Source organism: Marinobacter sp. NP-4(2019) (assembly GCF_003994855.1).
In the GTDB taxonomy this organism is placed as follows: domain Bacteria; phylum Pseudomonadota; class Gammaproteobacteria; order Pseudomonadales; family Oleiphilaceae; genus Marinobacter.
This window is the reverse complement of the sequence record NZ_CP034142.1, coordinates 57,672-173,014: the sequence shown is the minus strand read 5'-3', so window position 1 is coordinate 173,014 and position 115,343 is coordinate 57,672. Positions and strand designations below refer to the sequence as shown.

General features: G+C 57.7%; 101 protein-coding genes and 1 tRNA gene (2 of these 102 cut by a window edge). 43 read left to right on the top strand and 59 right to left on the bottom strand.

The window, feature by feature from the left end; all coding sequences use genetic code 11:
- The 7 genes from nuoG to EHN06_RS00700 form a co-directional block, all read right to left on the bottom strand.
- Nucleotides 1-2,283, bottom strand: the 5' portion of a protein-coding gene (gene nuoG, locus EHN06_RS00730; RefSeq protein WP_127329259.1) for an NADH-quinone oxidoreductase subunit NuoG. Its footprint begins 480 nt before the window's first position; the window shows 2,283 of its 2,763 coding nt (coding positions 1-2,283); its start codon is at nucleotides 2,281-2,283; its stop codon lies off the left edge, out of view.
- 38 nt (nucleotides 2,284-2,321) lie between these two features.
- Complete coding sequence (gene nuoF, locus EHN06_RS00725; RefSeq protein ID WP_127329257.1) at nucleotides 2,322-3,692, bottom strand: NADH-quinone oxidoreductase subunit NuoF; 1,371 nt, start codon at nucleotides 3,690-3,692, stop codon at nucleotides 2,322-2,324.
- Nucleotides 3,689-4,207, bottom strand: coding sequence for an NADH-quinone oxidoreductase subunit NuoE (nuoE, locus tag EHN06_RS00720; protein ID WP_127329255.1), 519 nt, complete (start codon nucleotides 4,205-4,207; stop codon nucleotides 3,689-3,691). Before nuoE ends, nuoF begins: the two co-directional genes overlap by 4 nt.
- Nucleotides 4,207-5,991 (bottom strand): NADH-quinone oxidoreductase subunit C/D, encoded by a 1,785-nt coding sequence (nuoC, locus tag EHN06_RS00715; protein ID WP_416332532.1) that lies wholly within the window; start codon nucleotides 5,989-5,991, stop codon nucleotides 4,207-4,209. Before nuoC ends, nuoE begins: the two co-directional genes overlap by 1 nt.
- Nucleotides 5,992-6,016: 25 nt before the next feature.
- Nucleotides 6,017-6,694: a NuoB/complex I 20 kDa subunit family protein gene (locus EHN06_RS00710; protein ID WP_127329251.1), complete on the bottom strand. Its 678-nt coding sequence runs from the start codon at nucleotides 6,692-6,694 to the stop codon at nucleotides 6,017-6,019.
- 75 nt (nucleotides 6,695-6,769) lie between these two features.
- The gene (gene ndhC / locus EHN06_RS00705) at nucleotides 6,770-7,177 is read right to left on the bottom strand and encodes an NADH-quinone oxidoreductase subunit A (RefSeq protein WP_127329249.1); all 408 of its coding nucleotides are present in this window, start codon (nucleotides 7,175-7,177) and stop codon (nucleotides 6,770-6,772) included.
- A gap of 231 nt (nucleotides 7,178-7,408) precedes the next feature.
- Nucleotides 7,409-7,482, bottom strand: a tRNA-Gly gene (locus EHN06_RS00700).
- Between the two features lie 127 nt (nucleotides 7,483-7,609).
- Here EHN06_RS00700 and EHN06_RS00695 point away from each other — a divergent pair.
- The 3 genes from EHN06_RS00695 to EHN06_RS00685 all read left to right on the top strand — a co-directional run bounded on the left by EHN06_RS00695 (nucleotide 7,610) and on the right by EHN06_RS00685 (nucleotide 10,508).
- Nucleotides 7,610-9,343, top strand: coding sequence for a potassium/proton antiporter (locus tag EHN06_RS00695; RefSeq protein WP_127329247.1), 1,734 nt, complete (start codon nucleotides 7,610-7,612; stop codon nucleotides 9,341-9,343).
- Nucleotides 9,344-9,454: 111 nt separating this feature from the next.
- Nucleotides 9,455-10,006 (top strand): L,D-transpeptidase family protein, encoded by a 552-nt coding sequence (locus EHN06_RS00690; protein WP_228257372.1) that lies wholly within the window; start codon nucleotides 9,455-9,457, stop codon nucleotides 10,004-10,006.
- Nucleotides 10,007-10,229: 223 nt separating this feature from the next.
- Nucleotides 10,230-10,508, top strand: a complete 279-nt coding sequence (locus EHN06_RS00685) for an Lpp/OprI family alanine-zipper lipoprotein (RefSeq protein ID WP_127329243.1) — start codon at nucleotides 10,230-10,232, stop codon at nucleotides 10,506-10,508.
- Nucleotides 10,509-10,567: 59 nt separating this feature from the next.
- Here EHN06_RS00685 and EHN06_RS00680 read toward each other — a convergent pair whose 3' ends face one another.
- The 7 genes from EHN06_RS00680 to EHN06_RS00645 form a co-directional block, all read right to left on the bottom strand.
- Complete coding sequence (locus tag EHN06_RS00680; protein WP_127329241.1) at nucleotides 10,568-11,368, bottom strand: slipin family protein; 801 nt, start codon at nucleotides 11,366-11,368, stop codon at nucleotides 10,568-10,570.
- An 18-nt stretch (nucleotides 11,369-11,386) separates the two neighbouring features.
- Nucleotides 11,387-12,847, bottom strand: a complete 1,461-nt coding sequence (locus EHN06_RS00675) for an NfeD family protein (RefSeq protein WP_127329239.1) — start codon at nucleotides 12,845-12,847, stop codon at nucleotides 11,387-11,389.
- 160 nt (nucleotides 12,848-13,007) lie between these two features.
- Complete coding sequence (locus EHN06_RS00665; protein ID WP_228257371.1) at nucleotides 13,008-14,063, bottom strand: L,D-transpeptidase family protein; 1,056 nt, start codon at nucleotides 14,061-14,063, stop codon at nucleotides 13,008-13,010.
- 38 nt (nucleotides 14,064-14,101) lie between these two features.
- The gene (locus tag EHN06_RS00660; RefSeq protein ID WP_127329237.1) at nucleotides 14,102-14,671 is read right to left on the bottom strand and encodes a TMEM165/GDT1 family protein; all 570 of its coding nucleotides are present in this window, start codon (nucleotides 14,669-14,671) and stop codon (nucleotides 14,102-14,104) included.
- A gap of 239 nt (nucleotides 14,672-14,910) precedes the next feature.
- Nucleotides 14,911-16,302 carry a DHA2 family efflux MFS transporter permease subunit gene (locus EHN06_RS00655; RefSeq protein ID WP_127334294.1) on the bottom strand — a complete coding sequence of 464 codons (1,392 nt, stop codon included), beginning with the start codon at nucleotides 16,300-16,302 and terminating at the stop codon, nucleotides 14,911-14,913.
- 32 nt (nucleotides 16,303-16,334) lie between these two features.
- Nucleotides 16,335-16,760: a transcriptional regulator SlyA gene (slyA, locus tag EHN06_RS00650; protein ID WP_127329235.1), complete on the bottom strand. Its 426-nt coding sequence runs from the start codon at nucleotides 16,758-16,760 to the stop codon at nucleotides 16,335-16,337.
- A gap of 152 nt (nucleotides 16,761-16,912) precedes the next feature.
- Nucleotides 16,913-18,202: an MFS transporter gene (locus tag EHN06_RS00645; protein WP_127329233.1), complete on the bottom strand. Its 1,290-nt coding sequence runs from the start codon at nucleotides 18,200-18,202 to the stop codon at nucleotides 16,913-16,915.
- A 283-nt stretch (nucleotides 18,203-18,485) separates the two neighbouring features.
- On the opposite strand from EHN06_RS00645, the gene EHN06_RS00640 reads away from it, so the two are divergent.
- From EHN06_RS00640 to EHN06_RS00625, 4 genes are all read left to right on the top strand, one after another.
- Nucleotides 18,486-19,391, top strand: coding sequence for a helix-turn-helix transcriptional regulator (locus tag EHN06_RS00640; protein ID WP_127329231.1), 906 nt, complete (start codon nucleotides 18,486-18,488; stop codon nucleotides 19,389-19,391).
- Between the two features lie 9 nt (nucleotides 19,392-19,400).
- On the top strand, nucleotides 19,401-21,176 hold the full coding sequence (locus EHN06_RS00635) for an ExeM/NucH family extracellular endonuclease (RefSeq protein WP_228257370.1): 1,776 nt from the start codon (nucleotides 19,401-19,403) through the stop codon (nucleotides 21,174-21,176).
- Between the two features lie 109 nt (nucleotides 21,177-21,285).
- Nucleotides 21,286-22,173, top strand: coding sequence for an alpha/beta fold hydrolase (locus EHN06_RS00630; RefSeq protein WP_127329229.1), 888 nt, complete (start codon nucleotides 21,286-21,288; stop codon nucleotides 22,171-22,173).
- Nucleotides 22,174-22,301: 128 nt separating this feature from the next.
- Nucleotides 22,302-23,369 carry an AraC family transcriptional regulator gene (locus EHN06_RS00625; RefSeq protein ID WP_127329228.1) on the top strand — a complete coding sequence of 356 codons (1,068 nt, stop codon included), beginning with the start codon at nucleotides 22,302-22,304 and terminating at the stop codon, nucleotides 23,367-23,369.
- Between the two features lie 17 nt (nucleotides 23,370-23,386).
- On the opposite strand, the gene queE is transcribed toward EHN06_RS00625, so the two are convergent.
- Nucleotides 23,387-24,043 (bottom strand): 7-carboxy-7-deazaguanine synthase, encoded by a 657-nt coding sequence (queE, locus tag EHN06_RS00620; protein ID WP_127329226.1) that lies wholly within the window; start codon nucleotides 24,041-24,043, stop codon nucleotides 23,387-23,389.
- The gene (gene queC / locus EHN06_RS00615; protein WP_127329224.1) at nucleotides 24,043-24,708 is read right to left on the bottom strand and encodes a 7-cyano-7-deazaguanine synthase QueC; all 666 of its coding nucleotides are present in this window, start codon (nucleotides 24,706-24,708) and stop codon (nucleotides 24,043-24,045) included. The genes queE and queC overlap by 1 nt, the downstream gene beginning before the upstream one ends.
- 158 nt (nucleotides 24,709-24,866) lie before the next feature.
- Here queC and EHN06_RS00610 point away from each other — a divergent pair, with 158 nt between their 5' ends.
- A complete protein-coding gene (locus EHN06_RS00610) occupies nucleotides 24,867-25,418 on the top strand; it encodes a hypothetical protein (RefSeq protein ID WP_127334292.1) in 552 nt (183 codons plus the stop codon).
- 762 nt (nucleotides 25,419-26,180) lie between these two features.
- Nucleotides 26,181-26,453 (top strand): hypothetical protein, encoded by a 273-nt coding sequence (locus EHN06_RS00600; RefSeq protein ID WP_127329220.1) that lies wholly within the window; start codon nucleotides 26,181-26,183, stop codon nucleotides 26,451-26,453.
- A gap of 25 nt (nucleotides 26,454-26,478) precedes the next feature.
- Here the strand turns inward: EHN06_RS00600 and EHN06_RS00595 are convergent, their stop codons facing one another.
- Genes EHN06_RS00595 through EHN06_RS00585 form a run of 3 tightly spaced genes read right to left on the bottom strand, consistent with a single transcriptional unit; the run spans nucleotide 26,479 to nucleotide 31,018 of the window.
- On the bottom strand, nucleotides 26,479-26,892 hold the full coding sequence (locus EHN06_RS00595) for a response regulator (protein ID WP_127329218.1): 414 nt from the start codon (nucleotides 26,890-26,892) through the stop codon (nucleotides 26,479-26,481).
- A gap of 31 nt (nucleotides 26,893-26,923) precedes the next feature.
- A complete protein-coding gene (locus EHN06_RS00590) occupies nucleotides 26,924-27,469 on the bottom strand; it encodes a hypothetical protein (RefSeq protein WP_127329216.1) in 546 nt (181 codons plus the stop codon).
- Between the two features lie 39 nt (nucleotides 27,470-27,508).
- Nucleotides 27,509-31,018, bottom strand: coding sequence for a response regulator (locus EHN06_RS00585; protein WP_416332531.1), 3,510 nt, complete (start codon nucleotides 31,016-31,018; stop codon nucleotides 27,509-27,511).
- Between the two features lie 134 nt (nucleotides 31,019-31,152).
- Here EHN06_RS00585 and EHN06_RS00580 point away from each other — a divergent pair, with 134 nt between their 5' ends.
- The gene (locus tag EHN06_RS00580) at nucleotides 31,153-32,154 is read left to right on the top strand and encodes a hypothetical protein (protein WP_127329212.1); all 1,002 of its coding nucleotides are present in this window, start codon (nucleotides 31,153-31,155) and stop codon (nucleotides 32,152-32,154) included.
- On the opposite strand, the gene EHN06_RS00575 is transcribed toward EHN06_RS00580, so the two are convergent.
- A complete protein-coding gene (locus EHN06_RS00575) occupies nucleotides 32,148-32,402 on the bottom strand; it encodes a hypothetical protein (RefSeq protein ID WP_127329210.1) in 255 nt (84 codons plus the stop codon). The two genes, EHN06_RS00580 and EHN06_RS00575, sit on opposite strands and share 7 nt — an antisense overlap.
- A gap of 203 nt (nucleotides 32,403-32,605) precedes the next feature.
- Here EHN06_RS00575 and EHN06_RS00570 point away from each other — a divergent pair, with 203 nt between their 5' ends.
- Nucleotides 32,606-32,950, top strand: coding sequence for a hypothetical protein (locus tag EHN06_RS00570; protein WP_012138211.1), 345 nt, complete (start codon nucleotides 32,606-32,608; stop codon nucleotides 32,948-32,950).
- Between the two features lie 6 nt (nucleotides 32,951-32,956).
- Here the strand turns inward: EHN06_RS00570 and EHN06_RS00565 are convergent, their stop codons facing one another.
- Nucleotides 32,957-34,243: a serine hydrolase domain-containing protein gene (locus EHN06_RS00565; RefSeq protein WP_127334291.1), complete on the bottom strand. Its 1,287-nt coding sequence runs from the start codon at nucleotides 34,241-34,243 to the stop codon at nucleotides 32,957-32,959.
- A gap of 107 nt (nucleotides 34,244-34,350) precedes the next feature.
- Nucleotides 34,351-35,535, bottom strand: a complete 1,185-nt coding sequence (locus EHN06_RS00560; protein ID WP_127329208.1) for a sensor domain-containing diguanylate cyclase — start codon at nucleotides 35,533-35,535, stop codon at nucleotides 34,351-34,353.
- A gap of 231 nt (nucleotides 35,536-35,766) precedes the next feature.
- On the opposite strand from EHN06_RS00560, the gene ybaK reads away from it, so the two are divergent.
- On the top strand, nucleotides 35,767-36,234 hold the full coding sequence (gene ybaK, locus EHN06_RS00555; RefSeq protein ID WP_127329206.1) for a Cys-tRNA(Pro) deacylase: 468 nt from the start codon (nucleotides 35,767-35,769) through the stop codon (nucleotides 36,232-36,234).
- 67 nt (nucleotides 36,235-36,301) lie between these two features.
- On the opposite strand, the gene EHN06_RS00550 is transcribed toward ybaK, so the two are convergent.
- From EHN06_RS00550 to EHN06_RS00515, 8 genes are all read right to left on the bottom strand, one after another.
- Complete coding sequence (locus tag EHN06_RS00550; RefSeq protein ID WP_127329204.1) at nucleotides 36,302-38,545, bottom strand: NADP-dependent isocitrate dehydrogenase; 2,244 nt, start codon at nucleotides 38,543-38,545, stop codon at nucleotides 36,302-36,304.
- A 369-nt stretch (nucleotides 38,546-38,914) separates the two neighbouring features.
- Entirely contained in the window at nucleotides 38,915-40,906 is a 1,992-nt protein-coding gene (locus tag EHN06_RS00545; protein WP_127329202.1) for an acetoacetate--CoA ligase, read from the bottom strand.
- Between the two features lie 16 nt (nucleotides 40,907-40,922).
- Entirely contained in the window at nucleotides 40,923-41,702 is a 780-nt protein-coding gene (locus EHN06_RS00540; protein ID WP_127329200.1) for a 3-hydroxybutyrate dehydrogenase, read from the bottom strand.
- Nucleotides 41,703-41,714: 12 nt separating this feature from the next.
- Complete coding sequence (locus EHN06_RS00535) at nucleotides 41,715-43,079, bottom strand: TRAP transporter large permease (protein ID WP_127329198.1); 1,365 nt, start codon at nucleotides 43,077-43,079, stop codon at nucleotides 41,715-41,717.
- The gene (locus EHN06_RS00530) at nucleotides 43,079-43,717 is read right to left on the bottom strand and encodes a TRAP transporter small permease subunit (RefSeq protein ID WP_127329196.1); all 639 of its coding nucleotides are present in this window, start codon (nucleotides 43,715-43,717) and stop codon (nucleotides 43,079-43,081) included. Before EHN06_RS00530 ends, EHN06_RS00535 begins: the two co-directional genes overlap by 1 nt.
- A 119-nt stretch (nucleotides 43,718-43,836) precedes the next feature.
- Nucleotides 43,837-44,889, bottom strand: coding sequence for a TRAP transporter substrate-binding protein (locus EHN06_RS00525; protein ID WP_127329194.1), 1,053 nt, complete (start codon nucleotides 44,887-44,889; stop codon nucleotides 43,837-43,839).
- Nucleotides 44,890-45,216: 327 nt separating this feature from the next.
- Nucleotides 45,217-46,629: a sigma-54 interaction domain-containing protein gene (locus EHN06_RS00520; protein WP_127334290.1), complete on the bottom strand. Its 1,413-nt coding sequence runs from the start codon at nucleotides 46,627-46,629 to the stop codon at nucleotides 45,217-45,219.
- Between the two features lie 55 nt (nucleotides 46,630-46,684).
- Nucleotides 46,685-48,796 (bottom strand): 3-hydroxybutyrate oligomer hydrolase family protein, encoded by a 2,112-nt coding sequence (locus EHN06_RS00515; protein WP_127329192.1) that lies wholly within the window; start codon nucleotides 48,794-48,796, stop codon nucleotides 46,685-46,687.
- 374 nt (nucleotides 48,797-49,170) lie between these two features.
- Here EHN06_RS00515 and EHN06_RS00510 point away from each other — a divergent pair, with 374 nt between their 5' ends.
- The gene (locus EHN06_RS00510) at nucleotides 49,171-50,076 is read left to right on the top strand and encodes an alpha/beta hydrolase (protein ID WP_228257369.1); all 906 of its coding nucleotides are present in this window, start codon (nucleotides 49,171-49,173) and stop codon (nucleotides 50,074-50,076) included.
- On the opposite strand, the gene EHN06_RS00505 is transcribed toward EHN06_RS00510, so the two are convergent.
- On the bottom strand, nucleotides 50,073-50,435 hold the full coding sequence (locus tag EHN06_RS00505; protein ID WP_127329190.1) for a DUF6164 family protein: 363 nt from the start codon (nucleotides 50,433-50,435) through the stop codon (nucleotides 50,073-50,075). The two genes, EHN06_RS00510 and EHN06_RS00505, sit on opposite strands and share 4 nt — an antisense overlap.
- Nucleotides 50,436-50,518: 83 nt before the next feature.
- On the opposite strand from EHN06_RS00505, the gene EHN06_RS00500 reads away from it, so the two are divergent.
- From EHN06_RS00500 to EHN06_RS00485, 4 genes are read left to right on the top strand one after another with little or no spacing between them, the layout of a single operon-like run.
- Nucleotides 50,519-51,922: a DUF2868 domain-containing protein gene (locus tag EHN06_RS00500; protein WP_127329188.1), complete on the top strand. Its 1,404-nt coding sequence runs from the start codon at nucleotides 50,519-50,521 to the stop codon at nucleotides 51,920-51,922.
- Nucleotides 51,923-51,924: 2 nt separating this feature from the next.
- Nucleotides 51,925-53,355: a GTPase/DUF3482 domain-containing protein gene (locus EHN06_RS00495; RefSeq protein WP_127329186.1), complete on the top strand. Its 1,431-nt coding sequence runs from the start codon at nucleotides 51,925-51,927 to the stop codon at nucleotides 53,353-53,355.
- A 50-nt stretch (nucleotides 53,356-53,405) separates the two neighbouring features.
- Nucleotides 53,406-53,801: an ectoine synthase gene (locus EHN06_RS00490; protein ID WP_127329184.1), complete on the top strand. Its 396-nt coding sequence runs from the start codon at nucleotides 53,406-53,408 to the stop codon at nucleotides 53,799-53,801.
- Between the two features lie 11 nt (nucleotides 53,802-53,812).
- Nucleotides 53,813-55,015 carry a CynX/NimT family MFS transporter gene (locus tag EHN06_RS00485; protein WP_127329182.1) on the top strand — a complete coding sequence of 401 codons (1,203 nt, stop codon included), beginning with the start codon at nucleotides 53,813-53,815 and terminating at the stop codon, nucleotides 55,013-55,015.
- Nucleotides 55,016-55,154: 139 nt separating this feature from the next.
- Here the strand turns inward: EHN06_RS00485 and EHN06_RS00480 are convergent, their stop codons facing one another.
- Together EHN06_RS00480 and EHN06_RS00475 are read right to left on the bottom strand one after the other, a co-directional pair.
- The gene (locus EHN06_RS00480; RefSeq protein ID WP_127329180.1) at nucleotides 55,155-56,330 is read right to left on the bottom strand and encodes a type III PLP-dependent enzyme; all 1,176 of its coding nucleotides are present in this window, start codon (nucleotides 56,328-56,330) and stop codon (nucleotides 55,155-55,157) included.
- Nucleotides 56,331-56,489: 159 nt separating this feature from the next.
- The gene (locus EHN06_RS00475; protein ID WP_127329178.1) at nucleotides 56,490-57,308 is read right to left on the bottom strand and encodes an ATP-grasp domain-containing protein; all 819 of its coding nucleotides are present in this window, start codon (nucleotides 57,306-57,308) and stop codon (nucleotides 56,490-56,492) included.
- Between the two features lie 137 nt (nucleotides 57,309-57,445).
- On the opposite strand from EHN06_RS00475, the gene EHN06_RS00470 reads away from it, so the two are divergent.
- Nucleotides 57,446-58,297, top strand: coding sequence for a translation initiation factor eIF-2B (locus EHN06_RS00470; protein ID WP_127329176.1), 852 nt, complete (start codon nucleotides 57,446-57,448; stop codon nucleotides 58,295-58,297).
- Here the strand turns inward: EHN06_RS00470 and hrpB are convergent.
- The 7 genes from hrpB to EHN06_RS00435 form a co-directional block, all read right to left on the bottom strand.
- Entirely contained in the window at nucleotides 58,251-60,728 is a 2,478-nt protein-coding gene (gene hrpB, locus EHN06_RS00465; RefSeq protein WP_127329174.1) for an ATP-dependent helicase HrpB, read from the bottom strand. The two genes, EHN06_RS00470 and hrpB, sit on opposite strands and share 47 nt — an antisense overlap.
- A gap of 458 nt (nucleotides 60,729-61,186) precedes the next feature.
- A complete protein-coding gene (locus EHN06_RS00460) occupies nucleotides 61,187-62,380 on the bottom strand; it encodes a YbfB/YjiJ family MFS transporter (protein WP_127329172.1) in 1,194 nt (397 codons plus the stop codon).
- A 73-nt stretch (nucleotides 62,381-62,453) separates the two neighbouring features.
- Nucleotides 62,454-63,116 carry an SCO family protein gene (locus tag EHN06_RS00455; protein WP_127329170.1) on the bottom strand — a complete coding sequence of 221 codons (663 nt, stop codon included), beginning with the start codon at nucleotides 63,114-63,116 and terminating at the stop codon, nucleotides 62,454-62,456.
- Between the two features lie 21 nt (nucleotides 63,117-63,137).
- Nucleotides 63,138-64,067 (bottom strand): heme o synthase, encoded by a 930-nt coding sequence (gene cyoE / locus EHN06_RS00450; protein ID WP_127329168.1) that lies wholly within the window; start codon nucleotides 64,065-64,067, stop codon nucleotides 63,138-63,140.
- Nucleotides 64,064-65,119 carry a COX15/CtaA family protein gene (locus EHN06_RS00445; RefSeq protein WP_127334288.1) on the bottom strand — a complete coding sequence of 352 codons (1,056 nt, stop codon included), beginning with the start codon at nucleotides 65,117-65,119 and terminating at the stop codon, nucleotides 64,064-64,066. Before EHN06_RS00445 ends, cyoE begins: the two co-directional genes overlap by 4 nt.
- Before the next feature lie 81 nt (nucleotides 65,120-65,200).
- Nucleotides 65,201-65,848, bottom strand: a complete 648-nt coding sequence (locus tag EHN06_RS00440; RefSeq protein WP_228257368.1) for a hypothetical protein — start codon at nucleotides 65,846-65,848, stop codon at nucleotides 65,201-65,203.
- Nucleotides 65,829-66,569, bottom strand: a complete 741-nt coding sequence (locus EHN06_RS00435) for an SURF1 family protein (protein ID WP_127329166.1) — start codon at nucleotides 66,567-66,569, stop codon at nucleotides 65,829-65,831. Before EHN06_RS00435 ends, EHN06_RS00440 begins: the two co-directional genes overlap by 20 nt.
- A 50-nt stretch (nucleotides 66,570-66,619) precedes the next feature.
- On the opposite strand from EHN06_RS00435, the gene EHN06_RS00430 reads away from it, so the two are divergent.
- The gene (locus EHN06_RS00430; protein ID WP_127329164.1) at nucleotides 66,620-66,823 is read left to right on the top strand and encodes a twin transmembrane helix small protein; all 204 of its coding nucleotides are present in this window, start codon (nucleotides 66,620-66,622) and stop codon (nucleotides 66,821-66,823) included.
- 7 nt (nucleotides 66,824-66,830) lie between these two features.
- Here EHN06_RS00430 and EHN06_RS00425 read toward each other — a convergent pair whose 3' ends face one another.
- From EHN06_RS00425 to coxB, 3 genes are all read right to left on the bottom strand, one after another.
- The gene (locus tag EHN06_RS00425; RefSeq protein ID WP_127329162.1) at nucleotides 66,831-67,718 is read right to left on the bottom strand and encodes a cytochrome c oxidase subunit 3; all 888 of its coding nucleotides are present in this window, start codon (nucleotides 67,716-67,718) and stop codon (nucleotides 66,831-66,833) included.
- Between the two features lie 71 nt (nucleotides 67,719-67,789).
- A complete protein-coding gene (gene ctaD / locus EHN06_RS00420; protein ID WP_127329160.1) occupies nucleotides 67,790-69,376 on the bottom strand; it encodes a cytochrome c oxidase subunit I in 1,587 nt (528 codons plus the stop codon).
- Between the two features lie 53 nt (nucleotides 69,377-69,429).
- Nucleotides 69,430-70,554, bottom strand: a complete 1,125-nt coding sequence (gene coxB / locus EHN06_RS00415; RefSeq protein ID WP_127329158.1) for a cytochrome c oxidase subunit II — start codon at nucleotides 70,552-70,554, stop codon at nucleotides 69,430-69,432.
- 260 nt (nucleotides 70,555-70,814) lie between these two features.
- On the opposite strand from coxB, the gene EHN06_RS00410 reads away from it, so the two are divergent.
- From EHN06_RS00410 to EHN06_RS00400, 3 genes are all read left to right on the top strand, one after another.
- The gene (locus EHN06_RS00410; protein WP_127334286.1) at nucleotides 70,815-72,086 is read left to right on the top strand and encodes an MATE family efflux transporter; all 1,272 of its coding nucleotides are present in this window, start codon (nucleotides 70,815-70,817) and stop codon (nucleotides 72,084-72,086) included.
- Between the two features lie 195 nt (nucleotides 72,087-72,281).
- Nucleotides 72,282-72,929 (top strand): hypothetical protein, encoded by a 648-nt coding sequence (locus tag EHN06_RS00405; protein ID WP_127329156.1) that lies wholly within the window; start codon nucleotides 72,282-72,284, stop codon nucleotides 72,927-72,929.
- Nucleotides 72,930-72,991: 62 nt separating this feature from the next.
- Nucleotides 72,992-73,378 (top strand): DoxX family protein, encoded by a 387-nt coding sequence (locus EHN06_RS00400; protein ID WP_127329154.1) that lies wholly within the window; start codon nucleotides 72,992-72,994, stop codon nucleotides 73,376-73,378.
- Here EHN06_RS00400 and EHN06_RS00395 read toward each other — a convergent pair.
- The gene (locus EHN06_RS00395) at nucleotides 73,323-75,143 is read right to left on the bottom strand and encodes a diguanylate cyclase (protein ID WP_228257367.1); all 1,821 of its coding nucleotides are present in this window, start codon (nucleotides 75,141-75,143) and stop codon (nucleotides 73,323-73,325) included. The genes EHN06_RS00400 and EHN06_RS00395 overlap by 56 nt on opposite strands.
- A 158-nt stretch (nucleotides 75,144-75,301) precedes the next feature.
- Between EHN06_RS00395 and EHN06_RS00390 the strand changes: the two genes are divergently transcribed.
- Nucleotides 75,302-75,532, top strand: coding sequence for a DUF1653 domain-containing protein (locus tag EHN06_RS00390; RefSeq protein WP_127329152.1), 231 nt, complete (start codon nucleotides 75,302-75,304; stop codon nucleotides 75,530-75,532).
- Between the two features lie 114 nt (nucleotides 75,533-75,646).
- Nucleotides 75,647-76,969, top strand: a complete 1,323-nt coding sequence (locus EHN06_RS00385; protein WP_127329150.1) for a Na+/H+ antiporter family protein — start codon at nucleotides 75,647-75,649, stop codon at nucleotides 76,967-76,969.
- 346 nt (nucleotides 76,970-77,315) lie between these two features.
- Here the strand turns inward: EHN06_RS00385 and EHN06_RS00380 are convergent, their stop codons facing one another.
- Together EHN06_RS00380 and prlC are read right to left on the bottom strand one after the other, a co-directional pair.
- A complete protein-coding gene (locus tag EHN06_RS00380; protein ID WP_127329148.1) occupies nucleotides 77,316-77,567 on the bottom strand; it encodes a YheV family putative zinc ribbon protein in 252 nt (83 codons plus the stop codon).
- A gap of 30 nt (nucleotides 77,568-77,597) precedes the next feature.
- A complete protein-coding gene (gene prlC, locus EHN06_RS00375) occupies nucleotides 77,598-79,643 on the bottom strand; it encodes an oligopeptidase A (protein WP_127329146.1) in 2,046 nt (681 codons plus the stop codon).
- Nucleotides 79,644-79,940: 297 nt separating this feature from the next.
- Between prlC and EHN06_RS00370 the strand changes: the two genes are divergently transcribed.
- Genes EHN06_RS00370 through EHN06_RS00355 form a run of 4 tightly spaced genes read left to right on the top strand, consistent with a single transcriptional unit; the run spans nucleotide 79,941 to nucleotide 84,970 of the window.
- On the top strand, nucleotides 79,941-81,080 hold the full coding sequence (locus EHN06_RS00370; RefSeq protein ID WP_053113465.1) for a tyrosine-type recombinase/integrase: 1,140 nt from the start codon (nucleotides 79,941-79,943) through the stop codon (nucleotides 81,078-81,080).
- Entirely contained in the window at nucleotides 81,077-82,723 is a 1,647-nt protein-coding gene (locus EHN06_RS00365; protein WP_053113464.1) for a hypothetical protein, read from the top strand. Before EHN06_RS00370 ends, EHN06_RS00365 begins: the two co-directional genes overlap by 4 nt.
- Nucleotides 82,720-84,576: a tyrosine-type recombinase/integrase gene (locus EHN06_RS00360; RefSeq protein ID WP_053113463.1), complete on the top strand. Its 1,857-nt coding sequence runs from the start codon at nucleotides 82,720-82,722 to the stop codon at nucleotides 84,574-84,576. Before EHN06_RS00365 ends, EHN06_RS00360 begins: the two co-directional genes overlap by 4 nt.
- Nucleotides 84,560-84,970: a DUF6262 family protein gene (locus EHN06_RS00355; protein ID WP_053113462.1), complete on the top strand. Its 411-nt coding sequence runs from the start codon at nucleotides 84,560-84,562 to the stop codon at nucleotides 84,968-84,970. Before EHN06_RS00360 ends, EHN06_RS00355 begins: the two co-directional genes overlap by 17 nt.
- 408 nt (nucleotides 84,971-85,378) lie before the next feature.
- Here EHN06_RS00355 and EHN06_RS00350 read toward each other — a convergent pair whose 3' ends face one another.
- From EHN06_RS00350 to EHN06_RS00335, 4 genes are all read right to left on the bottom strand, one after another.
- Nucleotides 85,379-86,155: a LuxR C-terminal-related transcriptional regulator gene (locus tag EHN06_RS00350; RefSeq protein WP_091643521.1), complete on the bottom strand. Its 777-nt coding sequence runs from the start codon at nucleotides 86,153-86,155 to the stop codon at nucleotides 85,379-85,381.
- Nucleotides 86,156-86,406: 251 nt separating this feature from the next.
- Nucleotides 86,407-87,921 (bottom strand): aldehyde dehydrogenase family protein, encoded by a 1,515-nt coding sequence (locus EHN06_RS00345; protein WP_091643524.1) that lies wholly within the window; start codon nucleotides 87,919-87,921, stop codon nucleotides 86,407-86,409.
- Nucleotides 87,922-87,935: 14 nt separating this feature from the next.
- Entirely contained in the window at nucleotides 87,936-90,047 is a 2,112-nt protein-coding gene (locus EHN06_RS00340) for a PQQ-dependent dehydrogenase, methanol/ethanol family (protein WP_091643527.1), read from the bottom strand.
- Nucleotides 90,048-90,086: 39 nt separating this feature from the next.
- Nucleotides 90,087-91,010, bottom strand: coding sequence for a transporter (locus EHN06_RS00335; RefSeq protein WP_069183784.1), 924 nt, complete (start codon nucleotides 91,008-91,010; stop codon nucleotides 90,087-90,089).
- Between the two features lie 209 nt (nucleotides 91,011-91,219).
- Here EHN06_RS00335 and EHN06_RS00330 point away from each other — a divergent pair, with 209 nt between their 5' ends.
- Entirely contained in the window at nucleotides 91,220-93,103 is a 1,884-nt protein-coding gene (locus EHN06_RS00330; RefSeq protein WP_091643530.1) for a sigma-54-dependent Fis family transcriptional regulator, read from the top strand.
- Nucleotides 93,104-94,173: 1,070 nt separating this feature from the next.
- Here the strand turns inward: EHN06_RS00330 and EHN06_RS00325 are convergent.
- Entirely contained in the window at nucleotides 94,174-94,497 is a 324-nt protein-coding gene (locus EHN06_RS00325; protein WP_053113446.1) for a HipA N-terminal domain-containing protein, read from the bottom strand.
- Between the two features lie 316 nt (nucleotides 94,498-94,813).
- Here EHN06_RS00325 and EHN06_RS00320 point away from each other — a divergent pair.
- The 8 genes from EHN06_RS00320 to EHN06_RS00285 all read left to right on the top strand — a co-directional run bounded on the left by EHN06_RS00320 (nucleotide 94,814) and on the right by EHN06_RS00285 (nucleotide 101,942).
- Nucleotides 94,814-96,021, top strand: a protein-coding gene (locus EHN06_RS00320; RefSeq protein ID WP_127329144.1) for an IS3-like element ISMaq2 family transposase whose coding sequence is annotated in 2 segments (ribosomal slippage) — nucleotides 94,814-95,141 and nucleotides 95,141-96,021 — 1,209 coding nt in all. Because the reading frame shifts where the segments join, the coding sequence is not laid out codon by codon here.
- A 613-nt stretch (nucleotides 96,022-96,634) separates the two neighbouring features.
- Nucleotides 96,635-96,892 (top strand): hypothetical protein, encoded by a 258-nt coding sequence (locus tag EHN06_RS00315; protein ID WP_075267627.1) that lies wholly within the window; start codon nucleotides 96,635-96,637, stop codon nucleotides 96,890-96,892.
- A 117-nt stretch (nucleotides 96,893-97,009) separates the two neighbouring features.
- The gene (locus tag EHN06_RS00310) at nucleotides 97,010-98,035 is read left to right on the top strand and encodes an ATP-binding protein (RefSeq protein WP_053113444.1); all 1,026 of its coding nucleotides are present in this window, start codon (nucleotides 97,010-97,012) and stop codon (nucleotides 98,033-98,035) included.
- A gap of 164 nt (nucleotides 98,036-98,199) precedes the next feature.
- Nucleotides 98,200-99,225, top strand: a complete 1,026-nt coding sequence (locus EHN06_RS00305; protein ID WP_053113443.1) for a hypothetical protein — start codon at nucleotides 98,200-98,202, stop codon at nucleotides 99,223-99,225.
- A gap of 12 nt (nucleotides 99,226-99,237) precedes the next feature.
- Nucleotides 99,238-99,825 carry a hypothetical protein gene (locus EHN06_RS00300; protein ID WP_053113442.1) on the top strand — a complete coding sequence of 196 codons (588 nt, stop codon included), beginning with the start codon at nucleotides 99,238-99,240 and terminating at the stop codon, nucleotides 99,823-99,825.
- A gap of 313 nt (nucleotides 99,826-100,138) precedes the next feature.
- On the top strand, nucleotides 100,139-100,453 hold the full coding sequence (locus tag EHN06_RS00295) for an antitoxin Xre/MbcA/ParS toxin-binding domain-containing protein (protein ID WP_053113441.1): 315 nt from the start codon (nucleotides 100,139-100,141) through the stop codon (nucleotides 100,451-100,453).
- Nucleotides 100,454-100,760: 307 nt separating this feature from the next.
- Nucleotides 100,761-101,300 (top strand): gamma carbonic anhydrase family protein, encoded by a 540-nt coding sequence (locus EHN06_RS00290; protein ID WP_127329142.1) that lies wholly within the window; start codon nucleotides 100,761-100,763, stop codon nucleotides 101,298-101,300.
- A gap of 186 nt (nucleotides 101,301-101,486) precedes the next feature.
- On the top strand, nucleotides 101,487-101,942 hold the full coding sequence (locus EHN06_RS00285; protein WP_127329140.1) for an Hsp20/alpha crystallin family protein: 456 nt from the start codon (nucleotides 101,487-101,489) through the stop codon (nucleotides 101,940-101,942).
- Between the two features lie 25 nt (nucleotides 101,943-101,967).
- Here the strand turns inward: EHN06_RS00285 and EHN06_RS00280 are convergent, their stop codons facing one another.
- The 8 genes from EHN06_RS00280 to EHN06_RS00245 all read right to left on the bottom strand — a co-directional run bounded on the left by EHN06_RS00280 (nucleotide 101,968) and on the right by EHN06_RS00245 (nucleotide 108,814).
- Nucleotides 101,968-102,285 carry a PA4642 family protein gene (locus EHN06_RS00280; RefSeq protein WP_127329138.1) on the bottom strand — a complete coding sequence of 106 codons (318 nt, stop codon included), beginning with the start codon at nucleotides 102,283-102,285 and terminating at the stop codon, nucleotides 101,968-101,970.
- 120 nt (nucleotides 102,286-102,405) lie between these two features.
- Nucleotides 102,406-103,239 carry a flagellar motor protein MotB gene (locus EHN06_RS00275; RefSeq protein WP_127329136.1) on the bottom strand — a complete coding sequence of 278 codons (834 nt, stop codon included), beginning with the start codon at nucleotides 103,237-103,239 and terminating at the stop codon, nucleotides 102,406-102,408.
- A gap of 4 nt (nucleotides 103,240-103,243) precedes the next feature.
- Nucleotides 103,244-104,017 carry a MotA/TolQ/ExbB proton channel family protein gene (locus tag EHN06_RS00270; protein ID WP_127334284.1) on the bottom strand — a complete coding sequence of 258 codons (774 nt, stop codon included), beginning with the start codon at nucleotides 104,015-104,017 and terminating at the stop codon, nucleotides 103,244-103,246.
- A 55-nt stretch (nucleotides 104,018-104,072) separates the two neighbouring features.
- Nucleotides 104,073-104,900 carry a shikimate dehydrogenase gene (aroE, locus tag EHN06_RS00265; protein ID WP_127329134.1) on the bottom strand — a complete coding sequence of 276 codons (828 nt, stop codon included), beginning with the start codon at nucleotides 104,898-104,900 and terminating at the stop codon, nucleotides 104,073-104,075.
- Entirely contained in the window at nucleotides 104,890-105,819 is a 930-nt protein-coding gene (gene hemF / locus EHN06_RS00260) for an oxygen-dependent coproporphyrinogen oxidase (protein ID WP_127329132.1), read from the bottom strand. The genes aroE and hemF overlap by 11 nt, the downstream gene beginning before the upstream one ends.
- A 28-nt stretch (nucleotides 105,820-105,847) precedes the next feature.
- Complete coding sequence (locus tag EHN06_RS00255; protein ID WP_127329130.1) at nucleotides 105,848-106,423, bottom strand: L-threonylcarbamoyladenylate synthase; 576 nt, start codon at nucleotides 106,421-106,423, stop codon at nucleotides 105,848-105,850.
- Nucleotides 106,424-106,465: 42 nt separating this feature from the next.
- A complete protein-coding gene (dprA, locus tag EHN06_RS00250; protein ID WP_206075700.1) occupies nucleotides 106,466-107,638 on the bottom strand; it encodes a DNA-processing protein DprA in 1,173 nt (390 codons plus the stop codon).
- Nucleotides 107,639-107,797: 159 nt separating this feature from the next.
- Nucleotides 107,798-108,814, bottom strand: coding sequence for a LysM peptidoglycan-binding domain-containing protein (locus tag EHN06_RS00245; RefSeq protein ID WP_127329128.1), 1,017 nt, complete (start codon nucleotides 108,812-108,814; stop codon nucleotides 107,798-107,800).
- A gap of 351 nt (nucleotides 108,815-109,165) precedes the next feature.
- On the opposite strand from EHN06_RS00245, the gene def reads away from it, so the two are divergent.
- The 6 genes from def to glyS form a co-directional block, all read left to right on the top strand.
- Nucleotides 109,166-109,669 carry a peptide deformylase gene (gene def, locus EHN06_RS00240; RefSeq protein ID WP_127329126.1) on the top strand — a complete coding sequence of 168 codons (504 nt, stop codon included), beginning with the start codon at nucleotides 109,166-109,168 and terminating at the stop codon, nucleotides 109,667-109,669.
- Nucleotides 109,670-109,778: 109 nt separating this feature from the next.
- Nucleotides 109,779-110,714: a methionyl-tRNA formyltransferase gene (gene fmt, locus EHN06_RS00235; RefSeq protein ID WP_127329124.1), complete on the top strand. Its 936-nt coding sequence runs from the start codon at nucleotides 109,779-109,781 to the stop codon at nucleotides 110,712-110,714.
- Nucleotides 110,715-112,016 (top strand): 16S rRNA (cytosine(967)-C(5))-methyltransferase RsmB, encoded by a 1,302-nt coding sequence (gene rsmB, locus EHN06_RS00230; protein ID WP_127329122.1) that lies wholly within the window; start codon nucleotides 110,715-110,717, stop codon nucleotides 112,014-112,016.
- Nucleotides 112,013-113,416 carry a Trk system potassium transporter TrkA gene (trkA, locus tag EHN06_RS00225; RefSeq protein WP_127329120.1) on the top strand — a complete coding sequence of 468 codons (1,404 nt, stop codon included), beginning with the start codon at nucleotides 112,013-112,015 and terminating at the stop codon, nucleotides 113,414-113,416. The genes rsmB and trkA overlap by 4 nt, the downstream gene beginning before the upstream one ends.
- Before the next feature lie 135 nt (nucleotides 113,417-113,551).
- On the top strand, nucleotides 113,552-114,574 hold the full coding sequence (glyQ, locus tag EHN06_RS00220; protein WP_127329118.1) for a glycine--tRNA ligase subunit alpha: 1,023 nt from the start codon (nucleotides 113,552-113,554) through the stop codon (nucleotides 114,572-114,574).
- 2 nt (nucleotides 114,575-114,576) lie between these two features.
- Nucleotides 114,577-115,343: the 5' portion of a glycine--tRNA ligase subunit beta gene (gene glyS / locus EHN06_RS00215; RefSeq protein WP_127329116.1), read on the top strand. Its footprint extends 1,315 nt past the window's final position; the window shows 767 of its 2,082 coding nt (coding positions 1-767); the start codon lies at nucleotides 114,577-114,579; the stop codon falls past the right edge of the window.

Genomic DNA, 115,343 nt, shown 5'->3' with positions numbered 1-115,343 from the left:
CGGCGCCCAGGCAAAGGGCACCTGCTGGTGGGGATACCGGAACCCGCTGTACCCTTCCATGGAAAAGGCGAGTGCGGTATCCGGATCCTGGGGCACCCGGGGCTCACTGACGCTCTGGTTTGCCCGCATGGACGTCCGGCCACTGTATCGGTGGGGCTCCCGGGCCAGCCGCAAACCCTCGATCCGGAAGCCGGCACCGGGGGCGGCAGCGGTAATCATCGCCAGATCCGGACAGGCCTGGCTGCAGGCTGCTGTCACCTGGTCCAGGGTGATGTCCCCCGGAGTATCACCGTGCAATTTGGCCGAAAGCCCGTGCAGCCAGCGCCAGCTCTCGTGGATTCGGGTTTCCGGACGGAAATAACTCGGCTCGTATACCTGGAAGAAGCGCTGAGCCCGTCCTTCCAGGCTCACGAGGGTGCCATCACCTTCGGCAAAACTCGCCGCCGGCAGCGAAAAGCTTGCCCGGTTCAGCGTCCGGGTACGCTGATGGTCCAGCACCACCAGCGTCTGGGCGTTGGCCAGGGCAGCGTCAACCCGGGTTTCGGGCAGGCGCTGATAAAGGTCATTCTCAAGGATAACCGCCGCATCGGCGCTTCCGCCTGCCAGCTGATCAAGTGCCCACTCCAGAGGCTGACCACCCAGCAGGGACAGGCCGGTGCTGTTCACTTCCCGACGGACGAATAACAGCCCGCCCCGGCGGGCCCGCCGGGCGAGCGCGCGGGCAATGTTGCCGGCAGCCCGAATGATGGCCGGAGAATCCAGGGCACCGCCGCTGACCACCAGCGGCCGTTCCGCAGCCAGCAGCGCGCCGGCGATCTCAGAGACACGGGATTTCAGCACCTCGTCCAGATCAGGCACATCAGGGGCTGCCGGATCAATGGCGTGGGCCACCGCAAATCCGAGCCGTGCAATATCGGCGGGCGCAAGTGCCACTCGATTACAGGCAAGGGAATCCAGTTCAGTCTCGGCCGGGTAGGCAATGAACAGCGGCTGGCGATGGTCCTGAGCCAGGGTTTTCATGGCTTCGGCGTTCCAGTGTGGGATGCCCAATTTTGCCGCGTACTCATCCGGTGGGGCCTTGATCGCCTGGCGGATAGCAAGACCGAGGCGCGCCGCGCTCTCCATGGGATCTTCCCCGAGCAGGAGCACGGCATCATGCCCTTCAACCTCCCGCAACGTCGGCGCCGGCAGCCCGCAGCTGCGGCCCAGTTTATCCATCAGGCCGAGACATACCTGCTCGTTCGCATTAATGCCTGTGGAAAAGTTGGCCTCGCCCACCAGCTCCCGCAGCTGGTGATTGCTTTCCAGGCTGGCACGGGGCGAGCCAATGCCGATAACCCGACCAGCGTGGCGCAGGGCCTCCGTGATCCGGGCCAGGGCCGTATCCACTTCCAGCGCCTCCGGCTCCTGATCCCGCTCCCGGGCTGGCCGGAACTCCGGCACTCTGGGCCGGTCCTGCCGGTTCACATAGCCGTAGCCGAAGCGGCCCAGGTCACACAGGAAAAACCCGTTCACCTCACCGTGGTAGCGGTTTTCAATTCGCCGGATATCACCATAACGTTCGCCCGGGCTGATGTTGCACCCCACCGCGCACTGGTGGCAGATACCCGGCGCGAACTGCAGGTCCCACTTGCGGGTGTAATGGTCGGAATGGCTCTGGTCGGTGAATACACCGGTGGGACAGACTTCGGTCAGGTTGCCGGCAAAGCGGCTTTCCAGGGTACCTTCCTGGTGACGTCCAAAGTAGATATTGTCCTTGGCTCCAAACGCGCCCAGGTCGGTGCCGCCGGCGTAGTCGTTGTAAAAGCGCACACATCGGTAACAGGTGATACACCGGTTCATCTCGTGGGCAATGAAGGGGCCCAGATACTGGTTGCGACGGGTGCGTTTGCGGAACCGGTATCGACGGCGATCGTGGCCGGTCATCACGGTCATGTCCTGCAGGTGGCAGTGGCCGCCTTCCTCGCAGACCGGGCAGTCGTGGGGGTGGTTGATCATCAGCCACTCCACCACGCTGGCGCGGAAGGCCCGGGCTTCCTCATCCTCAATATCAATGCGGGTGCCGTCCGCGGCCGGGGTCATACAGGACATCACCAGCATGCCCTTGTCGTCCTCGCGGTCCTTGTACTGGCGCACGGCGCACTGGCGGCAGGCGCCTACACTGCCCATGGCCGGGTGCCAGCAAAAATAGGGAATATCCAGGCCCAGGGACAGGCAGGCCTGAAGCAGGTTGTCTGCCCCGTTAACCTCGTAGCTCTGGCCGTCCACGTGGATGGTTGCCATGGCTCCGGTTTACTCCCTGTTGCCCATCAACGATCGGTTCATAGTTCCCCCACTGGTATTGGATCCACATGGGCCTTGCCTTTCGGGTCGTGAACACCCTGCTCGAATTCGTGCCGGAAATGCTGGAGGGCGGTCTGCAGGGGCATGGCCGCACCCGGGGCGTGAGCACAAAAGGTCAGCCCCGGGCCACAGTCCGCCGCCAGCTTGTCCAGCAGTTCCACATCGCCGACCTCGCCTTCGCCCCGCTCCAGAGCCAGCAACAGCTTCACCGCCCAGGGCAGGCCCTCGCGGCAGGGTGTGCACCAGCCACAGGATTCCCGGGCAAAAAACTCTTCCAGATTGCGCATCAGCGCGACCATGCTCTGATCTTCGGTCACCACAGTGATCAGACCGGTGCCGAGGCGGCTGCCTTGCCTGCCCACGGCGTCGAAATCCAGGGGCAGGTCCAGGTGCTCCGGCAGCAGAAAACCTGTGCTGGCACCGCCTGGCAGCCAGGCCTTGAGCTTCCGGTTGTCCCGCAGCCCCCCAGCACGATCCAGGATTTCCCGGCCGGTGGTGCCGATGGGCAACTCCCAGAGGCCGGGCCGATTCACCAGTCCCGAGGCGCCGTACAGTTTGGTGCCACCATCCTCGGTGCGATCCCCTGACAGTTCCTGGTACCAGTCGGCACCCCGCAACATGACCGCAGGCACGTTGCAGAGGGTTTCCACATTGTTTACCACCGTCGGCTTACCCCAGGCTCCGGACTGCCCGGGAAACGGAGGCTTGGCCCTGGGGTTGGCCCGATAACCCTCCAGGGAATTGAGCAGAGCGGTTTCCTCGCCACAGATGTAACGCCCGGCCCCGGTGTGCAGGGCAATGTCAAAATCAAAGCCGCTGCCGGCGATGTCCGAGCCGAGCCAACCGGCCGCACGGGCCTCACTCAGGGCCGCTGTCAGTACCCGGGCGGATTCCACATACTCTCCGCGCAGGAAGATGTAGCCGTAACAGGCGTTGTTGGCGAAGGCCGCCAGAATCATGCCCTCGATCAGCAGATGTGGCTGCTGTTCCATTAGCAGGCGATCCTTGAAGGTGCCCGGCTCCATCTCATCGGCATTGCAGACGATATACCCCCGGGGCATGTCGTCGCCCTGCAGGGTAAGGCTCCATTTCAGGCCGGCGGAAAAACCGGCGCCACCACGGCCCCGGACATTGGCCTCTTTTATGGTGGCAATGACTGCCTGGGGATCCCCGGCACCCAGTACCTGCCGAACAGCCTCGTAGCCTTGCTTCGATTCATAGTCTTTCCGGTCCACCACCTGGCCGTCGTCCCGAAGCCGCCAGGTCAGCGGATGGGTGTCCGGTGTCCGTTCCGAGGCAGACTGGAGCAGACGGCTGCGATAGACAGGAGACTGGCGCTGGCTGTTCATGGGTAACGCTCCAGGACATCGGCCAGATCGTCGGCACCGACCGGACCGTAGACCTCGTCATCAATCATCATGGCCGGGGCACCGTCACAGGCCCCCAGGCAACACACCGGGAGCAGAGTGAACCGGTTGTCGGCGGTGGTTTCACCCAATTCGATGCCGAGCCTGCCGCTCAGGTTCTGCCGGAGCTGGTCAGACCCGGTCAGGAAACAGGAACTGCTGTCGCACACCAGGATCACATGGCGCCCCACCGGCTGCCGGAAAATCAGGCTGTAAAAGGTGGCCACGCCCTCAACACTGGCCGGTCCCACACCCAACACCCGGGCGATGGCCGGAATCGCGTCATCCGGCACCCAGCCATGGCGACGCTGGACGATCTTCAGAGCCTCAATACAGGCCGCCTGGGGCTGCTCGTAGTGGCTGGCCTCCACGCGAATGGCCGCCTCGTCCTCCGGATGCAGCCGGAAGCCGTCGGTGGCGAGGGTCTGCTGGTTTGAAGGCGGTGTCTGTTCCATCATCAACGGTCCACGTCGGCCATTACAAAATCAATACTGCCCAGATGGGCGATCAGGTCCGGCACAAAGCCACCGCGCATCACACTGGGAATCTGCTGAAGGTGCGGGAAACTGGGCGTTCGTATCCGGGTCCGGTAACTGATGGTGTCGCCATCACTGGTCAGGTAGTAACTGTTGATGCCCTTGGTGGCCTCCACCATCTGCATCGATTCCTGGGGTTTGAGCACTGGCCCCCAGGACACCTGCAGAAAGTGGGTGATCAGGGTTTCAATATGTTCCAGCATGCGCTCCCGGGGCGGTGGCGTGGTCAGGGGGTGGTCCGCCTTGAAGTCGCCCGACGGCATGTGGTCCACGCATTGCTGGATAATCCGCAAGCTCTGGCGCATTTCTTCAATGCGCACCTGCCCCCGGTCAAAGACGTCGCCCCGGTGCCCCAACGGCACCTCGAATTCGAAGTTGTCGTAGCCGGAATAGGGGCGCTGTTTGCGCAGATCGAAGTTGCATCCCGTGGCCCGAAGGTTCGGGCCGGTGACCCCCCACGCCAACGCCTCGGACGTGTCAAAAGCAGCTATGTTCCGCGTCCTTTCCCGGACCAGAGCGTTCTCCATCATGGCCCGCTCGTACTCCCGCAGGCGGGCTGGCATCCAGTCCAGGAACTCCTGGACCAGCTGTTCCCAGCCCTGGGGCAAATCCTGCATCACCCCTCCGATGCGATACCAGGCCGGGTGCATGCGAAAACCGGTGATGCCCTCTATCACCTTGTAGCCCCGCTGGCGGTCACTGAAAGTGAAGAACACCGGGGTCATGGCCCCCAGATCCTGCAGGTAAGTTCCGAGGAACAGCAGATGGCTGGTGATTCGGAACATCTCTGCCATCATCACCCGGATCGTCTTTACCCGGTCCGGCACGGCAATACCCGCCAGCTTCTCCACCGCCAGCACATAGGGCAGGTTGTTCATCACCCCGCCGGTGTAGTCGATACGGTCGGTGTAAGGAATGAAGCTATGCCAGGACTGGCGCTCGGCCATTTTCTCCGCGCCGCGGTGGTGATAGCCGATGTCCGGCACGCAGTCGACGATTTCCTCGCCGTCCAGCTGCAGCACAATGCGAAAGGCACCGTGGGCGGATGGGTGGTTGGGCCCAAGGTTCAGGAACATGAACTCGGCTCCGTCCCGCTCCCGCGCCATGCCCCAGGCCTCGGGCACGAACTGGAGTGCTTCCTGCTCAGTCTGCTGGCCTTCCACCGTCAATGTGTAGGGATCAAACTCCGTGGCCCGGGCGGGGTAATCCTTTCGCAGCGGGTGCCCGGTCCAGGTCGGCGGCATCAGGATTCGCTCAAGGTGCGGATGGCCGGCAAAGTTGATACCGAACATATCCCACACCTCCCGCTCGTACCAGTTGGCGGACGGAAACACCCCAGTGGCGGTGGGCAGGCTCAGGTCGTCCTCGTTCAGGGCCACCTTGAGCATGATGTCGCGGTTCCGGGCTATCGACATCAACTGATAGAATACCGTGAAATCCGAATCCGGCAGGCCCTCGCGGTGGCCGCGCAGCCGCTCGTCAGTCGCCGACAGGTCGTAAAGCAGATCGAAGGGCGCATCCAGGCTCTTCAGATAGCCCAGTATATCGGTCAGTGCCGCCCGCAAAACCCAGAGCACAGGCATGCCGGTGCGGGTCTGCTGGCAGTGCCGCACACCCGTGCCAAAGTCCCGCTTCAGGACTTCGACTATCCCACCGTCGGCATTATCGGCGCTATTGCTCATGCTCGTGGTTTGACTCCTGATCATCAGTTGTAAACGACGGCAAGCGGCTTTATAGCTTGTCGGGGCTCCTCAATTCCGTAGCCTGGATACGCTGGTCCCGCCACTTCTCCCGCTGCGAAGGCATCTCGGCCCGGTATACACCCTGGTCACCTACCACCCAGGAAAGTGGCCGCCGTTCTTCCTGGATGGAGTCCTGCAGCAGCTGGAGACCCTGCAGAAACGCCTCCGGGCGGGGCGGGCACCCGGGCACGTAGACATCCACCGGCAGGAATTTATCCACCCCCTGAACCACCGAGTAGATGTCATACATACCGCCGGAGTTGGCACAGGAGCCCATGGAAATCACCCATTTAGGCTCCAGCATCTGCTCGTAAAGCTGCTGGATAACCGGGGCCATCTTGATGAAGCAGGTGCCGGCAATCACCATGAAGTCTGCCTGCCTGGGCGACGCCCGGATCACCTCCGAGCCGAACCGGGCAATATCGTGGGGCGAAGTAAACGCGGTGGTCATCTCCACGTAGCAACAGGACAGCCCGAAGTTGTAGGGCCATAAAGAGTTTTTCCGGCCCCAGTTCACCGCAGAGTTGAGCACCTCACTGAGCTTACCGGTAAACACATTGCGCTCGAGCTGCTGTTTCACTGGATCCTCGGTTTTTTCCCGACGATCAACCGGGTAACGGGCGTCGCCTCCCGTCGGATTCTCAGCCCGGGTCAGGGTATAAGTCATGGATTCCTCCATCGATGTTCACACCGTCATTACGACCTGGCACCCAAAAGGTCAGGAGCGTCAGCGGGTACGTGGCTAATCGCCGATTTTGTCTGCCGGCCCGACTTGCGGGGCCCAGTCCAGGGCGCCGGTGCGACTGTCATAGACGAGACCGGCCAGCAAGATAAAGATGAACACGGCAGCACCCCAGAACCCGGTCCATCCGACTTCACGGATGACAAGCGCCCAGGCAAACAGGAATACCGCCTCGATGTCGAAGATCACAAACAGCATGGCAACCAGATAGAACTTGACGGAAAAACGCTGGCGCGCGCTACCGGCACCGACAATACCGGACTCAAACGGAATGGATTTGCTAATGCCGCGACTGCGCCCGCCGAGAATACTCGACGCACCTACCATGAAGGCGCAAAGACCGGCCACCGCAACGATGAAAAGCCCCGTGGCCCAGTATTCGGCAATGCCATTCACCACGTTCTCCATCAAGTGCTTCCCTCTCAACTGCCAAACAGCGGCTGCTTTTCCAACACCTCTCATGAAATCTAGCAACAGCCTCCGTATTGCACAAACACAGCCGGGTGCCCGACCGGCACAAAAACGGGTTGTTACAAAACGGCCGACGACGACTTACAATAAAGCCAGAAGCCTATAATTATTTGTTTTTAATAAGGAAATAGAATATTAATTAAAGGATAAGGGAGCGAAGGCATGGAATGGAGCGGGTGAAGGGAATCGAACCCTCGTATGCAGCTTGGGAAGCTGCCGTTCTACCATTGAACTACACCCGCACAATGCGTTGCTCTCCGGCAATATAAGCGGACATGCCATCGCTCGGCAAGTGCCGGCAACGGTAATTTCCCGTCGCCGCCCACGGGGCGGGCCTGCTATGCTCTCACTCTGACGAACGGAGATTTGATGGACCCCACGTTTACCCTGATTGGCGCCCTGATGCTGGTGATCAGCATCGTACTGAGCCCGCTTTCAAGCCGGGTCGGTATGCCTGTACTGCTGATTTTCCTGATTGTCGGGATGATGATGGGGGAGGATGGGCCTGGCGGTATCAACTTCGACAATTTCGAGCTCGCCTTCGTGATAGCCAACCTGGCACTCGGGGTCATCCTGCTGGATGGCGGTATGCGCACCCGCGCGGACACCTTCAGGGTAGGCCTGCGGCCGGCGCTGATGCTTGCCACCGTCGGGGTGTCCCTGACTGCCAGCGGAGCGGGACTGGTAGCCTGGTGGGTTTTTGATCTGCATTGGTTAACCGCCCTGCTGATTGGCGCCATCATTTCTTCAACCGATGCGGCCGCCGTATTTTCGCTGCTCCAGGGCCGGGGGCTGCACCTTAATGAACGGGTCAGCGCCACCCTGGAAATCGAGTCCGGCAGTAACGACCCGATGGCGATTTTCCTCACCCTGATGCTGGTCACCATGATTGCCAATCAGGGCCAGGACAGCGCCTGGACCGGACTGGTCATGCTAATCAAGCAATTCGGCATCGGTGCCGTCGCCGGGCTGCTTGGTGGCCATGTGGTAGTGCAAATGGCCAATCGCATCCGTCTGACCCCGTCCCTGTATCCACTACTGGTGGCAGCGGCGGGGATCGTCGTGTTTTCCGGCACCAACGCCATGGGTGGTAGCGGTTTTCTCGCCATCTACCTGACCGGCGTGGTGATCGGCAACCGGCCAGTGCGAATGATGCCGATGATACTCCAGGTCCACGACGGCCTGGCCTGGCTGTCACAAATCAGCCTGTTCCTGATTCTCGGCCTGCTGGTGACGCCGTCCGACCTCTGGCAGCTCGCAGGGGCAGGGTTAATCCTGGCACTGGCACTCATACTTCTGATCCGTCCACTCACGGTGCTGGTTACCCTCTGGCCTTTCGGCTTCAACCGACGGGAACTGGGTTTTATCAGTTGGGTCGGCCTACGGGGCGCCGTTCCAATCGTGCTGGCGCTGTTTCCGGTCATTGCGGGCCTCCCCGATGCACAGCTGATCTTCCACGCGGCCTTTTTCATCGTTCTCGTGTCACTGGTCGTGCAGGGCACCACCATGGCGCCACTGGCTCGCAAACTGGGGCTGGAAGTTCCCGCCGGAGAAGAGCCCTACCGCCGCCTGCCTCTGGACGTACCCGCCACCGGCGATCATGAACTCATGCTGTTTCCGTTACGTGGAGACAGCTGGAAAACACCGCGCCCCCTGGGCCAGCTTCGTCTGCCATCCAACACGGCCATTGCCGGCGTGTTTCGCAAACGTGTGTGTTACCAGCCCAGCCCGGAAATGGAGGTTTTCAGCGGCGATGTCATCGCCATGTTTGCGACGCCATCGGACCTATCCGAGCTCGGCAAGGCCCTCAGCGGCCGCCAGGCCCCCAAACACCTGGCCGAACGTGCATTCTTTGGTGACTTTGTCCTCAATGGCGACGCGTTGTTAGGGGACGTGGAGCAGGTGTACGGTATTGAGTTTGACGAGCTACCGCCCGAACTGTCACTGGCCGAGTGCTTTGCCCGGCGCACCAAGGGGCACCCGGTTGTCGGTGACAAAGTGATACTCGGCCCGGTCACCCTGGTTGCCCGTGCAACCGAAGCCGACCGTGTCACCAAGGTTGGCCTGAAGATGGACAGCTCTGAAAACCGTCGACTCGGTTAAGAGATAACCAAAAAAGTTAACAAAACCCATTAACATTCTTCCGGTCGGCTATGCTATAAACTGTGCCAAACCAATATTAATCATTAGTAACGTATGCCCATGACTGTCCGGATGTTCCTTTTTTTGTTCATGTTTGCCGCCAGCCTTCTGACACCGTTTTCCGGTGCGTTGGCGACCGAAATGCTCGCCCGTGCGGAAACACGAATGCCCGAAGACAAGCCATCACTGGACCATCCCCTGAGCATCAATAAAGTGCTGGTGCGCAAAAGTGAACGCCGGTTGTACCTGATGGATGATCAGGAGGTCGTCCGCAGCTACCGGATCTCACTGGGAGATAATCCGGAGGGCCACAAACTCTACGAGGGGGACAAGCGCACTCCTGAAGGGCACTATCAGCTGGATTGGCGCAATGCCGACAGTGACTTCTACAAATCGATTCATATCTCCTACCCTAATGAGCGGGATCAGGAACTGGCGGAAGCCTGGGGACTGGATCCAGGCGGCAGCATCATGATCCACGGTCTGCCAAACGATGCCGGCGATATGGCGTTTGCCTATACCGGCCTGGACTGGACCAACGGCTGCATTGCCGTCACCAACGAGGAAATGGATGAGATCTGGAGCCTCGTATCCGATGGCACCCCGATCAGTATACTTCCATGACACACCCGGAACGCCCGTAAAGAGAGCTTTCAGCTTTCCTTTTTATTAAGTTGTTGTCATAAGGGCAGAACTTTTACGTATCCTTAGTTAACATTTTCCCGCAGAGTGTTTTACACTGTTTAACGACTCCGGTAGTCAAAGCCTATCGGGCCTGGTTTGACAGGACGTCATCTGACTGGCTTCTGGATCACAGGAAATAAAACGACCAATAAGGGGAAAAGATATGCGTAAACTGACAATCGCAGGGTTTGCACTGGCCACCGCACTGACAGCAGGTTGTGCCTCTAACCAGGCAGCCATCGACGAAGCAAATGCAAACGCAAGCTCCGCCGAACAGACTGCTGAAAATGCTCTGAACACCGCCAACAGCGCTTCCAGCGCTGCACGTTCTGCCCAGCAGACTGCAGACGAAGCACTGGCCGCTGCACAAGCTGCACAGCGTGCTGCTGACGAAGCAAACGAGCGTGCCAAGCGTATGCTCGAGCGTGCCAGCCAGAAGTAAGGCTGATACGACATGAAAAAGGCCGGAATATTCCGGCCTTTTTCATGTCTGTGACCCGGTCATGATTCCCCGGGATCCGAATCCTTCGGCTTGTTAAGCCCCGGCTTCTGTTTATCCATAAACGCTTTCATCATGTCCATGGGCAGCGGGAATACAATGGTCGATGCGTTGCCGGTACTCATGTCCGCCAGCGTCTGCAGATAACGAAGCTGCATGGCACCAGGGTCGGCGGACATTACTTCGGCCGCTTCCACCAGTTTCTTCGAGGCCTGCAATTCACCCTCGGCATGGATCACCTTGGCCCGCCGTTCACGCTCTGCTTCCGCCTGTCGCGCGATAGCACGGATCATCGACTCATTCAGGTCCACATGCTTGATTTCCACATTCGCGACCTTGATACCCCATTCCTCGGTCTGGGTATCGATGATCTCCTGGATATCATTGTTGAGTTTGTCACGTTCCGACAGCATCTCGTCCAGATCGTGCTTGCCCAACACCGAACGCAGGGTTGTCTGAGCCAACTGACTGGTCGCCGCCGCGTAATCCTCCACCCGGATAATCGAACGTTCGGGATCCACCACCCGGAAGTACAATACGGCGTTTACCCGCACGGTAACGTTGTCCTTGGAAATAACGTCCTGACTCGGCACATCCAGGGTGATAACTCGCAGATCCACCCTGACGATCTGTTGGATACCGGGAATAACAATAATCAGGCCCGGGCCTTTCACGCCCTGAAACCGGCCCAGGAAGAACACCACGCCACGCTCGTACTCAGGCAGGATCTTGATGGCTGATGCAAGGATCAGAAGCAGCACCACCGTGGGTGCCAGATAGGGAATCAGATCTCCGAATATCATACCGCCTCCTTCGTTTATTTATTTCTTCGTCGTGTCTCCCGGCTCCACAACCACCGTCAGCCCTTCTATTGCCGTGACATTCAGCTGATCACCGGCCTTGACCGGCGAACTGCTGGTGGCGTTCCAGCGCTCACTGCTCATGCGTACGTGCCCCTGGTAGTGGCCTTCCCTGGGCTCGAAGTCCTCCAGAGCCAGGGCATGTTCATGGGAAATCTGTTCCGGACCACTGACGGGATGCCGCTTTCGCAGCCCGATTAAGCGCATCGCGGTCCACAGGATAAAGCCACCGGCGACGGCTGCGGTTCCCCCTACCATCGGCAGGGAGATATCCCGATGACTGCCATCCATGAGAATCACCGAGCCAATGACAAAGGCAATGATCCCCCCAATCCCCAATATGCCGAAACTGGGCATGAACGCCTCACCAACAATGAAGGCCAGGCCCAGCATGATCAACGCCAGACCAGCATAGTTCACCGACAGCACCTGGAAGGCAAACAGTGCCAGGATCAGACAAATCGCACCGATGACACCAGGGAAGATGGCACCTGGATTGGAGAGTTCGAAAATGATGCCGTAGAACCCGATGATCATCAGGAAATAGGCCACGTTGGGATTGGTGAGGACTGACAGCAAACGGGTACGCCAGTCCGGTGCCGAGTGCACCAGCTCGAGGTTTGCAGTCGCCAGGGTAAGCTCTCCGCCGGCCATCCTTACCGTGCGACCGTCTATCTGTCGCAGCAAATCGGGCAGGCTACTGGCGACCACGTCCACCACGTTCCTTTCCAGAGCTTCGGTAGCCCCCAGATTGACCGCTTCACGTACGGCCTCCTCCGCCCAGTCGGCATTGCGACCGTGGCGTTCCGCCAGGCCGCGGATATAACTGACAGCGTCTTCCAGCACTTTACGTTCCATGGCCGTCCCGCCACGGCGTTTGTCGTCACTTTCGCTGGCCTCTTTTTCAGCGCTGTCATCCTTTTTGGTGTCCTTGCCGTCCTCGGACTTCTCGTCAGGCTCTTCGGCCGGTGGATCCTCCATCCCCGGAACCCCTCCCATCTGGACGGGGGTTGCGGAACCCAGGTTGGTGGCCGGCGCCATGGCGGCAATGTGACTACCATAAAGGATGTAGGTGCCAGCACTGGCCGCGCGGGCCCCCGCAGGCGAGACATAGGTGGCCACCGGCACGGACGAGCCGAGAATTTCCTTGATGATTCCACGCATGGATTCCATCAACCCACCGGGGGTGTCCATACGGATAATGACGAGGCCGGCGCCTTCGGATTCCGCACGCTGTATGCCACGTACCACGTAGTCCATGGTTGCCGGGCTAATGGCGCCCTCGACGGTCAATACCAATGCGGTACCGGAGGCTTTTTCCTGCGCATACACGGAATAGGCCAGGGATCCCAGTGCCAGCATACTTCCCAGCAGAAATACGAACAGGGACCAGGTGAATCCCCTGGAGGACAGTGATCTCATGGGACGGCTCGTCGTCATTACTCCTCCCCGGATCAACGCAATGGGTCAGAACATTCGGGCCAGCAGCAATACCGGCCTCTTCACTTTCTCACTAATCTCAATATGAATATAGCCCGGATACAAAGTTGTGACTCGGGTTGGCAACTTTTGTTTCATCAGCTCAGAACCAGAGCCGTGGCGCTGTTTCCCTGTCGTCGACATTCGCCGGTTTTTCCATGTTGCTGTCGTCCGATGCCAGTTGGCGGCCCGGGATCTGTTCCCCCACCATGGTGGGAATGCCATCCGCCTGATCGACAGCAAGCTCTATGGCACGACGCTGGATTTCAACCCCGGGTCTGCGCTGGAGGAAGTCGTCCAGCGCTTCCGTGACCTCCTGCCATAACCACTCCCGGTCCTGGTCTCCGTATTCCTCATGGGGACGATGAACTTCCAGCCAGACTTCGCCACCAGACAGTCCAATCTTCACAGGTTGCTTGATCACCCGTACCGGCGTGCCTTTGCTGACCTGATAGACAAAGCGTGAAATGTCCTCGTTGTACATGCGGAAACAACCGTGACTGACCTGCATACCAACCCCGAACTGCTTGTTGGTACCGTGGATCAGGTAGCCCTCTTCACTCAGCATCAGGGCATGACTACCAAGCGGATTGTCAGGGCCAGCGGGGATCATTCTTGGCAGGTAGTCACCAGAGGCTGCGTATTCGGCCCGAATACTGGCCGGTGGGTACCAGGCCGGAGATTCCAGAGGCATGGTGACTTCCGCATCGGTCAGCGGTGACGGGTTGTCATCCGTGCCCACCCCGACGGGGTAAACCTGGACCCCCTTGTCGGTGAAGTAGTACAGGCGATACTCCGCCAGGTTGATAACAATGCCCTTGCGCTCAACATCGGGCAGAACATACTGACGGGGCAGGGTGATGCGGGTGCCATCGCCCGGCAACCATGGGTCAACACCGGGATTGGCTTTCACCAGTTCCAGATAGCCCAGGCTCAGGTCATTACCGATCGCTGCGAAGGTGTCCTCATACTTCGTCGTAAACACGGACAACGATCCGGCAAGATCCCCATCAACGGCGAACGTCGGCACCCGCGGTTGGCGATCCGGTGTTTCAGAGGAATCAATAACCCGGGTCTTGTCCTGTTCTGCTCCATAGGCACCACTCCAGGACAGAACAAGGCCGACGGCCATCAACGCCAGAACTCGTTTACACGACATAGCTTATTTTCCACACTACAAAAAAACCTTGAGCGCGCTCAGGCCGTAGCCAGTGCCGCCCAGACCGTTGCAATCGCCAGGACAATGAAAAGCACGCTGGCGCCAATCCGGGCCGTTGCCAACGGCAACCGGTCCATTAACCACTTCCCCGCCATAATAACTGGAATGTTGGCCAACAGCATCCCGACGGTTGTACCGATAATAACCCAAACGGTCTCTGTAAATCGCGCCGCCAGCACCACGGTTGCCACTTGGGTTTTGTCGCCGATCTCGGCGATAAAGAACATCACGGTGGTTGCCATGAACGCCCCCATGCCGAGGAACTTCGAATCGTCGCTGTCATCCTTGTCCGGGATCAGCAACCACAGGGCAATGGCAACGAAGCTCACCGCCAGGATCCATGGCAGCCAGGCGTCTGGTATCCATTTGGCAACCCAGGCCCCCAGCATAGCTGAAAGCGCATGGTTCAGTACCGTGGCGACAAAAATACCAAGAATGATGGGCAAACGCCGTGCGTAGCGGGCCACCAGGAACAGAGACAGCAGTTGGGTTTTATCACCAATTTCGGCAATGGCAACAGCGAGGGTCGAAGATAGGAAAGCGTCCATGAAATGTCCCGGGGCGGAATTTCAGACATGAGACAGCCACCTTCCGCCCTTTGGAGGTGTCTGCCTCAGGTCTTGCCAATCTCGCCACCATCTAACTAAGGGACAGGGCGGGACACGATAGCCATGGGGATTGGGCCCCAAGTATGTTGACTACCATCCGGCCTGCTGTGCTGACTGAGGGCCGGAGGCTACTCCCCTGAAGGAAGCTGCATACTACCCGATGCCAAATTCGAGTTCAATTACGCCCGCATTCGCCAAACCGGTATGGCGGCCACCGCAACGAAGATCGCCACCAGCCACCAGGCCGTATGGAAGGCGTCAATGGTAGGGATACCTCCGGCGTGATCCCCGAATTCAATCGTAAGGGCAACGATATTGACGCCATAGGCACCCCCAAGCTGCCGCGTAAAATTGATCGTGCTGGAGCCCGCCCCCAGCTCATGGGGCTCAAGCGGATTCAAGGCACCGGTCGACAACGCGGGCAACATAAACCCAAGGCCAACCCGCCCCAGGATGGTCCACAACGCCAGCCAGCCAAACGCCAGCTCCAGATCGGACAGCGCAAACAACGCCGCGGATGCGGCAAACAGCGCGATACCGAAAACCACCAGGGCGCGGGCACTGTGCTTGTCCGCCAGTCTTCCTGCCAGTGGAAACGTCATGCCCAGGGCAATCCCCGCAGGCAACATCAACAGACCCGCCTCCGTTGCAGAAAAGTTCAGGGCGGTTTGTACAAACAGGGGCACCAGATACGTGGAACCAAATAACGCCAGCCCGAGCGCAAGCGCGCCAAGATTGGCATACAGAAAGACCGGTTGACGCAACAGGCGGATATTCAGCAATGGGTGCCTGGTCCTGCGTTCACGCCACACGAAAAGTAACAGGGTGGTCACCACCACCAGGCCTTCCAGTATCAGCCAGTGGCGGTTGCCGGACATATTCTGCAGCCGGTTCAGCGCATCCAGGGACACCGCAATGGTCGTGCCCAGCAGTACCAGCCCGGGCAAGTCAAAACGATAGGGCGCCGGCCGCGACACCGGCAGCGGCAGGAAACGCCAGGCCATGAACACACCCAGCAACGTGACCGGCGCAGGTGCAAACATCACATAGCGCCAATCCAGTTGGTCCACCAGAAACCCGCCCAGCACCGGCCCCAGCGCAGGCGCCAGGATGACGCCCATGCCGTAGATTCCCATCGCCTGGCCACGACGCTCCTGGGGGAAAATCCGGAATACCAGGTACATGCCCATGGGTTGCATCAGTCCGGCCATGGCACCCTGGCCGATACGGGCGGCGATCAGTTGTTCCGGTGATGAAGCAAACCCGCCTGCCAGAGAAATCAGGCTGAACAGCGCCATGGCTGTCGCCAGGGTCTTGCGGAGACCAAAATGATCAAGCAGCCAGCTGGAGGTCAGCATGGTGGTGGTCATGGCTGCGATGAAGCCGGTCGCCAACCAGTGGACCTGGCCCTGGCGAATACCGAATTCCAGCATAATGTCGTGCAGCGCAACGTTGACCACGGTGGCACTCAGTACCGTGGCCATGGTACCAAGCATCACCGTGAACACGGCCAGCCAGCGCCAGCGCTCACCATACCGGGCCTTCAGCCCCTCGACCGTATTATTACTCAGAGCCCGTGCTCCCCAGACAGAATCGGTGTGTTTTATTTCTGCTTTTCGGCGTTTTCCATGATCTTGTGGAAGACTTTGATCGCGCACTCGATTTCCTTGTCAGAAATCCCTTCCAGCATTTCCTCCCGCAACTTGGCGGCCCGCTCGGTCAGGTCCTCCATAAAGGCACGACCATTATCCGTCAGGTGCAGGCGGCGGGCACGACGATCATTGGGACAGGGGCGGCGCTCAATGAGGCCCTGCTGCTCCAGGCTGTCCAGCAGGCGAACCAGGGTCGGGTTTTCAATCGCCATCAGGCTGGCCAGTTCACGCTGGGTCAGGCCTTCGCCGCCTTCCCTGAGATAGACCATGGTGGTCCAGCGTGCCTGAGTCACACCCAGATCTTTCAGGCGCTCATCCAGCAGTTTGCGCCAGCGACGGGTGACCCGTGCAACGGCAAAAGGAAACTGATCTCTCATGGTCGGGGACTCCGGTTAGGGGCTTAATAATCATGGAATGCTAACAATAGTAAGCTAACCATTGAAATGAAAACAGATGTGAATACCGAAACAACATTGGGGAAAACCGAAAGGCGGGCTGAAAAAGCCCGCCTGGACAGACCCTTGCAAGCTCAGCCTGTCTGGCGGAGCTGCTCTTCTTCCTGCATTTCCACCACTTCCGGGGATTCGTGGAAGTCCTCGTTGCGGGGATCCATTTCCGTCAGGACCACCGAGGTTTCCGGCATTGCCGGTACGAAATGCTCCTGCTCTTCTACTGGCACATCCTCGGTGTGAGTGATCCGGTAACTGGTCATCACCGCCAGCAATACCAGGAAACCGGCGTTTCCGAGGAACAGCCCTCTCGGCCCCAGAACACTGACCAGTTCCGCCATGACGATCGGGCCGATGACGCTGCCAATGCCATAACTGAGCAACAGGGTGGCACTGGCGGCCACAATACGATGGCTGTCCATCCGGTCATTGGTGATGGCAACCGCAATCGGATAAACCATGGCCGACAACCCGGTAAACAACCCGACCAACAACGTCAGCAGCCACAGCGTGTCCGCCCCCAGTACAGCGACCAGGCCCGCTGACGTGGCGGCAGTCAGCGCCACCCAGCACATCACACGCCGCCGGTCAAAGCGATCACACACACGACCAAGAGGCCACGCCAGCAGCATCGCCGCAATAATCGCGCTGGCCATGAAGGTGGACGTGCGGGCGAGATCCAGTCCCACCAGAGTCGCGTAAACCGGACCCAGGGCATAGAACGAACCGATCAACACGCCGCAGATCAGGGCGCCGGCAACACCACTGAAGGATTCCCGTGCGAGCTTGAAAAACGACATACGTTCGGCCTGCTCAATCACCGGCGCTTCCATTTTCGTCAGGGACAGGGGAACCAATGCCAGTACAAGCAACATCGCCGCCAGAGAGAACGGCATGAAATTCGCCGGATCACCGACATTTACCACCAACTGACCACCGGCGGCAGACAGATAGAAAACAAACTGGTAAACCGCAAACAGCGCACCGCGGTTGGTGTTGGTGGCACGACTACTGAACCAGCTCTCGATCACCACCAGCACGCCCGCCATGCTGAACCCCGACAATACCCGCAGGAAAGCCCAGAAAACCATGGAAATGGCCATGGGGTACATCAGTGATGCCACGGCAGCCACGGCTGCGAATACTGCAAACGCCCGGATATGGCCGACACGGGCGATGACCTTCTGGACATAGAGGGTGCCCAGAACAAAGCCAATGGAATAGCACACCAGAACCCAGCCAATCACGTCCGGCGATACTGACTCAATGCTCAGCCGGATGCCCAGCAACGTCATCAAAAACGCATTACCGCTGACCAACAGGATAATACTGAGTATCAACGCTGAGAGGGAGGTGACCATGCGGGTCATCAGGCAAGCTCCAGAGGTTGCTGGCTTCGGGTCAGGGGATGTGACAAAACATAGCAGCATGGGCCGTTTTTTGCCGGTGAGAATTAGACCAGCCAGCACTCCCTGTGACTACTAAGCACTTCCCGCAACCGTTCCACTGCGTGGCATTACAGCCAGCCATATCCTCCGAGCATGCAGCATGGCTGTCTTTGACATTGTTTTACATTAAGGTGACGTAACAGAACTGACCGCACGGAGCGGGTAACATTATCCGAGCTATTCACTAGACCCGTGAGCGCCTGTTATGAAAAAAACGGACTGGCCCATCCGGTGGGATCTGCTGCTTCGCTACCGCCTGATTGAGATAATTGCCCTGTGGGAAGGACGGCTGACAACCAACCATATCTGTCACAGCTTCGGCATCGGTCGGCAGCAGGCCTCCAAGGATATCAACACCTATCTGCGGGAGCTGGCTCCCGATAATCTGGTTTACGACCGCCACCTGAAAGGCTATGTACCGGCTGAAGACTTCAGCCCGGTCGTCACTCGCGGCCACGCCAATGAGTATCTGGACCTGCTGGCCCGACAGGAACACCTGAGCGATACCTTCGAAACACTGAACATTAATCTTCCGGACAGTACCGTCGTGCAGGGCCCCCACCGGGTGGTTCAACCGGGTGTCATGCGCGCCGTGGTCACCGCGACCCGGCACGGACGCCAACTGAAAACCGGCTATGCCTCACTGGCGCAGCCAGGCATCAGTCAGCGCACCCTGGAACCTCACACCCTGGTCTGCGTTGGCCACAACTGGCACCTGCGTGCCTGGTGCGAAACCACCGGGGAGTTCAGCGATTTTGCCCTGAGCCGGTTCCGCGGCGAGCCGGAAGCGGTTCGTCTGCGGTCTCGTCGCACGGTCCATCACGATGACGAATGGAATCGCCAACTGACGCTGGTACTGACACCAGACAGCCGCCTTAGCAAGGAACGCCAGGACATCATTGCCACCGACTACGGCATGGCCAACCACCGCCTGGAACTGACCACCCGTGCGGCACTCGCTCCCTATGTCCTGTCGCGACTGGGGGTTGCGATGGATACGCCACACCCGGACCCACTGGTTCAGCAACTGGAGCTGGCCAACCCGGAAGACGTGGGCCGCGGCACCCTTCACCAGCAAAAAACCGTGAAAGCGGTGGCGGGGCTTTGCTAGAATCGGCCGGTGAAATCACATGCCACCGATTACCTGACCACACTACTTACTTTACTGATGCTCTGGCTCCCGGCCGGAGCAATCGCTGACACCTGTGGCTCACCCGCAACGGCCATTTCGCAAGTTCAGGGCTCCCAGGCCCGATCCCCACTGGTCGGCCAACAGGTGACCGTTGAGGGCGTCGTTACCCTGGATTCCCGCCACCGGGGTGGATTTCGCGGTTTTTATCTGCAACAGGCCGACGGCGAAACGGATGGCGACCCGACCACCTCAGAGGGCCTGTTCGTCTATACCAACCGAAAAACCGGGCGGGTCGGCCACCGGGTGCGGGTACGGGGCAGGATCAAGGAATTCCACGGCTTGACGGAGCTGACCGATATTCGGTTGCTGAAAGATTGTGGTAAAGCCACGCTGCCGGCACCCGCCTCCGTTCGTCTGCCCTGGCCCGGCGCCCGTGCCCCGGAACACCTGGAAAACATGCGCGTGGCCGTCGCTGCCCCTCTCACTGTCATCGATAATTACAACCTCGCCCGCTATGGCGAACTGACCCTGGCCAACGCCCCCCAAAGCATACCGACCAACATCATGCCCCCCGGTTCCGAAGCCGTCCAACTGCAGGAACGTCAGCAATTACACCGGCTGTTACTGGACGACAATCACGGCGTCCGTTACCCCGAGCCACCCCCGTGGCCAACCCCCGCGCTGGCGGCAAACAACACCGTTCGCGCCGGCGATACGGTCAGTGCTCTGGACGGCGTGCTCGATTACCGTTTTGGCGCCTGGCGCCTCCAACCGATAAGCCGGCCCCACTTCCACACGGATAACCACCGACCGGCCGCCCCTGAACGGGCAACGGGGGCAAACCTCAGAGTGGTGACCCTGAACCTGGAGAACTACTTCAACGGCGATGGACAGGGTGGTGGATTCCCCACGCCACGAGGGGCCAAAACACCCGAACAGTTCGAGCAGCAGAACCGTCGTCTGGCGGCAACCCTGACTGCCCCCGATCCGGATATTGTCGCTGTCGCGGAACTGGAAAACGACGGGCACGATAAAGACAGCGCCATGGCGGCGCTGGCGCGGGCACTCGGGCCCGACTGGCGTCCGGTGGTTTCCGGCGATTCCTCCGGCAACGACGTCATTCAGACCGGCTTATTCTACCGTGCGGACCGGGTAGAACCCTTGGGTCAGGCCCACAGGCTGAATGCCGGCCCTTACCGCAACCTCGGGCGGCGCCCGCTGGCGCAGGCCTTTCGGCCACGGGGGCTGGCGGCCAGTGTGCGGATTATTGTCCCTCACCTGAAATCCAAGGCCTGTCGCGGTGCCAACGGCGCCGAACGTGACCAGGGCGATGGCCAGGGTTGCTACAATCAGCGCCGGACCAACGCGGCCCGGGCGCTGGTGCAATGGGCGGACAGCTTGCCCGACATGCCAGGCCTGGCTGGCACACTCATCACCGGCGACCTGAACAGTTATGCACGGGAAGAGCCATTGACGGTCTTTCGTAACGCCGGCTACGACAGCATGGTGCACCGGTTCCACCCTTGCGGTAGCACCTCCACCGGCTGTCCGCACGCGACCTATCGCTACAAAGGCCGCCATGGCAGCCTGGACTACGCGCTGGCCTCGGAAACCCTGGCAGCAAGAGTCATCGGTGCCTGGAGCTGGCCCGTCAATGCCGGAGAACCAGGGGCCCTGGGGTATCAGGGTTCCGTACAGGTCCCCGAAGCCTTTCCCTGGCGGTCCTCCGACCACAACCCGGTAATAACCGATCTCGCTCTCTGAACCCCCGTTCCGCAATTGCTCGGCTGCCGGCAGAAGCTGGCGGCAAGGCCAACGTCCATCCATGCCATAACGGTACACTGGCTCTATCCCATGGCATCGGAATACAACAATGAAAGTACCTACCCCGAATCTCTGGCCCCTCGCCCGCACCGGTCAACGCTGGATGCTCCAGGCGAAACGCAAGGAAGTCATGATCGATGGGCACCGTATGATCTACCTGGAGCGCGGCACACCGGCGCCCGACAAACCCACGGTGCTGCTGATCCACGGTTTCGCGGCGATGAAAGAGAACTGGGCATTCTGGCTGCAGAAACTGCCCCGGGACTGGCACATTCTGGCACCCGACCTCCCGGGACTGGGCGAGAGTGACTACCGATCCGATGCCAGTTACCGCTACGAAGCCCAGGCATTGAGGCTGAGGGACTGGCTGGCCGACTTCCCCTTGGACAATATACACATCGCTGGCAGCTCAATGGGCGGTGCCATCGCCGCCATTCTTGCTCACCGCATGGAACCCGCACCCCGCTCCGTGACACTGCTCAACAGCGCCGGTATACCGGAACACGCCGATGTGGATATCGATGCGCCGTTCGAATCCGACCGTGACGACATCCTGATCCCCAGAGACTGGTCTGGCGTCTATCGTATGTTCAACAGCGTCGGCAACGGCAAGCCCACGGCCATGGGCATCGCAATGACCGGCCTGCTAGGCCCGGACCTGCTGCAACGCAGTGACGCGCTACGGCATATATTTGACGACATGCTGGCCGATGCACTGGCACCGGCCCGCTACCTGGGTAAAGACACACCACCACTGCAGGTGCAATGGGGCGACCGCGACGTGATTACCCCCACCTGTTGCGTTGACTGGTTCCGCACCGTCACGCCGGAAGCCGATATCCACGTGTTCCGGGGCGTCGGGCACCTCCCCATGCTGGAAAACCCCGGGCACTCGGCAGCCACCCTGGCCGATTTCGTTTGCCGTCACCAACGCTGATTGGCCTGTATGGCCTCTTGACCCGTCACTGAAGTCATGGGGCTGAGCCAGGGTAACGGTCATAATCGTGGCTAAATGTCGTTCCCTTACCCTTACATAACAAAAACAGCATAAAACGAGGAAAAACCATGCGCGCCTCAGTATCGACTGTTCAGGATCTGGGCATGCCGGCCATATACCTGCACTTGCTGGCAGAGCTCCTCAACTCCATAGGTGTTGATGAACGGGCCCTTCTTTTGCGAGTCGGTCTCGACCCGGCCCGCCTGAAATCCATGGAACTGCGAGTCAGTCAGGCCCAGGCCAGCGAGTTTGTTACCCGGGCCATTATTGAAAGCGGTGAGCCCGGACTGGGCATCATGCTCGCCCGGGAGCTGAAACTGCCTTTGCACGGTGCTCTCGGGACTGCGGTGATGAGCAGTCGTTCGCTGAACGAAGCGCTGGAACTGATGACCCGTTATCTCACCCTGCGAGCACCCCATCTGGAGGTGTCCCGCCGCGAGGAAGGTGGCAACGTACTGTTCAATGTCTCCTGTGGTGTCGACCTCGGGCCGCTATACGGATTCATTATGGACGCCATGCTGTTCGGCTGCGTCTCCATGGGCATCCAACTGACCGGTTCCCCGGTACCCGGCGCCGCCATTCTCCGCCGTGGGCCGGAACCGACCTATTTCCAACGCTTCCGCCAGCACATCCCGGTTCCGGTACGGTACGAAGCCCGCGAGGACGCCCTTCTCATCCCACGGACTCACCTGAGCCTGCCAGTGCGTTTCAGTGACGCCCAGCTCTCCGCCTCTTCCCGCGCCAAATGTGAGGAAGCGCTGAAGCAGCTGACCGAAGATGCCGGTTTTGCCTGCCGGGTACGGCGTGTGATCGAAACCAGCCACCCGTTCCCGCCCAAGCTGGCCAGGGTAGCGGCCACCCTGTTCGTCTCCGAACGCACATTGAAACGACGACTGCAGGAAGAGAACGCCAGTTTCCAGAACCTGGTGGATCATGTTCGCCTGGAACGCGCGGGGGAGCTGCTGAAGAACACCGGCATGAACCTGAGCCAGATTGCAGATGTACTGGGTTATGTCGACGCCGCCAACTTCACCCGTGCCTTCAAGCGCTGGACCGGCACCAGCCCAAGTCACTATCGCAGCCAGGCTCTGCAGCCGGTCAAGCCCCGGACTCCGTCCATGAGAGCAACGGCGTAAATCAGGAACGGTCGGCGTCAGTCGATGCCGACAATCTTGTGCATCTGCAATGTCAGCCGCCACTGGGGATGGGCCAGGCAATACTCGGTTGCCTTGCGGGTGTTGCTTTGCTTTAACGGGTCTACCCCGGTTTCTGGGGCCGATGGGGAGGCCATGGGCGACAGGAAATAATGCCGTGCCTGAATGTGCAGAAACCGTTCGGGCAGGGCCTTGGGCTGGGGGTAGACCAGTTTCAGTTCATCACACCGGTCAATAACCACCGGCGCATCGGCTTTCGGGCTGACACACAACCAGTCAATTCCCTCAGGCGCCGGCAGTGTGCCGTTGGTTTCCACGCCGATTTCAAGGCCCTGAGCATGAAAGGCCGTTATCAGATCGGTATCCAGCTGTAGCAAAGGCTCGCCCCCGGTACACACCACATAGGGCCGTCCGGGTGCATCCGGCCAGAGGCTGCGAATATGGCGAGCTAACGCCTCGGCGGTGTCAAACTTTCCGCCGTTCTGGCCATCGGTCCCGACGAAATCCGTGTCGCAGAAATCACAAACAGATCCGGAGCGATCCTTTTCCCGGCCAGTCCACAGGTTGCACTTGCTGAATCGACAAAAAACCGCGGCCCGTCCGGCCTGGGCACCTTCCCCCTGCAAGGTATAAAACGCTTCCTTGACCCTGTACATCAGGCTTCATCCTCATATGGCAGCGGATCCACCAGGCCGTGGGCGGCAAAGGCTTCACGACGTTCCACACAGGAACCACAACGACCGCAAGCCTTGTCCCGACCGTTGTAGCAGGTCCAGGTCTGGCCATAGTCCAGGTTCAGCTTCAGTCCTTCCGCCAGAATCTCTGATTTGTCCATGGCCATGAACGGCGCTTCAATGGCGACCGGCTCGTAGTTCGCCACCCGACATACCGCATCCATCTTTTCCACGAATTCCGGGCGACAATCGGGGTAGATGGCGTGATCTCCGCCATGGGCCCCATACCAGACTGCACCGGCCCCGGCAGTAACCGCATAACCGGTGGCCAGCGACAGCAGGATCATGTTGCGATTGGGCACCACCGTCGCCTTCATGGACTCTTCTTCGTAGTGACCTTCCGGAACCTCAACATCGGCAGTCAGCGCCGACCCGGCCATGACCTCTCCTAGGGCACGAATGTCGATCACCTTATGGGGGATACCCGCGTCATCACAGACCTTACGCGCACACTCCAGCTCACGGACATGGCGCTGGCCATAATCGAAGGACAGGGCATGAACCTGGTAACCACGGGCACGGGCAAGGTGCAACAAGGTGAACGAGTCCATGCCTCCGGAATAGATCACAACAACAGTTTCAGACATCAGCGTTTCCCGGTCATACTCCCGACAACCGCTTGGTTGTCATCGGGGTTTTACATTCGATGAGCATATTGTAACAGTGGAATGACACGATGGGTTCGCGTCTGAACAAAGGGGCGGGTAAACTCAAATCAAAGCACATCAATAAAAAATCAGAGAAAATGAACTCCGAGACTAGGCCAGCATTTATCGATTTCGAGGCATCCAGCCTCGACCTTATTGCCAGTTACCCGATTGAAGTGGGTATCTGCCTGCCCGATGGGCAACTGCACAGCTGGCTGATTCGTCCCCATGTACTGTGGCAGGATTGGTCAGACAGTGCCGAGCAGATACACGGCATTGGCAGAGAAACCCTGCAGACCGAGGGCAGGCCGGTCACGGAAGTGGCAAACAGTCTCAACGAGCTGCTTCCCGATCAGGTCTTCTGTGATGCCTGGACGTTTGACAGCTTCTGGCTGCATCGCCTGTTCCGGGTCGCCGGCGTCCAGCCGTCCTTTCAGCTGGAGTCCATATCCATGTTACTGAACCCGGCCCAGGTCAGGCACTGGTCCACGGTCCGCCAGGAAGTCATCAACCAGTTGGGCCTGCCGGTTCACCGGGCCGCTAATGACGCATTGATCCTGCACCGGACCTGGGAGCATATCAGTCTGAATGCCGGCGAACTGCAATTACTTCCAGACCATCACGCAGGGTATTCAGGGTCCAGTACGTAACCAGGGCCATCAGGCCCGCCCCTATCACGGTAAACGTGAGGTTATCCCCCACCACCTGTCCTTCCGCAAAGGCCATATACACAACAAGTGCGGCAACAAGGAACATTTCCACGAGTACGTGTGAACGGAATTTTTCTCTGGCAGATCCTGATTCGTCAGGCATTTTCTTAGGTTTCAACCTCTGAATATCTGTTGAAATGAATGATTGGTTAGCAAGCACATTATCGACAAAACAGAGGGATAATTCTGTACGAACTAGCGGCTACGGATTAACCACTATCCAAAAAAAACGCAGCCCTGAGGGCTGCGTCGAAAGGAGAGATCCAAATGGTGTTCCACCACAATAAGATGGACAACACCAAGGACTGCACAACGTAAAACACGTGACGGGCGGAATTATGGTTCGTTTTCACAAAACCGTCTGTAGGGGTTTGCCGAAGCGCTTTGCCTCTTGCAAACCCGCCGGCAGGCTATACACTGATCAATGTACCGAAACCGTTAATACCCGGTTGATGAGTGCCCAGAGCACCGCCGGAAAAGAGCGAGAAACCATGCGACACATCATCCGACATTTCATTGCTTACACGGGCACGTGCTGCCATGCCGGCCAGTGTGTACTCGCTATGGTGAAAGACAGCTAAAGGCTTTCGGTCAGTCCCGGGAGCCATTCGAGCGACCGGGCCAATCTCTCCGCCAGACCCCGGTTGCGCCAAGGCACCGGGGTTTTTGTTTTTGCAGCCGCAAAACGACAAGGAGAACATCATGAGAAGACATCCGACAACACGTGCAGCAAACCAGCCAGCCGGCACCCGCCAGGGCGCGATCAAGCGTCCTGACAAGCTGCCGCTGCTGGATGCCATCTGCAAGAAACTGAATCAACGCGTCAATCTGGATGACGAACAGCGGGTGCTTGGACTTTACGAACGAGGCTGGATCTTCAATGGCGTCCTGGGCAACCTGGACGGCGCGGAAGCCCGATACGTGAGGGCACTGGCAACCCGCTACAACTCCTGGATTGCCCGTCAGGTGGCATGATCCACCGAATCAGGGTCCGGGCCGCTCAATGTTTTCGGCCCAGGCCCTGAATCACTGCCAGGTCACCACTGTGAACCATGGCGTAATTGTTCACCACGTCATGTATCTTTTCCTGGGAGTAGGGCTTTACCACATACCCGTTGGCCCCGGCACTGATGGCCCCCTGAATGCTGTCAATGGAGTCATCGGCGGTCACCAACACAACATGCTGGCTATCCTTCAGGCCCTTGAACTCCTTCATCAAATCGTGGCCGTTGCCATCCGGCAATCCCAGATCCAACAGAACGATCTGGAACTCAGCGGCATCGAAAGCCGCCCGCGCACTCGCCACATCCCATGCGGATTCAACCGCAGTGGCACCGGCATTGAACAGCATCTGCACCAACCGCTCCCGCATCACGGGCTCGTCTTCAACCACCAATACTCTGAGCTTATTCATCGCTATTCTCCTTGGACTCCCGGGGAGCGACTCATGGCGTGTCACTGCCAGAACGACGCGGAATCGCCAGTGGTTCATGACCGGTGGACCGGTCGGCCGCACCATGAAGGCCACCCGCGCGGCCCGTCTCAGTATCGCCGGACTCCTGCCGGGTCAGGATGTTGCTGATACTGACAGCCGTGGTATAGAGGGAAATCGCGATGATCAGCAGGACCGGCTGCACGAACGCGACAAACTCCGGCACCTCACTGTCACCGACGATGCTCAGCATCAGGATTATGGCAGGGCCGAGCACCACAAACAGGGTCAACGCTATAAAAAACACGATGCGCTCCTTGAAGCGCCCGAGATCCCGGTTACTGACCAGGCCCAGAACAAACTTCCCGATCGCCAATCCCGCCAGAATCGCAGCCGCAATGCTCAGGTCCGGACGCATAAGGATATCGGCCAGGTTACCGTCCCACAGTCGCTGCATGGTGATGACGAGGAACGGAAACAGGACAAACAGGATATCCGCGTAAGTACCGTACATCATGCTCAGGGAGTGTTGCTCACTTCGTTGCTGACTGTCACTCATGGTCCGGTTTCCGTTGTTGTGAATCTTGCCCGATCGTTATCATGTTCGCACTTTCCGGTCCGCCAGGGCACGCTCAATCATCTCATCAAGCCGTGCCAGTTCGCTGCGAATACCATTCCAGTCCGGCTCCCCACTGCTCAGGCAGTCCTCAAGAACCCCCGCCTGGATCGTCATCATCGGATAACCCATTGCCCCCGCCGTACCCTTTATCTGGTGGGCTTCCACCTTCAAGGTTACCATGTCCCTCCTGGTCAGGGCTGTGGCCATACGCTGCTGACGTTCCTGCAGCCCGCACAGGAACTGTACAACCAAGTCGTGGATCTCACCATCCTCGCCGGTTTCGGAAAAACTTTCACCACCTTCTCCACGGCTACCCAGGGTTCGCTCCAGTAACGCCAACAAATGGTCCTTGTCGATGGGTTTGTTCAGGGCCCCATCACAGCCAGCGTTTTGCAGCGCTTCTATTTCCTGCTGGTCACCGGCGGTAAACGCAATAATGGGTCGCCGAAATCCGGTTTTCCGTAACATGCGGGTGGCTTCCACCCCATCCAGACCCGGCATGTGACGATCCATCAGCACCAGCCGGACGGATTCCGACAGGGCCACGCGCACCGCCTCGTCACCACAGGTAACGGTAATGACCTCCAGGCCCAGACGGCGCAACATGCGCTCGACCAGCCGGCGGTTATCATCACTGTCCTCCGCCACCAGCACCTTCCCCCGATATTGGTCCGACTGCCCTTTCAGGTAACGTGCCAACACCTCATAGAACCGCTGCTTATCAATCGGCTTGGCGAGATGTTCGTTGCAACCGGCGGCCAGGTAGTCGGCGATATCCTCCGCCATGACATTCGCCGTCAGCGCAACAACCGGGGTGTTGATCCCGGCCTCCCGCAGGGCTGCCGTCGCATCACGGCCATTCATCACGGGCATCTGGATGTCCATGAGGATCACATCGAAAGGTTCCCGGCTTGCCATTTCCAACGCTTCCGCGCCGTTGCTGACATGCACGATGTCGGCCCCGGTGCGGCTAACCAGCAGGGATACCAGTCGGCGATTGACGTCGTTGTCTTCCACACACAGGATGCGACCAGCCAATCGTGGCGCCTCAACCCTCGCCAGACTGCGACGCCGTTCGCCGAGTTCCGAAGCGGCGCGCAGGAAGTGGGTATCATCCAGCGCCCCGGTGGCAATAGAGACCTCGAACTGACTCCCCTCGCCGTAGGTGCTGCTGACGGTAATATCGCCCCCGAGCATCTCTGCCAACCGGCGTGAGATGCTCAACCCCAACCCGGTGCCACCATACTGTCGTGCAATGGCGGCACTGCCCTGGGCAAAGGGGTCAAACAGGCGCTCCAGTTGCTCGGGCTTCATCCCAATGCCCGAGTCCACTACCCGGGCAACCAACTGCTCACGTTGTTGATCACAACGCACTATCAGGGAAATAGAGCCATTTTCCGTGAATTTCAGGGCATTTCCACACAGATTTATAATAATCTGACGAAACCGCGTGGGATCGGTACGAATGGTTTCCGGTAATGGAAACTCACAGGTAATCTGGAATTCCAGCCCTTTCTCCCGGGCCCTGGGCGCGAAAAAGGCACGAATTTCTTCTAATAGCTCGGGCAGATTGACAGAAGCGATCTCCACATCCAGCTTGTTGGCGTCGATCTTCGAGTGATCAAGGATGTCGTTCACCAGATCCAACAGGTGGCGACCGCTGCGTACCACGGTTTCGGCACTGCTACGCCTTTCCTGCTCGGACAGATCCGTGTCCAGCAGGGTTTCGCCATATCCGATGATCGCCGCCAACGGTGTGCGGATCTCGTGGCTCATATTGGCAAGGAACTGACTCTTGGCCTCCGCAGAATTACGGGCCAGCTCCTTTTCCAGCCGTTCCTGCTCCCGCTCCCGCTCAATACGCTGGCGTTGATGACGCTCGGTGGCGTCGATACAGGTACCTTCCAGGTGAGCCGGTCGTCCATCGGCATCGTACACCGTGTGCAGGGAGATCGTGGCCCAGCGCTCGCTGCCGGAATGGGTGTAATAACGGGCCTCGATGCCCTTCACCATGCCCCGGGCTTCCAGTTGCTCAACCACGCGCCTGCGGGTCCGGGCGTCCGCAAAGCAGGCCTCCAATACGTCCGGATTATCGTCGAGCAGCTCCCGGCTGCTGCTGTACCCCATCAGTGTTGCCATCGCCGGATTCGCTGTAATGAACCGCCTGTCCAGCGACATCTGGAATACGCCTTCTATCGCGTTATCAAACAGCGATTGGTACCGGCTCAGGTTCGCCAGCGCACGCTCATTCCAGCCCAGCGCCTCACCCTGAACCTGCTTGATACGATCCGCCAGCGCAAATGAGAACAGGATGATCTGGGCCATCAGACCAATCTGGGGGGAGTATGAAGTAAACATATTCACCGGCAGGTGCCCCATTACCATCAGGGCGTAGATTCCGATACCCAACAGCGCCGCAGTCCAGGCGAAAAAGTAGGAACGGGCCGCCGGGTTGTAGTAACGCCAGGACAGGTAGCTGACCAGAATCATCAGGATACTGAGTATGAAGGACCCAAGAACGATCCACTCCATGGCAACGTGATAGGGCAGGAACAGCGACAGGACAAATGTGACAACGACCGAGTACAGGCACAGCCGTATCACCTGATCCAGATCCTTTGAACGCTCCCTGGTTTCCAGCAACGACCGCGCCATCAACAGGCTCCAGAACCAGATCATCAGGATCAGATAAGGCAGGTACGCCTTGTTCAGGAGCGCCGGTCGCTCGTTAAACAGCTGAGTGCCATGGACCTGCTCAGTGGCGATGAAGACCATGGCCGATACCAGATAGAGAACGTAATAGATGTTGCTACGCTCCCGCACTGACACCGCAACGAACAGGTTGTAGGCCAGGATGGCGAGGATACTGCCAAGCAGGATACCTCGCACCACCTCGTCCACCGACACTTTCTCGATGTAGCTGTCGGGGCGCCAAAGCGAAATGGGGAGGCGAAACGTATTGGTATTGGTGATTCGCAGGTAGATCCGGGTAGCACTGCCAGGTTCAAGCGACAGCCTGAACGTCGGGTTGGGAACCGCCAGATCGCGGGAGGACCAGTCCCCCTCGTAGCCGGCACGACGTTGCTCGACCACGTCGCCGTCCCGCACTACATAAAGCACCACCTCATCCACCAGGGGTAATGCCAGTTCCAGTATCCAGTCCGAAAGGGCAGCACCGGCCCCCACACGCAGGTCAAACCTGACCCAGTAAGCGGATTCGGTGTAGCCAAAGTTCAGCACGCCACCTTCGTGGCGGGTAAAAGGATGGGCGGCTTCATCAATGACATCGTTGATGCCGAGGGAGTGGTCCGGATCCTCCAGAAACCAGACACAATTACCCAGGTCCCGAACACTGCTGGTGCCACCGGTGAGCACAATGTCACCATTCTGGCACGGTTCACTGGCGGTAGCGAAAGAAGAAAAACACAGTATCAACAGGATAGGGATCACTGTGATCAAACGACGGATCAGACGTTGCCGTTGCTGCAAAATGTGATCTCCGCGAGGGTAGACACCTGATTTATGGTTTATTGTCAGCAGTCGGACCGGAGCCGGGCATTCCCGCTCCGCAGACCGTCACTTTAGCGCTTAATCACCTTCTTCGCACCCTGGGGCCGAAAGAAATGAGACACTCCTGCTTTTTCGCAGTGACTGCCACGATCACCCTGGGCTTGTCGGGGTGCGGTCCTGACAGCTCCGGCGACGATGGCTACCTCAATCCGGCGACGGACGTGGACCTGCCCCTGACGACTTTCCGGCTCCAGGATACCGAGGGACTGGCACCGGTCCTGCAATACACTATATTCAGGGATTTCTATCGTGGCATCCAGCCCGCCACTGACGGTGAAGATGCCGGCATTGCGCAAGCGCTGCGTGAGCATTTGAATCCCTTCCTTGGCGCCACGCCCGGCGAAGATGGCACCGACTATACCAGCGTGCGGAATCCCCTTGACCTGATCAACGAGGTGATTCGCTCCGGGATCGTCGACAATTTCAATGAGGGCCGTCAGCTCATGCGGGACAGTGTCAACAAGGATGAGGCCGCAAGCTACAACACGCCGGCCAATGATGCACTGATCCGCTTTACCGAAAGTGACAGTGACAGCGATGTGCCCGCTGCGGATCGCACCTGGATATACCCCATGCTGGACTGGACCAACACCCCCAACCTCGGCAAGATTTTCCGGGCAACACAGTATGTTGCCAGACAACCCGCCGAAGGTGAGGAAAACCCGGCAGAGCTGGCCAGCGCGTCCTGGAGCGGTCGCTACGACGCGAGCTCCTTCGGCACCAGCGGATTCAATCAGCCGGAATTTGCCGCCGCAAGCCTGGCCGGCCGTACCCGGGGGAATGTGGAGTTACTGCAGGAATTCATTGGCACCCAACGGGATACGCTGACACTGACCCAGGCCCGCGGCATCGTCATTCGAGGCGAGGAGCCCGACTGCATCAGGGTGGTATTGAACTATTACGATCAGCGGGTTCAGGTATTCACATCAAAGGACGAGCCGCCAACATTGGAGGACAACGGAGAGCGCACGGCCAACCCGGATCATTGTGGCAACCAGCAAAACGGCGAGGAAGCCGAAAGCTATCACAGCATCGCTATCGCGCACCGTCAGTAACCGTTACCGTCCCTCAGCCCCCAGCTCTTCAGGAAGCCTTTTTTTCGGTCCAGCATCCGTTCATAGGTGGAAATCATGATCGCCGCATGGGGTGCCCTGACAAGACGCAGCGTTTCGATACGATGTTCAAGGCGCTTCACCTCGGAACTGACCTGCTCCCGCACATGGGTCCGCACACTATCATGGTGGTCCAGCTTGACCACGCGCTTGTCATCTTCCCCTGGCGGGGAGTGAGGATTGTTGTCCATCACACATCTCTTCCATTGAGTGGTGGTTTTCCGTAACGCACATTGGAATTTTGCACAACTGTCAGACAGAACTCAATAACAATGAATTTAGTTTCACATCTCCTTTAGGACAGGTAATGACCTTCCTGCGCAACGGGCAGGCATTGACCTGCTATAGTTTCGGGGAACCATGCAGAAACTCACCAATCGAATGGGCGCCATCCATGAGTCAGACTTCCGTTGCCGACACCCTGAGGGAATACCTCTCGTTACTTGAGCTTCTGGACGACGCGTACTGGGAAGCCAGTAACATCCAGCACAAGGACATGCTGTATGACATCATCAGCATATTCAGTCAGGAAGTGGCGGAGATCAATAAACTCAGTGTCATGGATCACCATTACCCGTACGAAGTCATCACCGAAGGCATCCGTCGGGTAGTGCCCAAGCTCGAAAGGCTGGATGAGTATCGGGAAGATGTGATCCAGCGAACCCAGACACTGACCGACTTCCGCGACATCCTGTCGTCAGTGCTGGGGATACTGGAAGAACAGTTACGTACGCTCTGAACTGCCTCAAGCTGCGACCAGTGGCCGCTGATCTTCGGGAATCAGCGGGAAACGGTCACACACGGTATAGACAAATTTCACCAGCGCAGGCAGGTGATGGCCGACAATGGGAATGCCGGTGTTCAGCAGGCTCACGGAAATATCCCGGCCAGCATCGGCCCAGCATAGTTTGTTGATCAGCCCAATGTGGCCAAACGCGTAGCGGCTTTGCTGCCCCCACAACCCGACCGGGTTACCGCCCAACATCATACCGGCACTGAACCGCATCGGGATCATCATGGTGCGATCAATCTGAAGGGAGCCGAACTGCTGAATGGAACGGCGAATGGTCATCTCGCTGCATATACGTTTACCGTTCCAGACTCCCCCGTTCAACATCATCTGGAAGAAACGGCCCATCTCCTCGGCGGTGCCACAGAGATTCCCCGCTGGAATCACCGCCTCCTGGAAACGGGGATCATTGACAGCTTGCTCGATGGTATGAATGTCGCCGCCCAGAGCCCTGCTCACAATCCAGGACACCGGGAATCTCGGCGTTGGGCCGGTGGCGTAGTTGGTGGCCAGGTCATTGACGTTGTCCGCTGAAATTCCGTAGGTGAACCAGCGCATGCCCATCGGCTGGCGCAGGTGGCGGTCCAGGAAATTCTCAATAGTGTCACCAGTGACCTTTTCCAGCACGCGCTGCAATACAAACCCGCCGGTAATGGCATGATAGGCCACTTTGGAACCATCGACCTCCACCGGCTTGGCATCGCACAAAATCCTCCAGATTTCGTCTCGGTCCCACAGTGCATCGATCGGTGTTTCCCTGGGGATGGCGGGTATCCCGCCGCGATGGGAGAGGATCTGGTGCACGGTGATGGTTCGCTTACCATTGGCGGCAAACTCGGGACAGTAATAGGACACTGGATCCATCAGGTTCACCAATCCCTGCTCCGAAAGCATATGCATTAACAGCGCGGTCACCGCTTTCGAGGCCGAGAAATAGCAGATGGGCGTATCCGTGGTCATCGGTACCTGAACGGCGTTGGCCGGTTCATGGGGACCGTTACCGGAGGCATGCCCGATCGCGCGGTGCAATATCTGTTCACCACGGTGGCGCACCGATAACTGGAGACCAGGGTGAACACCGGTACGGTACAGTCGTTCTGCGCTCGCCCAGATATCTTCCACCAGCTGAGGGTCCACGCCGACAGCGTCCGGATTTTCTCCGTTTGAGTCCCTGTAGGTAATGGCGGAAAGATCCTTGGGTACCTGGCAGGTATGCAGTGCACGACGGGCAATTCGATTCATCATAAGCCTTGGGTTCAGGTTGTTTAATTTTATGATCAACGCTGACCCCAGCCGGAACATTGGCCGGAGGGCCGGTGGCAGCAATGTCACTCTTTCCACCGCAACAGTCAGGAATTATGGGCCTCGGCAGGTGCAGACGCCACAACCACACAATTACGACCGGACTGCTTGGCCCGATACATCGCCTTGTCGGCAGCCGCGCATAACGACTCCGGAGTCCTGCCATGTTGTGGGAATACCGAGATACCAATACTGATGGTCAACGGAACAGATTCACCGGTATCCAATGGTATCGGAGTTTCGTAGACCCTTTGGCGCAAACGCTCCGCGGCCTCATAGGCCTCTTCAACCCCCATTTCCGGCAACAGGATCACGAATTCCTCACCGCCAAACCGCCCGACGGAATCCACGGTGCGGATACCCTCAAGCAGAAGATGGCTGACATTTCTCAATACCGCATCACCGGCCGCATGACCGAAACTGTCGTTGATGTCCTTGAAATGGTCGAAATCAATCCATAGCAACGCCAGATCCCGATTATAGCGCGTGGCACGGGCAACCTCCTCTTCCAGCAAGTGCGTCATTTCGCGACGGTTATTCAGACCGGTCAAGGGATCGCGGATTGCCAGTTCAGACAGCTCTTCTTCAAGTGCCTTGCGATCGGAAATGTCGAGTATAATGCCTTCAAGCACCAACTCTCCGTCATCATCGACCCCCCGGCCACGCTCCCAGACCCAGAGGGTCTGGCCGTCCTTGCGCCGCAATGCATACTCGATGGAGAAAGGCTCGTCTTTCGCCACCGCGGTTTCCACTTCACGACTCACTACATCGTTGGATTCAGCGTCAATCAGGCTGGCGTAACTGGTAACCCGGTTGTTCACCAATTCATCCGGGGCATACCCGGTCAGGTCCTGACAGCCCTCGGAGACAAAGAGCATGGTCCAGTGTTCGTCAAACCGACAGCGATAGGCCATACCCGGCAGGTTACCCATCAACACTGCCATCTGCCTTTCCCGCTGACGCAACGCCTCGCGCTGATCCTGTTGAAGTTTGATTAAGCTGCAGTCTCTCCGGAATTGTGTCAGCAACACGGCAAACAACACCGCTCCCGTTACCAGCACAAACAATAACCCCTTCCAGGTCTGAACACGGCTTAGCATCCGGGTGTCTGAAAACCAGGCCTCAGCAACGGCGTCCGAAAAAGTAATCCAGAGCCACCCCGCACACAGGTACACCAACACAATGCAGACTGTTCGCTGCAACGGCCTGTACCGGTTCTTCTGGTCCCTCATGGGCAGCTATCCTGATAATTGATGGCCGGCGGGCACATCCTTTAACCCGCCGGGAAGCGTGATACCCATTGAAAATAGTCATTCTCGGCCAGTTAGTCGAGCACCGGTTACAAGTGCTGAGAAAACACTCGGTTGCATACGGGGTCAGGGACTCTGGTCTTCCCGACCACGGTCATGGGAAGATTTGCAGAGTTTCACCCGTTCACCGAATAGTGGAGCCCGACCCGAGCCATGACGCCAGGCATCAACGCAGCAAAAAAAGCAAAAATCAGTCACCGGATTCACCAATACGAGCATGATTCCGCAGCCGAATCGTTCGGTACTGAAGCGGCAGAGAAAATAGGCGCAGACCCTTCAAGAGTCTTCAAAACCCTCGTGGTTGCGATCGATGGCAAAGACCTGGCGGTTGGCGTCGTTCCTGTCGACTCCATGCTGAGCATGAAGCTGGTTGCCAAAGCCGCTGGCGGCAAGAAAGCCGTGATGGCGGACAAACAGGACGTTCAGCGCAGCACCGGTTACGTCCTTGGCGGCGTCAGTCCACTGGGCCAGAAAAAACGGCTCAGAACCTTTATTGATGACTCTGCCCGGAGTTTCGACACCATCTTCGTCAGCGCCGGTCGCCGTGGTCTGGAAATCGAACTGTCACCCGAAGACCTGGCCAAACTCACCGCAGCACGGTTCGCACCCTTGCAGGCCTAGCGTGAAAGCCGGGCACAAAAAAACCGGGCAGCCTCGCAGCTGCCCGGTTTCGCTTCCAGCCTTGCCGTTACTTCACAGAATCGCGGGCTTCCGCCAGAATCCTGTTCAGGGTTTCGCTCGGCTGCATCACCGCACAGACTTTATCCGCCGGCGGGTGGTAGTAACCACCGATATCCGCAGGATGACCCTGGATCACACTCATTTCTTCCAGGATCTTGTCCTTGTTCTCTTCCAGCTGTTTGGACAGTTTGCTGAAGAACTCCTTCAGCTCCTTGTCACTGTCCTGCTTCGACAGCTCTTCCGCCCAGTATCGAGCCAGGTGGAAGTGGGAACCACGGTTGTCCAGCTCGCCGGTCACGCGGGACGGAGACTGGTTGTTCTCCAGCAGGCGCTCGGTGGCCTTGTCCAGAGTCTGCCCCAGCAGGCGCGCACGCTCGTTGCCATGCTTTTCACCCAGTTCGTCCAGGGAAACCGCGATCGCCAGGAATTCACCCAGTGAATCCCAGCGCAGGTGGTTTTCCTCCAGCAGCTGCTGCACGTGCTTCGGTGCGGAACCGCCAGCACCGGTCTCGTACAGGCCACCGCCGTTCAGCAGCGGGACAATGGACAGCATCTTGGCGCTGGTGCCCAGCTCCAGGATCGGGAACAGGTCGGTGAGGTAATCACGCAGCACGTTACCGGTGACGGAAATGGTATCCAGACCGCGAATCAGGCGTTCCATGGTCCAGCGAATGGCGCGAACCGGAGACATGATACGGATATCCAGACCCTCGGTGTCGTGGTCTTTCAGGTACGCCTGGACCTTCTTGATCAACTGGGCATCATGGGCACGCTCGTCGTCCAGCCAGAACACCGCCGGCATGCCGGTAGCACGGGCACGGTTAACGGCCAGCTTGACCCAGTCACGGATCGGCAGATCCTTGGTCTGGCAGGCACGCCAGATATCACCTTTCTCGACCTTGTGTTCGGTCAGCACGGTGCCATCTTCGGCAACCACGCGTACCACACCGTCATCCTTCATTTCGAAGGTCTTGTCGTGGGAGCCGTATTCTTCCGCCTTTTGAGCCATCAGACCGACGTTCGGCACGGTGCCCATGGTGGTTGGATCGAACGCACCGTGGGTCTTACAGAAGTTGATCACTTCCTGATAGATGGTGGCGTAGGTGGACTCGGGCATCACCGCCTTGGTGTCCTTGAGCTTGCCGTCACGGGCCCACATCTTGCCGGAGTTACGGATCATCGCCGGCATGGAGGCGTCAACAATGACGTCGCTCGGCACGTGCAGGTTGGTAATACCTTTCACCGAGTCGACCATGGCGATTTCCGGGCGATGCTCGTAGCATGCGTGCAGGTCTTCCTGAATCTGTTCCTGCTTGGATTCCGGCAGTTGCTTGATCTTCTCAATGACGGAAGACAGGCCGTTGTTCGGGTTAACGCCGATTTCGTCAAAAAGGTCGCCGTACTTGTCGAACAGTTCCTTGTAGAAAACCTTCACCGCGTGACCAAAGACGATCGGGTGGGAGATTTTCATCATGGTGGCTTTCACGTGCAGGGAGAACATGACGCCGGTCTTTTCGCAGTCTGCAATGGCATCCTCGAAGAACTTGATCAGCGCTTTCTTGCTCATGAACATGCCATCGAGCACTTCGCCTTCCTGCAGCGGCAGGTCAGCCTTCAGTACGGTCTGTTCGCCCTTGCTGTTCTCGAACACGATGCGGGCATTGGTGGCCTTGTCCAGAGTCACGGACTGTTCGCTGGAGTAGAAATCACCGCCGCGCATGTGGGCTACGTGGGTGCGGGAAGCCGGGCTCCACTCACCCATGGAATGGGGGTGTTTACGGGCAAACGCCTTGACTGCGGTCGGCGCACGGCGGTCGGAGTTACCTTCCCGCAGCACCGGGTTAACGGCACTGCCGAGTACCTTGGCGTAGCGGGCCTGAGCTTCTTTCTCTTCCTCGGTCTCAGGGTGTTCCTTGTACTCGGGAACCTTGTAACCCTGCTCGTTCAGTTCCTTGATGGCTGCGCGCAACTGTGGGATGGAGGCAGAAATGTTGGGCAGCTTGATGATGTTGGCGTCCGGATCTTTGGTGTACTCACCCAGCTCCGCCAGGGCATCGGGAACCCGCTGATCTTCTTCCAGGTAATCCGGAAACCCTGCCAGAATACGCGCCGCCAGGGAGATGTCGCTGGTTTCGAATTCGATGCCGGCCGGCTTGGCATAGGTTTCAAGGATGGGTAGAAGTGAGCGTGTGGCGAGGGCTGGTGCCTCGTCGGTCAGGGTGTAGACAATCTTGGCTTTCGATGTTGTCATTTTCGTCCTCAGGCTAGAGTGTGAGTTCAGGACGGTCATGGCGGGGTCAGGTGTCTTGTGAACGCCCAACCTGAGCAATGACTGATACGGGAACTTTTGATAGGGCTACTAAGATACCATTTTTTCGTGGATTTTGGGTACGATCTTAGTATAACAACGGACTAAAAATGCGCTAAAACCTGTTACAGGGTGATGAAAAGGCAGGATTTTACGAAACTTTCGGACATTGGGTTTGGGATTTGGGGGCTCGGAGGATGGCCGGGGGAGTCTCCCAAAAACGGAAAGCGTGGCTTCCCTGACTGTTTCTGGGAGACTCCCCCGGCCATCCTCCTTGATATGCCTCGGGCAATTCTGTCCCTGAACCTACGGTTACCCCTTCGGCAGCAAATTCGCCTCTGCCAAACATTCGCGGATCTGATCCAGCGCCTCCGGGTTGGCCAACGCATCGCGGTTGTCGCTGCGGGCGGAGCCGTTGATCAGCCTCGCGACGGCCAGTTCCACTTTCTTGCCGCTGCGAGTGTAGGGGATATCCGGCACGGTGATCACGTGCTTGGGCACGTGTCTCGGGCTGGCGCCTTCGCGAATGCGGGTTTTCAGGCGCTTGACCAGGTCTTCTCCGAGTTGTTGTCCGTCAGCCGATACCACCAGCAGCACCACTTCCACATCGCCGTCGATCTGGCGACCGATGACCAGGCTGTCCTTCACTGCCGCTTCGGTTTCCACCTGACGGTAGATTTCCGCGGTGCCGATTCTTACGCCGCCCGGGTTCAGGGTGGCGTCGGAGCGGCCGTAGATGATGGCGCCGCCATGCTCAGTAAATTCGATGAAGTCACCGTGGGCCCAGACGCCCGGGAAGGTGTTGAAGTAGGCATCGCGGTATCGCTCGCCCTCCGGGTCTTGCCAGAAACATACGGGCATGGAGGGCAGCGGCTGGCGGCAGACCAGTTCGCCGCGGCCTTCGCTGACCGGTTTGCCGTCGTCGCCGTAGGCCACGGCGTCAACACCGAGGAAGCGGCACTGAATTTCGCCACGGCGCACCGGCAGCAGCGGAGTGGAACCAACGAAACAGCCGCAGATGTCGGTGCCGCCGGCGATGGAACCCAGCAGTACGCCGGGGGCGCCGTCGCTGTAGACCCAGTCGTAGTCTTCCGGTAACAGCGGCGAGCCGGTGGAGAACAGTACCCGCAGGGCGCTTAGATCGAGGGTTTGGGCAGGCCTGAGTTCAGCCTTGCGGCAGCCGGCCAGGAAGCGGGCGCTGGTGCCGAAATGGGTGACTTTTTCGTTGGCCACGGTGTCCCACAGGAAGTTCAGATCCGGGTAGCCGGGAGAGCCATCCACAGTGATCACTGCCGCGCCGGTCAACAGGGCGGAGGCCTGCCAGTTCCACATCATCCAACCGCAGGTGGTGAAGTAGAGGAAACGGTCTTGCGGACCGACATCGCCGTGGAGCATCAGTTCCTTGGCGTGGTTGACCAGCAGGCCCGCGGCGCCATGGACGATGCACTTGGGTTTGCCGGTGGTCCCGGAGGAATACAGGATGTAGACCGGGTGATCCGGTGGCAGCGGCGTGAAGGAAGGCGCCTTGCCGACACCGAAGGTGAGCGCGTCTTCCCAGGTGGTGACGCGCTCACCGTCGATGGGGGCCTGATCCGGCAGCTGCTGAACGCTGACCACGCACTTCAATGTTGGCAGGCCGGCAATCAGTTCGGCGAAATCCTGCTGACGGGCAAACACCTTGCCGCCGTAGCCGTAACCGTTCACCACAATCAGCGCGGAGGGTTCGATCTGGCCGAAGCGGTCGAGGATCGCGCCGACGCCGAAATCGGGCGACGCGGAACTCCAGATGGCCCCCAGGCTGGTGGCCGCCAGCATGCCGACCAGGGCTTCGTAGCCGTTGGTGACCACGCCGGCCACGCGATCGCCCTGCTGAATGCCCCGATCCCGCAGGAAGGCCTCGAGGGCGCCGGTGTCTGCCTTCAGTTCGGCGTAGCTGCGGCGCAGCACCGGTCGGGTCTCACAATAGGTAACAACCGCTTCGCTATCGGCCTGGTCGCCGTCGGCCAGGCGCAGCAGGTTGGCGGCGAAGTTCACTTTCATGCCGGGGAACCACTCGGCCCCCGGCATGGTGCGGCTGCCCAGCACCTGTTCCGCCGGCCTGTCGCTGATCAGGCCACAATAGTCCCAGACTTTCGCCCAGAAGGTGTCCAGCTCGTCGATAGACCACCGATGCAGAGCGTGGTAATCGGCGAAAGGCCCGAAGCCCTGCTCTTCCAGCCACGTCTTGAAGCGGGCCATCTGGCAGTTGGTCAGGGTGTCTTCCGAGGGAGACCAGACTACCGGTGATTGTTCTGTGTTGCTCATCCGTCTCTCCTGTTGATTACTGCATGTGCCAGCCGTGGCTGACCACAATGGATTGACCGGTCAGCGCTGCGGACGGGAAGGCAGCCAGGTGAACGGCCAGTTCGGATACGTCCTCGAGGGTCGTGAACTGCCCGTCCACGGTATTTTTCAGCATCACCTTGCTGATCACCTCTTCCTCGGATATACCCAGTTCCTTTGCCTGTTCCGGGATCTGTTTGTCCACCAGAGGTGTCCGGACAAAGCCCGGGCAGATGATGTTACTGCGCACGCCGTGCTCGGCACCTTCCTTGGCAACCGCACGGCACAGGCCGAGCATACCGTGTTTGGCGGCCACATAGGGTGCTTTCAGGGGGGACGCCTCCAGTGAATGCACCGACCCCATATACAGCATGGTCCCCCCGCCGGAGGCATACATGTGTTGCAGGGCGGCACGGGTGACCAGGAACGCACCGTCCAGGTGGACACTCATGACCTTGCTCCAGTTCGCGAAAGCCAGCTTGTGCACCGGGTCGATATGCTGGACACCGGCGTTGGCCAGGGCAATGTCCAGACCACCCCATTGCTCGACAATGGCGGCTACACCATCATCAACCGCCTGTTCATTGGTGACGTCCATCGCCAGGGCCATCGCGGTACCGCCGCTGGCCTCTATCGCCTGTACGGTGTCGCGGGCGCTCTCCAGGGTCAGGTCGGCAACCGCGACCTTTGCACCCTCACGCCCATAGTGTTCGGCAATCGCCCGACCGATGCCGCGGCCAGCACCAGTAACCAGCGCAATCCGGTTTTCCAGACGCATGATATTTTCTCCTTAATTGTAAGCCACGCTCGGCAACCAGGTCGCAATTTCGGGCACCACGAAGACAATCGCCAGTCCGACCAGTTGAATGATGATGAAGGGTATAACCCCCTTGTAGATGTCTATCACCTTGATTTCCGGCGGCGCGACACCTTTGATATAAAACAGGGCGAAGCCTACCGGTGGCGTCAGGAACGACGTCTGCAGGCACATGGCAAAGAGGATGGTGAACCACACCAGATCAAAACCCAGCGTTTGGACCACCGGCGCCACCAGCGGCAGGATGATAAGGGTAATCTCAACCCAGTCCAGGAAGAAACCGAGCAGGAAAACCCCGAACAGGATAGTCAGTACCACGCCGTAGGGGCCGAAGGGCAGGCCCAGCAGCGCGTCTTCGATTACCTGGTCGCCGCCCAGGCCCCGCAGTACCACAGAGAATGCTGTCGCACCCAGGAAAATCGCAAAGATGAAGGCAGAAGTACGAGTGGTCTGTTGCAACGATGAGTTGAGCACCTTCAGGTTCAGGCGTCTTGCCATCAGGGCCAGTAACAGAGCGCCCAGGGCACCAACGCCGGAAGCCTCCGTGGGCGTGGCTATACCGGCAAAGATGGAACCAAGCACACCCAGAATCAACGCAGCCGTGGGCACCACTGCCTTGGCCACTTCCCAGACAATACCCCAGGATACCTTCAGAGTACCTTCAGGCACCGGCGCAATGTGGGGCTGCAACAGGGGACGGATAATGGCATAGGCCACGTACATGGCGCCCAGCATTAAACCGGGGAAGAAGGCGCCCATAAACAGATCGCCCACCGATGCCTCTGGTACCGCCAGCCGGTCTGCCATCAGCACCAGCATAATGGATGGGGGAATCAGGATCCCCAGGGTGCCGGTGGCACAGGCAGTGCCCACGGCAAACCCCTTGTCGTACTTGTTTTCCATCATCACGGGCAATGACAGCATACCCAGAAGTACCACGGACGCACCGATAATGCCGGTGGTGGCTGCCAGCAGCACACCGATAACGATCACTGTGACCGCATAGCCACCGCGAACCGCGCCAAAGAGCTTTACCATGGCGTTCATCAGTCGCTCGGCGACACCGGACTGGTCAAGCATGATGCCCATGAAGATAAACATGGGCAGAGCCACCAGGGTCTCGCTGTTTACAACTTTCCATATCCGCTCAGGCACCAGCCCCATGGAGGAGGGATAATCGAACCATAAATTGGCACCAAAATTTTCAACGGCCACCACACCGACAACCGTCCAGATGACCGCAGTGCCACCCAACACCCAGGCCACCGGAAAACCGGTCATCAACAATGCCCCAAACGTCAGGAACATGCCGATTACAAATAGGGTTTCAAGCTCCATCAGGACGCATCCTCTTTCTTGTTATTTCCGGACTCGATCCGGATTGGCTTTGGAAAGCCGAAAAGCAGGGCAGTGACTTTCAGCAGGCGGGATAGGGCAGCCAGAATCAGCAGGACAAAAGACAATGCCAGAATGCTCTTGAGAATCCAGCGGTGTGGAAGCCCGGCGGGTGCCTGGCTGGTCTCGCCCTGTTGCCAGGAACTGAAGGCGTAGGGAACCATTTCGTATACTGCCAGCCCGAGAAACGGTAACAACAGGAATACCAGACCGAACAGTTCAATCCAGGCCTGACCTCCGAGGGACAGGCGTTCATGGAGTACATCCACCCTCACATGATCATCCGTCACCAGCGTGTAGCCCAGCCCCAGTAACCAGCCTGCACCGGCCAGGTGCCACTGGACCTCTTCCAGCGTCACCGAACCAAGGCCAAAGGCATAGCGGCCCACCACGGCATAGATGATCACGCCGGTGACCACAACCCAGAGCCAGGAGGCACTCTTGCCTATTGCAGAAATCACAGCGTCCAAAACCTGGCTGAGCCAAGTTGTCGGAAACTCCGTGTGATGATGAATAAATTGACCGGCGTCCGACACCGATGGCCGCACATCGGGCGGTGAGTCTTTATCAGACACTGCCATACAACAGTTCCTCGTTCAGAAAGCCTGCCTTGAAACAAGGATGGCCCCGCAGGGCCATCCAGACTTGGTCAGAGACCACCGGAATTCTCCTTCCGGTGTCCCAGGGTCAGCCCCGAACCTTACAGGTCCGCCGGGACATAGGCGCGCGTATCCCAGACTTTGTAGGTTTCCATGAACTCACTCTGGCTTTCATAGACGCGCTTGAAATCGGCATCCTTGGAGGCTTCCTCTTCCAGCACTTCCTCGGTGACCGCTTTCAGCTCTTCCAGAACCTCGCGGGGGATCTGGTCAGCCTGGACCCCCTTCTCCTGGAAGCCCGCCAGAACCTTACCGTTCTTGTATTCACCCTCAGCCAAGCCACGGGTGGTTGCCGCGGTGCACGAGGCTTCTACCAGGGCTTTCTGCGCCTTGGTAGCCTTGTTCCACTCATCCTTGTTGATCAGCATGTACTGGGCGGTAAACTGCTGGTGCCAGCCCGGGAACAGGTTGTATTTGACCACTTGGTCAAAACCAAGGATCTGATCGATGGCGGGCATGGAGAATTCGGTGGCATCGATGGTGCCTTTTTCCAGGGCCTGGTATAGCTCACCACCCGGCATCATGGTGACGGAGGCACCCAGCTTCTCCAGTACCTTGCCACCCAGACCAGCAAAGCGGATCTTCATCCCCTTGTAGTCATCCAGGGATTCAATCTTGTTCGAGTACCAGCCGGCAGTCTCAGGTCCGATAATGCCGCACAACTGGGCATGAACCTTGAAGCCCTTGTTGTCGTAGACTTCCTGCAGCATTTCGTGGCCACCACCGTAGTAGTACCAGCCAATATAGGCCCAGGGCTTCATGCCAAAAGGCACAGCCGCAAACAGGGGAATGGCAGGTACCTTGCCCTGGTCGTAGCCGATCCAGGTATAGCCGGCGGATACCTTACCGTCGGAAACAGACTGAAGAATATCGAAAGGGGGCACCAGCTTGCCCGGCTCGTATACACGGACCTGAATACTGCCATCAGAAGCAGTGGTCAGGTTGTCGGCGACCCAGGCTGCGGGAGAACCGAGGCCTGGCAGATTGGTGGCGAAGGCAACAGGCATTTTCCAGCGAAGGTCGTCCGCGAACGCCGACCCTGTGGACAGGGCGATCGCACCGGTAATCCCGGCGAGAGCCTTGAAGAGTTTCATTGGCAAGTCTCCTAGCATTGTTGTTTTATCCGGCCGCCGGTTCTTGACTGACGGTCCTAGTCTGAGTGTAGTCAGACATCGCAGAAAACGAGACAGACAATACAAATTATGGGTCCAACGTTGAGCGCCAGTCTTGTTTTCCGCGTTGTTCTGACGTCCTGCGTCAGGGATTTAGCATGTGCCGTGCCAGACCAGTAAAAATCATTAAAATCATAAATATAGAAGATTTATTACAAAGGAAGGGAATGCCGAATCGTCCGGCAATCAGGACACATTAATACCTATGTCGTAAGCAGTTGTCCTGATCTTCGAACAACTGTCCTGAAATCAGGACATTCGGGCAAGCTTTTCGTACAGAACGGAACGGGAGATGCCCAGAAGCTTGGCAGCCCGGGTCCGGTTGCCCCGGCAGGCCACCAGCGCCGACTCAATCGCTTGAGCTTCGGCCTCCGCCATCACCTGGGCCAGCGGTCTGACCGGTCGGGGAGACAGGGATGACTGTGGACGTGACCCGTTACGGGGAAGCACCTTGAAGATGGCATCGGCATCCAGGAGTCCGTTGTCTTCACCCATGGTGAGCGCACGCTCCAGCACGTTTCTCAATTCACGAATATTGCCCGGCCAGTCGTAACCTCCCAGTGCCGAAACCGCGGCATCGGTAATCTCACCGCGTATTTCCAGGCCATCACAGATATCTTCGAGCAAGGCTTCGCACAGTACACCCAGGTCCGCCAGCCGCTCCCTCAGAGGCGGAATCGGAATTTCCAGAACATTGAGCCGATAATACAGGTCGGAGCGGAAGCTGCCTTCCGCCATCATGGTTTCCAGGTTGCGACTGGTGGCCGCGATGACACGGACATCCACTGACACCACCTTGTTGGAACCCAGGGGTTCGATCTCGCCTTCCTGGAGGGCCCGCAACAGCTTGGCCTGCAATGGCAGTGGCATATCGCCCACTTCATCCAGGAACAGGGTACCGCCGTTGGCGAGCTGGAACTTGCCATCACGGGTACGGCGGTCGGCGCCGGTGTAGGCGCCGGGGGCCACACCAAAGAACTCCGCTTCCAGCAGGTTGTCTGGAATGGCCGCCACGTTGACCCCCACAAAGGGCTTATCCGCGCGCCCGGAGACCGTATGAATAGCCTGCGCCAGCACCTCCTTGCCGGTTCCCGTCTCGCCCAACAGCAACACCGGCATGTCGCGACCGGCGGCCAGCCGGGCACGGCGTTTGACCTCCAGGGACGCCGGGCTGGCACCAACGAAGTCGCCAAGACTGTAGCGGGTGCCCCGGGTCTTTTTTGCCAACGCCTTGCGAGCGGCAGCCAGGTCCTGGTGCAAACGCCGGAACTTGCTGACCAGAGGGGTCAGCGGCTGCAGGTCGTCATAGAGGACAAAGGCCACCGCGCCAACAATCTCACCGTCTTCATCAAAAAACGGCAGGCGGCTGACCACAAACTGCTGGTTCTGGTGCTCCATGATGTCCAGCAACAGTGGTTTGCCGGTTTCCACCACTTCCGGCATACGGGTGTGCGGGATCACGTCCCGCACGAACCGGCCAATCACCGACGATGGGGACTTGAATCCCAGCAAATCGGAATAACTGGCGTTAATCCAGGTAATCCGGTTGTCACGCCCCACCGCGATTGCCCCCGCGCTGGCCTCCTCGAACATCGGGATAAGGGCTTCGATGAGTTCTCGAGTCAGGCCATTCTTTTTATTGTGGGCAAATAGCTGTGTCATGTACCGGTTACCGCCAGAGAGATTGTCTTGCATGGTACAAAACCTGGGCGGCCCGTCAATCAGGGATATTCAGCTGGTTATCAGCAAACACGATCAAATCACTCTCCGGTGGCTGATCCTGGATATCCGGCACGTTGGCTTCCGATAACGCCGTGGCTATATCACCCCGCGGCACCGTTCGCACAACCTGGCTCGGGGGCAGAGGACGGCCGTGGGTCAGGTGCTCATAGACCAGATCCAGCGCCTGGAAGTAGTAATGGTGCAAGGGGACATAACGCTCCGCCACGCCCGGAAAACCATTCAGCACATCCAGATGATGGGCGTTGAGAATTTCGTAATAACGCAGCCCGGAACCATTCCCCTCAACCATCCGGTTCAGGGCCAGGTAGGGCCGGGAGGTGTGGTTGATTGGCAGGATCGCGTCGGCACGACCGGTGACGAAGACGGCCGGTTTGCCCTGCAGGTCGCCACTGGCACGAATGGCTTCAATACCCTGATCGATGGCGGCAGCGAGAGCCGCGGCGTCGTTTGCCAGGGGATTACCCGTTGCGACATCGACACCCTCCGCAAGGCTGCGCAAACACAACAGCGCGTCCAGGCCATAGTCCTGCTGACCGGTACTGACCGAGGCACTCATGGCCAGATGGGTGGGCTGACCCAGGGCATTGTCATTCACCACATTCACTCCGGCACTCGGCGGAATGCCGTTGCTGGCCGAGAACAGGGCGGCTTCCTGGGCCGGCGCCAACGGAACCACCGCACCGGCCCCGTCCGTCGCCGCCAGACTCAAACCGCAAACCCGATCCTCGACACCGGCCAGGCCATAGGCATTGGCGTAGGTCATCGAGATACCCTGTGCCACCGAAAGGCCGAAATGCACCGGCGCCAGCAGGTTCTGCTCGGGCTGGATGCCAAAGTCTTCGTTCAGGATCCGCAGGGCATCGGTGGCACGTTCATCGGTGGTAACACCGGACACCAGCCCCTTGCTGGCCAGCGAATCGCAGATGTTTCCGCCAATGGCCGGCGGGTTAAACACCGAGTTAAACGGTGCCACATCGCGGATGGCCGGTGCCTGGTTGGCACAGCCCTGATACACCGCCAACGCCGTGGTGTAATCCAGCAGGCTACGGCTGTGTCCGGAGATGACCGGGCCATCCCCCTGACGGATGGTGAACGAAGTATTCACCCGCGGGTTGACGTTGGGTTCGGAAACCGCAACACCGTCGATCAGCCCCTGGTCGTCCTGCTCAGCCGCCCGCACCGACGCACCACCGCCATTGGACACGCTTGAGGCAATCACCAGGGTGTTTCTGGGCTTGATGGTGATCAATCGCTCACCATTACCGAGTTCACGACCGAACGTCTCATTCAGCACATAGAAGCCAAACTCGATCGACTGCAGCACATGAGTTCCCCAGTCGGCTTCCGGGTTCACTCCGGAGTGGGCATGCTTATAGGCAAACCGGTCCGGCCACTGGCTGTTAAAGTCCGCCCGCGCGGCATCATCCAGACCGGCCCGGAACAGCACCGGCTCGTCGTCAGCGGTGGTAAGGGTACCGTCGACTCTCTGGGTGCTGTTGGTCACCAGGTTGTGGGCTCCGGTTCCGGTGCCCTTGTCGGTATAGACCACGGCACAGCCTTTTTTCAGGCCCCATTCGCCGGCGGTACCAATTGCGCCGTACACACCCCGGGAACCGGAAGAAGGCGCTGTCACCATGCAGGGTTGACGGGGTTCGAAACTGTCCGGCACCTGGACCATCACGGTCACCGGCACATCATGGCCAGGTACCACCATCAACGCGATGGACTCCTCACCGGCAATCATACCGTTTCCGTCAACTCCGACAGCGGGCCCAAAGAACGTGCCATAACCGCCGCCCGGCGCGGTGTCCACCAGCGCGCGGTAGTTATTGTAGATCGCCAGCCGTCGCAGTTCCCGGGGGGTCGGGTTGAGGGCATCATCAAAGGCCGGCGGGGTTGGACTGGCCAGACCGTCGCCACCAAGGCCAGCTGTCAGCAGATCGTCGGTCACGCCGTCATACGATGTTTGCCAGACTTCACTGGAGATAAAATCGGGTAACTCGTTGAACGGAGGCTTGCCCTCATTGCCAGCGGCGAACGCAGCCCCGGTTGCACCGATCAGGGTACATAGCAGCAATCGTCTCATGATTCGTTCCTTGTTTGTTGTTGTTAACGATCAGGCCGACTTCAGGCTCTCTGGCCTGACAAGCTGTTATGCGGATGCTGTGCCAACTCACCAACACATTGAAAATGCTGGATATTTACTAACCCAAAGAGAAACTTATCGGGAATTATCCGGGTTTTCGGACACTCACGGGTCAGCAATAATGCTCTGAAGGCCTGAAAACAGGCCATTAGCGTCAGTGTCCGGATATTCAGACACCGTCCGGAAATTCAAACAAGCGCCGCCAGTGAGACCGGCAACATCGATCAAAACCACTGATCTGGCTTCATCCAATCTTTATTGTGCGCCGTAAATCGTCCAAGACTAACCTGGACCCACCCCCTCGGGAGCTAATAATGTCCATCCCATTCCGTCACCGGGTAACCATCATGCTGTTGATGCTGAGCAGCCTTTGGGGCTGTGCCACTCACTCCAGTGCACCGGATTCCTTGCCGGATCACCCACGCACCGATTTCCGAGTGCTCACCAATATTGCCTATACCCCCGAGGAATGGCCGCAAACGCTCTACGCCGACCTCTACCTTCCTGACACCAACGGCAAACGTGCCACAGTGTTACTGGTGCACGGCGGCGGATGGGAAAGACGTTCCCGCAAGGATATGGCGTGGATTGCCAGGGAGCTGGCCAGTCGGGGATTCGCGGTGATGAACGTCGATTATCGCTTTGCGCCGGAGTATACGTTCCCCGCACAGCTTCACGACGTACAGATGGCTATGCGCTGGCTTCACACACACGGTAGCGAATACAGACTGGACCGCTCCGCCATCAGCGCCTTTGGCTTCTCATCCGGCGCTCATCTGGTGGCCCTGATGGCACTGGTAGCCAGCTCCGACAGTCCGCTGAATGCTCCGTATGGCGGCAACCAGACCTGCCCCACAGCCGTCGTCGCCGGCGGAATTCCTTCGGATTTAGAAGCGTTTGAATCTGGCAGATTGATCAGGCAGTTTCTCGGAGGAGAACAGCAAGAGATTCCGGATATCTACCGCCAGGCATCACCGGTGACCCATGTCACTCCGTCCGCGCCGCCATTCTTTCTGTTCCATGGCGGCATGGATATGCTGGTGCCGTTCGCTCAGGCACAACGCCTGCAGCAGGCGCTGAGCGCAAGCGGTGTGGACAATGAACTCTATCGGATGCACCTTCGTGGCCACCTGACCAGTTTCCTGACTGCAGGATCAGCTGTGGATAAGGCGGCAGATTTCCTGCGCCGACACAGTCGGTCATCGGCCGATGGATCCTAGCCGATTTTAACGAAGGGCAGCAGACTGAGAGCGGCAATGACAACAATGGCCAGACAGGCCGCCAGTGTCTTAACGGGTTTTTGCCGCAACCGGAACCAGAATCCGCCAACACGACCCGCGGCAAGTTCGTGCTCGTATTCCGACCGCTGTCGCGCCCGGCGCTGGTGTTGATACTCTTCCAGCAATGCCCGCGCCCGGGCGGCTTCATCATCGTCATGAACCCAGAAGCCGCCCATACTGATCCCCCAGCGGCTGGGTGGGGTTTCGTAGTAGCGAACGTCATGGGAGTCGAACAATTCGCGGATTTCATCCGCCTCGTCATCGGGTACGTGGCGCAGATTCATCAGGTGGTGGGGCATGGTATGTCTGGTATCGGTGGCCGGAATCCCTATATCCTAACATTCAAAGGGATGCCCTACCGAACTTGCCACCGGGACGTTGAATGACCGATACCGCCATCCGCCTGCTGCTGGAATTTGACGATCAAGTACGCCGTGACCGTGAGCAGCCTCCGACTTTTCTGCACCGTCGAGATCGGAAATACGCCATGGATTGCCACAAGCGCGGTATTACACCATCCCCACGACACTGGCTGGCTCATCTGGCCCGTTTAAGCGGGCAGGCAGGTAAATCCAGCGCCGACGCGGCCCTCGGAACCTGGCGACATATCATGATGGGCTTTATCCTGGCTGGCTCTGCCTTTGGCGTTGTTACCATGCTCGGTCTGTTGTTCTATGAGGGCGGGCAGCGCATAAATGTCACCGTAATCCTGGCCGTTGCCTTTCTCCAGCTTCTGCTGGCAGGTGTGACCACACTCCAGGCCTTTGCCGGATGGCAGCCCTGGCGTCCCCTGCTGACCCGGTTTTCCGACCAGAGATCGAATGCGGTGCTGCGTAAGCTTCAACCACAACTCATGGCGCGGGCTGCCCATGTTGGAGGCCTGGCATTCGGTACCTGCGGTTTGCTGACATTGCTGGTGATGGTGGTGGTTCAAGACCTGGCGTTTGGCTGGAGCACCACGCTCAATACCGACAGCCACCGGTTCCTCGGCCTTGTACAGGCCATTTCTGCCCCCTGGCATTGGCTCTGGCCCACCGCGGTGCCCGACGCCAGTCTGGTGGAGACCACCCGCTTCTTCCGTGCCCAGGCAGGCGCTATCACCCTCAATCCGGCACGACTGGGTGACTGGTGGCCGTTCGTCGCCATGGTGTGGGCATTCTATGTCCTGCTGCCGCGACTGGTACTGGCGATCATCGCCGATGGCCACCTGCGATTCAGGGCCAGCCGGCTGCTTAAACGGCACCCCGGGCTGACCGCATGGCAGTACCGGATGGAAACACCGGCACTGGAAACCGGCAACGCCCATAACGATGCCGAGCATCAGCCGGACACCTCAACAAACAGTCAGCTGAAGCCGCTCCCCGAAAGTGACACCGTTATCTGCTGGGCCGGCGCCGGAGAACCGGAGCTTCCGGATGCCCTCAATGGACCCGACACCCTGGTGCTCCGGGCCGGTGGCCGGGCCTCGCTCCAGGATGACACGATCACCCTGGCGAAAGCCGCCGATCACCTTGCGCATATCACCCGGCCCGCTGTCATCGTGGTTACCCGCGGCTGGGAGCCGCCCACCGGCGAGCTGCAGGACTTTCTCCAGCACGCCCGCGAACAATGGCCCCGCGCCAGCCATGTGGCGGTGGTTCCGCTGACCACCTCCGGGCTGGACGAGCCGCCCGCGCACCAGTTACAGCAATGGCTACGATTCACCGAACGATTGGGCACCGACTTCGCCTGCGTCAGCCTTCCACCGTTGTTACCGCAGAATCCGTATCACCAGAGGGAGCAGTAGCCATGGATAACGCCCCGGTTTTTGCGGTGGTCGGCCACCCCAACAAAGGCAAGTCCAGCGTGGTGGCGACCCTGTCCCAGAACGACGCCATCGCCATTGCCCTGGAGCCAGGCACCACCCGCCAGCGTCAGGCCTATCCGTTAACCGTGGACGGCAGAACCCTCTACACGCTGGTGGATACCCCGGGGTTCCAGCGTCCTCGGCGGGTCCTGGAATGGCTGGACGCCCATAGCATGTCCGCCTCGGACCGGGCTGAAACCGTCGCCGCTTTCGTAACCCAACACCGGGACGACCCCCGCTTCACGGACGAGTGCGAACTGCTGACACCACTGGTCGAGGGCGCCGGTATCATCTACGTGGTCGACGGTTCGGTGCCCTACAGTGCGGAACACGAAGCGGAAATGACCATCCTGCGCTGGACCGGTCGCCCCAGCCTGGCCTTGATTAACAGCATTGGCCCGGACGATTACAGCAGTGCCTGGCAGGCGGCACTTGGCCAGTTCTTTCAGGTTGTCCGCAAGTTTGACGCTGTTCGCGCGCATTTTGACCAACATCTCAGCCTGTTGCGGGCATTCGGCCAACTGGAGCCCACCTGGGAGTCGCCCCTGGAGCAGGCCACCGGTTTTCTCGCAGACCAGCGCAGGCAGCGGAAAATCCAGGCCGCCCGGCTGATTGCCAAAGCCCTGGAAGACATGATGTCGTATCAGGAAAAACGCACCCTGACGACCAATCAGGCCACGGAGACCAGCGAACAGGCCCTGGCGGAAACGCTCAGGCGCAGTTGGTACCAGCACCAGCGTCGACGTGAACAGACCCTGCGGGTCTCCGTTGAACACCTGTACCAGCACAAACGGATTCAGCGTCAGGAGGCAGAACTGGAATGGCACAGCGACCACGACCTGTTCAGTGAAGACAGCCGTCGTGCCTGGGCTGTCAGCCGGCGTTACCTGGCCACCGCGGGCTTTGGTGCGGGCGCCGTTGGTGGTGCCGGCATCGACGCGCTGACCTTTGGTTCATCGCTGGGCACCGGTGCCCTGGTGGGCGGGATTCTGGGCGCCGCCGGCAGTTATTTCTATGGCGATCGGCTGGCACTGCCGGCGCTGAAAATCGGTGCCCTCCGGGACGGGCTGAAAACCGCCACCTTCGGCCCTGTACAGGACAGCCAGTTCGGCTATGTTGTATTGGGGCGTGCCGTGGATCACTGGTGGCATATCAGCCACCGCAACCATGCCGGCCGCGATCAGCTTGACCTGGCACCAGCCGATAGTCACTGGCTGGAAAACCTGGACCGGAAAAGCCGCCAGGACATCCAGAAGGCCTTCGACCGGTGCCGTAAACGCAAAACACCCGACGACCGTCAGCGGGTTACATTTGCCGCCGCCATAGAGCAGGCGATGACGGTTTACGACGATTGGAGGTTGAACCGGACCTGACCGGGATGTGTATACTAAAAGACTGCTCCATCAAAAAATGAGGGATAAGTATGAAAATTGTACGAGTTGAGGACATTATCGGCACCGAGCGGGAAGTGACCGGGCCGGGCTGGACGAGTCGCCGCATGCTGCTCAAGAAGGACGGCATGGGATTTTCGTTCCACGAGACCATTATCCCTGCCGGAGCCGAACTGAATCTCTGGTACAAGAACCACCTTGAAGCGGTGTACTGCGTTGCCGGTAACGGCACCATTACCGACAAGGAGACCGGCGAAACCCACGAGATTTCCGACGGGACCCTGTACGCGCTGGACAAGAACGACCCTCATACCCTCCGTGGCGGCACCGAAGACATGCGCCTGATCTGCGCCTTCAACCCGCCCGTTACCGGTCGCGAAGTCCATGACGAAGACGGTGCTTACACCCTGGATACCAGCGATATTTAAGCCCCGCCACCGTGGCTGAACTCTCAGGCACCACCACACCGCCACCGCAGGCAAAGCTGCTTCCGGTGGCGGTGTTGCTTTGGCTCGCCGGTGTCTACCTGCGCATACCGATACTCGTCGCACCACCACTGGCGCCCTTCATCGGTGACGAGCTGGCCCTGTCCCAGGCACTGACCGGTGCCCTGACCACCTTACCGATCCTGATGCTGGCTATCGGCTCCATGCCCGGCTCCCTGGCCATCGCCCGCATCGGCCCGCGCAACACCCTGGCGCTGGCCATGCTGATCATGGTCATCGGTTCCGCCGGGCGTGGCCTGGTGCCGGACACCTTCACGCTGATGATTGCCAGCGCAGTCATGGGCCTTGGCGTCGCCATGATGCAACCGGCCCTGCCCGCCCTGCTGCCACGCTGGCTGGAACCTCACCACCTGGCCCTGGGCTCCGCCATCTACATGAACGGCATGCTGATGGGCGAATTTATTGGCGCCGGCATTACCTTGCCGGTGCTGATGCCGATCCTCGACAACAGCTGGCGCGCCACCATGCTGGCCTGGTCGCTGCCGGCTCTACTGGTCGCCGCTGCCTTGTTCCTGCCCAGGCGGGACCGCGCCCGCCCCGTTCGCAAAATGGCCTGGTTGCCGGACTGGAGCAACCCGCTCACCCTCAGGGTCGGCCTGCTGCTGGGACTCTCCGGCTCCCTGTTCTTCGGACTGAATGCCTATATGGGTAACCTGCTGGAGCAGCAGGGACACTTCGAAAAGCTCTCCGAAGCCCTGTTCTGGTACAACATCGCCCAGGTATTCGCTTCATTGGTCATGCTGAAAATGGCAAAGTACTGGGTAGGACGCCGTTCGTTGATCATCATCATGGCCGCCATCAGCATCATCGGCACCGTGGGCACCATAGCGTTCAGCGGCTGGTGGACCATCGCCAGCGCCACCCTGATGAGCTTCACCGCCGGCATCCTGCTGATCCTGCTGGTTGCCGTGCCGCCGCTGGTCATGCCTTCCGAAGAAACCGGGCGGCTTTCCGCCGGCACCTTCCTGGTGGGTTACACCCTGGCCTTCTCCATACCCATGCTCGGCGGCGTCCTGGCCGACTGGACCGGCGACGTCCGCCACGCGCTGATGGTGATGATCACCTACAGCCTGCTGGTCCTGCCCCTGGCCTTCACTCTGGATCTGAAAAAACAAAAGGGCCAGCCCGAAAGCTGACCCTTACAAAACGACGCCCCCACCATTGGCCGAAAGGCCGTGGGGCGGGGTGTCTTTCCCGCCGGGAAAAAGATGTCTGAGCAAAGCGAGTTATTTTTCCCAGAGGAAAAGACACCCCGCCCCGCGGCCCGACTCCCAACTAGATGTAATAGTCCTTCAGCGGAGGGAAACCATTGAACTCCACAGCGCTGTAGGTCGTCGTATACGCACCGGTAGAGAGCCAGTACATCCGGTCGCCAATAGCCAGATTCAAAGGCAGCGGATACTTGTGATGCTCATACATGATATCCGCACTGTCGCAGGTCGGGCCGGCGATGACACAGTCTTCGCCTTCACCGGATTTTTCGGTCCAGATCGGGAACTTGATGGACTCGTCGAGGGTCTCGATCAGTCCCGAAAACTTACCCACATCCGTATACACCCAGCGGTGCAGGGCGGTCCGTGATTTACGGGAAATCAGCACGACTTCACTGACCAGCACACCGGCATTGGAAATCAGCGAACGGCCCGGCTCAATAATGATCTCCGGCAGGTCGTCACCAAAGTCTTCATGGAGAAAACGGGCGATTTCTTCCGCATATACTTTCAGCTCGTTGGTACGGGTGATGTAGTTGGCCGGGAAACCACCGCCCATGTTGATCATCTTCAGTTCGATGCCGTCTTCTTCCTTCAGGCGCTCGAAAATCACCTTGACCTTACCCAGGGCCGCATCCCATGCGCCGATCTCCCGTTGCTGGGAACCCACGTGGAAAGACACGCCGTAGGGCACCAGGCCCAGGTCGCGGGCCAGGATCAGCAGGTCCATGGCCATGTCGGTCTGGCAACCGAACTTGCGGGACAGGGGCCAGTCCGCCGTCAGAGTGCCTTCGGTCAGAATGCGCACATACACCTTCGAGCCCGGCGCTGCCTTGGCGATGTTGCGCAGGTCCGCCTCGGAATCGGTAGCGAACAGGCGAACGCCCTTCTCGAAGAAGGTGCGGATGTCCCGAGCCTTCTTGATGGTGTTGCCATAGCTGATACGCTCACCGGTCACACCCAGCGCCATGACCTTGTCCAGCTCATAGACCGACGCAATATCAAAGCAAGCCCCCTTGTCACGCAGCATGGTCAAGATCTGCGGGGCCGGGTTGGCCTTAACCGCATAGTAAACTTTGGCGTATGGGAAACCTTCCACCAGTTCGTCGTACTGACGGTCAATGGTGGCGGTATCGATCACCACACACGGGGTTTCCCTGGTATCGGAAAAGGCCTTGATACGGGCAAAGGTCTCGGCATCGTAGTAATCAGCAATGTGGGCGTTGGCGGACTCGGTCATGGATGGTGTTTCCCTCCAGCGGGCAAACAGGCATAAAAAAGGGGCGCTACAGCCTGGCTGCAGCCCCCCGGGATTGGCGCGATCATCGGGCTTTTTCCCTAAGCCGGATATCAGCATATCTACCCATAACCGGACCGCCGGCCCCAGACTTGTATGCCGCTAGACTGCCACTGGCCAGAGCGGTGTCGGATCCGTTGGACCATCGGGATCTTTCGGCTCGGTCTGACAGTGCAAATAGTCGAGTATGGCTTGCTGCAACTCGCTGCCCTGACCCAGACCCTGGTTGCCAAACAACCGGTTGAACTCGAGGACATAGGGATAGCCTTCCACCAGGGCGATGTCGAAACCTGCGTGGTCCACCTCCAGATCCTTCGCCAGACGTAACGCCAGGTCCGTCATCACCGACGGCACCGGGCTGGTGTCGATACGACCGCCCCTGGCAACGTTGTTGTAAAAACCCTGATCCGCCTGGGTTCGCCAATAGGCAGTCAAAACACGGTCGCCGACAACCACCACCCGCGCATCCCGGTCCAGCGGCAGGTATTCCTGGGCATACAGCACATCGGTGCGTTCACAGTAGCGGCGCCAGTCTTCCCGAGTCTCAATCAGCCAGACTCCTTCGCCCATGCTGGCCTTCGGCAGTTTCGCCACAAACGGATGCACCATGGTCTCCCAGACCAGCTCCCGCTCGCGGGGGCCGTTGGCTTCAATCATGGTCCAGGGGGTGTGTTGCGGCGCAACGGCCTGGAAGGCCCGGGTCATTTCCACTTTGTCGTGGCCGATACGATAGCTGGCAATGCTCGGAAACACCCGGCACTTGAGGCCGTATACCAGGGCATTGAGCTGCCAGTACTCCGGAAACAGCACCCAGTCCGCTTCTTTCAGAAGTTCCTTGTGGTGCAGGAACTGCTCCGGCTTGAGAACGGTAGTGTTGGGAAAGCCCAGGGTTCGGAAAATATCAAAGGAAACCAGTTTCATTGAGGGTGGGGACGCGGCTGAGTTGCTCGCATTTTATACAGCCCCCGGGGGTTGGCAAGCTGTTTTTGGCGGGCTCGCGGACAACCGGCTCTTCCGCTGCTACCCTTGAATTGCAAAGGTAAGGGGTAGCAGCAGCCATGCCCGGTTTTGAAGACAGCACCAGGGAGCTACTGAAAAGGCTCCGGGAGGATTACCAGTCTGGAGCCACCGCGCTGGCTCTGGCGACGCTGAAAGATCTGGCCGCGTTTGTGCGGGAGGCCGATCCCGCCCCTGCCGACCTGCTCCCTTTGCTCGACGAACTCCGCAACGCCCGCCCCAGCATGATTGTGATTGGCAATGCCATGGCGAGAGTGGCTTCGCGGTTGGCCGACGGGGACACACCATGGATTGCAGTACATCAGGTGATCCGGGAACTGGAAACTGCCAGCCAGGCTATAGCGCAACATGCCCGTCACCTGATCCCGACCGATGCGGTCATCATGACCCACAGCGCCAGTTCAATGGTGCTGGGACTGTTTCGTTTGCTGGTCCGCGAACAACGCTCATTTTCCGTCATCTGTACCCAGAGCAACCCCGGCCTGGAGGGGCATCGGTTGGCTCGCGCCCTGAACGAGATGGATGTGCCGGTTACACTGATAACCGATGCCCAGATGGCCTTGTTTGTCCCACAGGCGGATGTGGTGATCACCGGTTGCGATACCTGGCTGGCGGATGGACATTTCATCAACAAGAGCGGGACCCGCCTGCTCGCCCTTGCCGCCCGCTCCCACAACAAACCTTTCTGGGTACTGGGGGACAGTTTCCGGCACAGCGATCAAACCAGCGATAACGTTACCCTGGAGGAGATGCCGGCCAGCGAGTTGCACGCGCCAGAAGGTGACTGGATTACGCCCCGGAATATCTATTTCGAGACGATCCCCGAGGCCCTGATCACCGGCAGGGTCAGCGAGCAGGGCGTTTTTTCGTTCCCTGACTCGCCTCGGCAATAAGCGGGTCTTCCGGCCATGGGTGCTTGGGGTAGCGTCCACGCATGTCCTTGCGAACCTCCGGATAGGCGTTCTGCCAGAAACTGGCCAGATCCGCGGTGACCGCCAGGGGGCGCTGGGCCGGGGAAAGCAGGTGGATAACAACGGGGACCCGGCCGCCAGCCACTCGGGGGGTCTCCGTCCACCCGAACAGGGCCTGCAGTTTGGCCGCCAGCACTGGCCCGTTTTCCGTCGTGTAATCTAGCGTCACCGACTGGCCGGTGGGGATGGTCAGGCGCGTTGGTGTCAGTTCCTCCAGTGCCTGCTGTTGCGGATACTCCAGCAGGCTGGCGAGGGCCTGCTTCAGATCAAGCTTCTCCAGATCACGCCAACGGCTCATCCCCGCCAGGAATGGCGCAAGCCAGATTTCCAGGTTATCCAGCAGCCAGCGCTCGCTGACATCGGGCCAGTCGCCGGGAAAACAACGGCCCAGCAGGGCGACCCGGGCGCGCCACTGTTCCGCCGCCGGCGTCCAGTGCAGGCTTTGCAGTCCCTTTTTACGCACCGCTGCCAGCAGGCCCTGTTGCACCAGTTCCGGGGAGGGCGCCGGCAAGGCCGTTTCTTCCAGTACCAGTTGCCCCAGCATTCTGACACGGCGCGCCACCACGGTGCCCCGGCTGTCGTCCCAGACCGCCTCCTCCCGTTCGTGGATGTGGCTGGCCAGGTCCTGCTCCAACATTGCAGGGTCAACCGGCGCGGCCAGGTAGATGGTGGCTTCCCTGGCCTTGCCATCCAGCTCTGCGGTGGCCAGCCACGGATGACGGGCCAGCGGATCATCGTCCCGGAGGGCAGCACCACGGCCATTGCTGAGCTGATAACGCGGAGCATCGCCACGCCGTTTACGGGCCACCCGGTCCGGGTAGGCCAGGGCCAGCAGGCGACCCACCTCGTCATCGGCGGGTAACTGGCGCGGCCGGGCCAGATCACCGGCCAGCCGCGACACCGACTTGCCAATGGCTTTCACTCTGGCAACGTCAACACCATGGCCGGGCCCCTGGCCCCGAAGTATTCGGACCCGTTCCTGCATGTCCGCCCCCGCCGACCGTCCAGCCAAGTCCCGCTCTTCCAGCAACGCCGCCAGTTCCGCCGCGAGGTAGCCATGGCCGATCTGGCGACCGCGAAGGATCATGTGGGCCAGCCGCGGATGAATCCCCATGTCCCGGGCGGCCTTGCCATGCCCGGTAATGGCGCCGGCGTCATCCAGCATATCCAGCCATTGCAGCAGTTCCACCGCCTGCTGCCAGTGCGCCCCGGGCGGGTGGTCGATCCACTCCAGCTGTTCCGGCGAGCGCGCGCCCCACTGGGCCAGTTCCAGTACCAGAGGTGCCAGGTCCGCTTCCTGTATTTCCGGCGGCGTGAAATCCGCCAGACCAAATTGTTCGGATTCACTCCACAGCCGGTAACACACCCCTGGCTCCAGCCGTCCGGCACGCCCCTTGCGCTGTTCGGCGGACGCCTTTGATACCCGTCCGGTTACCAGCCGGGTCATGCCGCTGTTCGGGTCGAACACGGCCCGTCTCTGCTGACCACAGTCAATCACCACCCGAATACCGTCGATGGTCAGGCTGGTCTCGGCAATGGCCGTGGCCAGCACCACTTTGCGTTGACCTTCCGCAGCCGGCGCAATCGCACGGTCCTGCTCTTCGGATTTGAGGTTGCCATACAGCGGGGCGATCACCACATTCTCCGGCACTTGCCCCCGCAACTGCTGCTCCACGCGCCGGATCTCCCCAGCACCGGGCAGAAACACCAGTAGCGATCCGTTCTGATCCCGCAGGGCTTCATGGATAACGGCGGTGACCTGATCGGCGATCCGTCCGTTCCGTGGCAACGGTCGATACAGCACATCAACGTCGAATGCCCGCCCCTCGCTGGTGATCACCGGCACATCCTCCAGGACCCGGGCAATGGGCGCGGTATCCAGCGTCGCTGACATCACCAGCACCCGCAGGTCCTCCCGCAACGCCTGCTGGGACTCCCGCACCAGCGCCAGTCCCAGATCCGCCTGCAGGGACCGTTCATGGAATTCATCGAACAACACAGCGGCGTAGCCCTCCAGCATCGGGTCGTTCTGGATCAGCCGGGTCAGGATGCCCTCGGTCACGACCTCAATGCGGGTTTGAGCCGACACCCGGGTATCCAGCCGCGTGCGATACCCAACGGTCTGCCCCGGTTTTTCCCCGAGCAGGCCAGCCATGAACCGTGCCGCCGACCGTGCCGCCAGCCGCCTTGGTTCCAGCATCAGGATCCTGCGGTCCTCCCGCCACGGGGCTTCCAGCAGGGCCAGGGGCACGCGGGTGGTTTTGCCCGCACCCGGTGGGGCCTGCAACAGGGCGGTGGTGGAGTTCGCCAGGGTTTCGGTCAGCTCTGGGAGGATTTGGTCTATCGGGAGCATGGTTGCGCTTGGTTCAGGACTGTGATGTTTGGGGGAGGGCACGGGGGTGGTTTCTATTTTTGAACGGAAAAGAACTCGCTGCGCTCAGACACCTTTGTCCGCTCAAAAATAGAAACCACCCCCATACCCAACCGTTATTCCAGTTGTCGTTTCAACATACCATGGTTGGGCCTGGGTTTGACCGAAAGGTTTTTTGGACCTCGGTTGTCGGATTTACCGGTGAACGGCACAATGAGCGAAGCGTAATCCGACAACGGTATCTACCAGCAAGCAAAGTGCCCCGAACAATCTTTTTGCTTTGTCTTTAACCAGCGATATCGTTTTGGTCAGCTAGAGCGGGGTGGAGGGGGTATTTTTCCGCCGGAACATGGGTGTCTGAGCGCAGCGAGTTCCATTTCCAAGGAAAAATACCCCCTCCACCCCGCTCAATCCCCCACAACCAACAGTCCTGAAAAAACCTACTCCGACCGAGGCACAAAAAACACAAAAACCAGCCCAAACGCCAGAGCCGCCACGCCAATACCAAACGCACTGACCAGGGTGCCACCGCCATCCAGCCACTGCTTGGTCAGCCAGGGGCCGACCATCTGGGTGAAGCCATAGAGTGCCACCATGGCCGCGGAAAGTCGGGGACCCTGGTGGGGATGGAGGGCGCGGCCGATGCGCTGGGTCAGCAGTACGGTGCCAAGGAAGGTGCCGCCGACCAGGGCGGCGCATAGGATCAGGCCGATCTCGCTGGGCAGGACGACAGCCGCCAGAACACCGACCAGTTGGATCAGGAAGTTGAGTTTCAGCGCTGACAGGTCGCCCAAGGTGGCGCCCAGTCTGTTCCAGATCCAGGGCCCGGGGATAGTGGCCAGCGCGACGATCAGCCAGGTGCCATTCAGCAACCAGTGGCCGGCGGACAACTCAACTTTGGCCAGTAACGGAAGGAAGGTCATTGGCAGGATGTAGCCAAGACCGGCACCGGCGTAGGATAGAAACAATGGAATGCTGGCACGGTCAAACAAAGGGCTGGTGGCGACTGCGTGAGCGTTATTGTGTTCCTGCTGGCGAATCGGTACGTCCAGCTTCATCAGACGTGCCGCGCCCCACCAGGCAAGGGGGATGGATATCAGAGCGGCGGGCCACCAGCGCTCGGCGCCCTCGAGCCAGTCGGCACTCCCGGTGACCAGGCCACTGGACAGCAACAGGCCCAGACCGACCCCGATGTAGACCAGTCCGCTCATGGATGCGCGATTGCGCAACACCAGCCATTCCAGGATCAGCGCCGGTGCCTGCACGAAGACAATGCCGTTGGCCACGCCGTTCAGCCAGCGGGCACCGGAGATAACCGTCAGCTGGTCGGTCTGGGTCACCACCAGGGTTGTGGCAACATGAATTGCCAGCGACACCGGAAGCAGGGTGCGGATCTGGTCAATGCGATGCCAGCGGATCGCCACCATGGCGCCCATCAAGTAGCCAAGGTAATTCCAGGTCGCGACAGCAGCGCCTTCTCCGGCGCCAAACTGACCATCGGCCACCAGGTAGGGTAACAAGGGTGTATAGATGAACCGGCCCAGGCCATGGACGACAAGAAGAACCACCGCGCCGGCAGCGAGGACCGCGAATAACTCCTGACGCGAAGTGCAGCTCTGGCGAGATACAGGCATGGCAGAAACCCCTGAAAAAAGGCGGGCAGTTTAAGCCACAAATGTCACGATGTCAGGAGGGACTGTGGCGGTGTCAGTTGGCCCGGGCACGGTTCGCACTGGCCCATTCGTAAATCCGTTCGAACGCTTCAGCGAGGGCTTCGGGCTTGTGGGGTGGCTGGATCACCGCGATCATCTCACCGTCGGGGTTCAGCAAGGCAAAGTGGCCGCTGTGATCAACCAGCAGTTCACCGTCGACTTCCCGGTGGACGAAAACGGCGTTGAGGCTTTTGGCAATCGCCCTCAATGTCTCCAGATCACCCGTCAGTCCATGAAAATTGTTGCCGAAAAAGTCCAGATACTGCTTCAACTGTTCCGGCGTGTCGCGCCCGGGATCTGCACTGACCAACAGGTAACCGGGCTGGGGCAGGTCATCCGGCAACAAGTTATCAGTGCGCCTCAGGTTCGCCATGGCGGCCGGGCAGATGTCGGGACAGCTGGTATAGCCCACGAAGGCGAATGTCCAACGGCCTGTCAGGTCTTCACGGGTCACCGTGTCACCGTTCTCATCAAGCAACTCGAATTCCGGCAGGGGCCGGCCCTGATCGTAGACGTAGGTGTTGAGTTCGGCGAGTTCGGGGGCGGGTGCAGGCGCCCGGTCCCCGGCCAGATACAGCTGTCGCCCGACCACAAGACCGAATATCAATATCACTACCAGCAGGAGGATAATGAGGGTCAGGCGAATCGAGCGGTTCATTCAGTCTCCATAAACAGCTGGTCAAAAAAATACGAAGTGGTCCACCAGCAATACCACAAACAGGGCCATCAGATAAGTGATGGAATATTTGAAGGTAGCGAGGGCAACGCGGCGATCGTCTCCTTTCAGCAAACGCACCGAATACTGCAGGAAACGCAGTCCCAGCGCCAGAGCACCCACCAGGTAAATACCACCGGACATTCCGGTGACGAACGGCAACAGACTGACCGCCAGCAACATTAACGTGTAGAGGACGATGTGCAATTCCGTGTACTTGTTGCCATGGGTCACCGGCAACATGGGAATACCGGCCTTGGCGTATTCCTCTTTGCGGTGGATCGCCAATGCCCAGAAATGCGGTGGTGTCCAGGCGAAGATGATCAGCACCAGCAGCAGGGCATGGCCCTCCACCTGACCGGTGACGGCAGTCCAGCCCAGCAGTGGGGGCATGGCACCTGCGAGGCCGCCAATCACGATGTTCTGGGGTGTAGCCCGCTTGAGGAACAGGGTATAGACACCGGCATACCCCACCAGCGAGGCCAGGGTCAGCCACGCCGTCAGAGCGTTGACCTGCCACACCAGGATACCCATGCCGGCTGTGGCCAGCAGCGTCGCGAAGACCATGGCGTCCACCGGACTGATCTTGCCTGTCGCCACCGGGCGCTTGCGGGTGCGGGCCATCACCGTATCGATCTTCTGATCTACCACATGGTTGACCACCGCTGCGGCCCCGGCAAGCAGGGCAATGCCGAGGTTGCCGTAGACCAATACTTCCCAGCCCGGGACACCGGGGGCCGCCAGCAACATGCCAATCACCGACGTCAGGATCATCAGCGCCACTACCCGGGGCTTGGTCAGCTCCAGGAAATCCCGCCAGGAAATGGATACCTCTGCCTGTGTCTCTGCGTGATTCCCAGTGCGGGCCGGCAGTGTTTTCACATGCTCGCTCATGCCGTCACCTCTCGGTTGATTGTTGTTGTGTGTTGGCTGCTGACTGAGTGTGATTGCGGTTGTTCGTGCAGGCGCCACAGCAGGTTGATTACGGCCAGCAACAGGCCTGCGCCCATGGCGTTATGCGCCACCGCAACAGAAAGTGGAATATGGAAGGCTACATTGATAATCCCCAGGGTAATCTGGGCGGCCAGCACAATAACCACCAGTTGGACGTGCCTGGCTATATCGGTCTGACGGACTCGCCGCCACATCAGCGCGAGTAGCACAGCGAAATACCCCAGCAATATCATCGCTCCCAGTCGATGGGTAACGTGAATGGCCACGCGACCATCCGCAGTTAGCTGGCCACCCAGATAGTTTGGACCGACGTGCTGGGCAATGTCGAAACCGTGCCGGAAATCCATATCGGCTGGCCACCACTCACCCTGACAGGTGGGCAGTTCGGGACACGCAACCGCTGCATAATTAGACGCGGTCCAGGCACCCAGGGCGATCTGCAGGATCACCAGGGCCAGCCCACCGTAGAGCCATGGCCGGAACCGACTGACTTCCGGCATGGACAGGTTGCCGGACGGCGGCTTGTGCCTAGCCCGTAACCGGAGCGTCAGCAGGGTGAGCGCACTCAGCGTGGTGAAGCCCCCCAATAAGTGCAGGGCGACCACCTGGGGCCACAGTTTCAGGGTCACGGTCCACATGCCGAACGCCCCCTGAAGGACAATAAAGCCGGCAATAAACAGAGGCAGCTTCACCGGCAGACCTTCCCGGCGATGGCGAACGGCAAAGGCCGCCAGCCCGAACACCACCAGGCCCAGTGTGCCCGCGGCATAGCGGTGGATCATCTCCGGCCAGCCCTTGGCCACGTCCACCGGTGTCTCCGGAAAACGGGCATTGGCAATGGCAATACTCTCACTACTCTGGGGTACTGACAGGAAACCATAACAACCGGGCCAGTCCGGGCAACCAAGACCGGCATCCACCAGGCGGGTCCAGGCGCCCAGCATGATCACCACCACCGCCAACAGCGCGGCAAACAGTGACCAGCGCCCCATGATGCGGGCGCGGTTTAATGCGGGGAGCGGTGATCGGGTGCTCTGGGTGTGGATCAAGGGCAGCGTCCTCCGGACATCCGATTAACCAATCTGGGACAGCTTCAACAGGTGCTTGAGGTCCTTGAGCATGTCCTTGCCAGTATGCTCATTACCGTAATGCATCATCACGTTACCGAAAGGATCCACCAGCAGAATTCGTGGCTCGCGGTCCGGTTGGACGCCGGCCGGCCAGGCCGGGGCCTTGTCCCCCTGCCGCTGTAGCCGCTCCACGGCGCTGTATTCATCGGCCCAGCGTGCTTCCAGCCCGGACGGCACATCAGCGATGAAAGCGGCTCTGGACAAACGATCGGCGTTCTTGCCAAGGGCAATGTTGACCTGTCTGGCCAAGTACAACAGATTTTCGCAATCTTCGGTGCACTTGCCAGCCACCACCGTCATCATCCATTCGGCATCGGCCCTCTCGGGACCGAACCGACTGGCCAGCGGTTGGCCGTCAGCGGTTTGTAGCCGGAGTTCAGTAACCGGTAATACGGGCTGCACCAGTTCGCCGTTGTTGGTATGGCCAGCCGGATTGAGCCAACCGGTGTAGTACATAATGGTGGCAAACACCATGGGACCAAAACCAATGGCGAACAGCAGCAGAGCTGTGCGTCGGCCACGGCGAACCTGCTCGGGCGTGGGGCCTCCGGATTGCTGATCGGGTTCCCGCTTAGCCATTGTCGTTGTCATTATTGGCTCCTGTCTTTCGGTAACTCGCTACCACCGTCAATATAACCAGTGCGATGGCCAGTGAAAACCACTGTAATGCATATCCGTAGTGAGTCTGCGGCCCCATCCGGTCGGGTTCCCAGTCAGCGCGGTACGCGCCGGGCTGTTCACTGCCGGACAATCTGACCACCTTTGACGCCAGCGCCGGCTCCTGCTCCGCAGCCTGCGAGCGGGGCAGGGCCTGGACGCGCCTTGGCCAGCCGCCCTCCTGCGCTTCGCTATCAGCCAGGACCGGAGGCTCGGGAAACTCCGCCACACGCCCGCGGATTTCAAGCAGCCCCCTGGGGGCGTCGACCCCGGGGAGCCGATCACGGGTCCTCGGGGCCTGAATCCAACCGCGGTTAACAACCACTGCGGGTCCTTCATCGGGATAGAACATTGTGAGCACTTCGTATCCGGGAATCCCTTCCCGTGTCCGGTTGTCCAGCAGCCAGGTCAGGTCACTGTACCGGCCCAGCAGCGTCACCGGACGCCCGTTACTCAACCCGCGAGCCTCCTGCCGGGACCAGTCCAGACTCTCCGCCTGCTGCTCCCACTGCAGCAACTGCTGCTGTTTTTCTTCGGCTCGCTGGAGTTGCCAGATACCCAGGCCGACCAGTAACGGCAGAAACAGTCCGGCAAACAGCAGTATCCGCCAGTCAAACCGCCACTGACGACGAGTGAACGACCCCGGATCAGGCATGCTCTGCTATAGTGACCTCAGAATAAATACCATCAGATACAGGAAATCCCATGCTGAAAGTTGTCGTTGTCATACTTATGCTGGCTGTCATCTGTAGTCTTTTCAGCGGGCTGTTTTTTCTGATCAAGGACGGCGGCAAAACCAACCGGGTGGTGAACTCACTGGCGGTGCGAGTGGCGCTGAGTGTGTTGCTGCTGCTGGTGATTGTCATTTCCCTCTGGCAAGGGAGCCTGGTGCTGAACCCGACTCCCTGATGCCATCTCAGATCACATACACGAAGACAAACAGGCACAGCCAGACCACATCGACGAAGTGCCAGTACCAGGAGGCTGCTTCAAACCCGAAGTGCTGTTCGGCCGAGAAATGCCCTTTCTGAATCCGGATGAACATGATGCTCAACATCAACGTTCCCAGTATGACGTGGGCACCATGGAAACCGGTGAGCATAAAGAAGGTACTGCCATAGATGCCGGACCGGAGCGTGAGGTCCAGATCCGCGTAGGCGTGAGCGTACTCATAACCCTGAACGAACAGGAATACGAGTGCCAGGCCAATGGTGGCACCAAGCCAGATCTTGATCTTCTGTCGATGACCTTCCTTCAGGGCGTGGTGTGCCACCGTAACCGTGAATGAGGAGGTAACCAGCAGGATCGTGTTGATCAGCGGCAGGCCCCAGGGGCCAATCACTTCCTTGGGACCGGGAAAGGCCTGGGGATCCGGGTTATTGATCAACGGCCACGTCGCCTGGAAACCCTCCCACAGCATGTTACTGCTGGCCCTGTCACCTTCCCCGCCCAACCAGGGCACTGCAAATACCCGGGTGTAGAACAGGGCGCCGAAAAAGGCGGCGAAGAACATGACTTCCGAGAAGATGAACCAGCTCATCCCCCAACGGAAAGAGCGGTCCATTTGCGGACTGTACAGGCCGGACCGGCTTTCTTTGATCACACTCCCGAACCAGCCAAACAGCATGTAGGCCATGATCAGGGCACCGATAAAGAACAGGATCCAGGAGAACGTGGTCGATTCCCCCTGTTTGCCATTCACCATGATCGCGGCAACACCGTACAGGGTTACCCCAAGACCAACCGTTGCAATGATCGGCCACTTACTCTGTTCGGGCACGTAATAGGTCTGGTTTTCCGCCATGACAGTCTCCGATGGCTTATCCGTTATCGATTGTTGTTGTCCTGATCCGATAATTGCCTACAGGCTCTGCCCTACTTCACTTCCGGTGGTGTCGTGAAGGAGTGGTAAGGCGGTGGCGACGGCAGAGTCCACTCCAGGCCGTCCGCACCATCCCAGGGCTTGGCCGCAGCCTTCTCGCCCCCCTTCACACACTTCACCACGATCAGGAGAAACAGCAGCTGCGTGGCGCCAAACATGAAAGCACCGATGCTGGACACCATGTTGAAATCGGCAAACTGCAGAGCATAGTCGGGAATACGGCGCGGCATGCCCGCCAGCCCTAGGAAGTGCATGGGGAAGAACGCCAGGTTCATACCAATAAACGACAGCCAGAAGTGGGTCTTGCCCAGGGTTTCGTCGTACATGTGGCCGGTCCACTTGGGCAGCCAGAAATAGGCGGAGGCGAAGATACCAAAGATGGCACCCGGCACCAGTACATAGTGGAAGTGAGCCACCACGAAGTAGGTGTCATGGTACTGGAAGTCAGCCGGGGCAATGGCCAACATCAGGCCGGAGAAGCCACCAATGGTGAACAGGATGACGAAGGCCACGGCAAACAACATCGGGGTCTCGAAACTGAGGGCGCCGCGGAACATGGTGGCCACCCAGTTGAACACCTTCACCCCGGTGGGCACTGCAATCAGCATGGTCGCGTACATAAAGAACAACTGACCGGCGATAGGAATACCGACGGTGAACATGTGGTGAGCCCAGACCACGAACGACAGCAGTGCGATGGCGCCCACTGCGTAGACCATGGAGGCGTAACCGAACAACGGTTTGCGGGAAAAGGCCGGAATGATGTGGGAGACCGCCCCGAACGCCGGCAGGATCATGATGTACACCTCGGGGTGCCCGAAGAACCAGAACACGTGCTGGAACAGCACCGGATCACCACCGCCAGAAGCATCGAAGAAGCTGGTGCCGAAGTTGATGTCCATCAGCATCATGGTGACCACACCCGCCAACACCGGCATTACGGCGATCAGCAGGAATGCGGTGATCAGCCAGGTCCAGACAAACAGCGGCATCTTCATCAGGGTCATGCCCGGTGCCCGCAAGTTGAGGATCGTGGCAATGACGTTAATCGCGCCCATGATGGAGGAAATCCCCATGATGTGGACCGCGAAGATAAAGAAGGTCGTACTGGGCGGCCCATAGGTCGTCGACAGTGGTGCGTAGAAGGTCCAGCCGAAGTTGGGCGCGCCGCCTTCCATGAATAGAGTGGAGACCAGGATCAGGAAAGCGCAGGGCAGCAGCCAGAAGCTCCAGTTGTTCATCCGTGGCAGCGCCATGTCGGGTGCACCGATCATCAGCGGCAGCATCCAGTTGGCCAGTCCCACAAAGGCTGGCATGACCGCACCGAACACCATAATCAGGCCGTGCATGGTGGTCATCTGATTGAAGAATTCTGGCTCGACAATCTGCAAACCGGGCTGGAACAGCTCGGCGCGGATCACCATGGCCATGGTTCCACCAAGCAGGAACATGGTGAAACTGAAAATCAGGTACATGGTCCCGATGTCTTTGTGGTTGGTCGTCAGCAGCCACCGGCTGAAGCCTTTGGCAGGGCCGTGGTGATGATGATCCTGGGCGTGGGTATCTGCAACCGCACTCATGAAAAACCCCCGTTAACGCCTTGTTATTCTGGCTGGTGATGTCATTTGGCGAATCATTCCTGGTTTTTGTACTCGAACACCTGTTTCGGCGTAACCATCTCACCGGTGTTATTACCCCAGGCATTACGCTCGTAGGTAATCACCGCAGCCAGGTCCACTTCACTCAGCTGGTCGCCGAAAGCCTGCATGGCGGTACCGGCCACACCGTTAACCACGATGTCCAGGTGGGCATCCATATCTTCAAGTACAATCTGACTACCTCGCAGAGCCGGGAAGGCCGGAGGTGACCCGCTGCCGTCAGCCTGGTGGCAGGCGGCGCAGGCGCTGGCATACGCTTGCTCACCACGCTCCATCAGCTCTTCCAGGGTCCAGTCCTTTTCGGTCAACTCGCGCTCACGCTCGGCAGCAGCCCGCTGCTCAGCGACCCATTCGTTGTATTCGGCTTCGGGTACGGCCTTGACCACGACCGGCATGAAACCGTGGTCCTTACCGCACAGCTCCGTGCACTGGCCGCGGTAGATCCCCGGCTCATCAACACGGGTCCAGGTCTCGTTGATAAATCCGGGAATGGCGTCTTTCTTGACGCCAAAGGCCGGCACCCACCAGGAGTGGATGACATCGTTTGCCGTTACCAACAGGCGCACCTTCTTGCCAACCGGAATCACCAGTGGGTTATCCACGTCCAGCAGGTAATTTTCATTCTTGTCCAACCGGTTGTAGATCTCATCCTTGCTGGTCGCCAGATTGGAAAAGAAACCGAAATCCTCATCGATATAATCGTATTTCCAGCGCCACTGGTAACCTGTCACCTTGATATCCACTTCCGACTCGGCGGTGTCATACATATCCACCAGGGTTGCCGTCGCCGGAATGGCCATAACCACGAGGATGACGAATGGAATGATGGTCCAGAGAACTTCCACCACCGTGTTCTCGTGGAAATTGGCCGGTCTGTGGCCCTGGGACTTGCGGTGAGCGAAGATGGACCAGAACATCACCCCGAAAACCACGATGCCGATGACAACGCATATCCAGAGGATGGTCATGTGAAGGTTGAAAATTTCGTTACTGGTGCCGGTTACCCCGGGAGCCATGTTCAATGTCCAGTCCGCCATGGACCAGGCGGGGAACAATAGGCCGCCCAACAGGGCACCTGCCCGCTTAGCGTGCACGCGCATACTGTGTCTCCACAGAGTGTTATTCTTGTCGGATTTTGCGTTCAATCCCTCTGTTCTGACGGAGCTCGCACACACCAGTCAGGCCAGAGTGGAAGTCTGCTTATGGATAACTCAGGGTTGAGTATAGACACAGATCAAGAAAACGCTAAACACCGACTAAACCTAAACGTTATAAAACCAGGAATTTAATAATCAAATCACATAAAAGACTCCCGTTGGCCAAGACGGATCAACGGCTTTGGGCCCTGGCCTGGCCGCTGATGCTCACCAATCTCACCGTCCCCCTGCTGGGGCTGGTGGATACCGCCGTGCTTGGTCACCTGGAGAGCCCGCAGTACCTGGGGGCGGTTGCGGTCGGTGCCAACCTGTTCAGTATCCTTTACTGGACATTCGGCTTCATGCGCATGGGCACCACCGGCCTTTCGGCCCAGGCCTGGGGCCGGCGTGATGAATTCGCCCAGATCGCCCTGCTGTTGCGCTCCATCATACTGGCGACTGGCATCGGCGTGCTGCTGATCGCCTTCCACAAGCCTCTGATCAGTATTGGCCTGACCCTGATGAACCCTAGTGAGCGGGTGGCGGAACTGGCCGCGGATTACGCCGCCATACGAATCTGGAGTGCGCCTGCCGTACTGTGCCAATACACGCTGGTGGGCTGGTTGATAGGCACCCAGTTTCCGCGGGCGCCGATGATTATGCTGATCGTGGCAAACAGCCTGAATATCGTGCTGGATGTGCTGTTCGTGACAGTTCTCGGCTGGAATAGTCAGGGCGTCGCCGCCGCCACGGTCATCGCCGAGTACTCCGCCGCAGCGATTGGTTTTCGCCTGGTACTGCTACGAATGCCCCCCGGGCAATCCTTCAATCGTGCCCTGCTGGGACACCTGGCGGACTACCTGCGCATTCTGCAGGTTAACCGGTACATCATGGTGCGAACCGTCGCACTGCTGCTGGTCCTGGCCTTCTTCACCGCACAGGGTGCCCGCCAGGGAGATACCATCCTGGCCGCCAATGCGGTCCTACTGACATTCCTGCTGGTCATTTCCAACGGCCTGGATGGCTTCGCCAACGCCGCCGAGGCCCTGATCGGGGAGGCGGTGGGTAAAGGCAGCCGACGCCGATTCCGGGTGGTTTTCCGCGCCGCTTTGCGCTGGTCCCTGTGGGGGTCCTTGCTGTTCACTGCGGCGTTTGTCCTGGGCGGACGTTTCCTGGTCAGCCTGTTGACCGGCATCGAAGAGGTGCGTACAACCGCCTGGCAGTATTTGCCCTGGCTATGGATGCTGCCATTCGCCGCCGTCTGGGGTTACCTGCTGGATGGTGTGTTTATCGGTGCCACACGAACCCGGGACATGCAGAACACCATGCTGTTCTCCGCGCTGTTCATCTTCCTGCCGGTGTGGTGGCTGACCACGGGCTGGGGAAACCACGGCCTCTGGTTTTCACTGATCAGCCTGATGCTGGCCCGTGCCGTAAGTATGGGCTGGCTGTTTCTCTCCCACACACGCCATGGCCGCTGGTTCGACTCCCGGTAACAGGAAACCAGGCAAATATTACATGGCCCGATTTTCATGGTGCGCCGGAAGCAGGCAAGTAAATCTGGACTACAATTGTCGTAAACGGCAGGCTTGCCGCGGTTGCCAACCCAGCTCACCTGCCTCTCACGACCTTTGCGAATAACGGGAGGCGCCTTGCGACCTCAATTCGTTCAGACACCGGCATCTCCTGACATGACACCACAGGTAGTCCTAGACATTATTGATCAGGCACGACGGCAGGAAGCCCACTCCGGCACTTTTCTCCGGCAACTGGGAGAAAAGGCATCGTCGCTGCCTGCCACAATCACCATCGACGGTTACCAGCCGGCTACCTGCCTGTTCCAGTTCGCCGTGGAGTACATTGAGATGGCTCCCCGACTGATCGAGTGCGTGGAAGCCTGCGCCCGTGAAGCCGGAAAGTCTGACCTGTTCGCCCCATTCATTGATGCAGCAATTCGGTACTTTACCCAACCATCGGTACTGCTGGTGCGTTACGATGGCCTCGATGGCCTGCTGATCCGGGCTTATCTCTGTCATCGGCTGATGGAGGAAATGTATGAGAACAACCGTTCCATCCGCGCCAGCGACCTGGTGGACATCGAAGCAACGCAAGCCAACCTGCTGGCCCACCAATTGATTGGCGAACCCTTCGCCAACGAGCTCGACGAAGCCATTACCCTGACGGTCTTACAGATCGCAGGCACACCGGATTACTACGAACTCAACCTCGACCCCTTCGTCGAGCACGCACAAAATGCCGCCTGGGACTGGATGCGGCAATACTGGGAAAACCTCCTGGTCAGGAATCACATCCGTTTCTCTCTGGGCAACGGCCTCTGATTGCGGGTAATCTAGCACCTTCCTGAACACCACCACCCCTTGTTTACCTGACGGAGGTTCCCTTGTTGGACAACGCAGACCTAGGAAAATTGATTATCCGCCTGACCCTGGGCGGGCTCATGCTGTTTCATGGCATTGCCAAGCTGATCCACGGCACCGGTTTCATCGAAGGCCAGCTGGCCAGCCTTGGCATTCCGGCGATCTTCGCTTACGGCGTGTTTATCGGCGAGCTGCTGGCGCCGCTGATGGTAATCCTCGGCTACCAGACCCGCATCGGAGCCTTGTTGATTGCCTTCAACATGCTGGTCGCCATTGCGCTCGTCCACGGCCATGAACTGCTGGCCCTGGGTAGCAGCGGTGGCTGGGCACTGGAACTGCAGGGATTCTTCCTGTTTACCGCGATTGCCCTGGTTTTTCTGGGTCCGGGGCGCTACAAACTGAAGAACTGAGCCACTCAACCACCCGGTTACGACCGGTTTCCTTGGCCTGATAGAGCGCCTCATCCGCCCGCCGGATGAGCGCCTCTGGTCCGGTGTTGTTGTCTGGTGTCATGGTGGCTACGCCGATACTGACGGTCAGCTTGACCGGGCCGGCGCCATCGCCGGGATAAACCGGGTTCTCGGCAATGATTTTTCGCAGCCGCTCGGCCACATTCCGGGCACCCTGCCCGGAGGTGGCCGGCAACAACACACTGAATTCTTCACCGCCATAACGGGCGAGCAAATCGCCGGAACGCTGAATTTCATTCGCACACAGGCTGGCTACGCCGACCAGGCAGTCATCTCCAACCAGGTGCCCTAACTGATCATTAACCTGTTTGAAGTGGTCAATATCCAGCATCAGCAAAGACAGCGGGTGTCTCTGTCGACTGGCCCTTTTCCACTCCTCCGCGAGCCTTTCATCGAAACGCCGGCGATTGGCCACCTGAGTCAGACCATCGGTGAGCGAGATGGCCTTAAGCTGCTCATTGGCCCGTTCCAGTTCCTCGGTTCGCTCCTGCACACGGGTCTCCAGCATTTGAGTCGCCTGGCGTTGAACTGTCAGGGCATACTCCTGGGCCTCCTGGCGCCGCTGCCGCTCCAGATTGATGCGATAGGCCAGGGCAAACGAAAGCAGGATAACCTCCAGTGCTACACCGAATTGCGGGGCAAAGTCGGTCACAAAGGTGCTGGGCAGATAGCCCAGTTTACTGACCGCCAGAACCAGGTGTCCCAATAACAAAGGGGTCCAGGCCAGCACATAGAAACCGGCAAGTATCTGACCCTGACGCCACACCCAAAGACCCACGAGCCAGGCCAGGGGCGTCACAATGACCCCAAACGCGCTAACAATAATCGTACTGGTCTGGTAGGAGCCGAACAGCCCGAAGAGAAACGTAAATACGGCCAGTGCAATCACCCCCTGAAACAGGCGAAAAGCGAGTGGACTGACGCGTCGCAGCGACAGAAAACTCATGGTGAACAAGGACGCAAAGGCAATATTGAGAGAAATAATGGGCGCCGTGACATACCGATTGAGGATCGGCATATCCGGCCACAGCCACTGAAACAGCAGGCCATTAAAATTGAGCCAAACCATCGCGGCCGCCAACACTGTCAGCACGTACCAGAGGTAAGTGGGGTGGCGAACAATCAGGAACACAAAAAAGTTGTACAGGGCCATCGCCACCATAATGCCCAGAAACACAGCCTGCCACCCATAAGACAATTGCTCCTCGGCCAGGAACTGCTCTGAGGGCACAACCCTGATGGGAATCTGGACCGAACCCTGCGTTTTCACACGCACATACGCAGTAACCGCTTCGGTGTCTGACGGCACCGGAAACACGAAATGACGATGCAGAACCGGGCGGCTGTTAAAAACCAGTCGATCCCCCGTCCGGTGCGTCTGCACAACGTCACCCCGCCGTAGCCAGAATACCAACACCTCATCCAGCAGCGGATAGCCGACCTCCAGAAGCCGGTTCTCCAGCTCGGGTGGGACACTCACCTTCAGCCAGAAAGTGCCATCACTGAAGCCCAGGTTTAAAACATTGGCGGGATCAAATGATTGCCAGCGATGCTCTGGCAGTGCCTTTACCTCGTCGATCGACAGGGCAGTACCGACGTCTTCCAGCCAGGCGAACTTCGCGGTTTCAGCTTTCAGGCAAGCGGGCCCCCAAAGCACCATCATAAGGAGGAGCCATGGGCAGAAGCGATAGGCTGGCTGATTCATAAACGGATATCCGGTGCCCGGTGTCAGTGATTCTGAGTTGCGGCCAGAGCAACACGACCCTTATGCATCCTTGCCAGATTGGTGATAAGTTTAGACGCTTACCGGCGGATGTTCGCCTGCCTGTAACATAAACCTCACACAACGCCCGGAGACCACGCATGACCGAAAGGAAAACGGAGATTACGCCAGGGCGCTACCGCCACTACAAGGGCAAGGATTATCAGGTCATCGATATCGCCCGCCACAGTGAAACCGAGGAAAAAATGGTGGTTTACCGATGCCTGTATGGCGACCACAGCCTCTGGGTAAGGCCACTGTCCATGTTCCAGGAAACCGTCGAGGTTGCCGGCGAACAGGTACCCCGTTTTTCCAGGATCAGTGACGACTGAAATCCGCCCGGTTTTTGACTGGAGCGATGATTTCCTGCACATTAGCGCGCTTTTTACGACGCCGACCCTCACAAGGGGTCGGATAAACCGTTAATTCCTACCCGGAGTTTTGCCATGAATGCCGTTGTCGCTGCGGTCGCCATCATGCTCGTCCTGAGTTTGTGCCGCATTCACGTTGTCGTCGCCCTGATCATCGGTGCGGTTGCCGGTGGTCTGATCGCCGGGCTGCCGTTGGAAGCCACCATCGAAGCCTTCAATAACGGTCTCGGCGGCGGTGCCACAGTCGCACTGTCCTACGCCACCCTGGGCGCATTTGCCGTTGCCATTGGCAAATCCGGCCTTGCCCACGCCCTGGCGGACAAAGCCCTGGCTCTGGTGGGCAAGCAGGACGAAGGCAAAGCCGTCGGCGGCATCCGTTTTCTTATTGTGGGTCTGCTGCTGGCCATCGCCATCTCGTCCCAGAACATCCTGCCGATCCACATTGCCTTCATCCCGCTGGTGGTACCGCCGCTGCTGTATGTGATGGCCAAACTGAACATGGATCGCCGCCTGGTGGCCTGCGTTCTGACCTTCGGCCTGATCACCCCGTACATGTTCCTGCCGGTCGGTTTCGGCGGCATCTACCTGAACGAGATCCTGCTGGCCAATGTCGGTGACAACGGCGTCGATGCCACCGACCTGAACGTCATGTCCGCCATGGCACTGCCGGCCCTGGGCATGCTCTGTGGCCTGCTGGTAGCGGTGTTCTTCAGCTACCGTGGCGACCGCAAATACAACATGGACACCATCGAAAAAACCGAGCGGGTCAACATCCAGTACAACGGTCGCACCCTGTTCATGGCCCTGATTGCCATCGTCACCGCGTTTGTCGTCCAGCTCTGGCTGGGCTCAATGATCCTTGGCGCGCTGGCCGGCTTCGTGCTGTTCAACCTGTCCGGAGTTGTGAAGTGGAAAGAAGCCGATGATCTGTTCACCGAGGGCATGAAAATGCTGGCAATGATCGGCTTCATCATGATCGCCGCCTCCGGCTTCGCCGAAGTCATGCGCGAAACCGGCGAAATCGCCACCCTGGTGGAAAGTTCGGTCGCCACCATCGGTGACAACAAGGCCATGGCCGCCTTACTGATGCTGGTGGTGGGCCTGCTGATCACCATGGGCATCGGCTCATCGTTCTCCACCATCCCCATCATCGCCGCCCTGTACGTACCCCTGGCCCTGGAAATGGGCTTCAGCCCACTGGCCATCGTCGCCCTGGTCGGTACCGCCGGCGCCCTCGGTGACGCCGGTTCCCCGGCCTCCGATTCCACCCTCGGCCCCACCGCCGGCCTCAACGTCGACGGCCAGCACAACCACATCTGGGACACCGTGGTGCCTACCTTCCTGCACTACAACCTGCCGCTGCTTGGCTTTGGGTGGTTGGCGGCTATGGTTCTCTGAGTTTGGTGGATTCCTTCTTGTAGCCTGCCTGGTTGGGGGGTTGTGAGGGTAGGGGTATCGGGGTCAAAACGGAGAAACGTGGTTTCTTTGAATGTTTTGACCCCGATACCCCCACCCTCACGTCAGGCACCAAAGGAATCGCTAGAAAGAACTGGAGAAGCTAACAGCGGTTCTGCCGGATAAACGCACCAAAGCGATATCTGAGTGATCAAGAAGAGAGGGTCTGGGGAACCTTTCCAAAACATTCAAAGAAACCACGTTTCTCCGTTTTGGAAAGGTTCCCCCAGACCCTCTCATCCCCCAATCAACCAGGCTACGAGGTCACCCCCCAGAAGTCAGACCAAAGTCAGTCCTCAGAGCCAGCCTTAAAAAACACCACCTGCTTGACCGTATGGTCGTCTTCGTTGCCGCGCTTGTTAACCCGGGTTTCGAGTTCGGGATTGGCCGGCTGTTCGGTGTCGGACACCGCATCGGTGAAACCACAGGCCACGCATTCGCGGACCTGGTCACCATCGTCGGTGGTGAACATCTTGATTTTGTCCATCTCCGCACAGCGGGGGCAGACGGCGCCGGCGATGAAGCGTTTTGGACTCGCCATAAGATTACTCCAGTATTCGGGCCTTGGTGATCAAGCAGCGTCGTCCGTGATGCCGGTTTGTTTCAATAGCGCATCCACCTGCGGTTCGCGGCCGCGGAAGGCCTTGAACAGTTCCATGGGCTCCCGGGAGCCGCCTTTCTCCAGGATATTATGCAGGAATGACTTGCCGGTTTCCGGGTCGAAGATACCTCGTTCCTCGAACAGGGAGAAGGCATCCGCCGCCAGTACTTCCGCCCACTTGTAGCTGTAATAACCCGCCGCGTAACCACCGGCGAAGATGTGGGAGAAGCTGTTGGGGAAGCGGTTGAATTCCGGTGCCCGCACCACGGCGATTTCTTCCCGCACCTTGCGGTGCATATCCAGCGGGTTGGTGGGGGCTTCACCGGTGAACTCCGCGTGCAGGCGGAAATCGAACAGGGAGAATTCCAGCTGGCGCACCATGGCCATACCGGACTGGAAGTTCTTGGCCGCCAGCAGCTTCTGCAGCAGATCTTCGGGCAGCGGTTCGCCGGTTTCGTGGTGCGAGGCGATCAGTGCCAGGGATTCCGGGTTCCAGCACCAGTTTTCCAGAAACTGGCTGGGCAGCTCCACCGCATCCCAGGCCACACCGTTGATGCCGGATACGTCGATGACATCCACCTGGGTCAGCATGTGGTGCAGGCCATGGCCGAACTCATGGAACAGGGTGGTGACCTCGTCGTGGGTCAGCAGCGACGGCTTGCCATTGACCGGCGGGGTGAAGTTGCAGGTCAGGAACGCGACCGGCAGCTGCAGGTGACCGCGCTGATTGCGCCAGCGTACCCGGCAATCCGCCATCCAGGCACCGCCACGCTTGCCCTGACGGGCATAGAGGTCGAGGTAGAACCAGGCCACTGGCTCGCCGTTGCGGCTGATGCAGTAGGCAGTGGCATCTTCATGCCAGGTTTCCACCTCGGGCTTTGCTTCGATCTGGACATCAAACAGCTTCTCAGCCACGGCGAACAGGCCCGGTACCACCTTGTTGACGGGGAACCACGGGCGCAGGGTTTCCGGTGATATGTCGTAGCGCTGCTGGCGGAGCTTTTCGCTGTAGTAGCCAACGTCCCAGGCTTCCAGTTCATCGACGCCATGGCTGTCCCGGGCAAAGGCCGTCAGCTCTTCAAACTCTTTCTCCGCCACCGGCTTGGACTTGGCCGCCAGCTGATTGAGGAAATCCAGCACCTCGTCGGTATTGCGGGCCATCTTGGTGGCCAGGGAGCGTTCGGCGTAGTTGTCAAAGCCGAGCAACTGGGCAAGAGCGTGGCGACGCTTGAGGATTTCCGCCATCACCGGGGTGTTATCCCAGGTACCGGCGTCCGGTCCCATATCCGAGGCACGGGTCACGAAGGCTTCATAGACTTCGCGGCGCAGGTCGCGGTTGTCGCAGTAGGTCATCACCGGGAAGAAGCTGGGGAAGTCGAGGGTAATCACGTAACCGTCGAGTTCTTTCTGTTTCGCCGCTTGCTTGGCGCCCTCGATGGCGCTCTCTGGCAAACCGGCCAGTTGGTCGATTTCGGTGATGTGCTTGTACCAGTGCTGGGTGGCATCCAGTACGTTGTCGCTGAACCGGTTGGACAGTTCCGCCAGTTCCCGGGACAGGTCGGCGTACTGCTTTTTCTTGTCCGCCGGCAGGTCAACGCCACCCAGGTGGAAGTCCCTCAGGGTGTTGTCGATGGATTTGCGCTGGGCTTCGCTGAGGTCGTTGAAGTCGTCCCGCGCCGCCAGTTTCTTGTAGGCGTTGCACAGGGCCTCGTTCTGGCTCAGTTCGGTGCTGTACTCAGTGAGCTTTTCCAGGCAGTTCTTGTAGACCTTGCGCAGGTCGTCGTTGTTCATCACCCCGTTGAGGTGAGAGATCACCGACCAGGCGTTACTCAGTTTGTCTTCCATGGCCTGCATGGGCTGCGCCAGGGTGTCCCAGGTAGGATCTTCCTGTTGCGCCAGTTCGGCGATTTTCATGCGGTTTTCGCTGAGAATCTGGTCAATTGCCGTTTCCATGTGTTCGGTACGAACATGGTCAAACTTCGGCAACAGGTCGTCGGTCAATAATGGGTTATTCATAAGTCCCCTTCTCAGCTTTAAATTTGTAGGGTAGCTTCGTCATATCAGCCATCGGAGCAAGGCCCCTGTGGGGAGAGCTGTCCAAAACTGTGCGGAGCCATGGATGGCGGAGCCCAAGCGCCACATGGATGTGCTTGAGCGTGTTTTGGACAGCTCTCCCCACAGGTGCCTCCAGCCTCCGGGTAAACGCTATAGAGGTATATGTAATGTTTTGTACCCCAGAATATGCCACCCCTTAATTGCACCCAAATAGAAACCAGATATACTGATTAAAAATACAGTATTTGAGAGTCAAGGGTGGAGTTCCTTTTATCTACGTCAGAGTTTGGGGTCAGGGGCCATTCTTATCAAGGGTTCCCCATTCTTCTTAAAGGCAACCATGATGTGTTTGTCGAAGGAATGGAGTTTCTCGTTTATCACTGCTTAAAGCGTGGAAGTGTCCAAAGCCGAAGCAGTTGGGAAACGTTCGGAAGAGACTTGTGTGACTATTTCGAGTTCATAGAAGCCAATGGGTTTGATTGGCGAGAGCTTGATCACCGAAATCACGAAACCCTGTTAGCCCTGTATCGTGACGTTTCCTTTGATCGCTTTAACCTCAGTACCTCGACGGTCAACAGACGACTGCATCTGGTCATCAAGTTCTATCAATTTGCTCTGAAGCAAGGTTGGGTACATACACTGCCTTATGACCTTGAGACGGTAAGAGTCAGACAGCCCAAGGGATTCCTGGCACACACGGACACATCGGGAGGGTATGCCGTTAAGCCGGATGTGCTGCTGAAGACCTCACCAACCAAGATCAAAGTCCTCAACAAAGAACAAGTGGATGAACTGCTCAAACATATCAAGAACAAGACGCTTCGGTTGATCGTTCGACTGGCCTTGCTAACCGGTTTGCGAAAAGAAGAGTTGCTGACGTTGCCAGTTACTTGTGTGTCAGCACCCCAATCGACCTCGGCTCGAAGTCATGTGGTGGTTGAACTTGATCCCCAACAGATGAGCACCAAGGGAGACAAACCACGGACGATTCATGTGCCGATTTCCTTGATGGCCGACCTCTGGGATTACGTGATTCACGAACGTCATGAAACGACCCGAAAACACGGGACAGCCCCCAAAACCCTCTTCGTGACGGCAAAGGGAAATCCCTGGAGCATTCGTACCTCGCTCAACAATTCACTGAACCGATTGGAACTGTCGTTTGCCTGCCATCCTCACATCCTGCGTCACACCTACGCGACGCACACCCTGAAATCGCTGATGTCCCGCAAGAGCATCACGTTCAATCCCTTGATCTATGTGCGAGATCGGTTGGGGCACAACAGCATCACGACCACGGAAAAATACCTGCACTTTCTGGACGACATCGAAGACGATCTGCGCACCAGGTATCAGGAAGAAATTGAAGAAACGGCAAGGGAGGCAGCCTGCGCATGAAAAAGGATTTCACGATAGAGGAGCACGAGATCGGCGTTCAGGGCGCTGGCGAGACGGCGACCGAGACGAAAGCCGCCACCGTTGATCAAGCGCCGGTTTTAAAACCGGCGAACACCGTCGTTGCCTTTCCCGAAAACACATCAAACAGGCGGTCCGCAGACGTCAGTCCGTTTTACGGTCAGGGCTATGACGACATCACCGCCGCCTGCCACCGCACCCTCGAAAAGCTGGTTGCCGAGAGCGTCAAAACGACGGGAAAGTCCCTCAGCCTGACCACGATTGTTGGTTACTGGAACTCTGGCTTTCGTTACTTTGCGCCCTTCCTGTCGCTGCTTCACGCTGCCAGCGAAGAATGCCTGACCATGGCGGATCTGAACGCCGACACCATCAAACAATTTCTCCAGTACCTGAGAAACGAACCCATCGAATACGGGGCTCAGAAGAACTACTTCACTGCTACTAAATCTCTGCTCAGGGCCTGTCATCGATTCGGCTTCTGGCCGGAGGCGGACATGACAACCGTCTGGCCTCGCAATCCATTCCCGAACCTCAATAAGCGAACTAAGAGTCAGAAAGCCCTCACCAAGAACGAGAAGCGGCTCCTGATCAAAGCGCTAAGGATCGAGATGGAACGCATCGTGGCCCATTCGGAGCCGCTAACCAACTACGATTTGACCGTGTGCGTCCTGTCCATCGCGCTGTCCACCGGCATGAACGTGACGCCCATCCTGGAGTTGGTCGCGGATTGTGTGCAGCCCCACCCGCTCAAAGCCAACCTGCGCCTGCTCGTGAGCTTTAAACGCCGTGGCAGGTCCACGCACGTGGTGGCTCTTCGGAAGTCGGAGGAGGTGGCCGAGATGGCCAGTATCCACCTCTATGCCGCCGATGCCATTGATCTGATCCATACGAGAAACGCCACGATACGCGCCCAGTTCGATGACCCACATCGGCTGCTGGTCTACGAGAGCAGTAGTGGAACTACTGCTGGAAAACCTTGCCGACTTTCGGCTCAAGTTTTGCAAAGATCAATCAAGCGACTTGTCGACCGACACCAGCTTCAAACGGACGATGGCAAACCGCTCGCTTTGAACGTCAGTCGATTGCGCCAGACGCTCCTGAATCGCGTTTGGGAGCTGTCCGGGCAGGACCCGTTGATTACTGCCAGAACGGGGCGACATACGGTTCAGACCGGCGACGCCCACTACTGGGAAGCGCCGCCTGAAGCGGAAACCAACATGCGGTTCCTGGGCGAAGCCCGCGTGGAAGCCATGCTCAGCACATCGACGATCATTGCCAGTGATCGAACGCCTGTGTCGTCGTGTAAGGATGTCCGTCGAGGGCACCGTGCCCCGAAAAACGGTGAGCCCTGTCAGGACTACTTGGGCTGCTTCCGATGCAAGAGCTTTGTGGTGACTGGTGACGACTTGTATCGGCTGTTCAGCTTCTACTGGGCCGCTCTGCGGAACTACGACACCTTTGGTGGCAAGCGTTGGACGAAATACCTCAAGCAAGTCATCCGTCTGATTGATGAGGAGATTGCTCCTCTCTTTGATGCGACTCTGGTGTCCGAGCAACGGGAAAAGGCCAAACACAACCCCCATCCCTTCTGGCGAGACCTCAGCATGGCGAGGATGGCGGTATGAGCATAATCACAGGCGCAGAGTTGCTGACCGACCGCGAACGGCTGTTGAAGGCGTTGCCCGGTGGAGAGGTGCTGCAAGGCATCATGACCACAGACCGGGCCGAGGGCGCACTCTACGTGCTCTCAAGGTACGAAGACCCGCAGTGGTGGCTGCCCAAATCCAAGGACACCGGCAACCACCGCGACAGCCACCGTAAGCTGGACTTTACGCGGATCAGCGGCGAGCAACTGTGTGCCGAAGCCAAGCTCGTGATTGCACGCTCTATTTGGGCGGAAAATTCGTTGGCCAACGCGACGATCAGAACTCGCTTCGAAAACCTGGTGCATTGGCTGAACTGGCTACACGGTCAGGGCATTCGCTCGCACACGCAGGTTACCCCGTTGGTGGCATTACGCTACGTGCAATACGTCCGCGGTTTGACCTTGCCCAACAAGCCGGGAACACCCTTGAGTGGCACGACAAAGTTTTACAGGTTGTTTGCGATCGAACTCTGCTGGAAGGGCCTCCGGGCCACTGCGAGCGGCTTTGATCACCCCTGGCCCGACGGCTCGGCCACGGCGTTGGCCGGAATGAAACAGGATCGCAAATCCAAAACTGAGATCATCCCCGATGACGTTCTGAAGCAGCTGTTCCAGCACGCGGAGTCATTGCTCCGCCAAGCCGACGATCTTCTGGCGCACCGGGATGCCGTGGCGGCTTATCAACCGCGCTCGAAACTCCCGAATACCCAATCTACAGAGAAAACCCGCTTCCTGAAAACCCGAGGCTGGGATCGGGGAGTGGCAGCCCTGAAACAAACGCTGACCAACCTGCGAGACGGGTGCTTTGTGATCATTCTGGCCACCACCGGCATCCGCGCCCATGAATTGGGCCAGATCCATCGGGGCGACTGGTTCAGCCAGGTTCGGGACGGCGAGCGATTTTACTTCCTTGTCTCCCGCTCGGACAAAACCCATGCGGGCAAGACCTCCTGGCTATGCCCGAAGATTGCCATCGAAGCCGTGAATGTCCTGGAGCGGCTCTCAGCACCCTTCCAGCATGGCTTGGAAGCAGCGTTGGAAGCGGCCAAGGAGGCGGAAGACCTACAGGAAATAACCCGTTTACGGGCGATCTCCGGCGCGGTGGGACTGACCAAATCCCCGCCGAACCACAATAACCGCCTTACCCGACTAAGTGGTGCATCTCTGGATACAACCTTAAAAAACTTTACGAAGGCTCTTGGACTGGACTGGAAGCTGTCGTCGCACCAGTTCCGGCGCACTTTCGCCAACTACGTGGTCCACCACAAGCTTGGCGATCTACGGTATCTGCGGGATCACTTCAAGCACTGGAGCCTCGATATGACCATCCTGTACGTGATGAATGAGGCTCAGGATCTGGAGCTGTACGACGAAATATATGCCGCGTTTGATCACAAACGTCAGGCAATTGTGGGTCACTGGTTGGAGCCCGATACGCTGCTTTCCGGTGGCATGGCCGGTCACATCCTTCAGATGCGCAGCCGCACCGAGGAGGTACGCACCTACAAAGATCGGCGGGCGATGGTCGAGGCCATCAGCGAGCTGGTGTACCTGCGCTCCACAGGCATCGCCTGGTGTACCAATGACACGGGTGTGGACTGCGCCGGTGGTCAATGCGAAGGCTGTGAGCACGGCTGTATCGACGATACCCACAAACCGTTCTGGGAAGGGCTCTACCTACAACAGATTGAACTGCGTCAGATCGACGACCTGACCGACTCCGGCCTGAAGACCGTCAAGCGCACCATGGAACGCTGTATAAAGGTGTTGACCGATCTCGGCGTGGACATCAACCGCCTCAAGGAGCAACTGGCTGATGCCAAAGCCATCTGAATCAGACACCCACAAGCGTATCCGTCTGGCCATTGTTCGACTGGAAAACGGCCAGCCCAAGGTGGTGGAGAAGGGACGCAAGATCTCCGTAGCGGCGGTGGCTGAGGAGGCCGGAGTCAGTCGTGCCCTTATCCACAAAGACTACCCTGACCTGATGGAGCGCATCCGGGGCAATGCCAACAAAGCGATCCAGAGACAGCGTGATGAAAAGCACGATAAACTCAAGGATGAGAGAGCCAAGAACCGTCAGCTGCGAGAAAAAATCGTTGAGCTGACTGAGCAGCGCAATAAACTCGCCTCCAAAAACGCGACCTTAGAGCTCGAAAATCGTCGTCTCTCTTCAATTCTGGAAAGTAAAAACGTGACAGTTTTTTGGGGTAAACCAAGTGAGTAGTCTTATACATATTTTTGCCGCCCCAGCCACGTTATTGTGACATAAGTCGCCAGTTCGGCCGGTACTCTTTCCCTTGCACCCAACTAAACAAAAGCGGACATTCAGAAACGACCGAATTGAACAATAAAGCGGACCTTTTCTTCGGCCGCGTGACCTGGTTGCCTTCCCCCCCGCGAGTCACCGAAAGACCCTCTGACATTGGAATGTTTGGCAAAACACAACCGTGCGGAGAACCCTAATCCGCGGTGCAACTAAAACAGGGATGTTTACATAAGCTCCGAATGTTCCTGACATTCGTTCCGAAAACTGCCAGTTGGAATTCTCTCAGCACCCACCGGCTGATTTGATTTTTCAGTCAGTTTTCGACTCCGGCCTCGTTTTAGGTCTGCTCTGAATCGAAACACCCGGCTATTTGCGCATTCGGGAAACTAGGTCGAGACAACTCGCTGCAAGGATCGCCTGCGCGCGGTTCTGAACATTTAGCTTACGTAAAACAGCCGAAACATGAGCCTTCACGGTCGTTTCGGCCAGGTGTAAGTTGTACGCAATCTGTTTGTTGGACTCTCCAAGTGTTATTCTCTCTAAAACTATCAACTGGCGCTTTGTTAAAGATTGAAACTGGCTGCGATCTATCTCTGCTTCTGATCCGGCTCGGCCAGCAGCAAGACCATTACCACTTTCGAATTCGTCAGAGCCTGCACAAATGCAAATCTTGCCATCCAAAACCTGTCGAATAGCGTCGACAATTTCATTTCTTGATGCATTTTTCGCTACGACTCCCATGGCCCCCCGGCCAATCGCCTGAGACGTGATATACCTATTTACTCTAACCGACATAACTATGATGGGTAGCGAAGGTGCGATCTCATTTAAGCTACCGAGACCGCCAAGCCCCTGCATTTCCGGCATGTCGAGATCGAAGAAGATGAGACCAAGGCTGCCATGCTCACTCACGATTTCCATAGCATCTTTCAAGCTGGATACCTCGAAGACATGTTCACAAAGATGATTTACTAAAATAATGTCGCGTATGGCGTCGCGAAAAAGCGGCTGATGATCAGCAATCATGACCTTGGGCAATCGCGCCATTTCAACTTCGTCCTGCCCAATGTCAGGAACTGGAAGCGAGTGCAGCGTAGCTTGGCTCTTTGCCAAGCTTCTGAAGTTATTGGCTTCTTTTAGCATTTGTTATTCCTCGCCAAACTGTACATACATTGACCGGTGCTCCGCCCGCACTCCTCGCCGCATGGATTGACTATTTCGAGCGGCATCGCGCAAGGAGCCTTAAAGCAGACCTGCGTCATTCTCTTCATCCCCATATCGGTGAAGCTTTGTGGCTCACCTGTGAGGAAGGTGTTATTCGACTCTCGGAAATTGAATGGTTGACCTATCTAGGCTAAACCCCTGCTTCTCAGAGCTGGGGTTTAGCATTTGTCCTAGAGGGCAATGACAACCGACTTTGTTTCAAGATATGAATCGAGTGACTGTTTACCCATATCACGTCCAACCCCGGAGAGTTTATAGCCCCCGAATGGGATGTTTGCATCAAGCATGTTGTGCCCGTTTACCCACACAGTGCCTGCCTTTAATTTCGGGATTAAGCGTTGCACTTGAGAAAGATTGTTTGACCAGATACTCGCTGCCAGGCCATAGCGACTATCATTGGCCCGGTCTACGACATCCTCGATATCATCAAACGGGATGACCACCAGAACGGGACCAAAGATCTCGTCTTTGGCTATGACCATAGAGTCGTCTTCGGTCGCAAATATGGTGGGCTTGACGTAATAACCTTTGCGGTCAGCACGTTCGCCACCGGTAACCAGGCGGGCACCTTCCTGGCGGCCCGTCTCAATGTAGCGACAGACCCGGTCTAGCTGAACCCTGGACACGAGTGGTCCCATTTGCGCAGCTGGATCCAGGCCAGGCCCCAGGGGTATTGCCTCTGCTAACTCGGCGAGCCGATCCAGGACCTTGTCAGAAATGCTTCGGTGAACGTAAAGTCGCGAGCCTGCACTGCAGGTTTGTCCATGGTTGAAAAAGATTGCTGCCGCTGCCCCTTGCGCAGCCTTCTCCGGATCACAGTCAGCCAGGACAATCATTGGAGACTTGCCCCCCAGCTCTAAGGTAACTCGCGCCATATTATCCATCGCAGCACGGCCTATGATCTGACCCACCTCAGTGGATCCCGTAAAACTAATCTTGTTGATGTCAGGATGAGTTATCAGTGCCGACCCAGTGCTCTGGCCCTCGCCAGTAATGATATTGACAACCCCGTCAGGAAAATTTGCCTCTCCGATCAGCTCGCACAGATAGAGGGCAGAAAGGGAAGTTTGTTCCGCAGGCTTCAACACAACCGTGCAACCCGCTGCAAGTGCCGGAGCCAGCTTCCAGCAGGCCATCAGAAAAGGAAAGTTCCACGGTATGATTGCGGCAACAACACCGACGGGTTCGCGTCGGGTATATGCAGTAAAGTCAGAGTCAGCCGGGGCAAAGGGCATGGACACATCAAGAGTCGAGCCCTCAATTTTTGTTGCCCACCCGGCCATGTAGCGAAAGAATTCCAGACCCAGGCTTATGTCAACAGCTTCGGCAATAGCAGCAGACTTGCCGTTGTCGATAGCTTCCAGCTCAGCAATGATTCTGGCATCTCGCTCAATCAGATCTGCAAGTTTGAGAAGCATGTTCTGACGGGCGGAGGGTCTCATTCGGCCCCAGTCATCACCATTGAACGCACTTTTTGCACAGCTAACGGCTTTGTTAACGTCATCAGGATGTGCAAGGGGTATGCTTCCTATAACCGTTTCTTCAGCTGGGTTTTCTACCTCTATACGTTTGTTTTCCAGAGCATCAACCCATTGGCCGCCTATCAGCATACGGTGATTTTGACGAGCCAGGAACGCCCGGGTTTTATTCTCTAAATCATGTGGATGTTTTGTGAACGTATTCATTGGTTTCCCTCAAATCACTGACTTTTCGGACGGATAGCATCTGCAGTACCCTGAATAAACGCTTTTATTTTCTCGACATCTATCTCATTCAGCGTTTCGGTAAAATCAGGCATGCCACGGGAAACGAATGGACCGTGAAACAGGAAGGCGTCCAGGTTTTCAATAACTGATTTCTTTGAGTAGCCCAGGTTTGGAATATTACCGCCCTTGTCTACACCAGGAACACCATGACAGAACACGCAATTACTGACGTAGAGAGCCGTGCCTTCTCCAATAAAGTCGGGATTATAGTCAACGCCGGAAACCAGTGAGTTCAGCTGATACTTGGTGAACTCAGGCATCTCGGCATCACCGTTCAGGACAAACGTATAAACAGTACCGGCGGTCTTGAGGTCGGAGGCTCTCTGGGATTTTCCAAAAACACCGCCCCAGCCTGCTGCAATAGAGACATACTGAGTGCCGTCTACTTCATAGGTTATGGGCGCTGCAATGACGCCGGTACCCATTGGGGATTCCCATAGGTGGTCACCCGTTTGCGCGTTGAACGCCATAAAGCGAGCGTCTGCGGTTCCCTGAAATACCAGATCGCCGGCCGTTGTCAGGGTTCCGCCGTTCCAGGGAGAGACGTGCTCGTAACGCCAGGCTTCCTGCTGCGTAACGGGATCCCAGGCTGTAAGTCGCCCGAATGGCTTGCTTGATGGTGGCGCTACGTTGAGTTGGAAAGCGGTGTTCCAACCTATGCCACTCATGGGTTGTCCCGGCTCATTGCTTTCTATGCTTTCCCAGGAGGGGTCCTCGACCATTGTGATAGGGATGTGCTGAGACGGGAAGTAGGCCAGGCCGGTTTGGTGATTAAAAGACATTGAGTGCCAATTATGGCCACCAAAAGGCCCAGGGACGATATCGAAGGGTTCGTCCATGGATCGTGCTTCAGGAACTTCTATTGGACGACCATTGCTGTCGTATCCCGTGGCCCAATTAACATCGACATAATTGTCGGCCGATATGAATTCACCGTTTGTCCGGTCGAGAACAAAAAAGAAGCCGTTTTTGGGAGCTTGCATGATAACTTTGCGACGCTCTCCATCAATCGTGAGCTCGCTGAGAATCATGTCCTGCGTTGAAGTATAGTCCCAGTTGTCCCCGGGCGTTGCTTGGTAATGCCATACGTACTCACCAGTGTCGGCATTGAGAGCAACAATCGAGGAGAGATAGAGGTTATCCCCACCTTCCGGACTACGCTTCTTGTGTGACCATGGAGATCCGTTACCCGTGCCGATATATAAGAGATTCAGGTCCGGATCAAAAACGATAGAGTCCCATACAGTGCCACCGCCACCGGCCTCCCAGTATTTTCCACTCGGGTCCCAGGTTTTTGCGGCGCGAGCCATGGCCTCGTTTTCAAACGGTTCGTCCGGATTTCCCGGCACAGTATACCAACGCCATTTCTGTGCCCCGGTTTTGGCGTCGTAAGCTGTGATGTAGCCCCTGACTCCAAATTCGGCCCCACCATTGCCTATGATCACGTTGCCATTAACAATCCGAGGTGCGCCGGTAATCGTGTAGCTCATGCCGTTGTCGGGCAGAGTATTCGTTTCCCAAACTTTTTCGCCGGTTTTTGCATCAATGGCGATCAGTCGACCATCGTAGGATGCAACATAGACATTTCCGTAGTGCACTGCCACGCCACGGTTTACAACATCACAGCAACCCCTGGAGCCCGCCTCCCCAGGTACTTCAGGGTCGTAGGTCCAGAGTTTTTTGCCGGTCTTTGCATCAAGTGCATGTACAATGCTCCAGGAGGCAGAGACATACATCACGCCATCCACAACAAGTGGAGTGGCCTCGACACCTCGCTCAGACCCAAGGTTGTAGGACCATGCAAGCCCGAGGTTTTCGACATTGTCCGCCGAAATTTGGGAAAGAGGGCTAAAGCGCGTCTCCGCATAATCAAAACCATGGGTGGGCCAGTCCTTGCCGGTTTTGGCATTTTCAATGATATAGCTTTGGTTAACCTGATCGGCGGCAATAACGGTGCTGGCTCCGATTACTAAAAATGGAACTAATACCCTACTTATCGCTTTTTTTGTGAAACGGTTTTTGTAGTGACTATTAATCAGCTTCATTTCTATGTCCTTTCGTTTTTATTACTGTTTTATAAGATTTTAAAACGCCTTTAGAATCCGAAAGTTGAGTCGATGTTGTTCTTTAAATCCATTTTCTACGGACAAATCGCTTCCATAATTTGCGATTAGTTGCAGTCCCGGATTCGCAAACCATGCCGTACCGATTGTCATTTTGGTGGTGGCAAGGTCATTGTCCTGGTTAATATCATTTATCTGTGTCTCACCGCCGAAAGTATGAGAAATACCGGTGCGAAGGTCCCATTGCGGCGTTACGTTATAACGCAGGAAGCCTTGGAGCTGATACAAGGGGTCCTGTTCCAGAGTGGCCTTGGAGGCACCGAGTTCGTCATTCTTGCCGAAAAAAGTGACGTCACCAACCAGGTCTAATGAGATGTTAGAAGTGAGACCAGTTATGTAACCCGCCTGTAATGTATGTTTCCACCGGTTTTCGCCAAGATTTAATGTGTCATTTCGATCGTAACTCCCTACCGGAACATACAGGAACGGAGTAATGCCGAAATAGGTGTTACTTTCGGGCTCGTTTACAAGCCAAACTGTCGCCGCAAGTATCAGGTCGCCGATGCCACTGGTGTCACCAAGGGAAGAGGTATCGTCTTTTCCTTCCACCTTGCCAAATGGGAGGAGAAATTGAGGGTCTACTGTGTAACCGCCAATTTCAGTGAAATGCACCCCACGCAGGATTCCTACCTGTGAGTCTAATCCAGCATTAATGGGCGCTTTGTCGCCATCCGAGTAGAGTGAGTCTGCAGTGGCGTATTGATAGTAGACCATTCCAAGATTGGTTCCGGCGGGCAGTGCCGTGTAATCCCCGGCATCAACGTCAATAGCTACTGCATTACCGGAAGTCAGCAACATGGTGGTTAATCCAACAGAAGCGACGCTGAAATTCCCCTTTCTGGAACCGAGTAAACTTTTTTGCTTATAGTTTGATACAGATGACATAGTGCAGCCTCTTATTAGTTTTGTTGGTATTGCACTCGACGTGAAGCAATCAATATGCCAGATCGATTGCTCCTTAGGAAATTATTATGAAACAATTACTTATGCGGCTTTATAGCATCTATGTTTTAGTTTTTGGAAAAAAGTGGATCGTTTCAATACACTAAAATTGGATGGTTGAATAAAAAAAATACAGAGTGGTGGGTGTCCTTATGCATAAAAAGATCGTTGATCTGAACACTCAGGTCCAGCAAGCCCGTGAGTTGTTTGACGAAGGGCATGTTGTACCGTCCCAGTGGGTGCGGGATGAGGTTTTGCGCTCTTGGCTAAGATGCAGAAAACATGGCGTGTCCCCCTCTGGTCAGCTCTTACTTGAGGCCGCGCAATTCGACCAGATTTCTTATATCCGCAATCAACATCAGCGTCTCATGACATTTGCCGAGCCTGAAATGCATCGGTTGTTTCGTGCAATCAGTTCTGCAGGTTGGGTTTTGGCGTGTCTGGAAAGAGAAGGCCGCAGCATTAAATATTTCGGCAATGACAGTCCCTGCTACGAATTGCTGGGAGCCGCTTTGAATCCTGGTATGGACCTTTCAGAGGATATAGCTGGAACCAATGCTCCCGGTTGCGCTTTGATAGAAGGCAGGCCTTCGCTTGTGTGTGGAAGTGAGCATTTCTTGCATTCTTTCCGCGATCTATCCTGCGTGGCAGTGCCCATTTTTGACCCTGCAGGGACGCTGGTCGGGGCTTTGAATGCTTCGAAACCTTATGATGGCCGACCGGTCGGGATTCTTGAAGCAGTTGCGCTCGCAACTCGGTCTGTTGAGAATCGAATGGTCGACGATTTGCGTGGCGCCTTGGTCCTCGCCCTTCACTATCGCCCGGAGCTTACACAGTCACCCATGCGTGGGTTGATACATTTCGGCGAGGATGGTGAAGTTTTAGGTGCAAACCCCTCGGCCAGACAGATGCTGGATCTCGAGTCTCTCGAGAAGACGCAGAGTCAGGTCTGTTTCAAAGACTTATTTTCATGTCGCGCTGCCGAGATCGAGGGATCACAACAAAGCCCTGTTGAGGTGGAATGTCACAATGGGGCAAGGCTTTTTCTTAAGGTTGAAAGTCTTCGGAAAGGGCTCGTGAGCGTCAAATCGACGCCACCGCAAAGACGGCCGGACATCAGTCAGTCTTTTTATGTGGGCGAGCCAACAAAACCACTTTTTGACAAGGCGCATCGGGCCTTTCAGTTTGGAGTTCCGGTTCTGGTGACTGGGGAAACCGGAACAGGCAAAGAGGTTTTAGCGCGCTCGCTACATGCCAATGGGCCTTCTTCAAAAGGCGCGTTTGTTGCCGTGAACTGCTCGGCTATTCCTGCCGGCCTGATAGAATCAGAGTTGTTTGGCTATGCAGACGGCGCTTTTACTGGTGCCCGACGTGGGGGTGCCAAGGGGAAATTTGAGGAAGCGAACGGCGGTACGCTCTTCCTGGATGAAATAGGCGATATGCCGGTAGAATTTCAAGCACGGTTGTTACGTGTTTTGCAAGAACGCATTGTCACCAGGCTTGGAGAAGAGAAGTCTCGGCCCGTCTCGTTTTCTCTGGTCTGTGCGACACATCGGAACCTTGATGAGCTTATGGAGAGTGGGGACTTTCGGAGCGATCTTTACTACCGAATCAATGGCCTCAGGGTGCAGCTCCCTGCTCTGCGGGAGCGTGAAGACCTCGATGCTTTAATTGATCACTTGCTGGCATCAATGTCACAGGAAGATTCCCCGCCAATTCTGACAGCTGAGGCTCGTAATCTCTTAAGGCACCATTCGTGGAGAGGCAATATTAGAGAGCTCCAGCAGGCACTGAATCTTGGCCAGGCGCTTTCTACTCAGGGAATTATCGATGTTGAGCACTTGCCCGAGGACATCAAGGCCAAAAATGATACTGCGGATGTGGACGTAGGCGAGGGCGGCACACTCGCCGCTGCGGAGCGCCAAGCGGTGCGATGTGTGCTCGAGAAACACAATCACAACGTCAGTGCCGCGGCTCGAGAATTAGGAATAACACGAGCCACTCTCTATCGGAAAATTAAACATTTTGGCCTCTGAGGTAATTCGTGGACTAGCCCGAATTTCTCATGAGGGGATAAAACGCGCCGCTCTTTTCACCGAGTAAGCGCCTGGGCATTACAGTTTGTCAGGTGTATCCGGCTTCTAGTTGTGGGGCATTAGCTTGGCTGTGCCGGTCGTTGTCCGCCCATTCCAAATGTCCGCTTTGCGACCAGGCTGGACAAAGGCAAACATTCATCGCGCACTTAATCCGAGCCCGCCTTCCCCGGATTTTCTGACAATGAGTGGTACTGAAACGAGGTCAGTCTTCGGAGCTGGATTTTTCCATTCTGGGTGGATTTAATACTTGGTCAGGGTCAAACTTCCAAGGCGATTTTGCATCTAAAGGTTCCAAAGAACTGACTACCGTGACTCCTTGGCAGTGCAAGCGATAAAGAGGTCTAAGCCTTAAAGGTTCCACAAAACTGCCTACTAGACGCTTTTTGGCGCCCCTATTGAGTCACAAAACTGACCACATGACAGCCTTGGCTCTCCGGCTGGAAGATCTCCGCTCAAAGGTTCCACAGAACTGACTACTCTGATTTTTTTTCATTCGCCAGGTTCAGCTCGATCTAGCCCTAAAGGTTCCACAAAACTCACCAACTGACTCCTTTGTGGAGAAGTCTCCCTTCGAACTTATAAGTCAATGTTCTGTGGCACGAGCGACTGAGAGTGGCATACTAGGTTGAGGTCATTGGACCGCTTTAAAGATCTTTTTTAAGGGGGGCGGAAAGTGACAACTGAGTTCATGCTTGCCGCAAGTGGCTTTTTGCTCGTGTCGATCTGCATAATGATTGGAATCGACATTGCCAGAAGCCGACGTTAGTTCTTCGGTCTAAACGTTTGTTAGTTGATCATATGGCGAGTCCCCAGAGCCTCAGGGAAGCAAAGAGCGTGATCAAGCAAGTCTGGCTGGGTTGGTGTTGTAGGGACTAGGCTCGCTTGCAGACTCATAAACTCATTCAATAGGTCTTGCGGGAGCTGATTAGCCCTCGGAACTGACTCGAACGCCCATTCGATCATTCAGTCTTTACCGCCCGCCGTACTTGAGTGCGGCATGAGTCGAAAATCTATTCCGTCGGGTGAATAGTCACTGCGCCGGCAAGATCTAATCCATTATTGATCAGCAGCGTGAAACGATCGTTAGGGTCGATCTTTTGCTCAAATGACTGAATGCGTCTAAGCCAGCCCTCTGAGCAAAGACCACTGAAATAAGCCGGCAAGCCATCGGACTCAAAGCGCTCCGCTCGAAGGGGAAGGCTGAGACTGAGCGGCCTTCCATTTTCCAGATAATCGGCATCGTATTGGAAATAAACCTTTCGCCCCGCGCGCTCAAGGTGGCCCGCCAATTTTCCATGCATATAGACGGTGGCTCTCTTTGTGAATCTTTGCATCTTTCCCAGTGCCTCTTTGGCAGTTTGAGCGGCAATCCTGTTTACTGTCTTGAACTTATTATCGACAGATATTATGCAACAGGGATAGTCTGAACGAACAGGAAGCTGAGTATGCGGGGTAATATTCGTGAGCGTCGAGTTTGCGCTAATTGGAACAGGCGTGGTTTGCCTGACGGCTTTTTTACTTATGAACGTGATCGTTTTCGTGGCGTCACGACGTCGGCGTAAGAATGAACTGTAGTAGCCCCCATTTAAACCGGACACCTTGGTAGAAGCAAAGGCCTAGGCATAGACCTAGTGCAAAGGAGTGTCCAAAGTGGAGAGAATCGAAGTCATAACCGGAGTGCAGCGCCGTCGCCGGTATTCCGCGCAGGAGAAGGCGTTCATGGTTGCTGAATGTGAGCAGCCAGGCATGTCAGTATCGCTTGTAGCCCGGCGTCATGGTATATCAGCAAGCCTGTTGTTCCGTTGGAAGAAGCTGATGAAAGACGGTGGCATGTCCGCGATTGAATCCGGTGATGAGGTTGTAAGCGCATCTGAGGTGAAAGCCCTGAACAAGAAGGTTCGGGAGCTGGAGCGGATGTTAGGCCGTAAGACGATGGAAGCTGAAATACTCCGGGAAGCCCTGGAGGTGGCTCAGTCAAAAAAGTTGATCTCGCGCATGCCGTTGCTGCCACCGGACGATACCCTCTGAAGCGGGTTGCGGAAGTGCTGAAGGTATCGCGCTCCAATCTTCTGGATCGCCTTCATGGTCGCCAGAAAGGCCGAAGCCCGAGATACAGCAAACAGGACGATGACCGGCATTTACCGTTTATCCGTGAGCTGTGCGAGGCCCGTGCTGCCAATGGCTATCGAAGGATCACGGCTCGACTGAATCGATTGCTCGCAGCCAACGATGAGCGAGTGAATCACAAGCGCGTGTACCGACTGATGAAGGAGGATGGGCTGCTGTTACCCCGGTATACAGGGCGACCTCAAGAGCGCTGCCACAATGGCCAGGTTATTACGTTGAAGCCGGACCTTCGCTGGTGCTCAGATGGCTTTGAGATCCGCTGCTGGAACAAGGAGGTTGTCCGTGTAGCCTTCAGCCTGGACTGCTGTGATCGCGAGCTGATGCGCTATGTAGCGACCACTGGTGGCATCACCGGTGAGATGGTTCAGGACCTACTGCTGGAAAGCCTGGAATACCGGTTCGGCCAGTCAGAGAGGGTGCCTCATCCGCTGGAATGGCTGACAGATAATGGCAGCTGCTACATCGCCAAAGAAACGCGGGCCTTCGCGTCCTCTCTAGGCTTTGTGGTGTGTACCACACCCGTGAGAAGCCCTCAGAGTAACGGTATGGCGGAGGCCTTCGTAAAGACGTTTAAACGGGACTATGTGTACCTGAACGATCTTCCTGATGCCGCAACGGTGATGGCCAGGTTGCCGGAATGGATCGAGGACTATAACCGTAGCCACCCGCATAAAGGGCTGAAAATGAAATCGCCCTGGGAGTACCGGGCAGAACTGGCATCAAATGAATGAGGTGGTGTCCGGTTTAGCGGGGGCAACTACATGAACGAAGTTAATGTCCGTCGCACAGCGTGGAATTTTTGGGTTGTTGATTTAAGGTCGGAATACAAGTAGATATGTTTTTGCGCGCCGCCCAAACGTTCGCTTTGCGACCATCCCGCATTCCAGCTGGAACCTAAACAGAAGCGAATATTCGCTCTATTTTGAAGCTGACCTTCTTTACTGTGCCCCGACTGAACTTTCGAACAGAAAAGCAGACATTCAGGTTGAGCGATCAGCCTAAATAGAATGGCCTCCGTTTGGGGCTGGGACTTTCCATACGTTTTTGGGCAAGTCCACCGCCGTTTTAAACCGTCCGTGGGAACGGGATGGCCTCCCCCCCCTTGTAGGCCATAGTTTTGGATTAGCATTCTTTTAGACTTCCTGAATTAAACTTGCAGAAACCTGATCAAACAAGTCGCATGCAAACTTTTGACGCCGCCGGGGTTCGCAGAATCGCGGAAAGGCAGCTACTATCCCTTTGAAATGGAATGGAAGTTCGCACTGTGATTCAGGTCTAGACTGAAAAAAGCCGACTGGGGTTAGCGCGAATTCAAACTAATAAGCTGTTAAATAGGAGCTATTTATGTCAGCGAGCAAGGAATGGACAGAATGGCATCTAACCCCAACTGGCTGGGTGCGTGGATCAGAAAAAGTGGACTATCAGGGAGTTACTACCGTCGAGCCACCAGCCGATAGAGTCCTTACTTGTGAGTATCAGGAATATCTTTCCTCGTCCTTCAGCTCTATGGATAAAGGGGCTTCGGTATTGTGGGAATCTGAGGATAAAGAAAAGGTTGCTCAACTTTTGAAGCAGTTTGGTGAATGTCCCCAGCGCCTCTAGTTTTAACCAGTCGCTGTAGTGCTCGGCCAATGGCCGCCGGACGACCTTTTCATTGCGGCTTCGCCTCCATTGCAAGTGCGCCGCTAAGCTTCATGTTTACCCCGCACAAGGAACAGAATGAGTCGCGTTTACGAAGATCGAGTTAAAGAAATTCTCGCTAATTCGAGTGATGATGGAAAAGTCAAATCTCGAGAATCGACGTCGCTCGAATTTAAAGAAAATTTTGGCTTCAAAAGCCTAGCGAAGTATCTCAAGACTATTTGTGCCTTTGCGAATACGCAAGGCGGGATACTTGTTTTTGGTGTTACTGATAACCCGAGAACGTTGAAGGGAATCGATAAAGACAAATTTGAGCAGATCAAAATAGAGCAGCTATCCACATACCTTTCAGAATATTTCAGCCCGGAAATTCACTGGGATATAGGCGTTGTCACGTTTAAAAGAAAGCACTATGGATTCATCGCAATAAAAGAGGCCGATGATAAACCGGTAATATGCAAGAAAAATTCGGGTGATGTTCTCAAAGATGGTGATATTTATTATCGGTATCGTGGGACAAGTAAACGAATCGAATTTCCTGAACTAAAGCGAATGCAGATTGAGATTCGTGAAAAAGAAAGAAAGCTATGGATGGAGCACATTGAGAAAATATCGCGAATTGGACCAAAAAACGTAGCGTTGCTTGATCTATATAGTGGCAAGATGGAATCCTCCAATATAGCGAACAATTTTGTTATAGATGAAGAACTATTGGCCGGATTAAAAAATGAGGTCTCTTTTGTCCAAGAGGGCCATTTTAAGGAAAAAGAAGGGGCTCCTACGCTTAAGTTGGTAGGGAATCTTGCGCCAGTCGATACGGTGGTGGTTCCCAACCTTGACCCAAATAAAGACTATCCTTTTTTGGTTAAGCATTTAGCGGATGAGCTTCAAATTCGATCCTATGATGCCCAGGTTCTTGTCTGGAAATTGGGACTAAAAAACAGTAAGAGATATGCAATCGAAGTTGACGCTGGTGCTTCAACGATATTCAAGTACTCTAAGTATGCGTTAACAGCTATACGTGACGATCTGGCGAAGCACGAAGATAAAAAGGAATATCTAGCTAACGCAAGCAAAGAGTATCAATCACGCAATAAGGGTTAACAAATGGTTGCACCGGATAAGCCGGTGAACTCAGCGTTAGAAAATCTGAATGTCCGCTTTTCAACCAGCTGTGCTCCTTACATTCCCTAAATAAAAGAGAATAAATCCATTGCGATGTTAATCATGGAATTAATTGATCAGAGCATTCGAGGGAGAGCGTCGATATGGTTATGTCTGATAGAGCTGCTGCCACTTACGACTGGTTCAAAAAGCGTGAACAAGAGCTACATCACGAAGCTAGCCAAAACGCTGGGAAACTAGCGTTGCATGATCTATGGAGACTGTCTTACTACAAGCAGCCCTATCTTTTGCTCCAATCTGACGAAGCCATATTGGAGAGGTTCAGGGACGTGTTTATGAATGGCCTCGACCTCAATCACAAGGGCCAGATCACGCCGACGCCAATGCTAGCAAACGATAATCGCCTTGGCAGACTATTCACAGAAATTATCGAAGAAACGAACTGGCGGGGTATTCTGACTAAAGATTCGATGTCAGAAGGGCTGGAGCAACTGAACACCTATTTCTCAGACGGGACCCCTCCTGGCGTGAAAATGTTCGAAGGAAGAGCAGAGGTCGAGGGTGATTGGTTGGTAAAATTCTCAAAAAGCAAGTACATCGAAGACGCCTTTCATCACGGCAGGTTGCGTATATCGCCTGCGTCCGAATACGCAAAAGGGAGCCATCTCCGAGCCGTTAAGGATCTTGAAACGGCAAGACCTTATAAGTTGAGAGCCTTTGCAGAGGCGATGCGCGGCGAGACTAGCGTTAAATTTCAGGGCCATACACTTCCCATTGAAAAAGGGACGGTGGATCTGGAATTCATGATGGATGACTACTTTTTGTTCTGTACGTGTACAGACATCAGTCGGCGAATGCCAACTGATTTCGAGGCAGATGCGGCTCTGATTATCAAAGACAAAATGGCATTCATAGATCGTTTGAGGAAAGCATTCGCTCAGCAATATCCGCACTGGCAGTTCTTGGAGGGCAATGTCTACTATTACGATCCTTTCAACGATATTCCTAAAGATATGAATCAGGAGTTTTGGAAGCACATCTCCTTCTCTTACCAAAAGGAGCACCGTTGCGTTCTTCGACCAAAGCGAAAAGAGGAAGGCGAGCTTCAAGCGTTTTTCGTTGAACTTGGATCGCTAGAAGATATTTCTGAAATGGTTTTACATAGCTAGGAGAGCAACAGTATGGAGCACTATGCGAGCCTGACTGCCTGGATCCTCGGCTCACTCGGAGGGGCAGGATTTATTGTCGTCGCACTTTCGAGCTGGCTGGGAAGAGTGTGGGCCACTCGGCTTATGGACAATCAGCGGCATAGTCATCAGCAGGAATTGGAAGAGTTACGATCCAATCTTCGTGCGAAAAATAATGAACAACTGGTTTCCATCAGAAAAGACTATGAGATTTTTAAGGAGACTCACCTCAGAGAGCACAACGATAAATTGCTGATCTACAGAGCTTGCTTAGATATCGTTGCCTCTCTCCTAGCAAAAATCGAATTGACGGCACTTGGAAAACGAGCCGGATTAACAGCTGAAGAACAAGAGGCTTTCGAGACTGAAAGGCTCCGTCTCTTCGCATATTTGGCGATGCTGGCTCCGCAGGAAGTAATGGACGCGAATGACAATCTAATAGATATGCTTCTTGCCTTGATATATGACGGAAAAGGTACGACCTGGAAGAGTATCCGAGAAGCAGCACTCAAGCTCACGAACTCAATGAGAGCCGATATAGGTATCAATAAGAAAGCGGTCTCATACAACGGTGTTCGTTAGACAAACTGAGACAGAATCAACTTAACCTGATAAATACGGCATTCGGAATCTTTAACGGTGGCTGGCTTTGAATGTTCGCTTTTCGACCGGGCCGAGCTTCCCAAGCTCTTAAACGCATGCGGACATCCGCACGCTCATGATCCCTGAAAATGTCTGGCGCCATGGTGGTGCCGTTGTCCACACCAAAGGGCGGCAAAATTCAAATTGGCGCAGTGACTAAAACAGAGATGTCCATGACACTGGGAGAGTCCCCTTCCTTTTATGGATTGTCCATTAGAAAATGGAATAACGATGCCCAGTCGGAGGGACTTGTATGAGGGAAGGAAAATCTTACAGCCTGAGTGATCTCGTGGCCCAGTGTGACCCGGACGCCCCGATTCCAGATACGCTCCGAGAATGGGAGCGGATGGTGCCGGTTGGATTGGAACTGGTTATCACGCGGCACGCAATCGACGTTGTTCATCAGGCGATACGAATCTGGGAGTCGCGGGAACGAGCATTGGACTGGCTCCAGCGACCGATTCCAGCGCTTGAAGATGAAAGACCCTGCGACCTGTTGGGTACCCCTGAGGGTTGTTGCAGGATAGCGTCGGTGCTCCAGAAAATTGAGCACGGTGATTTCAGCTGATCCTACAGATGAATACTCGCTTTTTCATGTTCATCGTGCTCGCCTGTGAAGACCCTACTCCGAGATTTAGATCTACTAAAAACTGAAAAATCCAAAGTGATAGACCTCTAAGCAGGAAAAATTTTCGACTTGGTGCGGTGTCCGCTTTGCGACCCGCACTGCCGATTTTAGCTGGCAATCTCTGGCCAGAACCGGCCACAATATCGTCACATGATTAGAGTGAAAACCGGCAAAAGTGTAACTTTGACTCCTTCCTATCTTTTCAATCACTTACGAATTGGTTACATGTAACATGGGTGCTAAAGGGTTGACGAATGTACGTTCTCACAAGGGTATCACGCCACAGTTTGGCGAGCGCGCCTGGATTGACCCCAGTGCAGTAGTGATCGGTGATGTTCAAACCGGTAATGACGTTTCGATCTGGCCGATGACAGTGGTACGGGGCGATATGCATAAGATTCGCATCGGTGACCGTTGCAGTGTCCAGGATGGCTCAGTCCTCCACATCACCCACGCCAGTGATTACAATCCCGGCGGTTATCCGCTGATCATTGGCGACGATGTCACCATTGGCCACAAGGCCCTGCTGCATGGGTGCACGGTGGGCAACCGGGTGTTGGTGGGCATGGGCTGCATTATCATGGACGGTGCCGTGGTGGAGGATGAGGTTATTGTCGCTGCCGGGTGCCTGGTGCCGCCCGGCAAGACTCTGGAATCTGGCCATCTTTATGTCGGGTCTCCGTGCAAGAAGGCGCGCGCGCTGACGGACAACGAGCGCACTTTCTTCAAATATACCGCTGCCAACTACGTCAAATTGAAGGACGAATATCTGAACGGGCAGGATTGATTCTCCCGCGCCTGATGCAGGTCAAAATTTGCTCGAGCAGGGTCTTGAAAACCTCTGCAATGATCCTACATTCGGAAATAGCAGAAGTTCACGGAGTCCCATCCGGCTGGCGCCACCGGTATGGAGCTGTTCCGCGAGCGAAGCTGATGTCTCACGATTTCAGATTCGTAAAGGAGGAGTTTCATTATGAGCAACATTACACGCTGGAATCCGATCAGTGAATTTGACGACCTGATGAACCGTTACAATCGACTACTGGGCCTGACCCGAGGCAACGGTGAGCGGGAAGGCAAGGACCTGTTCAGTCGCAGCGACTGGGCGCCTGCAGTTGATATCAAGGAAAGCCCGGAAGCTTTCACCATTGAGGCGGAGCTGCCAGGTATGACCAAGGAAGATGTCAAAGTCACTGTCCACGAAGGTGTGCTCAGCATCCAGGGTGAGCGCAAGCACGAGGAAGAAACGCAAGACAGAAAACTCCACCGCATCGAGCGGGTCTATGGCAGCTTCCTGCGGCGTTTCACCTTGCCGGAGAACGTGGACGAGGGCAGTATCAAGGCCAGCTTCAAGGACGGGATACTGTCACTCACCCTGCAGAAGTCCGAGCCCGCTGAACCCAAGGCCATTGAGGTCGAGGTTCAGTAACCCGCTACTGCAGAGCCGGGAGCGTTCAGCTCCCGGCTTCTTCCTTCGTTTTTGCGCCGGCCGCTTTCAGGGCCTCGGCATAGGCCGTGCTTCTGCGATGGGCCGAGATATGGTCGAGAATGGTCTCGCCCTCTTCGCCAACGGCATTCAGATTCCGTCCGGCATCCAGGAAAAAGCCGATAAAACGCTCGAAATCCTCTGCCCGCATGGCCCGGTAGGCTTTCTGCAACACATGGAAATCCGGGTTTATGCCAGCTTCCGCCGGCTCGATGGCGAGAAAGCTCCTGACCCGCTCGTCGCTCCACTCTTCACCAATGACTTTCGGTTTGTCTGGTCCGCTCATAGTCTCCCTCCGGTATCTGTCCGGCTTATGGTTCATAACTGGGGACACAGTATAAAGATCTGAAAGCAAAGAAGTTAGTTGAAATGACTATGAGGGGCTGTCCCTGGAGCATAAGGCTCGCTATGGCAGGATTTCCACCGGCAGTGCATCCGTCGCTACGGATTCCGTACATTCCGGGTCCCGAATGGCAATTTCAACGCGACGGTTCTTCGCACGGTTGGCCTCGCTGTCATTCGGCACCAGGGGGTTGGTTTCCGCGCGTCCGGCGGCAACCACCCGCTCTGCCGGCAACTGGCGGTCAAGCACCAACTCATGCACAACCGAGACCGCGCGGGCCGCGGACAAGTCCCAGTTGGAGCGGTAGCGGCTGCTGGAGATTGGACGATCATCGGTGTACCCGGATACCAGAACATCACCACTGCACTGGGCCAGAACGTCGACCACCCGCTCAATAATCGGGATCATCGTCGGCTTGATGGCAGCCTCCCCGGAACGGAAAGTCGCCTCTTCCGAGAAACGGATCACCACCCGATCCTCGTTGTAGTTGACGTTGAGCGTTTCCGAAGCCACTTCCGGTTCCAGCTCACTGATCAGGCGGCTGGCAAGCTCGATCACCCCCGCCGAGATTTTGGTCGGGGCATTGCCATCCGATCGCTCATCAATAAACTCCGGCTCACTGGCCTTGCTCTCGGTCGGCTCGGGCAGCGACACCGTATCCGACTCGATCATGGTCAGGGGGGAACCACCAATATCTTCTGCCAGGACATTGCTGCTGCCGAACGCCACCGACATGGAGTTGGCCATGGCGCGGTATTTCTCGATGTCCATCTCGGCAAAGGACAGCAGCAAAATGAAGAATGTCAGCAACAGGGTGGCCAGATCGGCAAAGGTGACGATCCAGGCCGGGGTACGGTTATGAGGCTTGCGACGGCGATGCTGGCTGATACCCGTCAATCTATCAGGCCTCCCGCTCCGGTACCAGGCCGGTGCGTTGTTCCGGGGTCACGAAGGAAGACAGCAGCTCGGTCATTACCCGGGGGTTCTCACCGCGCATGATGTTGCGGATGGAGGTGGTGATCAGCAACTGGTTGCGGGCTTCATCCTCTGCCTTGAGCTGGAGCTTGTCCGCCAGCGGCAGTGCGATGAGTTGCGCAATAAAAGCACCGTATAGCGTGGTCAACAGGGCGATGGCCATGGCCGGGCCAATAGACGAGGGATCATCCAGGGTATTAAGCATCTGTACCAGGCCCACCAGGGTACCAAGCATGCCAATGGCAGGGGCCGATTCGCCGATGCCACGGAATACCCGCTCGGAGACCTCGTAACGCTCTGCAGTCTGCCGGGTTTCCTGGGCCAGGGCTTCTTCCACCAGTTCCGGTGAATGGCCGTCGACACACAGGTTGATGGCTTTTTGCAGAAAGCCGTTGGTGGTTTCATGGTCCTCAAGCCCGAGAATACCTTCCTTGCGCACCACCATGGCCAATTCTCCCACCTCCCGGATCAGCTCGGTCGGGCGAGCGACCTGTTCCGTGAAGGCAGCGGATAACGCCAGGCGGAAGGCACTCATCACCGAGGACAACCGGAACTTGATCAGGGTCACCGCGAAGGTGCCGCCAAGCACAATGGCCAGGCCCGGCAGGTTAAGGAATGTCAGTACGGAGGCATTGGCCAGCATGGCAAGTACAACGATAAATATGCCTGCCACCAGGCCCACAAGGGTAAGGATATCCATCTGGGACCTTTTGTCTGTTTTGACCTTGAGCATAGCCCATCGCCGGCCAGCCAACTCAGTCGTTACGCAATTCTTCCATCACCGCAGCCGTCTCCGGGCGGACGCCACGCCAGATCCGGAACGACTCGGCTGCCTGTTCCACCAGCATTCCGAGACCATCGAGTACCCGTGTCGCACCGTGGTCAAGAGCCCACTGGTTGAACGTGGTCGTGGTCAGAGAATACATCATGTCGTAGACCACGGTATCGGCACCGATCACATTCGGTGAAATTGGCGGCAGGTCACCCTGGAGACTGGCGCTGGTGCCGTTGATGATGATATCGAACCGGTCCGCAACGTCTTCAAATCCGCAGGCCGAGAGAGCGGTGGCACCGGCATCCGGGCGGAACAGTTCCACCAGGGCATCAGCCCTGGAGACCGTGCGATTGGCAATGGTGAGTGTCGACGGATGCTCCGCCAGCAGGGGGCCGATGACACCGCGAACTGCGCCGCCAGCGCCCAGTACCAATATGCTCTTGCCGCTCAGATCTACGCCATGGTTGCCAGTCAGATCGGTCACCAGCCCTCGGCCGTCGGTGTTGTCTGCGGTCAGCAAACCGTCATCATTCATAAACAGGGTGTTGGCAGCGCCGGCTTTTTCTGCCTCCGGGGTGCGCCGGTCCGCCAGCGACCAGGCCTGCTCCTTGAACGGCACCGTGACGTTCAGCCCCTTGCCGCCCCGGGCAAAGAAGTTCCTCACGGTACCGGCGAAATCATCAAGCGGCGCCTGAATGGCAGTGTATTCCACCGGCTGCCCGGTCTGACAGGCAAACAGGCTGTGAATGCGGGGCGACTTGCTGTGGCTGATGGGATTGCCCACCACCGCGTACAGATCATTGTCCATGGTTCAACTCCAGCCAGTCACGATCGGTGAGAAAGTAGTCGGTCAGTCGCGCCTCTTCGGAGCCCGGCTCGGCTGTCCGGTTGTAGTCCCAACGAACCAGCGGCGGCAGCGACATCAGAATGGATTCGGTGCGACCACCGGACTGAAGCCCGAACAGGGTGCCGCGATCGTACACCAGATTGAATTCCACATAGCGGCCACGGCGATACAGCTGGAAATCCCGCTGTTGTTCGGTGTAGCGCAGGCCTTTCCGGCGCCGCACGATGGGCTCGTAGGCCTCGATATAACTGCTTCCCACCGCCTGCATCAGAGCAAAATCCCGTGCGAAGTCGCCGGTGTTGTGGTCGTCGAAAAACAGGCCGCCGATGCCTCGCGGTTCATCCCGGTGCTTCAGATAAAAATACTCGTCGCACCAGTGTTTGAAGCGCGGATAAATATCGGCGCCGAAGGGCTGACAGGCATCCCGGGCAGTGCGGTGCCAATGGACGCAGTCCTCTTCGAAGCCGTAATAGGGTGTCAGGTCGTAGCCGCCACCGAACCAGTACACCGGCTCTGCATCCTGGGGCATCGCGATGAAAAACCGCACATTGGCGTGGGAGGTGGGCACCATCGGATTGTGGGGATGGATCACCAGCGAGACCCCCATCGCCTGCCAGGGCGCCCCCGCCAGGTGTGGACGGTGCGCCGTGGCAGAGGGTGGCATGGTATCACCCATAACATGGGAGAAGTTCACGCCACCTTTTTCGAACACGGCACCGTCACTGATCACCCGGCTGATTCCGCCGCCACCTTCCGGACGGTCCCAGGCATCGGTGATAAAACCGGCCTTGCCATCAACGGCGGTTAGCCGGGCGACGATCGCCTCCTGCAGCTCAAGCAGGTACTGTTTGACGGCGTTGCTGTCGGGTTGTTGCGACATCTGATTCTCCTAAAAACATCAACAAAACCTACCGCAATTGACGGCCGCTGACGATATCCAGAATACGGCTGGGCTGGCGACTGCCCCCCAGATCACCGGGTACGATCCAGTCCAGCTCATCACCAAAATAACGGCGGACCTGCCAGATGGAGCGGGCAGGCTGACGCCCGGCCGGATTGCAGGATGTGGACACCAGTGGCATGCCGGCGGCGTCACAGAGGGCGCGAACCACCGGATGATCGCTGACCCGCACGGCAATGGAACTGTGGCGACCGCGTACCCACTCCGGTATCTGGCGTTCCACGTCCGGCAGCAGACAGGTGACCGGACCCGGCCAGTGTTTTTCGGCTTCCCGCTGCAACTCAACGGGTAGGGGATCCAGCAGGAAGCGCACCTGTTCAATGGAGGAGGCGACCAGAATCACGCCCTTTTCCATCGGTCGGCGCTTCAGGTCGAGAATCCTGTCGACCGCCTGCACATCCCAGGGATCGCAACCCAGTCCCCACACCGCTTCCGTGGGGTAGGCAATGACACCACCTTGCAGAAGTGTGCGGCGAGCGCAATGCAGTTGCCAGTCAGTCAGGGGGTTCGGGGCATGTGACATAGGGTCATTCACTCTGATACGTCGTTGCCGGACCTGCCCGGCTCATGCAATTTTCTGGAAACCACCCGGCACCGAACTGACCAGCCCCTGTAACTCCAGCAGCAACAGCGACTGCATCAGCTGGTCGGCGGGTAATCCGGTTTCCGAGCACAGTTGATCGGTTGATTGCGGATCATACCCTAAAGCCTCCAGCACCGCGATTTCCCTGGTGTCCAGATCCATTGCCAATGGTTGCTGCCCCTCCCGATGTTCGACCGTAGGAGAGGGGGACCACCAGGCGCCCAGTTCTTCCAGAACATCATCGACAGTTTCCACCAGGCGGGCACCCTGCTTGATCAGGTGATGACAGCCCCGGGCCACGGGACTGTGGACGGATCCAGGGATGGCAAACACTTCCCGCCCTTGCTCCAGAGCCAGCCGCGCGGTGATCAACGACCCGCTTTTCAAGCCTGCTTCCACCACCAGTACGCCCCGGCTCATGCCACTGATAATGCGGTTCCGTTGCGGGAAGTGGGCGGCCCGGGCACGGACGCCGGGAGGGTATTCCGAGATCAACAATCCCTGCTCAATCATCCGCTCCGCCAGCTTGCGGTGCTGGCTGGGATACAGTTGGTCAAAACCACTGCCTATCACCGCCAGGGTCGGGTGGCCGGCATCCAGGGCACCGGCGTGGGCAGCGCCATCAATCCCCAGCGCAAGGCCGCTGGTGATCACAAACCCCTCGCGGCCCAGGGCGGCGGCAAAATTCCGCGCATGATCCAGGCCCGCCCTGGTGGCATTACGGCTGCCCACAATACCGATCTGGTCTCGCGTCAGCAGCTCACGGCAGCCAAGGCAGTAGAGCACCAGCGGGGCATCGTGGATGTGGTGCAGGGATTCGGGGTAATCGTCGTCTTCCGGGGTTAGCAGCCAGATTCCTTGCGTCCGGCATGCCTCCCAGATCCGGAGAACCTTCGCCACCACCGGGTGGTTCCGGTCCTGCTGCTGCCAGGCCTGTATGGGCTCTACGCTTTCACCGCTCAGGCCAATGGCTTTCAGCGTAGCGACACTGGCTCCCAGTATCGCGGTGAGGTCGGTCAATGCGGACAACGCAGCCTGACGCCGGCGTACGCCAAACTTCGGCAGGCAGGACAGCATCAACCACGGACCTGTTGCGCAATGGAAGATATCGGAGGAAGCCTCCGGCGGACTCAAAACAGTGGGCACATCGGGCATGGGGCATCCTTCCCTGGCTAGTTGATACAGCAGTATCGGGACTGCTTCCCGGCGTTTGCCTTCCTGGCACTGACCGGTGGTGATGATTATGCCATAAAAAACGGGAGCCGATGATGGGCTCCCGTTTCGGGACCTGCATTCAGGGGGTGAGCCAGGCTCTCAGGGATTGGTCACCTTATCCCCGACCGACAACGGACGGGTAGCCTTCAGGATCAGACCGTAGCTCATTTTTTCGTAGGTCTGGAATACCATCATCAGGCCAGCCCGCTCGGACGGCAGTTCGATGGTTTCGTTGGTGACCGGGTCACGAACCAGGTTGCCGCTTTTCAGGACTGCCATCACATTACCCGGCTTCAGACCTTCGCGTTCGCCACGGTTAATAGCCACCACATCGAACTGGCCAATCTGGTTGACACCGCCTTCCACGGAAATCATCTGGCCTTCAAGCTCGTCATCCGGTGAACTCGGCACGAAATTGGTGGTCAGGCGCCGGTCCTCGCTGACCAGCAGGCGATCACCGATACGCACTTCCTCGCTGGATTTGGTGAGGTTCAGTGTCAGTACATCACCATTCTCGGCGTTAATGTCACCCTTGGCGATACTGCGCGCCTCCAGCCCCAGGAATTCCCCGGTCTCGGGATCCCGGAACTCCTTGCTGCGGCGAAAAATGCCGACCTTGTCCGCCGGCTTTTCACCCCGGGCGTAAACGCGGTCCCCGGCACCGGTGATGATCCGACCGTCTTCACCTTCCAGTACGTAGGGTGCGCCGTTAATTTCCTCGGGAGAGACAATGCGGGTTTCGGACAGGAAGCTGCTGATCGCATCCAGGGGAATCGCCGGGATCGGCGTATCGATGGGTTCGGAGCGCACCTTCGGAGACAGTTTCACCACACCGTTGCTCGCCACCTTGGTAAGACGCGGTTTGCCATCGATATAAACCAGTGCTAAACGGTCACCCGGGTAGATCAGATGAGGATTCTGCACCTGGGGATTCACATGCCAGATTTCCGGCCATTGCCAGGGATCCTGCAGAAAACGGGCGGAAATGTCCCACAGGGTGTCACCCTTCACGACAGTGTAACGCTCGGGATGATCGGCCCTGAGCTCCGGCTGTGCATGGGCCCAGGAGGTTAGCAGCAGCATACTTGCTGCCAGAGCGTACAGCAGTTTCCTCATTGTGTAAGTCCTTGATCGCGTGCCTTGAATCGATGGATTCTGTTCTTGATAAGCAGCCTGTAGGGTGCAGCTTATTACGTTGCTGTTTCCGATACTATAGAAGAAGTCTCGCAAATTGTGATGTTATCTTTTGTTCTTCCAGTAAATTCTATTCCACCATCAAGAGATTTTAACTATCAACTGATCAGTTTGTACTCAATCGTCAAGATGGGGGATAATATAAAGTATCCGGTCATAATAGCCCCGGATAAGAAATATGCGCAGTACACTGTCGCATTTCGGAGATAGCAGTCACACTGTTACAAATCATAACGGTGTCATTCAGGTTCACAGGCCAAAAGTACGAGCAACATGATATTAGAGATTCTCGAATACCCGGATCCCCGTCTGCGCACCATTGCCAAACCGGTGGACAAGGTAACAGACGCCGAACGCAAGCTCATCGACGACATGTTCGAGACCATGTACGATGCGCCCGGTATTGGCTTGGCGGCGACCCAGGTGAATGTTCACAAGCAGATCATCGTAATGGATCTGTCCGAGGACAAGAGCGAGCCACGGGTGTTTATCAATCCGGAAGTGGAAGTGCTGGATGGCGAACTCGAGGACATGCAGGAAGGCTGCCTGTCGGTACCCGGTTTCTATGAAGATGTCTCGCGGATAGAACATTGCCTGATCCGTGCCCTCGACCGCGACGGCAAGCCCTTCGAACTGGAAGCCCGCGGTCTGCTGGCGGTCTGCATCCAACATGAAATGGATCACCTCAATGGCAAGCTGTTCGTGGACTACCTGAGTGCCCTGAAGCGCAACCGGATTCGCAAGAAACTGGAGAAGCTTCACAAGAAGAGTGCCTGATGACCAGCACTCTCGCCCGGTAAGCGGATCCCGGCGACAATAGCCAGAATTAACGGACCGGGTTGAGACCCGGTCTTTTCGTATTCAACGGAACAGAGACCACAGCACCGTGCGTATCGTGTTTGCCGGCACCCCGGATTTTGCAGCAACCGCTCTCAAAGCTCTTCTGGCCACCCGTCATAACGTGGTGGGGGTCTACTCCCAGCCTGATCGTCCGGCCGGTCGTGGCCGCAAGCTGACGCCAAGCCCGGTGAAACAGGTCGCCCTGGATGCCGGCATACCGGTCTTCCAACCGGAAAGCCTGAAAGCCCCGGAGGCCCAGGACGAGCTTCGCAAGCTTGAGGCGGACGTGATGGTTGTCGCCGCCTACGGCCTGATTCTTCCCAAAGCGGTGCTGGACATCCCCACCCATGGCTGCCTCAACATCCACGCCTCGCTGTTGCCGCGCTGGCGTGGTGCCGCACCGATCCATCGGGCGATTGCCGCCGGCGATACGGAAACCGGGATCACCATCATGCAGATGGATGAGGGCCTGGACACCGGCGCCATGCTGCTCAAAGCGGTCACCGCCATTGAGGCCGACGATACCGGTGGCAGCCTCCACGACCGCCTCGCGGATATGGGCGGAGAGGCCATCGTCAAGGCGCTGGCGCTGCTGAAAAAAGGCGAACTGCAGGGTGAGGCACAGAACGACGACCTGGCCTGCTACGCTCACAAGCTGTCCAAGGACGAAGGCCACATTGACTGGTCCGCCGACGCAGCAACGATCGAGCGACTGATTCGCGCCTTCAATCCCTGGCCCGGCACCTACACCGATCTCGACGATCAGCGGATTCGCCTCCATCGCGCCCAGATCCTGGAAGAATCCTCCGACAAGGCGCCAGGCACCGTGCTGCGGCGGGAACGGGACGGCATCGATATCGCCTGTGGCAGCGGGGTTCTCAGAGTCACCTGCCTGCAACTCCCCGGCGCCCGTGCCCAGACAGCCAACGACCTGATCAATGGCGGCAAGGAACTGTTACTGCCGGGCCAGGAGCTGCGCTGAATGAACGACCGCAGTCAGCCCATGCGAGCCCTGGCCGCCCGCGTGCTGCAATCGGTGGAGAACGGTCAGTCGCTGACCCAATGCCTGCCGCCGACACTGAACCAGCTTGCGCCGAACGAACGCCCGGAACTGCAGGCTATTTGTTACGGCACCTGCCGCTGGTTCCACCGCCTTGATGACGAACTGAACCAGCGCCTGAAGAAACCCCTGCGCAAACAGGACCGGGTGGTTCATCACCTGATGCTGGTGGCGCTGTTCCAACTGCGCTACAGCCAGCAGGCCACCTACGCCGTGCTGAATGAAACGGTGGAAGCCTGCCGCGCCCTCGGCAAGCCCAACCTCACCGGACTGGTCAATGGCGTGTTGCGTAGCGCCGAGAGGGACGGCGCCCCCGAGCCCACCAACGATGCCGCCCGTTTCAGCCACCCTCAATGGATGGTGGAAAAGCTGCGCCATAACTGGCCTGATGACTGGTCGACTATCCTCGCTGCCAATAACGCCCAGGCTCCCATGACCCTGAGAGTCAACGCCCTGCGGTTTTCCCGTGAGGACTACCTGGGCCATCTAGCGGAAGCCGGCATCCCGGGACAAGCCACCGAATTTGCGCCCCATGGCATCCAGTTGGAGACGCCGGTACCGGTGGACCATCTGCCGTGGTTTGCCGATGGCGCCGTCAGCGTTCAGGACGAAGCCGCCCAACTGTGCACAACCCTGCTGGACCTCGCTCCCGGCCAGCGGGTGCTGGATGCCTGTGCGGCCCCCGGCGGAAAGACCTGCGCCATTCTCGAAGCCTGTGGCGAGCTGGATGAAGTGGTGGCCATCGACGAATCCGCCGAACGCCTGCCCCGGGTACAGGAAAACCTGGACCGTCTCGACCTGCGGGCGACCCTGCAGCAGGCGGACGCCGCCGCCATCGATCAGTGGTGGGACGGCCAGCCGTTTGACCGCATCCTGCTGGACGTGCCCTGCAGCGCCAGCGGTGTTATTCGCCGTCACCCGGACATCAAGCTGCTGCGACGGGAGTCGGATATTGTGCCGCTGGCTTCCATCCAGCTCGGATTGCTGGATGCCATGTGGCAGATCCTCAGGCCCGGTGGCCGCCTGGTCTATGCCACCTGTTCTGTGTTCCCCCAGGAAAACCACCGTATAATTCAACGATTCCTCAAGCAGCAAGCCACAGCGATGCTGCTGGAACCGGACGCACCCTGGGGTCGCGATATGACCGCTGGCAGACAACTGTTACCGAACCCCGACAGTCATGACGGCTTCTTCTACGCCGTGCTGGAGAAACCTCACCTATGAAAATCCTGATTCTCGGCGCCGGCCAGGTCGGCGGCACACTGGCGGAAAACCTGGCCAACGAAGCCAACGACATCACCGTGATCGACAGCGACAGTACCCGCCTGCGGGAACTGCAGGATCGCCTCGATATTCGCACGGTACAGGGCAAGGCTTCTTTTCCCACGGTACTGAGACAGGCTGGCGCGGAAGACGGCGACATGATTATCGCCGTCACCAACAGCGACGAGACCAACATGGTGGCGTGCCAGGTGGCCAAGCTGCTGTACAAGACACCGACGACCATCTGCCGGGTCCGGGCCAACGCCTACCTGGCAAAATCCGAGCTGTTTTACCAGCGCGAGCAGAAAAAGGACCTGGACAGCCTGCGCGGCTTTCCCATCGACGTACTGATCAGCCCGGAACACCTGGTCACCAAGCACATAACCCGGCTGATCGAATACCCGGGCGCCCTGCAGGTATTGGAATTCTCCAAGGGCCTGACCCGGCTGGTGGCCATCCGCGCCACCGAGGGCGGGCCACTGGTAGGCCATGAGCTGTCCTACCTGCGCACTCATATGCCCAAGATCGACACCCGGGTGGCGGCCATCTTCCGGAAGAACCGCGCCATCATGCCCCAGGGCGACACGGTCATCGAAGACGGCGACGAGGTGTTCTTCATTGCCGCCTCCGACCACATCCGCTCGGTGATGAGCGAACTCCAGCCGCTGGAAAAACCCTACAAGCGCATCTTCATCTGCGGCGGCGGCAACATCGGCCAGCGCCTGGCCCATACCCTGGAGAACCGTTATCAGGTCAAGCTGCTGGAGCGTGATCGCGAACGCTGCGTGATGCTGTCGGAAAACCTGCGCAAGACCGTGGTGCTGGAAGGCAACGCCGCCAACAAAGACATCCTGCTGGAAGAGAACATCGAGAATACCGACGTGTTCTGCGCCGTCACCAATGACGACGAAGCCAACATCATGGCCTCCTTGCTGGCCAAGCGCCTCGGCGCCCGCAAGGTGCTGACCCTGATCAACAACCCGGATTACGTCGACCTGATCCAGGGTGGCGACATTGACGTGGCGATCTCGCCCCAGCAGACCACCATCGGCAGCCTGCTGACGCATGTGCGTCGCGGTGACGTGGTGAACGTGCACTCTCTGCGTCGGGGTGCGGCCGAGGCCATCGAAGCCATTGCCCACGGCGACCACCGCTCTTCCAAGGTGGTGGGCAAGCGTCTCGATGAGATCGCGTTGCCCGAAGGCACCACCATCGGTGCCATCGTTCGCCACAACGAGGTACTGATTGCCCACGATCACCTGCGGGTGCAGCCGGACGACCACGTGATCCTGTTTCTGGTGGACAAAACCCGCATACGGGACGTGGAAAAACTGTTCCAGGTGGGGCTCACGTTCTTCTAGGGAAACAGAGCAAAAACAAGGCTGTGAACGCCACTTAGAAATACACGTTTGGCCAGCGTATAATGCGCCTTTTTTCAGCGTGCCCCGACTTGTTTAACGGGGCGCCACACACAGACCGATCAGCAGGCAATCGTCGTGACAGACAAGGCAACTTCTCACAATACCCCGGACGTCAAAACCTTCCAGGGTCTGATTCTGGCTCTGCAGAACTTTTGGGCGCAGCATGGCTGCGTGGTGCTCCAGCCACTGGATATGGAAGTGGGTGCAGGCACCTTCCACCCCGCCACCTTCCTGCGCTCCATTGGCCCGGAGACCTGGAATGCCGCCTATGTTCAGCCCAGCCGCCGTCCCACCGACGGACGCTATGGCGAAAACCCCAACCGCCTGCAACATTACTACCAGTTCCAGGTGGTACTGAAGCCTTCGCCCGATAACATCCAGGAACTGTACCTGGACTCCCTGAAGGCCCTGGGCCTGGACCCGCTGGTTCACGACATCCGTTTTGTGGAAGACAACTGGGAATCACCGACCCTGGGCGCCTGGGGCCTGGGCTGGGAGATCTGGCTCAACGGCATGGAAGTGACCCAGTTTACCTACTTCCAGCAGGTCGGCGGCCTGGAATGCTACCCGGTCACCGGCGAGCTGACCTACGGTCTGGAGCGCATCGCCATGTACCTGCAGGGCGTCGACAGTGTCTACGACCTGGTGTGGACCGAAGGCCCGGATGGTGTGGTCACCTACGGCGACGTGTTCCACCAGCAGGAAGTGGAGATGTCCACTTACAACTTCGAACACGCCGACACCGAGTTCCTGTTCCACAGTTTCGATGTCCATGAGCGTGAAAGCGCGCGGCTGATTGAAGCCGGCCTGGCGCTGCCTGCCTACGAGCAGGTGCTGAAAGCCTCTCACACCTTCAACCTGCTGGATGCCCGTCACGCCATTTCCGTGACCGAGCGTCAGCGCTTCATCCTGCGCGTTCGCACCCTCGCCCGCGCCGTGGCCCAGGCCTACTTTGACAGCCGCCGCAAGCTCGGCTTCCCGCTGGCGCCAGACGCGCTGCGCAAGGAAGTGCTGGCTGCGGCCGAAGCCGCCGATGAAAAGGCCAGTGGCAAAGGCAAAAAAGGTAAGAAAGCACAGCAGGAACAGGGGAACGCATAATCATGGCAACACAGGATTTTCTGGTCGAACTGGGCACCGAAGAGCTGCCCCCCAAGGCCCTCAAACCGCTTTCTGACGCTTTTACCGCCGGCATTGCAAGGGGTCTGGAAGACGCCGGTATTGCTTTTGGCAAGGTCGAGAGTTTTGCCGCGCCGCGTCGCCTCGCCGTGCGCGTCCGTGATCTGGCCGATGCCCAGCCAGACAAGTCCGTGGAAAAGCGCGGCCCGGCGGTGAAAGCCGCCTTTGACGACGCTGGCAACCCGACCCGGGCGCTGACCGGTTTCGCCACCTCGCTGGGCGTGACGCCGGATCAGCTGGATACCCTGGAAACCGACAAGGGCGCCTGGGTGGTCTACCGCACCGTCGAGAAGGGTCGCCCCACCGTCGAATTGATGCCGGAACTGGTGGAGCAGTCCCTGGCCGGATTGCCCATTCCCAAGCGCATGCGCTGGGGAGCCTACCGCACCGAATTTGTCCGTCCGGTACACTGGGCCATCATGCTGTTCGGCAACAAGGTAATTGATACGCCGATCATGGGACTGACCCCGGGCAACAAGACCCGCGGCCACCGTTTCCACTGCCCGAAGTCCCTGATCGTGCCGACACCGGGCGACTACGAGGTGGTGCTGAAGCAGGAAGGCTACGTAATCGCCGATTTCGCCGAGCGCCGGGAACAGATCCGTTCCGGTGTCACTGCCCTGGCCGAGAAAGAGGCCGACGGTAAGGCAGTGATCGATGAAGAGCTGCTGGACGAGGTTACCGCCCTGAA

Excerpts from the sequence above, each read along its gene's own strand:
- EHN06_RS00285 (WP_127329140.1), top strand. The coding sequence starts at position 101,487 with ATGAGCAACATTACACGCTGGAATCCGATCAGTGAATTTGACGACCTG.
- EHN06_RS00475 (WP_127329178.1), bottom strand. The coding sequence starts at position 57,308 with ATGAAACTGGTTTCCTTTGATATTTTCCGAACCCTGGGCTTTCCCAAC.
- EHN06_RS00545 (WP_127329202.1), bottom strand. The coding sequence starts at position 40,906 with ATGAGCAACACAGAACAATCACCGGTAGTCTGGTCTCCCTCGGAAGAC.
- ctaD (WP_127329160.1), bottom strand. The coding sequence starts at position 69,376 with ATGAGTGCGGTTGCAGATACCCACGCCCAGGATCATCATCACCACGGC.
- hemF (WP_127329132.1), bottom strand. The coding sequence starts at position 105,819 with ATGTCGCAACAACCCGACAGCAACGCCGTCAAACAGTACCTGCTTGAG.
- EHN06_RS00660 (WP_127329237.1), bottom strand. The coding sequence starts at position 14,671 with ATGGACGCTTTCCTATCTTCGACCCTCGCTGTTGCCATTGCCGAAATT.
- EHN06_RS00575 (WP_127329210.1), bottom strand. The coding sequence starts at position 32,402 with ATGGACAACAATCCTCACTCCCCGCCAGGGGAAGATGACAAGCGCGTG.
- EHN06_RS00315 (WP_075267627.1), top strand. The coding sequence starts at position 96,635 with ATGTCAGCGAGCAAGGAATGGACAGAATGGCATCTAACCCCAACTGGC.
- EHN06_RS00345 (WP_091643524.1), bottom strand. The coding sequence starts at position 87,921 with ATGAATACGTTCACAAAACATCCACATGATTTAGAGAATAAAACCCGG.
- EHN06_RS00580 (WP_127329212.1), top strand. The coding sequence starts at position 31,153 with ATGAGACACTCCTGCTTTTTCGCAGTGACTGCCACGATCACCCTGGGC.
- EHN06_RS00295 (WP_053113441.1), top strand. The coding sequence starts at position 100,139 with ATGAGGGAAGGAAAATCTTACAGCCTGAGTGATCTCGTGGCCCAGTGT.
- hrpB (WP_127329174.1), bottom strand. The coding sequence starts at position 60,728 with ATGCTCCCGATAGACCAAATCCTCCCAGAGCTGACCGAAACCCTGGCG.
- EHN06_RS00685 (WP_127329243.1), top strand. The coding sequence starts at position 10,230 with ATGCGTAAACTGACAATCGCAGGGTTTGCACTGGCCACCGCACTGACA.
- EHN06_RS00570 (WP_012138211.1), top strand. The coding sequence starts at position 32,606 with ATGAGTCAGACTTCCGTTGCCGACACCCTGAGGGAATACCTCTCGTTA.
- EHN06_RS00530 (WP_127329196.1), bottom strand. The coding sequence starts at position 43,717 with ATGGCAGTGTCTGATAAAGACTCACCGCCCGATGTGCGGCCATCGGTG.
- rsmB (WP_127329122.1), top strand. The coding sequence starts at position 110,715 with ATGAACGACCGCAGTCAGCCCATGCGAGCCCTGGCCGCCCGCGTGCTG.
- EHN06_RS00360 (WP_053113463.1), top strand. The coding sequence starts at position 82,720 with ATGAGCATAATCACAGGCGCAGAGTTGCTGACCGACCGCGAACGGCTG.
- EHN06_RS00510 (WP_228257369.1), top strand. The coding sequence starts at position 49,171 with ATGTCCATCCCATTCCGTCACCGGGTAACCATCATGCTGTTGATGCTG.
- EHN06_RS00490 (WP_127329184.1), top strand. The coding sequence starts at position 53,406 with ATGAAAATTGTACGAGTTGAGGACATTATCGGCACCGAGCGGGAAGTG.
- EHN06_RS00430 (WP_127329164.1), top strand. The coding sequence starts at position 66,620 with ATGCTGAAAGTTGTCGTTGTCATACTTATGCTGGCTGTCATCTGTAGT.
- EHN06_RS00255 (WP_127329130.1), bottom strand. The coding sequence starts at position 106,423 with ATGTCACATGCCCCGAACCCCCTGACTGACTGGCAACTGCATTGCGCT.
- EHN06_RS00500 (WP_127329188.1), top strand. The coding sequence starts at position 50,519 with ATGACCGATACCGCCATCCGCCTGCTGCTGGAATTTGACGATCAAGTA.
- EHN06_RS00350 (WP_091643521.1), bottom strand. The coding sequence starts at position 86,155 with ATGCTAAAAGAAGCCAATAACTTCAGAAGCTTGGCAAAGAGCCAAGCT.
- EHN06_RS00455 (WP_127329170.1), bottom strand. The coding sequence starts at position 63,116 with ATGAACCGCTCGATTCGCCTGACCCTCATTATCCTCCTGCTGGTAGTG.
- EHN06_RS00610 (WP_127334292.1), top strand. The coding sequence starts at position 24,867 with ATGAACTCCGAGACTAGGCCAGCATTTATCGATTTCGAGGCATCCAGC.
- nuoE (WP_127329255.1), bottom strand. The coding sequence starts at position 4,207 with ATGATGGAACAGACACCGCCTTCAAACCAGCAGACCCTCGCCACCGAC.
- EHN06_RS00695 (WP_127329247.1), top strand. The coding sequence starts at position 7,610 with ATGGACCCCACGTTTACCCTGATTGGCGCCCTGATGCTGGTGATCAGC.
- nuoC (WP_416332532.1), bottom strand. The coding sequence starts at position 5,991 with ATGATCAGGAGTCAAACCACGAGCATGAGCAATAGCGCCGATAATGCC.
- EHN06_RS00565 (WP_127334291.1), bottom strand. The coding sequence starts at position 34,243 with ATGAATCGAATTGCCCGTCGTGCACTGCATACCTGCCAGGTACCCAAG.
- EHN06_RS00390 (WP_127329152.1), top strand. The coding sequence starts at position 75,302 with ATGACCGAAAGGAAAACGGAGATTACGCCAGGGCGCTACCGCCACTAC.
- EHN06_RS00425 (WP_127329162.1), bottom strand. The coding sequence starts at position 67,718 with ATGGCGGAAAACCAGACCTATTACGTGCCCGAACAGAGTAAGTGGCCG.
- EHN06_RS00460 (WP_127329172.1), bottom strand. The coding sequence starts at position 62,380 with ATGCCTGTATCTCGCCAGAGCTGCACTTCGCGTCAGGAGTTATTCGCG.
- ybaK (WP_127329206.1), top strand. The coding sequence starts at position 35,767 with ATGACGCCAGGCATCAACGCAGCAAAAAAAGCAAAAATCAGTCACCGG.
- EHN06_RS00540 (WP_127329200.1), bottom strand. The coding sequence starts at position 41,702 with ATGCGTCTGGAAAACCGGATTGCGCTGGTTACTGGTGCTGGCCGCGGC.
- trkA (WP_127329120.1), top strand. The coding sequence starts at position 112,013 with ATGAAAATCCTGATTCTCGGCGCCGGCCAGGTCGGCGGCACACTGGCG.
- EHN06_RS00445 (WP_127334288.1), bottom strand. The coding sequence starts at position 65,119 with ATGGGGCGCTGGTCACTGTTTGCCGCGCTGTTGGCGGTGGTGGTGATC.
- EHN06_RS00395 (WP_228257367.1), bottom strand. The coding sequence starts at position 75,143 with ATGAATCAGCCAGCCTATCGCTTCTGCCCATGGCTCCTCCTTATGATG.
- EHN06_RS00325 (WP_053113446.1), bottom strand. The coding sequence starts at position 94,497 with ATGCAAAGATTCACAAAGAGAGCCACCGTCTATATGCATGGAAAATTG.
- EHN06_RS00385 (WP_127329150.1), top strand. The coding sequence starts at position 75,647 with ATGAATGCCGTTGTCGCTGCGGTCGCCATCATGCTCGTCCTGAGTTTG.
- EHN06_RS00300 (WP_053113442.1), top strand. The coding sequence starts at position 99,238 with ATGGAGCACTATGCGAGCCTGACTGCCTGGATCCTCGGCTCACTCGGA.
- EHN06_RS00435 (WP_127329166.1), bottom strand. The coding sequence starts at position 66,569 with ATGCCTGATCCGGGGTCGTTCACTCGTCGTCAGTGGCGGTTTGACTGG.
- EHN06_RS00515 (WP_127329192.1), bottom strand. The coding sequence starts at position 48,796 with ATGAGACGATTGCTGCTATGTACCCTGATCGGTGCAACCGGGGCTGCG.
- EHN06_RS00355 (WP_053113462.1), top strand. The coding sequence starts at position 84,560 with ATGCCAAAGCCATCTGAATCAGACACCCACAAGCGTATCCGTCTGGCC.
- EHN06_RS00680 (WP_127329241.1), bottom strand. The coding sequence starts at position 11,368 with ATGATATTCGGAGATCTGATTCCCTATCTGGCACCCACGGTGGTGCTG.
- EHN06_RS00710 (WP_127329251.1), bottom strand. The coding sequence starts at position 6,694 with ATGACTTATACCCTGACCCGGGCTGAGAATCCGACGGGAGGCGACGCC.
- EHN06_RS00625 (WP_127329228.1), top strand. The coding sequence starts at position 22,302 with ATGCGCGCCTCAGTATCGACTGTTCAGGATCTGGGCATGCCGGCCATA.
- EHN06_RS00525 (WP_127329194.1), bottom strand. The coding sequence starts at position 44,889 with ATGAAACTCTTCAAGGCTCTCGCCGGGATTACCGGTGCGATCGCCCTG.
- EHN06_RS00245 (WP_127329128.1), bottom strand. The coding sequence starts at position 108,814 with ATGAGGAAACTGCTGTACGCTCTGGCAGCAAGTATGCTGCTGCTAACC.
- nuoF (WP_127329257.1), bottom strand. The coding sequence starts at position 3,692 with ATGAACAGCCAGCGCCAGTCTCCTGTCTATCGCAGCCGTCTGCTCCAG.
- EHN06_RS00630 (WP_127329229.1), top strand. The coding sequence starts at position 21,286 with ATGAAAGTACCTACCCCGAATCTCTGGCCCCTCGCCCGCACCGGTCAA.
- coxB (WP_127329158.1), bottom strand. The coding sequence starts at position 70,554 with ATGCGCGTGCACGCTAAGCGGGCAGGTGCCCTGTTGGGCGGCCTATTG.
- cyoE (WP_127329168.1), bottom strand. The coding sequence starts at position 64,067 with ATGAGCGAGCATGTGAAAACACTGCCGGCCCGCACTGGGAATCACGCA.
- prlC (WP_127329146.1), bottom strand. The coding sequence starts at position 79,643 with ATGAATAACCCATTATTGACCGACGACCTGTTGCCGAAGTTTGACCAT.
- queC (WP_127329224.1), bottom strand. The coding sequence starts at position 24,708 with ATGTCTGAAACTGTTGTTGTGATCTATTCCGGAGGCATGGACTCGTTC.
- EHN06_RS00640 (WP_127329231.1), top strand. The coding sequence starts at position 18,486 with ATGAAAAAAACGGACTGGCCCATCCGGTGGGATCTGCTGCTTCGCTAC.
- EHN06_RS00270 (WP_127334284.1), bottom strand. The coding sequence starts at position 104,017 with ATGGATATCCTTACCCTTGTGGGCCTGGTGGCAGGCATATTTATCGTT.
- EHN06_RS00340 (WP_091643527.1), bottom strand. The coding sequence starts at position 90,047 with ATGAAGCTGATTAATAGTCACTACAAAAACCGTTTCACAAAAAAAGCG.
- EHN06_RS00330 (WP_091643530.1), top strand. The coding sequence starts at position 91,220 with ATGCATAAAAAGATCGTTGATCTGAACACTCAGGTCCAGCAAGCCCGT.
- EHN06_RS00520 (WP_127334290.1), bottom strand. The coding sequence starts at position 46,629 with ATGACACAGCTATTTGCCCACAATAAAAAGAATGGCCTGACTCGAGAA.
- EHN06_RS00550 (WP_127329204.1), bottom strand. The coding sequence starts at position 38,545 with ATGACAACATCGAAAGCCAAGATTGTCTACACCCTGACCGACGAGGCA.
- EHN06_RS00675 (WP_127329239.1), bottom strand. The coding sequence starts at position 12,847 with ATGAGATCACTGTCCTCCAGGGGATTCACCTGGTCCCTGTTCGTATTT.
- EHN06_RS00440 (WP_228257368.1), bottom strand. The coding sequence starts at position 65,848 with ATGACAACGACAATGGCTAAGCGGGAACCCGATCAGCAATCCGGAGGC.
- EHN06_RS00590 (WP_127329216.1), bottom strand. The coding sequence starts at position 27,469 with ATGAGTGACAGTCAGCAACGAAGTGAGCAACACTCCCTGAGCATGATG.
- EHN06_RS00305 (WP_053113443.1), top strand. The coding sequence starts at position 98,200 with ATGGTTATGTCTGATAGAGCTGCTGCCACTTACGACTGGTTCAAAAAG.
- EHN06_RS00335 (WP_069183784.1), bottom strand. The coding sequence starts at position 91,010 with ATGTCATCTGTATCAAACTATAAGCAAAAAAGTTTACTCGGTTCCAGA.
- EHN06_RS00645 (WP_127329233.1), bottom strand. The coding sequence starts at position 18,202 with ATGACCCGCATGGTCACCTCCCTCTCAGCGTTGATACTCAGTATTATC.
- def (WP_127329126.1), top strand. The coding sequence starts at position 109,166 with ATGATATTAGAGATTCTCGAATACCCGGATCCCCGTCTGCGCACCATT.
- EHN06_RS00690 (WP_228257372.1), top strand. The coding sequence starts at position 9,455 with ATGTTCCTTTTTTTGTTCATGTTTGCCGCCAGCCTTCTGACACCGTTT.
- EHN06_RS00665 (WP_228257371.1), bottom strand. The coding sequence starts at position 14,063 with ATGTCGTGTAAACGAGTTCTGGCGTTGATGGCCGTCGGCCTTGTTCTG.
- EHN06_RS00410 (WP_127334286.1), top strand. The coding sequence starts at position 70,815 with ATGCTCACCAATCTCACCGTCCCCCTGCTGGGGCTGGTGGATACCGCC.
- EHN06_RS00280 (WP_127329138.1), bottom strand. The coding sequence starts at position 102,285 with ATGAGCGGACCAGACAAACCGAAAGTCATTGGTGAAGAGTGGAGCGAC.
- EHN06_RS00380 (WP_127329148.1), bottom strand. The coding sequence starts at position 77,567 with ATGGCGAGTCCAAAACGCTTCATCGCCGGCGCCGTCTGCCCCCGCTGT.
- queE (WP_127329226.1), bottom strand. The coding sequence starts at position 24,043 with ATGTACAGGGTCAAGGAAGCGTTTTATACCTTGCAGGGGGAAGGTGCC.
- ndhC (WP_127329249.1), bottom strand. The coding sequence starts at position 7,177 with ATGGAGAACGTGGTGAATGGCATTGCCGAATACTGGGCCACGGGGCTT.
- EHN06_RS00495 (WP_127329186.1), top strand. The coding sequence starts at position 51,925 with ATGGATAACGCCCCGGTTTTTGCGGTGGTCGGCCACCCCAACAAAGGC.
- EHN06_RS00535 (WP_127329198.1), bottom strand. The coding sequence starts at position 43,079 with ATGGAGCTTGAAACCCTATTTGTAATCGGCATGTTCCTGACGTTTGGG.
- EHN06_RS00480 (WP_127329180.1), bottom strand. The coding sequence starts at position 56,330 with ATGACCGAGTCCGCCAACGCCCACATTGCTGATTACTACGATGCCGAG.
- EHN06_RS00595 (WP_127329218.1), bottom strand. The coding sequence starts at position 26,892 with ATGAATAAGCTCAGAGTATTGGTGGTTGAAGACGAGCCCGTGATGCGG.
- EHN06_RS00365 (WP_053113464.1), top strand. The coding sequence starts at position 81,077 with ATGAAAAAGGATTTCACGATAGAGGAGCACGAGATCGGCGTTCAGGGC.
- EHN06_RS00600 (WP_127329220.1), top strand. The coding sequence starts at position 26,181 with ATGAGAAGACATCCGACAACACGTGCAGCAAACCAGCCAGCCGGCACC.
- EHN06_RS00560 (WP_127329208.1), bottom strand. The coding sequence starts at position 35,535 with ATGAGGGACCAGAAGAACCGGTACAGGCCGTTGCAGCGAACAGTCTGC.
- slyA (WP_127329235.1), bottom strand. The coding sequence starts at position 16,760 with ATGAGAGATCAGTTTCCTTTTGCCGTTGCACGGGTCACCCGTCGCTGG.
- EHN06_RS00405 (WP_127329156.1), top strand. The coding sequence starts at position 72,282 with ATGACACCACAGGTAGTCCTAGACATTATTGATCAGGCACGACGGCAG.
- EHN06_RS00505 (WP_127329190.1), bottom strand. The coding sequence starts at position 50,435 with ATGCCCCACCACCTGATGAATCTGCGCCACGTACCCGATGACGAGGCG.
- dprA (WP_206075700.1), bottom strand. The coding sequence starts at position 107,638 with ATGCCCGATGTGCCCACTGTTTTGAGTCCGCCGGAGGCTTCCTCCGAT.
- aroE (WP_127329134.1), bottom strand. The coding sequence starts at position 104,900 with ATGGACAATGATCTGTACGCGGTGGTGGGCAATCCCATCAGCCACAGC.
- EHN06_RS00310 (WP_053113444.1), top strand. The coding sequence starts at position 97,010 with ATGAGTCGCGTTTACGAAGATCGAGTTAAAGAAATTCTCGCTAATTCG.
- EHN06_RS00470 (WP_127329176.1), top strand. The coding sequence starts at position 57,446 with ATGCCCGGTTTTGAAGACAGCACCAGGGAGCTACTGAAAAGGCTCCGG.